Below are 85,386 nucleotides of genomic sequence, written 5' to 3'. Positions count from 1 at the left end.
TTACTTGTATAACTCTTTTACAGCTTGGACTTTTGCCACCAATTACTGCTAATTCTATATAAATTATACTGGATTTATTTCTGCTATTCTAGCATAGCTACTCTGGGAGAGCCAATATTTTTATCTTAGAATTAGAACCACGCTCACATACACAAAATAGTCAATTTTTTGGTTATTGTCATCTTTTAGAACAAACAGTTTCCCAAATAACCAATGCTAAAAATTCCCTAGAACTATTTCAAATTATTGTCAAAGAAGTCAGAAAAATTACCCAATTTGATCGGGTTATGCTCTATAGATTAGAAGCAGACTACAGTGGAGTTGTGATTGCCGAAGATAAGCTCAGTCATCTCGAAAGTTATTTAGACTTACATTATCCAGCTTCAGATATTCCCGCCCAAGCCAGACAACTTTACTACGAAAAATATTTACGCTTAATTCCCGACATCAATTATCAGCCAGTCAAGTTAATTCCCTCTCATCCACTCTTAGATTTAAGTACAGTAACATTAAGAAGCGTTTCACCCTGGCATATAGAATATTTGCAGAATATGGGTGTCACCGCAACTTTGTGTATTTCCCTGATCAATCAAAATCGGCTTTGGGGGATGATTGCTTGTCACCATCATACACCTAGAAATGTTGATTATGAAATTCGCAAAATTTGTGAATTTATTGGGCAGTTTGCCTCAGTTCAATTAATCAATCAACAAGAAAGAGAACTAAATTTTTACCGCCAAAAAGTTAAAATAATTCAAGAACAACTCAGACAAGCATTATCTAATAAGTTAGACTATATTGGCAATGTTTTTAAACGCAACAAATCTAATTTGTTAAACTTAGTGCAAGCTCAAGGTGTTGCCATATTATTAGAAGAACAATTAACTTTAATTGGGCAAACCCCCTCCGAAAGTGATATCCGAAAGCTAATAACCTGGCTTGCTGATCAACAACGACAAGAAGTTTTTTATACTGACTCATTACCACAACTCTATCCTCCGTCCAGAAAATTTAAAAATAAAGTTAGTGGTATTCTCGCCATTTCAATTTTCCTGAATCACAGGTCTTATCATATTATTTGGTTACGCCCTGAGCAAGTCCAGACTGTGAATTGGGCGGGGAATCCGCAAGCATCAATTTCTCTAGCTACAGATAATACTTTACGTCTGACTCCTCGTAAATCATTTGAACGGTGGAAACAAACAGTTAAAAATAAATCCTATCCCTGGCAAGCATTTGAAATTGAAGTTGCACAGGAAATGAAGAATAATTTGATGTTAGCAGCTTTAGAATTTTCCCATGTAGCACTTCAGCAAGCAGCCGAGCAAGCCGAAATTGCTAACCGTGCCAAAAGCCAGTTTTTAGCTAAAATGAGTCATGAATTGCGTACACCACTCAATGCTATCTTAGGTTTCACCCAAATTATGACTCGTAATAGCTCTTTGTCGCAAAATGACCGAGAACATTTAGACATTATTAGTCGTAGTGGTGAACATTTATTAGCTTTAATTAATGATGTTTTAGAAATGTCAAAAATTGAAGCGGGGCAACTCACTTTAAATGAAAGCTACTTTGATTTATATCGATTAATTTTTTCAATTCAAGAAATGTTTGCCCTCAAAGCTTCTGATAAAGGAATAAACATCATTACGGAGTTTAGTCCAGAGGTAAATCAATATGTTTGTGGTGATGAAGGTAAACTGCGACAAATATTAATTAACTTACTGGGCAATGCCATTAAATTTACAGTGGTTGGTTATGTGGCGCTGCGAGTTTCCTATGCTAAATATGCCAAAGAATCGGGTAAGGTAATTGTAGAATTTGTGGTAGAAGATACTGGCCCTGGCATTACCACCGAAGATTTAGAGTTAATTTTTGAAGCATTTGCACAAGCTAAAGGTGGCAGACAATTTATGCAAGGTACAGGCTTGGGACTAGCCATTAGCCGTCAGTTTGCCAGATTAATGGGGGGCGATGTTCACGCTCAAAGTATCTTCGGCCAAGGCGCAACTTTTACTTGTAGCGTGCAGATGACTATCGCCGAAAAACTGGATGTTTTACCTGCTACCCAAGTTACTAGGCGAGTTATTAGTTTAAAACCTGGTCAACCTCGATATCGAATTTTAATTGTTGAGGATGTTTTAGAAAATCGGCAGTTAATGGTAAAGCTGCTGAAATCTGTCGGTTTTGAGGTCTGTGCAGCCGAAAATGGTCTGATGGCTGTTGATATCTGTAAAGCTTGGCAACCCCATCTAATTTTGATGGATATACAAATGCCTGTGATGAATGGTTATGAGGCAACTAAACAAATTCGCGCTCATAATCAAAACCAAATTTTAGCAATTATCGCGTTGACTGCCAGTGCTTTTGTTGAAGATAGAGAAGTGATTTTACAAATAGGTTGTGATGATTTTGTGGCTAAACCTTTTGAAGAAACCGTTCTGTTGGAAAAAATGGCACAATATCTCGGCGTGCGCTATGTTTATGCGGAAAATCATCAGCCAAAATTCCCAGAATCCAAACATCAATCACAAAAATTAACAACCTCTGATTTGGCAGATATGCCAGCAAGTTGGCTGGCTCAAGTTTATGAAGCGGCATTAATTATTGATGATGAAAAGCTTTATCAACTTTTCCAAGAAATTCCTGCCAGTAAGTATCAACTTGCAGAGGCTTTAAAAGATTTAGTTGATAATTTTCATTTAGAGACAATTATTAATTTGCTAAAAGATATTTTAGATTAATTAAAATTAAACCAATAAATTATGTCTTTATCAAAATTGACAATTGATTCTGCTTTGATTTTACTCATTGATGATACACCAGATAATTTGCGTTTATTAGCAAAAATCCTGGAAGCTCACGGATTTAAGGTAAAAAAAACTGTCAGTGCTAAGATGGCAATTCAAGCTGCACAGCTAGAACCACCTGATTTGATTTTACTTGATATTAATATGCCAGAAATCAGTGGGTATGAAGTATGTCAACAATTAAAACGGCAAGAAAAAACTGCTAATATTCCTATAATTTTTATTAGTGCGTTAGACCAAATTACAGATAAAATTAAAGCTTTTGAACTAGGTGGAGTAGATTACATTACTAAACCTTTTCAAGAGTCAGAAGTATTAGCGAGAGTGCAGAATCAGTTGATTATTTATGAGCAGCGAAAAATGCTCTTGGCGCAAAACAAACACTTACAGCAAGAAATTCAAGAACGTCAACAAGCACAAGCAGCTTTGCAAGAACTGAACCGATGTTTTGAACAACAAATTATCCAACGGACTGCGGAGTTACAAAGATCACTAGAGTTTGAGGGAAGATTAAAACGTATTACAGATACAGTTCGTGATAGTTTAGATGAGAAACATATTTGGCAAGCAGCAGTGGCAGAGTTGGTAGTTGGTTTAGAGCTAGATTGCTGTTATGCAACTATTTGTACCAATGATTTAAAAACTTGTGCTGTTGCCTATGAATATAACAAAGATAGTGAGCCTGACTGGGGAGTGACTTGTATTAAGCAAATAAAGAGTTGGGTGGAATTCCCCACAACAATGCGGACAAAACACAGTACGCAATTTTGCTGGTACTTTCTCAACGGTGAGGATAAAGTTGAGCGAAAATATGCAATTTTATTATGTCAAATTTTTGATAATCAAAAAACTCTGGGGAGTTTGTGGTTGTTTAAATCAGCAGCCAAAGCCTTTGATGAACTGGAAGTTAGGTTAGTTAAACAGTTAGCAAATCAATGTGCGATCGCACTCCGTCAAGCTCGACTTTATCAAGCGGCTCAAGCACAAGTTGAAGAGTTACAAAAGCTCAATCAATTAAAAGATGATTTTCTCTGTTCTATCTCTCACGAATTACGCAATCCTATAGCGAATATTCAATCATTTATCCAATTACTAGAAACTGAATTAACAAATGTAAATCATCATAATCCCAAGATATTGCAATACTTAACAATTTTACATGAAGAGTGCCAAGGTGAACTCCAGTTAATTCAAGATTTACTAGATTTGCAGTATTTAAATGCTGAGTTTTATCCCTTACAATTGACGACGATTAACTTGGGTGATTGGATTCCCTACAGCATCGAAGTATTTATTATTCAATCTCAACAACAGCACCAGAATGTGCAAATTCAACTACCTCCTGATTTACCATTGCTAACTACTGATATATCTAGCCTGAGTCGCATTCTGCGTGAGTTGGTTAAAAATGCCTGTAAGTACACGCCTGCGGGAGAAACTATCACAATCACTGCTTCCCATCAAAATAATCACCTGCATCTTTGCGTGATTAATTCTGGTGTAGAAATTCCTGAAGCTGAACTATCTCGCATTTTTGATAAGTTCTACCGCATCCCCAATATAGGACATTTAACGTCTGGCGGCACTGGTTTGGGGTTGGCATTGGTGAAAAAACTCGTAGAACATTTGGGGGGTTCTATCTTTGTGGAATCGCACCCAAGAGAAATTTGTTTTACTTTGGTTTTACCGTTGCTGACGGAATCTCAATAATTATTGAGGTGAGGAGACAGGCTGTTGAGTCTGTATTTCATAAAGTTTTTCTATCTCCGCAATCAGAGGAAAATAATAACTCTCTACTGTTTTGAAGAAATACCAATAATGCAGGGGTATTACATGATCTGAAAAATCATCAATGTTTGACTCTCTCTGCGATTTTTTTGTCAACAGAATTAATTTTATGTGTTTTAAAACACATACAAAATTATTTCTTTTTATTTCTTAAGATAGATGTATATGTTGTTATTTGCCTATTTTAGTGCTTATTTTAGCTGATTCATCAATTTATTTATATCTAGAGGCAGATGATTATGCTGATTATTTTATAGTTAGATTCCCTAGGGAGTAAAATTTGAAAAATTAAATATTCTATGCACAAAACTAGGTAATAAATTTATGTTAGTTTACAACACCTTCGTTATTCTGGGATTTTATTTGAGTCTATTCATATTCAAAATTGTGAGATAAATGTATAGTTTTTAGATTTAATCTCTTACTAATTATTGACTTGGTGAGTAAGCTGAGATATCTAATACTCTTTGATAAAAAACAAGCTATTTATACTGCGGCTGGCTACTGAATTAGTAGTCTAAATGAAGTTGACTTTATATTATCTATATAAAAAAAATACTTTTTAGTAAGCAATATTTTTTTATATCAAGAAAGTAAAAGTGATATCCTTTTATTGGTAGAATATTTTTAAATAAATCAGCAATTTCAATTAATTTTTAATTTCCACTTCAGCTATTGCCATCTATTCAGGCTATTTATATAGCTTGATTGTCAACTAGTTAAAAGGAGTGCGGGATATGCAGACTGACGGTTACACGTTAGTTAGTTCCATCTTTAAATTAGTACATAAACCACAATCCGAGTTGACATTTGTCGGTCAAGCCTGGGAATTGAACTACATTTTTAGGTGTGAGAGTGATGAAATATTAGAACTAAATATGCACAATTTAATTGCGGAATTACAAGAAATTAATAAACATTTACAGCAAGAAGTGTTAACCCTGAAGCAGAAAACATCGAGTTTAGAAAAATCGGCGACTTTACTGCGGTATATTTTGGAGTCAACGGTTCATGGCGTGATTGCAGTTAGTTTAGAGGCAGATATTGTTAGTGTGAATCAACAATTCATTGAGATGTGGCAAGTTCCCAACTCTCTGACAATATCAAGGAATAGCGTGCAATGGCGAGCTTTTTTGGAAAATCAACTGAAACAGCCGCAGTTATTACGTGATTCGATGTGGGAGATGCGGTGTGATTTTACAGGCGATCGCTACGATATTTTAGAGTTAAAAGATGGTCGAATCTTCGCGCAATACTCCCAACCGCAGAAGCTAGAAGAAAAAATTATTGGGAGAGTCTGGAGTATTTGGGACATTTCCGAACTTAGCCAAGCTGTAGAAAAATCACAACAACTCGGCGAACTGCGATCGCAATTTTTATCTATGGTGTCTCACCAATTACGTACACCGCTAAATATAGTTTCATTTTCTAATAGCTTACTCAAAAAGCACATCCATGTATGGACAACTGAGAAAACCCTACCATTGTTAGGGCGGATTCAAACAGCCGTCGAGCAACTGAGCAAAATGTTAGACGACATTTTGTTATTTGCCAAAGCAGAAACGGCTAAATTACATATCGAGGCTCAACCACTGAATTTAGTACAGTTTTGCCATGAGATAGTCACGCAATTTCATACTTGCTATAGTCAAAACAAAATTAATTTTGATAGCCAAGGTTCCTGCTGCACTACTTTCATCGACAGAAAATTACTAGCGCCGATTCTGAAAAACTTGCTCGACAATGCAATTAAATATTCTCCATCAGGTGCGGTGGTAGATTTAAAACTTTTCTGCGAACCAGAGAAGGTGATTTTCCAAGTTGTAGATAGAGGTATTGGTATACCCATCGCAGAACAACAGCGACTATTTGAGCCGTTTTATCGAGGTAGCAATATTGCTCATCTACCGGGTACTGGACTAGGACTATCAATTGTGAAAACTCTAGTTGACTTACATGGTGGTCACATTGATGTGAAAAGTGAAGTTGGTGTAGGCACAACTTTTACAGTTATTTTCCCCTCCATGAAATGAAAGTTTTGAATGAGTTTTTTAACCTGCCACAAATCCTAATGATGAAACAATGATGCACACAATTCTAGTCATTGAAGATGATGCTGTTACTCGCAATCTCTTTTTAGAAAGTCTACAAGCTGAGGGTTATGAAACCATCGGCGCAGAAAATGGTCGTATTGGTATCCAGTTAGCACAAGAGAATTTACCTGATTTGGTCATCTGTGATATCTCGATGCCGGATAGGGATGGTTATGATGTTTTAAATGATTTACGTCAAGACCCACTCACAGCAATTATTCCGTTTATGTTTCTCACTGGTAGCGATACTAAAGATGCTTTGCGTAAAGGTATGGAGTTGGGCGCGGATGATTATCTTACCAAACCTTTAACGGTGGAGCAATTGTTGAGGGCGATTCAAACCCGGTTAGAAAAACAAGCTTTGCTTAGGTATTGGTACGCGACTCAATCACAACCTATACCTGCAAACGTGACTGTCTCGGAAACACCAAAGTCTATTTTCCCATCGGTTCCCCAACTCAAACAAGTTTTTGACTACATCGAAGCAAATTATCACCAAGGAATTACTTTAGCGAAAGTTGCTGAAGCGGTGGGTTACTCCCGTGCTTATTTAACTAACCGTGTCGCCAAACAAACAGGAGAAACTGTCAACGGCTGGATTTTGAAACGGCGGATGATGGCGGCGCGTTCTTTACTCAAGGATACCAGCCAAACTGTTGAGCAAATTGCTTTGGCTTTGGGTTATCAAAATGCTTGTCACTTTTCTCGCCAATTTCGCCAGCATCATGGCATACCTCCCAAATATTGGCGAAAAAAGCAGCAGCTTCTTAATACTTGCACTCAGTTGGAAAAGTGCTTGCATGTGAGTCAGAGATAGTATGGCGGAAGGGGAGACAAGGGAGACAAGGGAGATAAAAGTTTATTTAGTTGCTTTTTGGTTTGGCTGAGAACTGCTGTATTAATAGTTGCACAGCTAGAGCGATTAAACCGATCGCTACTATCCCAAATATGCCGCTACCTAAAGCAACTATCCCCACAACTAAGGTGCGTACCGCAGAGCTAATCTTGATGACGAGTTCATTTTGAGAATGGAGTGGTTTGCTGGCGAAGTTAGTAGCGATCGCAATCATCAGCGAATATAAAGTATATGCTAATCCACTAGAAATGATTGCGCCTGTAATGCAGCGCAGTGGTGATACTTGAGTTGGTGTTGTGGTTTCTTGGGGTGTGATATTTTGGTCACTCATACAATCAGAAAAATTCCATCGCGTCTCAGCTATGTCCACAATTGTATCTTGCTTGCTGCATTAATCTGAATATACCCATACAGACATATCTGAACTGCCCCAATATCAGCAATTAGATACATTGGGCTGGGATGTGTCTGAATGTTTTAATTGGATTAAACAACTCCCAGCGAAAATTATGGACAATACATTAGTCGATAAAACCTTCCGTGATCGCAATGGTAATATTGTCATTGCTCAAATGCCAAACTTACCTCTGATTGTGTGGTTTGTCACAAGTATATTGTCGCTAATTTTTTCGACTGGGAAAATCCATCTAGTGTTTGATACCCTGGCGACTGGCTCTTTGTTTACTTGGGCTTGGCTAGAATTGTTTGAAGGTGTAAATTATTTTCGCAGAGCTTTAGGACTTGTTGTCTTGCTTGGTATTGTTGCATTCAAAGTTCAGAATCAGTTTGGCTTAGTTTGAACAAACACTTTTTACTTTTTACCGTACTGAGTGCTGAGTAAGAAAAAGAGGAAGGAAGCACTTTCGCACTCGGTAAATTCCCCGTCCCTTGTGGGTGGAATCTTATAATCAGGAGAAGGTTGATACCACGATGAATTGTGGACGGTCTTTCAACTCAGCACTCAGCACTTTCACTTTTTAAGATGTTATCTGAATGCCGTGTGTAATGGTGTGAGTCACAAACAATTCTAAATCTTCGTCGGGAATTGTTTCTCTGATAAATTGTTTGACTGCTTGTGCTTGGGGTTCCGACTCGACAATTGCAAACACACTCGGCCCAGAACCAGACATCATAGTTCCGAGAACTCCTGGTTGAGTTGCAAACAGTTCTCGCAGTTGCATGACTTGAGAATAAGCAGGTAAAACTACACGCTCTAAATCATTGTGCAGTTTTTGAGCAATTTCTGTTGCATCTTTACGAACTATTGCTTGGACTATTTCACCGGAATGAACTGCGGCTGCACGCGCGGCTAAATCTTCGGTGTCTTTGAGATATGTATGACCAAATTCTTGACGATAGGTTTTGTATGCCCAAGGGGTAGATACTTCTAGGCTACGATATTTCGCCAATACTATATATATATGATCTAAATTTGGCAGTGGTGCGAGTTGTTCTCCTCTACCTGTAGCGATCGCTGTTCCACCTGCGACACAAAATGGTATATCTGAACCTAAAGTAGCACCCAACTCTTCAATTTCGGTTTGAGTCAGTCCCAAGTTCCACAATAAATCTATCCCGACTAATACCGCCGCCGCGTTTGTGGAACCTCCCGCCAACCCAGCCGCGACGGGAATATTTTTCTCTAATGTAATTTCCACTCCCCCATATTTCGCCGCCGCTTCGGGAAATTGTTTGGTCATTAATTCGGCGGCGCGATATACGAGATTAGTTTTATCGGTGGGGACTTGGGGATGGTTACAGTGGACGCGAATAATTTGTTCACTGATGGCGCGGACAGAAATTTTGTCGGCGAGGTCGATGCTTTGCAATATCATGACTAACTCATGATAACCATCAGCGCGATCGCCAATGATTTCCAGATACAAATTAATTTTGGCAGGAGCGATGAGGGTGTAACTACGCATCTTGAGTGCTGAGTGCTGAGTTAAAAGTGCTGAGTAGGTTACTCAGAGTGACCCATTGCTGAGTGCTGATTTCTTCAGCCCTAGCTTGGGGATTTATTTCTAATTGTTCCAGTAATTGGGTCAGGCGATCGCGGTCAATTACAGATTGCAAGTTGTTCCGCAACATTTTGCGCTTTGACCCAAAACCTAACTTTACCAGATTCTCTAATCTGCGTGGGTCGTTAGCTAAAGTTTCTAGTTGACGCGGACGCAACCTAACAACTGCTGAGTCTACTTTTGGCGCTGGGTAAAATGCACTAGCTGGAACTGGACAAATTAACTCACATTCTGCTAGATACTGCACCCTAACTGATAAAGCGCCAAAGGTTTTTGACCCAGCTTTAGCATACAATCTTTCTGCTACTTCTTTCTGAATTAATAGCACGATGGAATCGAATGGTTGGGGGTTAGGATTGGCGATTGTTCCTAATAGTTTTTCGATGATTGGCCCAGTAATATTGTAAGGAATATTCGCCACTACTTTATTCGCATTTTGAAATTTGGGAAACGCTGTTAAATTCGCTGCTAAATCTAACTCCAAAAAATCACCTTGTAATAATAAAAAATTCTCTTTACTTCCTAATTCTTTGACTAATAACTTACATAAATCTCTATCAATTTCGACTGCTACTAAAGCTTCTACCAAAGGTAATAAACGCCGAGTCAAAATGCCTGTACCCGGCCCAATTTCCAGGATGCGGTCATTTGTACTACAATCTGCCGCCTGCACTATTGCGTTGAGTACCTTGTCACTTTTGAGCCAATGTTGAGCAAAAACCTTGCGCGGTCGTACCATCTATTTTTCTTGTCCTGTAATGTTTTGAGCGTTTAACGAAAAATCCATTTCTTACTTTTTGCTTACTTTTAAATGTTGTTTTTTATAACGGATAGTAGTTTTTAGATTGACATTACAAAATTTTTGTGGTATTGGTTGATGTTCAAAAGCTATCTCCCGTAGGTTGGGTGGAGCGACAGCGTAACCCAACAAATGATACGCCGAAAAAGGCACAATTTCTCAACTACAAAAATGAACGCTGCAATTTAAATTTATCGTGTTGCTTTTGATATCTGTTGTGCGTCTCCAACGCCACCTACAAAGATTAATCTTTACTGCAATTTTTTTAGATGATATGAAAATACCTCTCGGTAATAAATTAGAAGCATTACAAGGTGACAGATAAGGTCAGCATAGTATTAGACTTAACAAGCAATATCGAATATGTTTTGTGTGGACAAATGAAGGAGCTTGTGAAGTAGAAATAGTAGATTATCATGATTGAGGTACACATTCATGAGAATACCTAAATATCGTCCTCCTAGTCATTCTGGAGAAATTTTACTCAAAGACTTTCCTGAACCACTAGAAATATCGCTAACTGAACTGGCTCAAGCAATGCACTTACCCAGAAAGAACAAGTTACTTGATGATTTATCTTACGAGAAATTATAGCGATCGCACTTCATCATCACCAGTTACTCTACAGGGTATCAGCGTTAGACTTCCATATTAGCTAAATCTGCATTCGATAAAACAGGTGTACTGAAAGATCCCCGACTTCTCAAAGAAGTCGGGGATCTGAAGCATCACTAATAATCTAATGTAAAATCTCTCCGTGTTTCTACGTGATACAAAATATTTATGCGAAAATGCTAAATAAAAACCGAGCATAGATATGTCAGACACACCACCAGACAGCATTTTGATTGTCACCGACGACGTAGCGCCAATTACCATTCCTGACGGGACAAAAGGCGGAATTAACAACCCACGAGGCTGGGGAGACGAAGCCAAAGAACCTAGCAGCACAAAAGGGGATGCGGTTCCCGTCTCCGCGCAAAAATTAGAACAGAACATGACTCAGTTCTTGCAACTAGTAGGACGCTTGTTTAGTCGTGCTGAACAGCAAGCAAGTTCTAAAATGCAGCTTGAGGAAATTGAACTATCAGTAGAAATTAGCGGCGAAGGGGAAGTTAAGTTAATTGGTAGCGGTGCAAAAGCCAGTGGGAAAGGTGCGATAAAGCTGACATTCAAGCGACAAGAACCAAAGTAGATGGCGAAAAATTGGGCGATGCCTTCGGCAACCCGAAGCGGGAACGCAGTTGGCATTAACCAGTATAATTATTTGCAACCGCGAAACTAAAGCATGGCAAAAAATTGGGCGATCGCAGTTGGCATTAACCAGTATGATTATCTGCAACCGCTAAATTATGCCAAGCGGGATGCAGAATTAATCCAGCAGTTTCTTCGCACCGAGGCGGGGTTTGAGAAGATATTTTTCTTCAGCGATGACTCGCCTGATATTGGCGGAAAATCAACTCGTCCCACCCGTGCAAATTTGCGGCGCGTCTTTTTAGAGTTATTTAATCAACCCTTCATGGGTGCAGGTGATAACTTTTGGTTCTTTTTTAGTGGACATGGGATGCGTCATGCTGAACGTGATTATCTCATGCCTTTGGATGGGAACCCCGCAGACATTGAAGAAACAGCCATACCCATTAACTTTGTCACCGAACGGTTGCGGCGCTGTGGTGCTGATAATGTTGTGTTGATTTTAGATGCTTGTCGCAGTTTGGGGACTCGTGTGGGTGAAGGTATAGGAAGACAGACGGCTGAGGAAGCACGTCAACAAGGAGTGATTAGTATATTTTCCTGTAGTCCGCAGGAATATTCTTATGAAATTGAAGCACTGCAACAAGGTGCATTTACTACGGCCTTATTAGAAGGGTTGGGAGTTCGGGGACAATGCGCGACTGTGGAGAGGTTAAATCAGTATCTCAATTTTCGTGTGCCGGAAATTGTGCGTCAGCATAGGAATGCACGGCAAACACCTTATATAATTGCGGAACCTGTAAATAAATCGCACCTCATACTTGTACCGCGATATGCAACCTTGGCGGATATTGCGACTTTGAAAAATGATGCTTATCAAGCAGAAGTCAACAGAAATTTAGATTTAGCAGAACAATTATGGATTCGCGTTTTAGCTGCTGCTTCGGGAAATGATAGAGATCCAATTGAAGCAATTAAAAGAATTGAGCGTTTACGCTGGGAACGTCCACAACAACCTTTACCACAACCTATTTCTACTGCTGAACAGTCTACTAAAGGCACATCTACTGTTGAAAGAAATTTCTTAAAAACCTTTCGATTTGAAACGGTGACGGTAGACGCAACAGGTAACATCACCAACCGCCGCAACTGCGAAGCAAAATATTTTGAAGAAGACTTGGGAAATGGTGTCACCTTAGAAATGGTGCAGATACCAGGGGGAACCTTTATGATGGGTTCACCGGAAGGTGAGGGAGACTCCGATGAAAAACCACAGCATAAGGTAAGAGTTCCTGAGTTCTTTATGGGGAAATATGCAATTACTCAGGCACAGTATCAAGCAATTATGAGCGAAAATCCTTCCTATTTCAAAGGTGAGAAACGACCTGTAGAAACTGTGAGTTGGGATGATGCGGTAGAGTTTTGTAAAAAGTTGAGTGAAAAAACAGGACGCACTTATCGGCTACCCAGCGAGGCGGAATGGGAATATGCTTGTCGTGCAAATACAAAAACGCCGTTTTATTTTGGGGAAACCATCACCCCAGAATTAGTTAACTACAACGGTGAATATCCCTACGGCGCTGCACCCAAAGGTAAAAATCGAGGGGAAACAACAAATGTCGGAATATTTCCAGCAAATCCCTTTGGTTTATATGATATGTGTGGTAATGTATATGAATGGTGTCAAGATGTATATAACGAAAATTACCAAGACGCACCGGAAGATGGAAGTGCGTGGTTAACTGGTAAAGATAATAACACAAAGCTGCTGCGTGGCGGTAGTTGGATCTCCTATGCCAGGTATTGCCGTTCTGCCGTCCGTGACTGGGATACGCGCGTGCTTCGTTACGCCTATGTGGGTTTTCGTGTGGTGGCGGTTGCTGTGGCGTGAGGATTCCTTGCCCTTTGCACTCTTCCCCTTTTGCTCTTTGCACTTCTTATTCTTTTCCCTTCTTCCCCGCCGTCAGGCGGTAAAAAATTTTTTCAAAATCTGGTGTCTCGATATCAAAACTATTATACACTACATTTAACTCAAATTTCTCACCTGTTGAGAATTTGGGCATGGGGCTGGTCGATTTTAGCTGCTGCGTGGCGGTAGTTGGAACAACAATGCCAGGAATTGCCGTTCTGCCAACCGTAACAGGAATACGCGCGAGAATCGTAACAACAATGTGGGTTTTCGTGTGGTGGCGGTTGCTGTGGCGTGAGTACTCCTCAAAGTCAGAGTCGGTAAGTGGGAATTTATCGAGCGTACACCAAGGAGTCCAGACCTGAACCAGCGAGGAAGGCGACAACCTCCAAATATAAAACCGAGTCGGATAGCTTGGTAGGCTGCAAGGTCGAACAGTTGTCCGATTCAATAAGATTCTGTCATGGCGAGGCGACGAAGCGATCGCAAGAATCATAATACCAACGAGGGGATGAGATTGCTTCCCGTTGGTCGCAATGACGCACACTGTCATGGCGAGGTAACGAAGCGATCGCAAGAATCATGAAACCAACGAGGAGATGAGATTGCTTCCCTTCGGTCGCAATGACAGTGAACTGATGATGTCATAATAGAGCGATCGCACATTCTGTCATGGCGAGGAGGAACGACGAAGCCATCGCCAGAATCATGAGACCAACGAGGGGAGGAGATTGCTTCCCTTCGGTCGCAATGACAGCGAACTGATGATGTCATAATAGAGCGATCGCACATTCTGTCATGGCGAGGAGGAACGACGAAGCCATCGCCAGAATCATGAAACCAACGAGGAGATGAGATTGCTTCCCTTCGGTCGCAATGACAATGAACTGATGATGTCATAATAGAGCGATCGCATATTCTGTCATGGCGAGGTAACGTAGGCGTAAGACTTCCCGCAGGGTAGCCATCGCAATAGTCATGAAACCAACGAGAGGAGGAGATTGCTTCCCGTTGGTCGCAATGACAAGTTACAATTCACTATATAAATCTTTCCATTCTTGATTAATACTATTAACTAAATCAATTTTATTTTGCCTAGAACCTGCTTTAATTTGTTTTTCCTTACTAATCGCTGTATAGGCATCTTCAAATATTTCATAATAAACTAACTTATTAATATTGTATTTTTTCGTAAATCCTTCCACTAACTTTTCTTTATGTTCATACACTCTTCTTTGTAGATTGTTGGTCATTCCTGTATAAAGCACAGTGTTGTATAAATTAGTCATAATGTATATGTAATACTGTTGGGTCATTTATCATTCTCGATTGGGAAAAAATGACTATAGTACTGTGAGTGTAACTTATCTTAGTGCGATCGCCTCTCCTGTAGGTTAGCTGAAACGTAGTGTAACCCAATAAATCAAGCTGAATTTTTGTGGAGAGAGTATGGCTGAATCAATACCTCCGCCGGAATTCCCAAACAGGAATGCAAACGCCGAATCATATCTAGTGTTAGTGGTTGCTGGCGATGCAAAACAAGAGCCACTTCCCCACGATTTCCAATAATAGACTCTAAATCCTGCCAAGATAACCCACGGGATTCAAGATAATATAAGATTGCCTCAATCGGGTCTGGTGGAATGATGGGATAATGTTGCTGTTCATAAACTTCCACCAAAGTTGTTAAAACTTCCAAGCGATCGCATTCTGGTGTATTCTGTTGGGCATCAAATAGCCGTGCAATTTCATCAAGCACTGCACGATAATCAGCTTCATTTCGGATAGGGCGGAGTTCCAGCATTTACTTCACCTTTTTCCAATTATATCTGCGCCTCTACCGTAGGTTGGGTGCAGCGACAGCGTAACCCAACAAATGATACGCCGAAAACCGCGAAATTTCTCAACTACAAAAATTAACCCTGCAATTAGTGTTGGGTTACGGCGCAATTTAGATTTATCGTGTGACTTCTGATACCTGTTGTGCGCCTCCACCCAAACTACCATCATAAATACCTACAGGTACTGGGGAATCAATCAATTCCAAAAGCTGCTTTCCCATCCTTCACCGTAATCATCAATGTCATAGGTGCAACAGGTGAAGCAACAAAACCACATCTCTCGTAAAACTGCTTGGCTTCCTCAGACATTGCGTGAACAAGGATAGCTCTAATTCCCGCAATATTAGCAGCTTGTAATGTCCGAATTACTGCATCACGCACTAAAGCTCGACCAATTCCTTTTCCTTGCCAGTTAGAGTCTACAGCAAGCCTGCCTATTACCATCACAGGAATTGTATTTGGCATATTACGTCTAACTTTCCCTGGTGCAGTGGTATTCAATACACTACCATTAGCGAGACAATAATAAGCAATAACTTTTTGCTCAATTGTCACAACATAAGTTCGGGATGCACCACTAGCTTCGTTGTTTAATGCTCGTTTCTGCAACCATTCATCTAATTCTGCATTACCTGAATTAAAATCTGTTAACTCATGTTCTGGTTTAATTGGTTGGGGAGGCTGCAATATTTGATGAGATTCATTCATCCCAAGGCGCTTTTTCTGTTAGTAATTGACGCAGGTTTTCATTGACTGATGGTGGTGCATCCAAAATTGCCATAAACTCTTGGAATTTTTCATCATCTAAAACAAATAATCTGCGGTCTAGTAAAATTGCTTGGGCTTCTCGACAAGCAGTTTCTAGCATAAAATCCGAGCGATTTTTACCTAAAGCCTCTGCGGCTAAATCAATCAAATCTCGTTGCGCTTGGTGAGCGCGGATGTTGATGGTTATATTACGGTTTTGATTTTCCATATTCTCAATATATGGGTTTGTGTATACAATGTCAACACAAACAATGTGTAAGGAGAATTCAGAAATCAGGAGTCAGAATGCAGTGCGATCGCTTCTCATGTAGTAACCCAACAAAATAATACGCCGAAAACCGCAAGATTTCTCAACTACAAAAATAAGTCTTGGGTGGAGACGCAATCTTTATCTTGTACGCCTCCACCCATAAAAGTAAAGCAGAATCAAAAATAACTAAAGCACAATGTCTTCGCCCTTCTCTGTAAAGCGCACGTCTTTAATTTTCCATTGAGAATTACTCATCAAAGTTTTGCGGACACTTCCAAATAAAGCGAACTGTTCACAGCTAGAAAGTGAAGCTATTTGGCGCTTCGACTGGGGAGATAAACGCAAATCAACAGTAGCTACCCCATTTCGCACATTCACCCGGTAACCAGACAAACTAAAGTCGGCGGTGTCTCGTTCTTGGACAATTTTACCAATGGCGCTGGATACAGGTTCGGTGGCTGACACTTCCACCTTTTGGGGAATAAATTCTTGACATTGAACATCGCTGGTGTAGAGGGTAACTTTGACAGTGTTACTTGTCTCGGTTTTAGGCGCTGCTTCCAATGGCTCAACTTTTGTATTGCGGGGAGTAGCTTTAACAGTGTTACTTGTCTCAGTTTTTGGTGTTGCTTCCAATGGCTCAATTTTGGGATTTTTGTCTCGTAGTTGAGCCATACTAGGGCTTTGGCTAGGAATTGGACTAGGTTGAGCGGCTGTTGTTGGGGCTTGGTCATCAATTTTGCTGGCTGTTGGTGTAGGATTAGAACTACAACTGCCCAGACTGGCTGCGATCGCCACAACAATTAATGGAATTAAATATCTTTGACTCATAGTTGTACTGCCATACTCTCTTGTTTAACTTCAGTGTCATTGGTATCAATTCCGTATAAATTTGCCAATAGTATTGCTTTAATTCTTATACTCTGATTACTTATCTTCAAATTAGATCATCATGCCCAGGAACGCCACCAGCACCTACGACCCCCGTAAAGCTGAATGGGAGAGTATTACAATTGACCAATGGGAACCATCTAAATGGAAGCAGTGGAAAGCCAAACACCCTGCATCAGATGAATTTGCCAAAATTGAACGAGAATATTTAAGAATTAAATATGCCATTCAGCAAGCTAACTCAGCATTAAACTTAGAAAAAGTTAAAGTCAAACTGAAATTAACCAGTCATAAAACCATCGGCTTACAAGGGACATTTCCTTGTAGACCAGGTGACATTGGTAAACAAGGTAGTCCTAACAAACAATATACCATTTCTTGTGGATTTGCTGCCAATGATACCGGGCTGAAAATGGCAGTTTTAAAGGCGCGAGAACTAGACTTATTATTAATCACCAAACAATTTCAATGGACTGCTGAACTACTGGGTAAACAAGCCCAAAAAATTGAACCCACAGCCCCAGAAAAATCTACCAAACTCATCAGTGAATTAATTCAAGAATACGAGCGCCAATTTTGGAAAACTCATGAAAAAAACCGCCAAGGCATCCGCACCTGGGAAACTCATTATCTGCGCCATCTCAAAAAATTACCCCCAGACATTCCCATGTCTGCCCAAGCATTAGAAGCAGCATTAGAAAAGACTAAACCTAACACCTCATCGCGCTTTTTCTTAGTTTGGCAATTGAAAAAGTTTTGTGAGTTTTGCGGAATTACCAACTTTGCCACAATTTATAGTTACGCCACCCCCAAACCCCATCCCACACTGCGAAAAGTCCCCACCGATGAAGAGATTATTCAGGGATTTATCAAAATTGGTAGCCCATTATCAGTATATGCCAGTAAAGAGAACCTCACAGAACCAGAGCAATGGCAATGGGCCTATGGGATGTTAGCGACCTATGGTTTAAGACCCCATGAATTATTTGCTGTTGATATAGATGCTTTTATGGATACAGCTAACACCTTTCATTTAGTAAAATTAAATCCTAGCTTGACTGACGGGACAAAAACTGGTGAACGCAGTTGTGGTATTCCCCCCCTAAATCCCCATTGGGTAGAATTGTTTGATTTAAAAAATATTAAATTGCCTTATCATACAGGTACTTTGAATAATAAAACTGCAAAACTGCAAGTTAGATTTAGAAATGCCGAGGTCGGATTTAAACCTTACGATTTGCGTCATGCCTATGCAATTCGCGGTCATCGTTTAAGAGTGCCAATCAAAACAATGGCTGATTACATGGGGCATACAGTCCAAGAACATACAAAAACTTATCAACGTTGGATGAATGAAGATGCGAATTTAGCGATTTATCAAGAAGTAGTAATTCATCGACAAGGTACAACTAAAGAAGCTTTACAAGAAAGAATTAAAGAACTAGAAGCAGAAAACACAGCCTTGAAAGCTGAAAATGCGACTCTCAAAGGTTTATTGATTAAGCATCAATTGGGTGAATTGTTAAATCAAGAAATATAAGACGAAATTTCATCTTAGAAAGACTCAGATCCCCGACTTCTTCAAGAAATCGGGGATCTTGTTCTTGTTTGACTGAGATTGGGAAACATATAAGTTAAGTGCAATTCAGTTCCCTAACAGGCAAGTAACAAAACTATGGCTGGTAATCTGATAACTGTAGATAAAAATACTTACGACTCCTTGCAAAAAGAACTCAAGGAGTTGCGTCAGCTAGTTGTCCAGTATCAGCAAACCAACTTACATCCAGAAATTGCCTTAGAAAATAGTGACAGGTGCTTCAAAAATATTGCAGATAACCTATCTGGGGCAATTTTTCAATTCACGAACTGTAATGGTGTTTGGAAAGTAGACTATGTGAGCGATTTTATTTGGCAGCTTGCAGGTATCACAACCGCCACAGTGATGGAGGATATTAATAGCTTTTTTGCCTGTGTCTATCCAGAAGATTTTGATAGTTTTATCGCTTCAGCAACAACAGCCGTAGACAATTCTATCCCTTGGCACTACGAAGGGCGTTTGGTGAAACCCAATGGGGAAATTCGCTGGTTTCAAGGCGAATCAACACCCATACACCATGACGAAAACGAGATTATTTTCTGTGGTGTCCTTTTGGATATTACAGAACGCAAACAAGCAGAAGCCGCCCTCAAACAACTCAATGAAGAATTAGAAGCACAAGTCGATGAACGTACCGCCGCTTTACGTCAAAGTGAAGCTAGATTCCAAAAGCTGGCTGATAGTATACCGGGGATGTTGTATGAATTTCGGCTTGATGCTGATGGTAGTATATCTTTCCCCTTTGTGTCTTCGGGATGTCGTGAAATTGTGGGGGTAGAACCAGAACAACTTGAAAAAGATGCAACCTTGGGATTTGCAGATGTCCATCCTGATGATTTGGCTGGGTTGCAAGCTGCAATTATGCAATCTGCCCAAACTCTGCAAAAATTTCACCATAAATGGCGGGCTGGTCATATTTTTGGTCAACAGAAATGGGTTCGTGCTTCATCTCGACCAGAATTGCAAGCAGACGGAGCGATTATTTGGTATGGTTACTTGGCTGATATTACCGAAGCTCAACAAACCGAACAACAATTCAAAGAACAAGCCCAGTTTCTGCAAAGCATCTGGGAAGGTGTAGATTATGGTATCTGCGTTTTAGATGTTTTAGATAACGGTACGGAGTTTCGCTACGTTAAATTGAATCCTGCCATTCTTAACCTTAGTTCGATATCTCTGGAACCTTTGCTCGGAAAAACAATGGCAGAAGGGCTAAGTCCTGAGATGGCAGATTATTATCGTCAGTACTACAGAAAATGTGTCCAATCTCGCAAGACAATATTCTTTGAAGAATCTTTTGTAATCAATGAACAAGAAATTTGGTGGTTGTTAAATGTTACACCGCTTTTTGATAGTGAATCGCAAATAATTCAACTAGTTGTCACTATTACTGATATTACAGAACGTAAGCAAGCTGAGAAAGAACGTCAATTGTTTGTTTCTTTGATTGAAAATAGCGATGACTTCATTGGTTTAGCTTCTCTAGACAGAAAACTACTTTTTTTGAACGAAGCCGGACGAAAGCTGGTGGGATTGGACAATCAAGAAATTAGTAAAGACTTTAACGCTAATGAATTCTTTTGTCTGGAAGATAGAGAAGATTTACGACAACGGATTATTCCTACGGTGATGGAAAGTGGTAGATGGCAAGGTGAATATCGTTTCCGACATTTTCAAAACCAAGAACCAATTTTGGTTGATTACAGCATATTTGTCATCAAAAACCATGATACTGGTGAACCTGTGTGCATGGCAACGATTACCCGTGATATCCGCGATCGCAAACAAGCAGAAGCTCAATTACAAGAACAAGAACAATTTTTACGCACCATTTATGATGGGTTTCCCCACTTCATCTTTGTTGTCGATGTTTTAGAAAATGGAGAATTTCGATTTGCTGGATGTAATACAGCCGCAGAAAAAATGGTTGGCATTAATCATGACAAGATAGTTGGTAAAACTCCCAAAGAGTTACATGGTGAAGTTGAAGGTGCAGTTATAACTCAGCGTTATCAAAGCTGTGTAAATATTGGTGATAGAATTGAATATGAAGAATGTTTAACTTTTGATAGTCTAGAAACTTGGTGGTTGACTACTTTAAATCCCTTAAAGAATAGTGAAGGGATAATTTATCGGATTGTTGGCTCAACTTTGAATATTACAGCCCGCAAAAAAGCAGAAGCAGAACTACAAGCTAGTCAACATTTTATTCAACGCATTGCTGATTCTTCACCTCATTTACTATTCATTTTCGATTTAGAAGAACAACGCAATGTCTATGCTAATAAAGAAATTGCTATTGTGCTTGGTTACTCTATCGAAACTATTCAAGAAATGGGAGATAGCCTAGTTCCTACTGTTGTTCATCCTGATGACTTAGCGATAGTCATCCAAAATCATCAACAAATAGTTAATGCTAAGGATGGGGATATTTTTGAGGTTGAGTTTCGGATAAAAAGACAAAATGGTGAATGGTCTTGGTTCTACACAAGAGAAACTCCATTTACTCGCAATGCTGATGGCAAAGTTAAACAAGTATTAGGTGTATCAACTGACATTACTGAAAGCAAACAAGTATTCCTTCAATTACAACAACAAGCCCAAAATTTAGAAACCACTTTATTAGAACTGCAACGCACGCAATCTCAACTTATCCAAAGCGAAAAAATGTCTTCTTTGGGTAATATGGTTGCAGGTGTAGCCCATGAAATTAATAACCCAGTCAACTTTATTCACGCTAATCTAATTCCAGCCAGCGAATATACCCAAGATTTATTACGCTTAGTAGAACTTTATCAACAACATTTTCCTGAGCCGCCAGCAGAAATTCAAGCAGAAATCTCCCATATTGATTTGGAATTTCTCAAAACAGATTTAGTGAAACTACTTCAGTCAATGCAAGTCGGTACTCAACGCATCCGCGAAATTGTCTTATCACTGCGTAATTTCTCCCGTTTGGATGAAGCTGAATTTAAGCAAGTAGATATTCACGAAGGTATAGAAAGTACTTTAATGATTCTCCATAATCGGCTCAAATGTAAACCAAATCACCCAGAAATCATCGTTACTAAAGAATATAGTAAATTACCTCTTGTTGAGTGTTATCCTGGTCAACTCAATCAGGTATTTATGAATATATTAAGTAATGCCATTGATGCTTTAGATGAGGCTTTTGTCGGTGAACAAGGACAAATTTGGATTCGGACTGAAGTAGTAAATATAAACAGAATAGCTATTCGTATATCAGATAATGGTTTAGGAATTACTCAACCTGTAATTGCTAAACTTTTTGACCCTTTCTTTACAACTAAAGATGTAGGTAAGGGTACAGGATTAGGTTTATCAATTAGTTACCAAATTGTGGTAGACAGACATGGTGGCAAATTATATTGCAACTCAACACCAAAACAAGGTGCAGAATTTGTGATTGAAATTCCCATCACCCAACCCCAAAATCGTAAATAATGAATTAATCCCAAACTATTCTTAAATCTAAGATAAATCCTGGTAATATATCTTCCCCGGATAATTGTGTAGGCGCATCCAAAATTTCTACTGATTTACCTTGACGATAAATTTCAACTTGCTTGGCTGGAGGATTAATTAACCAACCAAGTTTCACTTGATTATCCATATACTCTCGCATTTTGGCTTGGGTTTCTGCCAAGTCGTCGCTAGGAGACATCAACTCTAAAACGAAATCTGGTGCTATGGGGGGAAATTTTGCTTTTTCCTGGGGTGTTAGTGCATCCCATCTGTCTTGTTTTATCCAAGCAACATCAGGAGAACGATTTGCACCATTGGGAAGCTTAAAACAGGTGGAAGAATCAAAACATACACCTAATTTTGTCTGACGATTCCATATACCAAATTCCACAGCAATTTCAAAATTGCTTTTTCCTGTTTCTCCGCCTGTGGGTGGCATAACAGTTAACTCTCCTTTATTATTGCGCTCAAATTTGACATCGGGGTTTTCTCGACACAGTTGATAAAACTGTTCGTCAGTGAGTTTAACAATGGCGTTGAGGTTGAATGTAATGGCTGTCATTGTTATATCCTAGAGTTGGTACTGGTTAGGTTAATTTAAACAGCGAGGAAAGTGATGTTACTAGAACTCAACCAACTAATTGTACCTGCTGGTCATCAGTTGTTGATTAAAAATATATCTTGGTCAACTTATAAACATATTTTGGCAGAATTAGGCGAAAATCGCAGTTCTCGCATATCTTACAGTCAAGGGGTGTTGGAAATTATGGCTCCGTTACCAGAACATGAGGTAGCTAAAGTTATGATTGGGGATTTTGTCAAAGCTTTATTAGAAGAACTCGACATTGAATTTTGGAGTTTGGGTTCTACAACTTTTGACGAGGAAAAAATGGATGCTGGAGTAGAACCTGACGATTGCTTTTACATTCAAAATGAAGCGGCTGTTAGAGGTAAGGACAGAATTGACTTGACAATTGATCCACCGCCAGATTTAGCTATTGAAATTGATATTACATCGCGGACTCGGTTTAATAATTATGAAGTGTTAGGAGTCCCGGAATTGTGGCGATGGAGAGGTAAAAAATTAGAAATTAATGTCTTGATTAATGGTAAATATGTAACAACTAATCAAAGCTTGGCTTTTCCTAATTTACCCATCGCTCAAGTGATACCCGAATATTTACAACGGAGTAAAACTGAAGGCAGAAATGCAGCAATGAAAGCTTTTCGTGCTTGGATAAGAGAACAATTATAAAGGCGATCGCCTGATTATTTCCTACTATCTATAATCTCTAAAATCTGGATAATTCTTAACAAGAATTTTTGTATTTATAGTTGACAAGTATAAAATTATACCTTATTATGAAAATAATAAAGGCGATCGCACACATCTTTGGCCGGAGGGCGATCGCCTTTATGTAAACCCCGTAATGGAGTACAAATACAATGATGGCACAATTATCAAAGTTAGAGCAGTCACCCAACCACGAAGCCACCCAACAGCCAGTTCCCCAGCGAGAACCAATCAAGCATATTTTGAGGGGTTCTGCTAAGGCTGTGATCAGTACAATTCACCATTTGCAAGTAATTGGTTACGCCAGTGTTGGAGATTGGAGTCCACTGCTACCAACCGATAACTCAGGTGAAGTGATGAGTATTTTAATCCGCCAAATCATGATTTAATCACCATAAAGACGTTGCAATGCAACGTCTTTAAAAAAGCATTTTTAGACCCCTCTCCAAACCTCCTTTCAAGGGCAGGTTTTTAAACCTTCGATAAATAGTTGAGAATATTCTCAATTATGAAACGTAGTTTTAACTGTTCAGACAATAATTTTGGTTTTAAAAGCCCAAAAATTTGTCTAATAAAAAAAGCCTGCCCTTGAAAGCTCCAAACCTCTCCCCGAAGCGGCTACGGTGTACACATAAATTTCGTGTAGTGCATCTGTCCCGCCTCGGAATGAATTCCGAGTCTCATGGCGAAAGTCATCTGAAGATGACTCAACTAAAAATGTCTTTTAGTCCACTTGAGTGGACTTTGGCTATGAGCCTGGAACTTTAGTTTTAGGCGGGATGTGGTTGAACATGAAAATTTTTGACTTGTGTGTACACAGTAGCCCCGAAGCGGAGAGAGGCTTTGATGATTGCTCCCCTTCCCTGTCTGCGACACGCTGCGCGAACGCAGGGAAGGGGTTGGGGGTTAGGTTTAAGAGAAAGTTGCACACGACGTGATCTATTTCAGCAATTTTCTAAATCTGCAATCATTCAGGCGATCGCTCTGAGACGGAAATTGCCATAATAGATTCAAGCTGATGATAAGTAAAATGATATGGCGATCGCATTAGATAAAGCTGCATCTGCAAAGATGACAATTGAGGAGTTCTTTAACTATGACGATGGCACAGATGCAATATATGAGTTTGAAGATGGAAACTTGCTGCTGATGACAGCCGAGAGTGAAATTAATCGCCGAATTGCGATGTTTCTGCTTGTCTGCTTTGTACAACTCGGTATTCCGGCTTATCGGCTATCAATGAAAACGGAAATTGTCACCACGGGTTCGCGGGTGCGTGTTCCTGACTTAATGGTGTTTTCTGAAGAGTTAGCAACGGCAATGGAGGGCGCGAAACGCTCTACAATTATGCCAGAAATGCCACCACCATTATTAGTAGTTGAAGTAGTCAGCCCTAACCAAAGCAGTCGTGATTATCGCTACAAGCGTTCTGAATATGGGGCGCGGGGGATTAATGAATATTGGATTGTTGATCCTATCGCTCAAAAAGTCACAGTATTGGAATGGGTAGAGGGTTTTTATGAAGAGCAAGTATATGTAGGGGATAATGCGATCGCCTCACCAGTGTTTCCTGATTTAAAATTGACTGCGGCTCAAGTTTTGCAAGGTTAATCAAATTACCTGACCAATACCCTTGAGAATTTGCCAAATATTATACAGTTCCCTAGCAGATGTAAACAAAGCAAACACCCGTGATAAATCGTATTTTGGTGTACCTGCTTCTCGCTTGACTTTGATAAACAAAACATCATCCCCATTTGTCACCATCCCAAACACAGGCTTATCAATGTGAGGATTAGCCATGAGATAAGCTAAGGCTTGGGGTACAGCCGACCAAATCGAAAGTGTGGTTTTTTTGGATTCTACCACCATCACCCACAACTGATTTTGGAGTACCAAAACATCAATCCTGCCACGCAGTACTTCTTCCCCATCATTCAATATTAAATCTACAGATGATTCTGCTTTAATTCTGAAAGGAGGGTCATAAAACCCAGACAGCGCCAGCAATGGGGATACCACTAGCAACATCACTGTTCCTTCTAACAAATCACCTTCACCACGGTGATAAAGATATCTGCGACGCAGTACATCTAGGGAAGCTTTTTCTGTTTCAGGAATTTGGGGTAATTCACTACACCACTCTGGAAAAAATTCCTCCGACTCAACGCGAACTAAACCAAAGCGGGTTTCTGCTTCTGTCAAACTGGTAATTGCTTCCGTGATGGCTGTTACCTGTGTCATTCTTGCTTTACCGCCAGATAAAATTTTTGGTGTTGGGTTTCCTGATTGTGAGTGACTAAAACTAGATTATTAGCGATCGCACATTTAGTATATTATCGCGTCAAGGCTTAGATACCCGACTTTTATTCGTTGGGGCTAGGTAAAAGAGGTAAATAATGTGCGATCGCACCTCCTAAAATGGTAGTTTGGGTAGAATGTGGCTAGATATAGCGGTTCTTACTTGCTTGTGATAGAGTCGGAACCCCACCCCGCATTTGCTGACGCAAACGCTCCCCTCCCCGCTTGCGGGGAGGGGTTGGGGGTGGGGTTGAAATGTACCTTATCCAACCGAGAACCGCTATAACACCTGAATTAACTGTTAAAAACTATGAACATCCAACTCAAAGCAGAGTATGAGCAATTTATCCAAAACCGAATTGCTACAGGTAGATATGAAAACGCTGAAGATGTGATTATTAAAGCCTTGAAACTACTGGAAGAATGGGAAAAGGGTTATCAGAAATGGGAAGAAGAAACTCAGCAAAAACTAGCTGCTGGACTTGCTTCTATCGAACATGGAGATGTATTAGATAGTCAAGTGGTAATGGCGCGACTAGAAGAGAAATTACGCTTAAAAATGTAGGTTGGGGAGCCACTGCGTTGCGCGGGTTTCCCGCGTTGTAGCAAGTGGCGTTGGAGGCGCACAAAGATATTGATAGCAACACAGTGAATTGAAATTGCGCCGTAACCCAACACTCATTGCTGTGTAAATTTGAATTGTTGTAGTTGAAAAATGTGGCTTTTTTGATATCATTTGTTGGGTTACACTTCGTTTCACCCAACCTACAGGAGATTGCGATCGCACTAGCATTGATTGTTAAATATTACTCAATAATTTCATCATATTGATTGGTATCTTCTTCAGATAATTTTTTTATATCCTCCAAGACATCTGCCAAGGTTTTTTTATCTAGCCATTGATGACGTTCTTTAGTGTAGTCACCTTTACCGGGGCTAAAATATTGAATAAACCGAATAGTATCAGCAACTCCCAAAGAATTTATTAAAGCTTCGTAGCCTTGTTTGATAATTTCATTTTGAGTTTTCATCATAGATTTTATATTGTTTACTCATGGTGTTTATGAGTAATTTCTACATGATTACAAGGGCGGTTGATCGCACATTTAGTATATTATCGCGTCAAGGCTTAGATCCCCGACTTCTTGAAGAAGTCGGGGATCTGGTAATTCGTAAAATCAAAAAAAAATTTGATCGCGCTTCGCGCGGGAGAAGGGTAAAGAAAAAGTGTAAAGGGCAAAAGAGCAAGAGAGTAAAGTGCTAAGAAGCCCTGCCCCGCACAACCACAACCCGAAAACCCACGCAGTCGTTCCTGAAGACACGCACATCCCAGAGGCGATTCGCCGAACGGCAAAGCCCCGGATAGCCGTACCACGAACCACCGTGCAGCAGTCGGTTTTGATTATCATTCTCACTTAACCAAGCACTGCCATCAGTCGGCGCATTATTATAATTTTCGTGCCACTCATCCTGACACCATTCCCATACATTACCACACATATCGTATAAACCAAAGGGGTTAGCAGGAAATTTCCCGACATCGGTTGTTTGTTCTCGATATTCACCTTTGGGAGAAGAACCATAGGTAGAACGCCCGTCGTAATTTGCTAACTCAGTCGTCATGGTTCCGCCAAAGTAAAACGGCGTAGTCGTTCCCGCACGACAAGCATATTCCCATTCCGCTTCGCTGGGTAAGCGATAGGTTTTACCAGTCTTTTTCGATAGTCGAGTGCAAAACTCAACCGCATCATCCCAAGAAACACACTCTACAGGGCGGTTAGCACCCTTAAAATTGGATGGATCTGGTTTTAAATCAATATTTACCTTATCAAACCCGGCAACGGCTTTCCATTGAGCTTGTGTGACAGGGAATTTCCCCATAAAAAAGGGTTGAACAGTGACGTGATGCTGTGGACTTTCTGAGTCATATCGTCCTTCCTCACTTTCTGGCGAACCCATGAGGAATTTACCGCCAGGAATGGACACCATCTCTAGAATTACGCCATTACCCAAATCTTCGGTAAAAAACTCAGCGCGTCCTTGGCTGCGGTTAATGATTTGTCCTTTAGCATCTACCTTCACTATTTCAAACTCAAATTGATTGGTTTCATCAGGTAATTCTTCCGCAGACACAGGCGGTTTTGGTTGTCCAATAATGCGTTTTTCTATCGATGCAACATCTTCATCCCGCAAACCTAAATGTTGCTGATAATCTCTTAAATCGTTGAGTGTTCTTTCACTCAGAGTAGGTTCAATTTCAACTGTTTCAACCAGCGTGGCTTCATATTCTTCTAATTTGCGCTGATATTCCAGATGTGGTTTTTTAACTTCCGCTTCAATTGCATCAGCCACCTCAGCATCAAGCTGTAACTGGAGACGTAATGAGTTTAACAGCCGACGAGCAGGTATCGTAAACTTGCCCTGATTGATGCGGCGTTCCACTTCCTGACGATACTTCAGCTGAGGATCATCCTTGGGCGACTTCGCCAGAAAAATCCGAAAACCATCTTTAAAAGGATAAAATTCCGGTGTCATCGCGGGAGATGCTTCTTGGACTTTGGTTTTAGCGTAGTCATGCAACTCATCCACCGCAATTAAACCATCGCCATCTTTATCGGCTGCACCTTTTTCTATGCCTTCTACTAAATATTGAGTGTAAATCGACAAGTCTAAATCATCAGATGCAAAAGCATATTGTGTAGAAGTGGAAGCCGTGAGAATTGCTGTTCCTTCACCACCTAATTGCTGTTGCAGGTCAATCGTACCAATATCTTTAGCTGTCAAACCTTTGGCAAAAGCACCACTAAAGCAGCAATCTAAAATTACAACCCTGCGCTTAGATTTACTCTCATTCATCCATCGGTGTACACTTGTGGCAGCTACGGCTGTGAATGGCAGCAGTTTATTTTGATTTTTTTGAGTTTCGCAAGTCGAGAAGTAAAAATCACCATTTTCAACCGTCACCCCATGACCAGAAAAATACAAAAGTACTAAATCATCTTTTTGACGATTAGCATACAAGTTATAAATTTCCCTTTCCAATTCCTGACGCTTGGGATTTTTCAGCACCGTGACATCATCAAAATCACCCATTTCCGGGTTCTCTAACACACGCCGCATCGCCTCCACATCTTCCACAGCCTTGGGTAGCGGTGCTAATGTTGGTTCTTGATATTCACTAATCCCAATTAGCAGTGCTACCTTAGCCATTGTTGCTGTTTGACGAGTTGTTGAGAAATTCCTGGGCTTTTTGGTAAGCAAAGTCAAATTCTTCGCGGCTGCTGGCTTCGATGTTGATTTCTCTACCGTCAGGCGCTTTCACCAAAATTTTAATTGGTTTGTTGCCAAAGCGATCGCCCAGAAACCCAAACAAAGCTTTCAAGTTTTTGGGGTTAACCTCTGCATTCAAAAACCCCAACAAAAACCCACCCAAAGCCTTAGAACCTTCTGGTACATCCGTCACCGCAACTAAATCTGCATCCTCTACCCCATCCACCTCGCGCAACTGGGGAAGCAAATTTTGTACTTGGGCTTGCAATTCTTCATCATCCAAACCCAACTCTGTCAGGGAAACAGTTACCTGCACATTAGATGTAGTTACCATAGCGATCGCTTAAATATAATTTAGAGTCTATTTAAACGATTGTATCGGTTATTTGGGCGATTTGAGTAAATTTGCGGTCATTCCTCTCTGCGCCTCCGTGTCTCTGCGTGAGACACAAAAAATTCAACTTCCGCAACTCTAAACTTTTTCGTCAAATACTTGCTGTCAGCTTACCAACAAGGTAATTTACAGAAGCATAGCAAAACCACCTGATAAACCGATGGGAAAAGGGCGATTAGAAGCATTTAGCGATGGTGTAATCGCAATCATCATCACTATTATGGTGTTGGAGTTAAAAGTGCCTCATGGGGCTGAAATAGGCGCACTCCGTCCACTAATTCCAATATTTCTTAGCTACCTCTTAAGTTTCGTCAACGTCGGTATCTATTGGAACAACCACCATCACTTACTACAGGCCGTTAGACAAGTGAACGGTCGGACATTATGGGCTAACTTGCATTTGTTGTTCTGGTTATCTTTAATACCCTTTGCTACAGCTTGGATGGGAGAAAACTTTACAAACTTGCCAGTTGCCCTTTATGGTGTAGTTCTTTTCATGGCTGCGATCGCTTATTTTATTCTCACCCGCGCCTTAATTTCTCATCACGGTAAAGATTCAACACTCGCAACCGCCGTTGGAAGAGATTGGAAAGGCAAACTATCCTTGTTGATTTATGCGGTTGCAATTCTTCTATCCTTTGTCAACTCTTGGTTCGGCTGTGCATTATATGTTCTGGTTGCCATTATCTGGCTAATACCTGACCGCAGAATTGAAAAAGCTTTGAGATAGTGATTTAGTTGTTGGAGATTGATTAGTGAACCTAGAATCACAATTAGAAGCAGCTTGGTTGCGAGTAACTAAACACTTTTCGCATTACAAGCATCTTGGTTGATGTTTGTAGAGTCAGTACACTGTTTAAAATTCTCAGGATGTACATCAAAATTTGATAAACACAAATGTAGAAGCCGCAAGAGATGAAATCATAAAACCCCAACTAATAGCTGAGAAACGACGTATAGCATTAGATTTAAATACAGAAATTGCCGCAGTTACAAAACCGCCCAAAAAGCAAATTAAAAAAGTTTTAGACCAAACAATAATCGCCAGTAGTTGAATATCATAAGTTGGGCTGGGAGTAGGTTTATTGAGTGAGATATCCAAGAAGGTTAAATACAGAAGAATTGCAGGGATAAAAACTGCGCTAATAATAGCAATATTTCGGTATCCTGGCACATGACGACAACTAATAAATGAGATTAAAACCGAGGACAATCCTACAAAAACTACAACAGCCCAAACGATTAAAATCAATAATAAGATCATTCCCATAAAGAATCTCGCTCAATTAAGAATATATACTTACAAGTAACTCATCATCAAGCCAGATATTATACTCTATGTTCGGCGAAATGGCTGCGCTGTCAGCATTAGCCGAACAGTATGGGAAGTAAGGGTTGTGGATACATACACCCTTACACAAACCCTTGATTTTTCGCCACTTAACCAGATTGAGTTAACAGCCATTGTTCAATTAATTCCGTCACAATATCACTCATTTGCCGTTCTTGAGAGACTGCGGCGGCTTTGAGTTGGCGGTGTAATTGTTTAGGCAAATAAATAGTTGTACGGGTATAATCTGGGTCTGTACTTTTAGTAGGAGATGTTGGTTTATCGTCAACATTTGGCAATTTATCTCTGAGTTGACGACTACGGGCAGCATCAATTAAATCATCAAACCGACTAGTCTTTTTCTTGTTATTCATTTTAATTATTTCAATATTTCTTTTCCGGCTTCAGCGTAACACCGCCAAGCAATTTGAGCGTAAGGATCTTTCACAGCATTTACAGGAACTCCTTCTAAAGCTGCACGTTGAAATACAGCCAGTCGCCGGATTCCTGCTTGAAATATAGGTAAACCAGCACTTAATAAGGTTGTTCTCGCTTCTTCGCCTGCTTTATTCGGTAATGGTGGAATCAAGGTGAGCAAAATTCGGTAGTTGGTTTTGAGTTTTTGCAATGACTCTACCATTTGTAAGGTTGCGGCTAGTGCGATCGCATCGGGAGTTGTTGGTATAACTAATAAATCACAACCTTTCGCTAGGGTTTTTAATTCATCTGCATCCGGTTTGGCTGGGGTATCTATTACTATATGTTCATAAAGTTTAGCCAAACTCACTGCTTGCGCTTCATCTGCAACTTTAAACGGTAAACAACCCCGGTTAGACCAATCTAAAGCACTACGGTTTAAATCTCCATCTACCAATAGTGTGTCAGCTTTGTTTTGCAAGTATGTAGCTAAATGCAACGCTGTTGTTGATTTACCTACCCCTCCTTTAAATGCGGCTACGGTGATGATCATTTTATTTACCTGCCAAGATTTTACACAATTCAAACATTTAAACATCTGAATAGCAAAATGTCTAAACATTTAGATGCTTAGTAGATAAGATATTTGTATATAAAATATTAATATACTAACCAAAAGTACATAAACTATTAGACATCAAAATTATATAAGTAAAGTGAGAGATAAAAGTATTTATAATTACCAGTGGTTGTTATATGTTAAAATAGTACAAAAGTACTTTTGCAGTAATAAAATCTGCTCAGGTTAATAGATGGACAGGTGTACCGAAACGTTTTAGAATTTGTCTCATAAGAGTAAATCTACTTACTGCACCATCAACCCCAGCATAGTAAAGATTTTCTAGTGATTCTGCTTGTCTGTAGAATCATTCTATTAAGATAGGAAAGTCTTTTATAGAGGGTAGTAGACAATGGATGTCAAACTAATCCTGGCTGGATTAACAGTAGTGTTTAGTGTTGCGTGCCTATTTTTTGGTACGAAAAATGGATTTTATGATTCAGAGAACTATCATGGCAATGGCTCTGCACATTAACTAGCAGTCATAAACGAAAAAGAAACCGGAGACTGATGAGTAATCTTGTTACTCAGCACTCAGAACTTTTTCTATGTAAATCATGCCTAACTTTTGCAAACCAATCTAGGTTTGTCAAAGGCGTTCTCTCCAATCAAAAATCCTTAATTTCAGGGTATATGGGCGCAGTCCAAAACTTAGCCCTGTGTCACAAAAGCAAAATCTCCAAAACTCAAGCTTTTGCGATGGGTCAAAGGTGATTAGGTTGGAGGGGGGAAAGCATGAGGGATAATCTGTCGGCATCCTCTCGCTTTGATACTGAGGAAACAAATGTTGAATTAAACTGTTTTCCTTATAGTGTCCAGCATAATGATGAGGGTGTATGTTTACTGGTCAAAATGGGGCCGCATCGCATTCTGCTAGATTGTGGAATGGAGGATATTGCGTCACTGCAAAAGGGGTTAACCAAGTCACCACGGCGAGGAAGTTCACCCTTACCCGCAGATGTTGTATTGATCAGTCATGCTCACCCAGATCATGCTAGAGGTGTGTTGGCATTACATAAAGCTTTCCCGCTTTTACCCATATATGCCAGTGAAGTCACTACAAAATTATTGCCATTAAACTGGCCAGAACAAAACCTCAAAGATACTCCCCAATTGTGTCATGCGCTGCCGTTGCGATCGCCCGTAGAATTGCAAGAAGGTTTAGTCGTAGAGTTATTTCCCGCCGGACACTTACCGGGGGCTGTAGCAATTTTACTCACCTACACCACCGAACATCGCGCTTATAAAGTACTTTACACAGGTGACTTTTTCCTCTCCAATTCCCGCTTAGTTGAAGGTTTGCGCTTAGAAGAACTGCGGGGATTAGATGTGAATGTGTTAATCATTGAAGGTACTTACGGGACATCACGTCATCCCCACCGCCGCAACCAAGAAAACCAACTAGCGGAAAGAATTAATCGCGCCATAGCAGACTCTCACACTGTACTTCTCCCCACACCCGCATTAGGTTTAGGACAAGAACTATTAATGCTACTGCGGAGTCATCATCACTTCACTGGGCGAGATTTAGACATTTGGGTAGATGGTACTGTAGCTCAAGGTTGCGATGCTTATTTAGAACTCTTACCTTATCTTCCTCCCTCTGTGCAGAACTTTGCCCGCCATCAACCCTTATTTTGGGATGAACGGGTACGTCCGCGAGTCCGGCGCTTGCAACCAGAACAACGCGCTGTTGTGGGGAAGTCACCCTGTATTGTGCTTACAGACTCCAATACTGATTTAAGTGAATATTGTCAACCCAATACAGGCCCTTGGCTGATTCTGGTACCAGAAAAAATTGATATAAAAATTAACAAACAAAACTTAACTTCTACCACTGCGGAAAGTTACTTGCTGGCTCAACATAGTGATGGCCCTGGTACAACTCAGTTAATTCACAACTTGCGCCCCCAGCATGTCTTATTCGTTCATGGTTCAGCAGCTTACTTAGCTGATCTCACAAGCTTAGAGGAATTGCAAAACCGCTATCACGTCCACTCACCAGCAGCTAACACCTTAGTAGAACTACCAATTGGGGAAACATTTGTTCAACCAGCCGCACCTGAAACGAACTACGAAGGTGAACTGACAGAATTAGCCACAGTCATCACCATTACTTTACCCGAAGCGATTACCGAAGACCCGCGTTGGCGGGAGTTTGCCGATACAGGCTTAATTGAAGCGCGTTGGCAAGGAGAAGAAATTGTCTTACGTGGATTATCCCAAAGAGAATTACTAAATCAAAGTGGCGATCGCTATACTTTATCAGATATTGATTGCTGTGGTACCTGCCGACATCAAAGGGGACAGCGTTGTTGGAACCCTGTCTCACCCTTATATAACTTTAAAGTCACCCTGGAAGGTTACTGTCCCGCTTTTGAACGCCCATCAACAACCGAGTCCTGAGTCAAGAGAAATTAATCTCTTTCACCCAGGACTTAGGACTGTGCTTTTGGTTAATCAGGGTTGGAGTCGGTAAAACGATTACGGATGCGTTCAGCTTCAGGACAATCTTCAGTTAAGAGAGGTTCGACATTACCCCTTGGTACGGAAGCTAACTTTTGAGTGACAGCGCCAATACTTTCGAGGCGAACCATTTCTTCCCAAGAACAAACTTCGTCTTCCTCATCCGTTTCATAGCGTAGCGTCACCAAATCTCCCTCTATGTCGATGATGCGGGCTCGTTCGATCCAGCGTTGCTGGTCCCGCAAGAAAACACATACCTCCCGCCCATCGCAACACAGTTGATAAATCTTGCGGTGTAGCATGTACTGCTTCTGCCTTTTTAAACAACGTACGTTAAACCTGAAAAAATTTGGGTGTTACCCCAAGAGTTTACATCCCTAGAAAAAGTGAGTGTCACGGTTAAGAATGTAGTGCCTTTAATGACCATCTAGGTAAATTTTAGGTCATAAACCAGTAGCTACTGCACCCGTTAAACACAATCTCCTTCAGGGTTGTAAGAGAGAATGTCTACTTCAGAGAAGTCACACAATCCGGGATTTGTCCTAACCAGTTTAATAGCTGCTGGTGAGTCTTTCCTATCATTATGTAATAATAAATACTCCAAAACAAGCGGTGATTGCGGTTGTTTAAGTTGCCTACTTGTAGTCATGGGCATTACTAGGAAGTCTGGGGAATCTGCTGTACTTTTACCCCTGTGTATTTGATCTTAACTCATTATTTTGCTTGCCTTCATGGTTTTCAACAACAACATCTTAATGAGTTTTAAATTTTTAGGTTGTTACCGGGGAAATTCCATACTATGAAATGGGGTGTTAGGGTGTCTGGGTAGAGAGGTGTAAGGGTTTTGCTTACCTACATTATTCCTCAAACCCCTCGTTTTAATTGGATTTGTACTGGGTAAGAAATTCTATCAGTCGCGCTGAAGAACCTTCTCGCTTGATTTTACCTGCTTGAACCGCATCATATAGGTCTGCCAACACTAACAAGTCTTCAGACTGATAGCATTTAGTCGCTAGGACTTGATGGAGCAGACCCTCCGATTCAACACTAAGATATCCAGTTTGAAAAGCAGATTCCACGAGTGCGCGAATCATTGTAATTAGGGCATCATCAGCAACTTAATATATCTAGTGTGGAATATTTCGCGTTCAGATTGATTGATATCACACCGTAGATGCTTGTGATTTTAGTTACACAAAAACTGTGATTTAAGTCACATTTTGTTGTGATCACAGTAATTTCCGATAATAAAACTATCAGTACAAACCCCAACTGACAAAATCATTGACTTCGCGCTTTGAGAATAATTTAAATATTATTACGTAGTTGAAAAAATACCGATATTTACTTAAGAAGACTTACGTACAAGGATTGTCTATCACTCCCGATTCCCTATTCCCGAATTTCTCACGTATGGGTAGCGGGTGTGGAGAGAGAGGGGAGTGTGGGGAGAGAGGGGAAAGATTTCTTCACCATCCTCCCACACCTCCCACCCCTCCCACACTTCCCACCCCTCCCACACCCCTGGATTTCTCACAAGAGAGAAATCCAGGCTATTCCCCCCGCCCCCAACTGTGGCACAATAAAGAACTGTAATAAAAAAAGTTATTAAGGTAATTTAGTGACTCCAACTGCTCAATCCACGGCAAGTGCGCGTCGCGTGGTATTTCCATTTACGGCAATTGTGGGCCAGGAAGAAATGAAACTGGCGCTGCTGTTGAACGTGATTGATCCCAAAATCGGTGGTGTCATGATTATGGGCGATCGCGGTACCGGCAAGACAACTACTATCCGGGCATTAGCGGATTTGTTGCCAGAAATCCCTGTAGTTGCTAATGACCCCTTCAATAGTCACCCCAGCGACCCCGACTTGATGAGCGATGAAGTCCGCCAAACAGTAGCACAGGGTGGGGAAGTTCCTGTAGACCATAGAAAGGTACAAATGATTGACCTGCCTTTAGGCGCTACAGAAGACCGGGTATGCGGTACTATCGACATCGAGAAAGCTTTGTCTGAGGGTGTGAAAGCTTTTGAACCAGGACTATTGGCAAAAGCGAATCGCGGTATTCTCTACGTGGATGAGGTCAACTTGCTTGATGACCACCTCGTAGACGTGTTACTCGACTCGGCGGCTAGTGGCTGGAACACCGTAGAACGGGAAGGTATTTCCATCCGTCACCCAGCGCGGTTTGTGCTTGTCGGTTCGGGAAACCCGGAAGAAGGCGAATTACGTCCCCAGTTACTCGACCGTTTTGGAATGCACGCCGAAATTCACACGGTGAAAGAACCAGCCTTGCGGGTGCAAATTGTCGAACAACGCTCGGAATTTGACCAAAACCCGCCAGCATTTTTGGCACAGCACAAAACTGAGCAAGAAGCACTGCAACAAAAAGTAGTCAATGCTCAAACGCTGTTACCAGAAGTCAAAATTGACTATGATTTGCGGGTGAAAATTTCGGAAGTTTGTTCAGAGTTAGATGTGGATGGTTTGCGGGGTGATATTGTTACCAACCGTGCAGCCAAAGCATTAACCGCCTTTGAAGGACGTACAGAAGTAACCCTTGATGATATCCGCCGCGTGATTACTTTGTGTCTGCGTCACAGGTTGCGGAAAGATCCTCTAGAATCGATTGATTCTGGCTACAAAGTCGAAAAAGTTTTTGCTCGCGTTTTTGGCGTAGAGTTGCCAGAAGAAGATTCTGCAAAGAAAAACGGCACAGGACAAATTAAAACGGGTGTGCGCTAGTTTTCCCCGAAAATAAACAGTAGGGGCGTGTAGCACCGCGCCCTGAAATTTATTTGCTTGATTGAGTATGAGATTTTGGCGCTTTTGCTTCAACAGTGTATTTTTGTCTAGTCAATACGAACCAGCCCGATTTATCGAGTTTGTCATGCTAGTGCTGACGTTATTACTGCTCGGTATTTGGGGGTTTACCCAAGAATTACCTTATATGCTCCTATGCCTGAGTTATGCCATTGGAGCAGCTATATCTATGTTAGTCCGAGAAGCGATCGCACCCTCACCAGAAGCCCAAGTTTCTCGCTTCACCGCTTTATTATTACTGTTAATCAGCCTCTACTGTTTTTTAGATTTTCTCTAATTTTTGACCTAAGTTATAGCAGTAGCCAAGTTGTTTAGGACATTGTAAATAATCAAACTTAGATACCACAAAGCTTTTAACCCGCGATCGCGCCAGAATGGACAGAAAACAATGTATAAGGTGTGAGGTGGAAAAGTGTACTTTCTACACCCCACACCCTTATACCCTTACACCCAGTCTTAACGCCCTGGAAACTACAAGCTAGGTGGTAAAATCACAGTGTCGATGACATGAATTACACCGTTGCTGCCTTGAATATCTGGCTGAGTAACTTTGCCATCATTGACTACTACCCCATCGGCATCAACTTTCACTGCAATGGGATCTCCTTGCAGACTGGTAACTTGACCAGATTTTAAATCAGAAGACAATACCTTGCCCGCTACAACATGGTAAGTCAAGATTTTCACCAGCACTTCTTTATTTTCCGGCTTCAACAAGTCGTTTAAAGCCTCCTTGGGCAATTTGGCAAAGGCTTCATCAGTAGGAGCAAAAATGGTGAAAGGCCCTGCACCTTGCAGAGTATCTATCAATCCAGCCGCTTTTAAAGCTGCGGTCAGGGTTTTAAAAGAACTGCTCGATTCCGCTAATGCTACAACTGTTTTATTAGAATCGCTGGTTTCATTGGTGGAAGATGGCGCTGGTGTTTCTGTTGCAGGTGTTTCTGCTGGTGGTGTGACGGGGGCTGCTTCAGTCCGACTACCACGGTTATAAGGAGGCTCATCAAAAATGCTAGGACGGGGATTTAGCCCTCTGTTTGTAGGTGTTTGAGCAACTACAGTTTTGGGACGAGTGTTGTTTTTATCTGTAGCGATCGCAGGCTGAACTGGTGTATAACTAGCATTTGCCTGTATCCGTTGACTGCGATTGTAAGGAGCTTCGCTAAAAATGCTGGGGCTGGGGTTTAGCACTTCTTTAGCTTGTGATGGTAAAGTAACAAGGAAACTCATCCCTGCTAATCCTGCCATACTTGCTATATTCGTCAATAACTTGCTGTAATTCCCCTTCATAAATTTTGTTTGTTTTGATTTCACACAGTTTACATAAAGACTTATATCACTTTGCCACCCAAAAAATCTAACTTGAAAAGGAAGATTTTTAAGATAAATTTTATTTTTTGTACTATTAAACTGTGAGCAAATAAATATATTAATAGCAAAAGTGGCAAATTTGCAAATCATTTAGGAACAATTATAGATATTTCATTTCTATAAGCAGTCGGGGAACTGATACAGAATAACTTATCTAATTTAGCAAAATAGCTCGCTCCGAAAAATATTGACCAAGACAATTTAAAATTACCTCAAAATCTATTAGCCAAAATTACCACTTATAGCCATATTTCCGGGATAGATTTTATTTTAACTTGCCAAATTTTCGAGAAGTGAAGATAAAATTAGAGAGTTATTTTCTCACTCAGTAATCAGGGATATAATATGCTGGAATTATACCAATGGGAACTGTCACAATACTCAGAAAAAGTGCGGTTAATTCTCGATTACAAAGGTTTAGAATACCGGAAAATTGAAGTCACACCCGGTATTGGACAGATAGAATTATTTCGCCTCACTGGTCAAAGGCAAGTGCCAGTATTAAAGGATGGTAATCGATATATTGTTGATTCTACAGAAATAGCGAAGTATGTAGATGCAAAATATCCAGAACGCCCACTCATACCACAAAATCCCAAGCAAAAAGCTTTAACCTTATTAATTGAAGAATGGGCAGATGAATCAATCGGGATTAAAGGTAGAAAAGCTCTTTTTGCTGCGATTAGTCAGGATCAAAATTTTCGCAAATCCTTATTACCCACATCCACACCAGATATATTCCGTAGTTTAGTTGAAGGCGTACCCAGCGATATTTTGACTGTCTTGGGTTTGGGTGTAGGATATAGCCCAGATGTAGTGAAAGGGGCGATCGCTGATTTAAAACAAGACCTAGAAGCACTAACTTTATTATTGACAGATAGTCCTTATCTCACAGGAGATGAACCAACTTTAGCTGACTTAGCCGTGGCTGGGTTATCAATATTATTGAAGTTTCCCGAAGGCGCTTATCTAGATTTACCAGCTAGTTTAAGAGGTCAAGGCGTGCCAACCATAGCAAATAACCCCGATTATCAATTATTCTTTGAATGGCGCGATCGCCTGTATGCTCAATTTCGTAAGCCATTAATCGGTGCTTCTCCCGCAGGTTCAGCACCAACTTCGATTCAAATTGATTAATTAGGGAGTCGGGAGTCGGGAGTGGGGAGAAAATGACAAATGACCAATGACCAATGACCATTAACCAATGACAAATGACAAATTGGTAAAACCATTAGGTTCGGTAATCCAAGGCTCACTAACTGGTGGATTAGAAGTAAGACTACACCCGGATATTTCTGTAGAAGATATGCGGGTGGGTAAGTTTTTAGTTGTCCAAGGGATGCGATCGCGGTTTTTCTGTATGCTGACAGATGTATCCCTCGGCACAGCTAACGCCCGGATTATTGCTAATCCGCCCAGTTGGGAAGATACTTTTTTACGAGATGTCTTAGCCGGAAGCGGTACTTATGGAACCATCGCCTTAGCGCCGATGTTGATGTTTACCCCCGAATCTAATGAGTCTTTTTCTTCCACTAACGGCAAATCTGCAAATCCTTTTGTCCCATCAACTACGGGTTTGGCTTCATTTCAACCCCAAACTAGTACAACGATGGAATTACTTCCAGTCAAAACTATTCCCAGTCACTTTAGCCAAGTTTTCGACGCGAGTGAAGAAGATTTTCGCCGCGTCTTTGGTTGGGAAGATGACATCCAAAGAAAGAATTTTGCCATTGGTAAACCATTAGATATGGATGTACCTGTGTGCATTGATTTAAATCGGTTTGTTGAACGCAGTAACGGCGTTTTTGGTAAGTCCGGTACAGGTAAATCCTTTCTCACCCGCTTGCTGTTGGCTGGGGTGATTCGCAAAAACGCGGCGGTAAACTTGATTTTTGATATGCACTCAGAATACGGTTGGGAAGCCGTCGCCGAAGGTAAAAATGTCAATACTGTTAAAGGGTTAAAGCAATTATTTCCGGGGAAAGTGGAAGTTTACACCCTTGATCCTGAATCAACTAAGCGGCGGGGTGTGCGCGATTCTCAGGAACTATATCTTAGTTATGAACAAATCGAAGTTGAAGATATTAAATTATGTAGTCGTGATTTAGGACTGTCAGAAGCCGCGTTAGACAATGCCAATATTCTCTACAGCGAATTCAACAAAGCTTGGATTGTGCAACTGCTGAACATGACGAACGAAGAAATCGAAATGTTCTGCGAAGAAAAGCGGGGACACAAAGGCTCAATTATGGCCTTGCAACGCAAACTCTTGCGCCTAGACGGGTTGAAGTATATGCGGGCAGTTTGCCCCCACAACTACATTAATAAAATCTTACAATCTTTAGAGGCTGGCAAGAATGTCGTGGTAGAATTTGGTTCCCAGTCAAACATGCTCTCTTATATGTTGGTGACAAATATGATCACCAGACGGATACATGAGCATTATGTCCGCAAAGCTGATAAATTCTTGCAAAGCAAAAACCCCAACGATCGCCCCACACCTTTGATGATTACCATTGAAGAAGCGCATCGTTTTCTTGACCCGGCCATCGTCCAAAGTACCATCTTCGGCACGATCGCGCGGGAACTGCGAAAATATTTCGTAACGTTGCTAGTAGTTGATCAACGACCGTCAGGGATAGATAATGAAGTTATGTCCCAGATTGGTACTCGAATCACAGCCTTACTCAACGACGAAAAAGACATCGATGCCATTTTTACGGGTGTATCTGGCGCAGGTGGACTGCGATCGGTACTGGCGAAATTAGACTCAAAACAACAAGCCTTGATTTTAGGTCATGCCGTTCCCATGCCAGTAGTTGTGCGTACTCGTCCTTACGATGCTACTTTCTATGCCGAAATCGGCGATCCGGCTTGGGAAGAAAAGCCAGACGCAGAAGTATTCGCCGCAGCAGAACTAGCTAAAGCTGATTTGGGATTTTAAATTGTCCTTTGTCTTTCGTCCTTTGTTCAAGATGATTGTGAACCAATGACCAATGACTAATGACATTGACCAATTCGTAACATCCCTCCAAAAATATGCCCAGAGAGTTCGGTTTTCTCCCTAACGATAGGCAACATGAGAGGGGATTTTGCCGTCACTATAGGTATAGTAAGCACTCTAAGGAAGTTTAAATTTTTTTTGTAATTAACTACTTTTGGATTATAGTTTTCTCCTTCTGTAGACTACTTTACTATCCGCCTGATTTGTCCTAAGATAAAAGCAAGTAAAACTCATACCGACTTCGGATTTACCAGTAGCCGAGCGCAACTGAAGATAAAGAAGAATTCTTGAAAACAACCCAATGTGCTTTTAAAAAGACCTAACAATTTAGGGAGGGTAGGGGGAACCTATCTCAAACACTCATCTTCTGGAATCTCAAGTATGTGAACTGAATTATTCTTATATAGCCGTTCATCAGTTATGGAAGCCAGAACGAGGGAGCAGCAAGTAGAGGAGCAGAGGGAACAAATTTCTAAATCAGCCATCCCTAGAAACCACCTGATTTCGGTTTTTATAGATAGCCTTTCCTAATTAATTTTTCTAGTTATTAAAGATTCATTGTGTTTACGGAGTAGAGGACAACGCACCAATGCCTACTGTTAACACCCAAACTGAAAACCTGAACACCAAATTCACGGCTGATATGGTGCGAACCTATCTGCGGGAAATTGGTCGTGTACCACTGCTAACCCGTGAGCAAGAAATTGTCTTTGGGAAGCAGGTGCAACAAATGATGACACTAGTCGAAGCAAAAGAAGCTTTGGCGAAGAAATTGCACCGCGAACCGAGTTTACCAGAATGGGCGAACCATGTTAAACAATCAGAAACCGAAGTCAAACAAACGGTAGCTCAAGGTAAACGCGCCAAGCAAAAAATGATTGAGGCGAACTTGCGCTTAGTTGTCGCGATCGCCAAGAAATACCAAAAGCGTAACATGGAATTTCTCGATTTAATCCAAGAAGGAACACTTGGGTTAGAAAGAGGAGTAGAGAAATTTGACCCGATGCGGGGATATAAATTCTCAACCTACGCTTACTGGTGGATTCGCCAAGCAATTACCCGTGCGATCGCTCAACAAGGGCGCACCATTCGCTTACCGATTCACATTACCGAAAAACTGAACAAAATCAAAAAAGTGCAGCGCGAACTAGCCCAAACCTTGGGGCGTTCTCCTACACCCGCCGAAATCGCCAAAGAACTGGAATTAGAACCAGCCCAAATTCGGGAATATCTGAATATGGCACGTCAACCAGTTTCTTTAGATGTGCGTGTCGGTGATAACCAAGACACTGAACTGCAAGAAATGTTGGAAGATGATGGGCCATCCCCAGAATATTACACCACCCAAGAATTTTTGCGCCAAGACCTCAACACCTTGTTAGCTGAACTCACACCCCAACAACGGGAAGTTGTTGCCCTACGCTTTGGTTTAGAGGATGGAAATGAACTATCCTTGGCGAAAGTTGGTGAACGCTTAAATCTTAGCCGCGAACGTGTTCGTCAACTCGAACATCAAGCCTTAGCTCATCTGCGCCGCCGTCGCGCCAACGTCAAAGAATACGTTGCTAGTTAATAATTAAATAACGGTGATGCGCCTCCTGAATTCAGGGGGCGATTTTTTGTGTCAAAATAGAGTGCGATATTTGTATTATTATTTGGATAAAATCACTATATTTTAAGTTAATGGCTGCTAAAGACATTTTTCATGACGCGGTTAAGAAAGGGTTAGAAAAAGAAGAATGGATAATTACGAATGACCCTCTCAAAATTGAAGTCGGTGATGTTGAAATGTATATTGACTTGGGGGCAGAACAAGTTTTAGCTGCTGAAAGAGCAGGAGAAAAAATAGCAGTTGAAATTAAAAGTTTTATCGGCGCATCAAATATGTATGATTTTCATTTAGCGATTGGTCAATTCCTTAATTATCATCTTGCGTTAGAACAAAAAGAGCCAGATAGAATTTTATATTTGGCTGTACCATTAGGAGTTTATCAAGCTTTTTTTCAGTTACAGTTTATCAAAACGGTTATTCAACGTTATCAACTTAAATTAATAATTTATGATCCAATTCAGGAGGTAATTGTAGAATGGAAAAGCTAGAGCAATATCAGAAATATGTTCAACAAGCCATAACAGAATATGCCAATCTAGATTCAGCCAAAGATGAAATCGAACAGCAATTAATTTTTGATACCGTTCGCAACCACTATCAATTGATGTATGTTGGGTGGAAAAATAGACGACGGCAGCATGGCTGTGTGTTACATATTGATATCAAGAATGACAAAATTTGGATACAGCATGACGGTACTGAGATTGGCATTGCTAATGAATTAGTTAATTTAGGAGTGCCGAAAGAAGATATTGTATTAGCATTTCATGAACCATTGGTGAGGCAGTATACAGGTTTTGGCGTTGGTTAAATTGAGCATTAAGTTTACACGTAATACTCAAAATTTTAGTTTTGATGCTCACTAGATAATTTATCTACAAAACTCTGATGTTCAGGAGTCGATAAACCTTGCTGTAAAGTGGCTAATACTTGAGCTAAATCTCCTGATAATAATGCTGACTTTGCTAACCATAAACCAGGAAAGACGTGAGAACAAATTACATCATAAGAATTTGGTGCAAGTTGAATATACTCACCTTCATTTAATCTAAACCAATCAAGTTGGCGATCGTAAACTCGCCAAACTAAATATTCTTGTACTTGATTGCGGCGATAGACTTTCAGTTTTTCATGCAAATCATAAGAAGCACTAGAAGCAGCAATCTCCACAATTAATTCTGGCGCACCTTCCACATAATCATCTTCGGTAATGCGTGACTGTCCACCTTGTTCGATTCTCAGTAACGCATCTGGTTGAGGTTCATTATCCGCATCTAATAAAACAGTTGTGTTATCCAGCGTTTCCACTCCTGGAGTAGCAGCTTCGTAAGTGCCTAACCAAGTCATAATACGGCTATGGGGTTTGCCGTGTGTTTTTGCGCGTACAGGGGATGCCACGTAAACAACTCCTTCGATTAATTCTGCTTTTTTGAGATGCGGCATAGCATGGTAGCGACGCTCAAATTCAGCACGGGTGAGCCTATCGCCATTTTCTAAAGGTGGAGTTGTCAACAGTTCAGCAGTGTTGTCAGCAGATATCATAATAAACCGTTTCTCAGTTGTGTGCAGTACACATTTTAAGGTGAGAGAGGCTAGAGACTGGAGGCTAGAAAAATGTACCTCATTCAGATGAAATATGCTCTAAATAATTATCCTTAGCCTCTAACCTCTAGCCCCTACCCTAACCTCTACTTTTCACCCGACCCATCAAATTTTTATCGTTTGCGGAATGCAGAGCTTGGCTGTTGTAGCTAATTATAGTTAAATCAATCGGCGAGCAAAATATCAATATTTGTAAAGGAGAAGCTCTCAAAAATCATCGAAAGATTGCATTTCAGATTTACATCACCCGATTGGGTGATTCTGTTGGGTGAAGAGTCATTTATTTAAGTAATGATAATGTGAAATTATCGTCAAATATTCTAAAAAGCTTCTTTTTTTGACGAGTTTTTATTTTGAGACATTTAAATCAAACCATCGACGGAACCTTGAACGATAGACAATTGGTTATGGTTTAAGTGAGTCGTAGAGGAGACAGTTAATTTCGTAACAGGAGTGGTCGGGTGCTTAACAATATTTCTAAATTCTTATCCCCTCGGCAGTTAACAATTTCTATTGTTGGCTTAGTTTTAACCGTTGGTGTTGTTAGTGAGCAGACTAAACCTGTATTCAGCAAACAGTTACAAAATGTAACAAGTTCCGCCTCTTTGAATGGTGATTTTTCTAGATTAACAAATCATCACTATGTTAGTTCTGATAATTCTTTGTTGTCGCGGTTGAGAGAAATTCGGGAACAGCGTAGTCAACAGCAAACAGTAGCTTTTGAGCGTGAAACTATAGAGTCTGAATCTAGAGATATATCCCCAAGACACTATCAAAAAGCTGGCAAAGAAGCAGGAGTAATGACTAGAGGAAATATTCCCACAACAGATGGGGTATATCTTTATGGACAATCACCAACACCAAACCAAATCGGTCAAGGTTATATCGTTTTTCAGAAACGGCAAGGTAAAGTAGTTGGTGCTTTATATATGCCTAGTTCTGAGTTTAGTTGTTTTCAAGGCACAATTGATAAATCTGGTGAGTTAGCAATGACTGTAAATGGCTCTCCAGATGATGTCAGTACATCAGATGTGGCTACAACTAGTACAATTCCATCGGTTTCTGATGATGAATTCAATAATTATGCTTACTCTGTAGCATTACAAGATTATCATCCTATTCAATCTATTAGTTCTGGCGATCGCCGCATTCTACAGATGTGTCAAAATGCAATATAAAAGTATGAAGTCTGAAATCTCTGATGTCGTAAACATTTCAGACTTCAGGTTTCACATCTAATTAAAATTCGATTCCGGGTTGAGCTTTTACGCCTTGGTCACGGAAGGGATGTTTAACTAATGTCATTTCTGTTACTAAGTCTGCACGTTCAATTAATGCTGCGGGTGCGCCTCTCCCTGTGAGAATTACGTGTTTATGAGGCGGTTTCTCTGCTAAACCTGCTAAAACTTCTTCTATTTGTAAATAAGCCATTTTTAAAGCAATATTAATTTCATCCAACAGCACCAGATGAAAGTCTGGGTTGCGGATATATTCTAAAGATTTTTCCCAAGCTGCTTGCGCTTTTTCGAGGTCGCGATCGCGGTCTTGAGTTTCCCAGGTAAAACCTTCACCCATTGCGTGAAACTCAATTTGGTCTTCCCAATCACTGAACACCCGTTTTTCTGAGGGTTCCCACGCGCCTTTGATGAATTGGACGATCGCCACTTTATAGCCATGACCGAGCGATCGCATCACCATTCCTAACGCCGCAGTGGTTTTGCCTTTACCGTTACCAGTATGGACAATAATTAACCCCTTCTCTGGGACAGCTTGTGCTATCCGCCGATCTTGGATTTCTTTCCGGCGCTGCATTTTTTGGCGATACTGCTCATCAGTCAGCTTAAAATCATTATTTATGGATGAGGACATTACTTCATCAATTAAGCGTTCGATTTCTTTATCTGATTCTAATTCTTCTGGTGTATCTTTACTCATCAGCATTTTATCAAAGTAACTACTTGGCGGATAAGGGAGACAAGGGAGACAAGGGGACAAGGGAGAGAGATGTTGATAAATGATTTACGATTGCTATACAAGACTTTACTGATAGAATAAGGCGCAGAGATTTTATCTAAAATGACAGTAAGCTTATAATTTATTTGACAATAACGCTTTAAAATTTACTACAATTATTAGTCATAGAAGTCTAATTTTAGGGCTATTATCAATAATTCAATAGTTTTATTAAAGCATTTTTAATATAAAGTTTTGTAGTAACTTTGACGAGAGTTATAGAGCAGTCCTAAATCATTCGTGAACCAAAAGATCCCCGACTTCTTCAAGAAGTCGGGGATCTGAGCATCTCGATTTTCACAAGTCAAATACGATTGCTATATTCTCCACTTTCTTAAGAATTTGGGTGATTGTTATTAATACCAAATCGATATGAAGAAGCATATAACTAGCCTGCGTATGCAGGCTTTGTTTGTATAGCCCCAGGCTTCCAGTCTGAGGGGTTTAATAGTTTAGCTTTAGCAGCACAATACCAAGTTAAAACTATTGCGTTTCCGGCTATTAGTACAGGTGTTTATGGATTCCCGATGGAACCTGCTTGTAAAATTGCGATCGCAACAGTCAAAAAGTTTTTCTCACAGTCAAACTCCCTCGAACAAGTGATTTTCGTCTGTTTTGGGCAAAGTGCATTCGATTTGTACACTCAGACGATGCCAGAATTTGCTGAAAACAGGTGACAGGTGATAGGTGACAGGTTACAGAGTGAAAAGTCGTGTAATTTCCGCACTGACTTGGTTGTTGCTATAACATTAGATTCGGCGCGTTTACTGTTCGGGAGTGCAAAATGTCAAAACAGCGTGGTCAAAAAATCGCACCTACACCCATACCATCTAATATTGGGGTAGTTGATTTAATCAATAATTACTTCACAGCATATAACTCAGCACGTTTGCGGGAGGTTTGTCAACTGCTGAGTAAAGATGTATTTCAAGATGGGGTGACGGTGGGAGTCAGTCTTTCTGGTGCGATGACACCAGCCGGATTTGGGGTTTCTGCATTATCACCCCTAATTCGTAACGGTTTCATTGACTGGATGATTAGCACTGGGGCGAATTTATACCATGATATGCACTATGGCTTAGGTTTTGAGCTATTTGCAGGTAATCCATTTGTGGATGATGTCAAACTGCGGGAAGAAGGTACAATCCGCATTTATGACATTGTATTTGGCTACGATGTATTGTTAGAAACTGATGCTTTTATTCGCAAGATTTTGCAAGCCGAACCTTTCCAAAAGCGGATGGGAACAGCAGAGTTTCATTATCTTTTAGGTAAGTATGTCCGGGAAGTGGAAAAGCAATTGGGTGTACAGCATTCTTGTTTGCTGGCGACGGCTTACGAGTGTGGCGTACCAATTTACACTTCTTCCCCTGGAGATAGTTCCATTGGGATGAACGTAGCAGCTTTGGCGTTAGAAGGTTCGCAATTAATTTTAGATCCCGCCATTGATGTGAATGAGACAGCTGCGATCGCCTACAATGCGAGAGAAACAGATGGTAAAAGTGCGGCGGTGATTCTGGGTGGTGGTAGTCCCAAAAACTTCTTACTGCAAACTCAACCGCAAATTCATGAAGTACTAGGGTTAGAAGAACGCGGACATGATTTCTTTGTCCAGTTTACTGATGCGCGTCCTGATACTGGTGGTTTATCTGGGGCGACTCCATCGGAGGCGGTTAGCTGGGGTAAAATTGACCCAGAAGAGTTACCCAGCACAATTGTTTGTTATACCGATAGCACGATTGCTTTACCGTTAGTGACAGCATATACATTAAGTCAATGTTCACCTCGGCCGTTAAAACGGTTGTACGATCAACGGGAAACAATGTTAGCCACACTGCAAAAAGATTACCTCGCAGCTAAAAACCAACCATCTGACAAAGTACCTGCGGCTGTGGTTGGAGATGCAGCCCAAGGTGTTGCAACTTATCCTTGCGGTAGAGTGATTCAGTAGAAGCTAGAGGTTAGGGGTTAGAGGCTATCGTATTTGATTTGTGAAAATCGAAATGCTCAGATCCCCGACTTCTTGAAGAAGTCAGGGATCTTTTGGTTCACGAATGATTTAGGAATGCTATATTTTGCAATCAATAGCAAAATATTCCGAAAAAACTGTATATAGGACTTACGCAAAAAAACGAAAAAATAAGGTTTTAGAACAGGGTGCAGGGGTATGAGGGTGTAAGTATTCAAAACCCTTTAACCCCATACCCTTTCACCCTCACACCCAATCCCCACAGAAAATTTTGATGCGTAAGTCCTGGTATAAATTAAGCAATGGTAGAGAAGCGATCGCGCAACCAACGTAACCGAACTTCTAACCGTTGTAGACTCTCTGGATGTTGTTGTCCGATAATAAAATTCCACAACACACCTTGAAAAGTCCGCGCTTCGATAAACAAATCTAATATTTCTTGATCTATGGCTAGTCCATAACCATTTAAAGCTGCCGTTGCACGTTCTATCTCAGTGTCGAAAACATAGCTAGAAGCAATTAAACAAGCAATATCCCAAGCAATATGCCCAATAAAAGTATCTTCCCAATCTGTCCACAATACGCCGCCTGTTGTGTTCAGGACATTAGAAAAATTGGAGTCGCCATGAAGAGGTTGCATTGGTAACTGAAGCTGCTGAAATTGACTTTTGAGGTGATAATTAACCGCTTGCAACATTTCGCTATCTTTGAGGCTGAATGCGTTTTGAGATATGAGATTAGACAGCAGATTTTCACTCTCAGTTAACGGATCTAAAACTGTCAAATCACCTGCAAAGTTGACTAAAGCTTCATGGCATTCTCGCAAAGTTTTTCCCACAACAGTCGCATCTGGTAATTTATCTATTTCTTCGACAAATTCCCAAAAACTCAGAACTAACCCATTGTGCTGATGAGTCCCTGGGTGAATGAGGTTGCTGGGACTAACCACAGGTGCGCCTGCGGCGGCTAAATAGCTGGCTACGGCAATTTCTTTAGCAAACCACGTATCACCAAACCGCACTGTACCTGTTGTAGTGGCGATGCGTGCAACTACAGGCGCAGGGCGTAAATGAATGACTAAATTACTTCTGTCTTGCAGCACCACAGCTTCAGCAAATTTCAGCCCTTGTTGTTTGGCGACTGTACAAGCAGCATTAATGGCATTTTCCAGACGAGCTGTTTCTGGTGGACTAGTCATAATGGCGATCGCAAAAAACTTTAGCTAAGTAATTAAACTAAATTAATTACACACATTCTTTTCCTGTCACCTCTCTCCATGAATTTAATTTTGCGTAACAGCATATTTCATCTGGATAAAGTACATTTTTCCAGCCTCTAGCCTCTAGCCTTATTTCAGGATTTCGTCTAACAGGTTTCTTGCGGGTTGGGCCTTTGCTAGTGCAGTTTGATGATCACCATAAGCCCGGACTAAACGTACTAAACCACTTACCCCTGTTTTGAGTAATTCTAGTTCTTCACCAGCCAATAATTCACCATCTAGCATTCGTTGGACTAAAGGCTTGATGTCGCCAACTTCTTGACGTACCTTTTGCAGTTTTTCCACACTGCTAAGTAAAGCTTTCAGCGAGTTGAGAATTTCATCAATATCTTGGCTACTTTCGGCTGGTGCGGGTGCATCTTGTACCGTGTCTGTATCCTCGGTATTGGTAACTACATCTTGAGTTGTGGTTTCGCCTTTAGCCCCGTTTGACTTTGCCATGAAGGTTTTCTCCAGAATTTTCCCCAGTCTATCGTTAAAACCCCTCATCTAGTAGCCTGCCCAGAGAATTTTGCTTTCCCCAATTCCCCCTGCACCCCTGCTGGATCTACACGCAATATTCGGTTGATGAACTACTACAGGCGCGATCGCAGCACAAAATGGCTTGTGCGAATTGGCATTTTTTCTGAGTCTATTTGATTTATACTTTTAGATTCGTCTGAAATTATCAAATAAGCACAGTTTGAAAGTTGTATGTCCAGCCTAAGTCCTGACATGGTACGCATTTATTTACGAGAGATTGGCCAGTTTCCTCTACTCACCTCAGACCAAGAAATCACTTATGGCAGGCAAGTACAGCAAATGATTGCCATTGAGGAGCAGAAACAAAAGCTGAGTGAACAATTAGATAGGGAACCTACGTTAGCAGAATTAGCTAATTTTGTCAACAAAAGCGAATCTGAAATCACTCAAATCCGCCATATTGGTCAACGCGCAAAGCAAAAAATGGTGACAGCAAACCTCCGACTGGTGGTTTCCATCGCCAAAAAATATCAGCGTCGCAACCTAGAGTTATTGGATTTAATTCAAGAAGGTGCAATTGGTTTGCAACGAGGGATAGAAAAATTCGACCCCAATCGTGGTTATAAATTGTCAACCTACGCTTACTGGTGGATTAGCCAAGCTATCACCAGAGCGATCGCAGAAAAATCCCGTACTGTTAGGCTACCAATTCACGTTAACGAAAAACTCAATCAAATCAAAAAAGTCCAGCGAGAACTGTTTCAAACTCTCGGTCGTCGTCCTTCCGTGGCAGAAATTGGTCAAAAATTGGACATCGAACCCAGCCAAATTCGAGAATATCTCAGTGCTGCTAGTTCGACAATTTCTTTAGATTTAAAAGTTGGTGATAACCAAGACACAGAACTCAGTGAACTTTTAAGTGATAATGGTATCTCTCCCAACGACCAAATTACCCAAGAAATGCTGCGTCAAGACTTGGATAACTGGTTATCATCACTGAAACCTGTACAACGTGAAGTATTAATTTTGCGTTTTGGACTGCTAGATAACCAAGAACGGAGTTTGGCACAAATTGGCGAAAAGCTCAATGTCAGCCGCGAACGTGTTCGTCAAATTCAGCAGCAAGCCATGAATGTTCTGCGTCGTCAACAACCAGAAATGGGGCAATATCTATCTTCTTGAGCAAGTGCTGAGTTTTAAGTGCTGAGTGAGAAAAAAGGATACTCAGTTTTTGAGAATGTTACCCATTTTGGCTTTATAAGGTTCAGTTAAGACTCAAAACCAATTTTGGCGTAGTAACTATCTTGAAAATCAAGAAAAAAAATTGTAGGGGTGAACGGCTGTTCACCCCTACAGTTGTATTTATAAGAAGATGTTTTAAACGTCATAACTGATGTATCAAATATTTTTTACACCACCCTAACCCTGCTCTTGAAAAGGCTGTGGTGTATACACAAATCTGAGTTGAGTGCATCTATCCCGCCTCGGAATTAATTCCGAGTCTCACAGCACAAGTCCTCTGAAGAGGACTCAACTAAAAATTCATTAGTCCACTTGAGTGGACTTTGGCTATGAGCATGGAACTTTAGTTCCAGGCGGGATAAGGTTTCATACTACTGGCGTGCGAATTCCATTTGTCGGGGCTTGGTGCAAGAATAGAATCTACTTCGGTGGTAAGTTGACATCTTGTGCCAAACGCAGGTTTTTCAACAATTTAATTGTCCACCAAGTCATATCAATTTCCCACCAGCGCCAACCACACCTCGCTACATGAGGATAAGCATGGTGATTGTTGTGCCATCCTTCGCCATAGGTGAGAATCGCCGCCCACCAGAGATTACGCGAATTATCATTACACTCAAATGTGCGATATCCCCATAAATGCGTGACTGAGTTGATAAACCAAGTTGTATGCCACAAAATTACACATCTCAAAAACACACCATAGATGACAAATGACCAACCACCGAAGGCATATAACAGCAAGGCGACAGGAATTTGTAATATTAAAAAGTAGCGATTTAGCCAACGGTAAAAACCATCTCGCGCTAAATCCGGTGCATATCTTCGGTAACAGTCATAATCAAAAAACTCTTTGTTGGGGTAGAAAATCCATAAAATATGACTCCACCAAAAACCTCTGCGGGCTGAGTAGGGATCTTTGTATTCATCTTCTGTGTGAGCATGGTGTAAACGATGTCCGGCTACCCAAAATATTGGCCCGCCTTGCAAAGATAGCGCCCCCAAAATTGCGATCGCATATTCCAACCACTTAGGCACACGCAAGCTACGATGGCTCAACATTCTGTGATAGCCCAAGCAAACTCCAATACTGCCAAATAGCCAATGCAGCAACACCATTACACCCAACGCTGACCAAGAAAAAAACCACGGTGCTAACAATGCCAGAGCATGAATTATCGCAAAAAATGCGACAGTTAGCCAATCAAGACGTAATGATTGGGGATTATCTGACCAAGTTCTCATGGAATTAAATTTCACAAACACTCCTCATCCCAATTCAAAATTCAAAAAGTAAAAGTTTTACTTTTTACTTTTGCCTTTTGCCTTTCTTACACCCAATCTCTAGGCTGAAGAAAAACTTCTGTCAGTTCTGCTTCTGGGGTTCCGGCTTCTGCTTGATAGCAATATTCCCAGCGTGCTAAAGGTGGTAATGACATCAGGATAGATTCGGTTCTGCCCTTGGTTTGTAAGCCAAATACTGTGCCTCGGTCGTAAACTAAATTAAACTCGACGTAACGACCCCGACGGTACAGTTGAAAATGACGCTGGCGATCGCCATACTCTATTTCTTGTCGCCGTTCTACAATGGGCAAGTAAGCAGGTAAAAAAGCTTTACCGCAAGACTTAACAAACGCAAAGATATCTTCCCAATTGCGATCGACATTTCCCACTTTCTCGCTATAAATGGCGGCTGGAGTATCTGTTTGGGAACCGACGTAAAGCTTCCCGCTTGCATCTTGATAATCAAAGAAAATCCCGCCAATACCGCGCTGTTCTTGACGATGATGCAAATAAAAGTATTCATCGCACCACCGCTTAAAAGTTGGGTAATACTCTGGATGGTGAGAATCACAGGCATTTTTCAACGTCTGATGAAAGTGAACCGCATCTTCAGTAAAGGCATAATATGGCGTTAAATCTGCACCGCCACCAAACCACCAAATCGGCCCAGCTTCAAAGTAGCGATAGTTAAGATGTACTGTTGGCACAAAGGGATTGCGAGGATGCAACACCATTGACGTTCCTGTGACAAAAAACTCATGTCCTGCTGCTTCTGGACGTTGAGTCAAAATTGAAGCTGGTAAGCTTTTTCCCCAGACTGCGGAAAAATTCACACCCCCCTGTTCAAACACCCGCCCTTCTCTAATCACGCGGGTACGTCCTTCCCCACCTTCTTCTCGCTCCCAATAATCTTCTTGAAAACTTGCTTCTCCGTCAATTTGCTCTAACCCTGTGCAAATCTCATCCTGGATGTTTTGCATGAATTGTAACACTCGCTGCCGTGAATCCTTGGGTATGCTGTGATTCGGTGATGGGAGGAAGGTTGTGTGATGTGGATATTCTTGCAGAGACTTATCGAAATGACGGCGCATGGTAAAACCTCTATAATTTCAGGTCGGTGAAATTATCACCACTTAATAACTCTATAGTTATGAATTGAATTTGCAACCGATAAGTTTCAAAACTTAATAAACCATCCCAACCCCTGCCCTCAAAGACTTTTCTCTAGTCAACTACAGTATCTAGCGTCTGGTTATTTCCGACTTTACTGAAGGATTGTAAAGAGGTCTAGCCAAAGAATCCCACTTATCATAACTTGATAGTTATGAAATTATTTACTTGATTACCGCATTACTTATGGTTAATACTCTACCCAAGCCAGGAATTAAAACCCCCAGCCAAGAAACTGTACTCACTCCCCGCTTTTATACAACAGATTTTGAAAAAGCAGCCAACTTAGATTTGTCTACTCAAGATACAGAATTACAAGCGATGTTAGCCGAGATGCGAGCCGACTATAACCGCCACCACTTTGTTCGGGATGAAGCATTTGAACAGTCTTGGGAACACATAGAAGGTGAAGCGAGACAAGCGTTTATTGATTATTTAGAACGCTCTTGCATTTCTGAATTTTCTGGCTTTTTGCTGTTCAAGGAGTTGTCGCGCAAGCTGAAACATCGCAGTCCCTTACTAGCAGAGATGTTTCAACTCATGGCGCGAGATGAAGCCCGCCACGCCGGCTTTCTCAACAAAGCAATGGGGGATTTTAAACTCTCCCTAGATTTAGCAATGGTGACGAAAACCCGCACCTATACGTTTTTCCCGATAGAATGGGTACTCTACACCGTCTACCTCTCAGAAAAAATCGGCTATTGGCGTTACATCATTATTTACAGACATCTACAACAGCACCCGGAAAACCAGTTTTACCCCATCTTCCGCTACTTTGAAAGCTGGTGTCAGGACGAAAACCGCCACGGAGACATATTTAAGGCGCTGTTACGTTCTCAACCGCAACTCTGGAACAACTGGAAAGCTAAACTGTGGAGTCGCTTTTTCTTGCTGTCGGTATTTGCTACCCACACAATGACAGTTCATGAACGGACTGGTTTTTACAAAACTTTAGGACTAGATGCAACAGAATTTGACCGTCAAGTAGTTTACAACACCAATGAAACCGCCGGACGAGCTTTTCCTGTAATGTTAAATACCGAACATCCCCAATTTTTCCCGCGCTTACAACGCTGCGCGGCTCATAACTTACAAATTGCCGAAATTGAACGTAGTTCTCAGCCTAAATTTATCAAGCTGATACGTAAACTACCTTTAATCACGGCTATTGTTTGGAACTTACTCTTGCTTTATCTCATCCAGCCCATTGATGCTGAGGCTTTGCGAGAAACCGTGCGTTAGTCTTGCTTCAAGACATTCTATATTACCCAAGCAGTATTCCCATGACTATGAACTGAGTAAACTTTGGGCTCAACCTAGAGGTTTCGGCTTCATTCATAGTCTTTACTTGTGGTCGGGAATTACCTGAATCAGTCCCGTTTGAAATGCTGTATCGTAAGTGATGACGGGCAAACTTTCGAGTTCCGCTTGAGCCATGCTCATACGATCAAAGGGATCTCGATGGGCAATTGGTAGACTTCCGGCTCTGAGTGCATGGGCTGAGGTGATTCCAAATTCGATAAATCTTGCCCGATTTAATATCTGTGAATATTGCTCAACGAGTTGTTTTGCTTCAGGTAGTTTCCCAATGCGGTATTTAGTGGCAATTTCCCAAGCAGAAACACTACTCACGAAAATGCGATGATCGGGGTTGCGAATGATGTCTCGGCATTCAGTATCGAGTTTTGGGTCATCAAAGAGCCACCATAATAGGATATGTGTGTCAATTAGGTAGTTTCTTCCCATTGCTGAAGTTCTTCTTCCGGTAAGGGTTCAAAAAAAGCATCGCTGAGTTTTCCTGTTAGTAATCCTGGGGTACGCGGTTCAAGTTCGCTTACCGTCAGAGGTTGGGCAGTTTCCCGATTTAAACCTAAGCGAAAGTAGTGAATCAGATCATAAATTTCTGCGAGTTTATCTTCGGGGATGTTTTGCAGTTCTTGGACAATTTTCTGAATCAGCATAAGTCAAATCTTATGTATTTGATGGTTAATTGGGTTTCGGCTTCGCTCAACCTAGAGGTTTCGGCGGCACTGAACCTGATGGTTTGTACTGCGTTTATGACGGCTGGCGCATCAATGCCATGCAAAATTATATTCATGATGGCAATTACATACGCCAAACTTTTCTTTACCCGTAAATGTATGTTTTTGCAGAATCTCAAGCTCTTTTGTGGTCTTAACAACACTTCTTAACTATGGACTACTACCCGATCGCTCCTATTCAATCATGAATCCTACCATCAGGCATAATTGCTCCTTGAAAATCAGCATTGGTGAGAATAGCCCCCGTTAAATCTGCACCTTGGAGGTTGGCTTTTCGCAGAACTGCACTTTCTAAATTGGCATAACTCAAGTCTGCACCTTGTAAACTAGCCCCACTTAAATCGGCCGCTAAGTTACCCCACTGTATTGTTTTACTCAGATTAGCTCTACACAACTTGGCTTGATCTAAGTTAGCGTGATGTAAAGAAGCCGCTCTCAGGTCAGCGTAACTCAAATCTGCTCCAGTCAACAGTGCATATCCTAAATCTGTGCGCTGGTTAGAACTAGGACGCAAATCAACTTGAAATAGCAGCGAACGCGATAAGTTTGCTTTATGCAAATTAGCCCCACACAAACTTGACTTAATTAAGTTAGTTTCTTCTAACCGAGTATTAACTAATTTTGCACCCGTTAAATCAGCTTCTCGCAAAACAGCACGATATAAATCTGCGTCACTTAAATCTATACCCCAAAGAATAGATTCACTTAAATCTGCTTCTCGTAAACAAGCTTGGCTCAGATTAGTTTTACCCAGTCTGGTTTGGCGCAAATCAGCATAGCTAAAGTCTACACCTGTAAGGTTGGCATTAGTTAATTCTGCTTCTTGCAAATTCAGTTTTTGGAAGTTTCTTTTACCAGCAACATAGGATTTGAGAATGTCATTTATGTTCATAAATTAATGTTAAAAATTTCCAGTTTCAGCAATTACTTTAAAACTTAATTGTAATTAAATATGAGTTCGATGAATCATTTTTCGTCTTTTTGGTGATGTTTGTCGAACTCAAGTTAATTAAAGCGTAGCATTAGCCACAACGCAGATTTAGCAATAAGTTACCCATACTTTTGGTGTTAAGCCGTCAAATCTGCCATCAATTCTGCAACAGACATCATACGCCCTGGATGGCTAACATTAGCACCAGAAAAAATTAAACCATGTTCCACATCACCACGGGCAGCTTGCGCTAGGGCATTGAGTAAGCAGTAGGTTTTGCCTTTGTCTCGAAACAGACAAGTTTCTAAACAGTTGGCAATACAAGACCTTTTCTGTGATGAATCTACTATTATTTCCTCGGCGAAGGCATTGCGTAAAGCCCGACTCGGTTTGCCGACAGGACTGGGTACAGTAACAATATCTGCTAAATTCGCTTGTAAATGACGTTCTTTATAACGCTGATTGGCATCACATTCAATTGTGGTGATAAAGCGAGTACCCATCTGCACGCCATCAGCGCCAATTGCTAACATTTGATCAATATCGTGGCGATCGCTAATCCCACCTGTCACAATCAAAGGTATCCTCACACCCGTCGTCTCGGCTAAATAATCCCGAATTTGCGAAACCACCCAGCCAACAGAAAACCCCGGCACATTTATCTGTTCGCATTGGGTAAAATGTCCGCCGACCTTCTGGCAGTTTTCCACAATTAAGGCATCGGGTAGGCGATTATATCGATTTTTCCAAGTTTGACAAAGAAACTGGGCTGTATCAAAATTAGCGATCGTCGGTACTAAGGCAACATCAGGAAAATCAGCCGTGTATTCTGGTAAAGTTAAAGGCATTCCTGCCCCAGTCACAATTAAATTTGCACCCTCGGCTGCGGCGGTTGTGGCTAATTCGGCGTAATCTTTCGTACCGACAAGAATATTCACGCCTATCACCCCATCAGGGCTGATACATCTGGCTTTAGACAATTCATCAATAAGTGCGAGTCGATTGGCACTAAAAAAACTACTTGGTTTGCGTTGATTAAAGTAGGGAGAATCTAAGCCCAGCCCCAGGGAAGCAATCATCCCCACGCCCCCAGCATTCGCAACTGCGCCAGCCAATTGTGCGCCAGCAACCCTCACTGCCATTGCCGCTTGCATAATGGGATAACGGGCGATATGTTTACCAATTTGCAAGGGATGAAGCATCGAGGGCATTTGATTATTACTCATTCTTAACTAAATAGCTAAGGAGTAATTTTATCATCTCCGTGTGACTTTTCTTGGATAGTCATTTTTTGCTGGGATTTCTGGTGATGAAAAATTAGAGACGCGGAAATTCGCGCCTCTAGAACAACTACAACCTAGCTAAAACAGGTTGGCTATCTACTGCACCGACAGTATCTGATTCTGTATCTGTGCAGTAGATTTCGCAGGAGTTATTGGGGCTTTCGATGAGTTTGACTTTGTAAAGCTTGGCTCCTAGTTCTTGGATGGGCGATCGCAGTAAACTACTAATATATAGAGCGATATTTTCCGCAGTCGGCACAACCTCAGCAAAATAAGGTACATCTTTGTTCAAAAAGGTGTGATCAAATGGTTCTACCACATAATCTGCGATCGCTTTCTGCAATGCACCCAAATCAACAATCATTCCAGTGCGCTGATCAATTTCGCCTTTCACCGTCACTTCTAAATGATAGTTGTGTCCGTGGCCATTTGTCCGAGCGCATTTACCATAAATCTCAGTATTATCTTCTAAGCTGAGATCAGGATGTGCCAAACGGTGTGCGGCACTGAAGTGAGTACTGATACTGAGGTAAGCTTCCATTGAGTTTCCCATATAATCTGCCCAAAGTTCAGGATGTTCAAATAACTGTACGCGGACTACAGGCAAGTGGGGTGCTAACCGCCGCCAGATAACCCGTGCAATATTTTCAGTGGTGGGGAGAGTTTCTTGAAATTCTGCCCAGACATCATTGAGATAAGAAAAATCCAGTTGGCTGGTAACTTCGCGTTTAATGACTTGTTTGACATCAGACAAATTCAGCACCATGCCATACTTATCTAATTCCCCAGCCAGGGAAATAAATAAGACATAGTTGTGTCCATGTCCAGGAAATTTTGAGCCAGCACCAAATTTCTCAAAATTCTCAGCATCACTCAGTTCGGGTAGCCAATAGCGATGACTAGCCGAAAATTGAGCGCGGCGATTTACGATACATTGCATGAGTACACTGGGAGAAAAATTTAAATTTTCTTAATCTTTCACTTTTTCCAGCATAAACTAATTTCTTTGTCTGTGGTGAGAGGAATAATATCTTGCTAGTGCGGGTATCTCTCCATACCACTGACATCATAACTGGTCATAATCCATTAAAGTTGCTTTTCCCTCAGCAATTTCTTGTTTAGCTTGTTTAGCCGCAGCAATCAATTTTGATTGAGTTCCTTTAAAAGCAATATTCCATCTAATTTCATCTTGCAATTCATCAATGTACTCTCGCAGATGTTCTGCAATGCGGTCTTGTATCTCAATCGGTAAAGATTCCATCATTTTGAATACAGTAGTAATTACTGTTTTTGATAGGTGTCCCATTGAATGCCGTGCAGTATAGTTATATTTTGGGGTGGTAATGTTTCAGCTAAAGTTGTATTAGTAGCGATCGCATTATTCATCCTGTTCTCCTTTAGCTATCAATTTAAGTTTATTTATGCACTGAATCTTGGGCTTCGTAGTATAATCTGGTCGCTATGCGAAACATTTCTTGACCTGTGTGCAGATAGCGATCGTCATAGCTAAGTGGAAAGTATGCAAATTCTTCTATACCATCGGCTACTTGATTAATGCTGTAGTAGAGATGTGCCGCCGTTCTCGCTAAACTAGGGGGATTAGGCAGTGAACGAAAAATAAATTGAGCTTGTTTAATCTCGTCTCGACAAATATCTAAATATTCTTGAAATGATTCTAATAATTGATCATCAAAAGGATCGGCGGCTAATTGCTCAATTTGCTCTTCTAGGGAATCCAGTATTTCACCAAGAACGCTGTTAACTGGTTGATAAATTAAACGTAGCCATTCTTCAATTTGTTCATCAACATTTTTACCTGATTTTCGATTGGCTTGGTAATGTTTTTGCGCTGATGCTGCCCGTTGTTGGCGATTTTGAGATTCATCTTGCAATTTTTGGTCATAGTCAAGGCGACTTTGGCTATCACCTAAGACTTCATAAGCAGCGTTGATGCGGATAATTTCATCTTTATCGGCTGTTTTTTGATTGCTATCAGGATGAAATAATTTTACCAAGCGGCGATAAGCTTGTTTTATCTCCGCTTGGCTGGCATTAGGATTAATTTTGAGAGTTTCGTAGTGGTTCTCAGTTTGTTTGGAATTCACCATTAGTCTAAGTAATTTTTAGCTGACGCTGGTAGTTATTTTTGCTTCCAGGTCTTGGAACAACGGTGTACTTAAATACCTTTCGCCAAAACTGGGTTGAATCATCACAATTAAGCGTCCGGCTTTTTCTGGGCGTTGGGCAACTTTAATTGCAGCACATAAAGCCGCACCGCTAGAAATTCCCGATAATAAACCTTCTTCTCTAGCTAACCTTCGACTGTATGCGATCGCTTCTTCATCAGTCACAGTAATTACTTCATCAATAAACTTCATCTTTAAAACTTGCGGTACAAACCCCGCACCAATCCCTTGGATTTTGTGCGCCCCTGGTTGTCCGCCTGATAAGACTGGGCTATTGGCTGGTTCAACTGCGATCGCCTGAAAACTTGGTTTTCGTGCTTTTAGAACTTCTGCTACACCAGTAATCGTACCACCTGTACCCACTCCAGCAACAATCATATCTACCTGACCCTCGGTATCTTCCCAAATTTCTTCGGCGGTTGTTTCTCGATGAATTTTGGCATTCGCCGGGTTGCGAAATTGCTGCAACATATATGCGTGTGGCGTAGTATTAGCTATCTCCTGGGCGCGGCGAATTGCACCACCCATACCTTCCAGCCCCGGAGTCAATTCTAATTCTGCCCCATAAGCGCGTAACATCGCCCGTCGTTCGCCACTCATGGTATCTGGCATTGTCAAAATTAAGCGATAACCCTTAGCGGCTGCTACCATTGCTAGGGCGATGCCGGTATTCCCGGAAGTTGGTTCGACTAATACAGTCTTTCCAGGAGAAATCAATCCCTCGGCTTCGGCTGCATTAATCATGCTAATCCCAATGCGGTCTTTTACCGATGCTGACGGGTTCAAACTTTCTAGCTTGACTAATATTTGTGCTACACATCCCTCGGCTTGGGGAACACGATTTAACTGGACTAAGGGCGTACGACCAATAATTTCTGTAATGTTACGGGCAACTCGCATAATATTCCTTTGTAATTAGTCAAGAGTCAATAGTCCACAGTCAAGAGTAAAAACTATTGACCATTGACTATTGACCATTGAGCATTGACTAATAACTAAATGTAATACATGATGTCTAGCTGTTTACGGGCATCTCTTTTTTCACAAAGATCCTGGAGTGTATAGTTTTGTAAAACAGCATTTGCAGCTAGACAGGCTTCTTGCCAGACTTCATCGATAACGGCACTATCTAAACTTTTGATAGTCGATGTTTCTTCGCTCACACGTACATCTAAACCTTCTAAGCATTCTAAAACTTCATATATCGTAATTTTCCAAGGTTCTTTCGACAATAGATAGCCACCTTTAGAGCCGCGTTGACTCTTGATAATACCTCCACGTCTTAAGGTTGCCAGAAGTTGTTCTAAATAGCGATCGGGTATGCTTTGTTGAGCAGCGATTTGCCGAATTTGCATCGGTTCACCGTTTTCGTAATGAGTTGCCATTTCGATGAGGGCAAGAATTGCGTATTCTGATTTACACGATAGTTCCACAGGCAGTAATTAAAGTTGAAGTATGAATTATGAAGTATGAAAGATAGATAAATATTTCATACTTTTCTAGTATACTCCGGTTAATTGCTGGGGTTTTTGGATTAATGCGATTAACTTTGAAGAAAGCAAAAGGGAAGTTAAACAAATCAAATACCCAACGCAACATCAGCAACGCCGGATAAGTCACAATGATTAGCTACAAGTCTCTGGGGATGTGAGGAATGTTAAATCTTGTCAAACGCCAATCTCGTCAACGCAAAAAACGCCGCCCTTTTGGTTTATTTTTGCTCATTGTAGCTTGGAGTCTGGTGATGGGTTGGCTATTTGCGTCAGCAAACAGTGTTTACAGTGCGACTCCTACTTCAGAAATCGGCACAGTTGATGTAGTTCCGGCTGCATACGGGCTAGGACAAGAACTATACATCGAAAATTGTGGTAAATGTCATATAGCCATCCCTCCAGAAGTGTTACCTACCCAAACTTGGAAAAATCTTTTAGAAGACTCCCAACATTATGGTGTACAACTCCAGCCATTAGTTGATCCGCCCCGAATTTTGGTGTGGCGATATCTGGCTAATTTCTCTCGCAGTCAACGAAATGACGAAGAAACACCCTATCGCTTGAATAAATCGCGTTTGTTTAAGGCTTTGCATCCTAAAGTTGATTTACCCCGTCCCTTACAACTCAGTAGCTGTGTTAGCTGTCATCCCAGCGCCGAGGTATTTAATTTTCGTCGCCTGTCTGCTGAATGGGAAAATTCTAATTGAAAGAAGGGGATTCAAACCTAACTCTAATCACCCTCCTCCCTTCTTCAAAGCACGTTTATCCTACCATCATCTTGAATGTACACCGAGCGATCGCCAGGAACGCGCCAAGTCGGACGCAATTCTACACGCAAGGTAGCTACACTCGGTCGAGAAAGATTAGCTTCTATTGACCTACCCGTTTCATCCCAAAATATTAAAGATGTGTTTGGTTCTGTGCCTTCTAGCTGATCTAAATATAAAATCTGTCCGGGATTGAGGGAAATTGGGTCAGTAATGGAAGGTTTTTGCAGTTTCAGCACACGCGGAGTTCTGTTAACTACTTGCACGCGGACACGTTGTCCTGGTGTAAATTGAAGTGGAGCCTTACCACAGTTAGAAGCACAAGTTCCAGCCAATGAAATTTTTGAGTCATGGCTGGCGGTTAATAGGAAAGTTGCGGTAATTAATAAAGCTGATACTAATTTAGACATGGCATCAGAATTTACACAGTTGGTATTTAAGGACTTCAGCCTAACACCGTACTGAGTAAATTGTGTATTAGTGTAAATCCTGATGCGAGAAAAGTGCTGAGTGCTGAGAGAGGGAAGAGGGGGGAGACAAGGTAGAGGGGGAAGAGGGGGGAGACAAGGTAGAAATACTGCTCTCTTATCTCCCTTGTCCCCCTTATCCCCCTTGTCTTATTTACTTTCTTGCATACTTCTGACGATTTTGGTCACAAGTTTTCTGGGTGTAAATCTCACACTTTCAGAAAGTAGTTTATTTTTCAAACCAGGAACAACTACGGTTTTATTCTCAAACAAGGCATCATAGCCAATTTTAGCCACAGTTTCCGCATCCATAATTTTTTGACCACTGACAAGTTTTGAGTCTTCCATTGCGGCGCGTTTTTGGAAATTTGATTCTGTCGGCCCTGGACAAAGTGCTGTTACAGAGACACCTGTACCTTCTAATTCATTAGCGATCGCTTCTGAAAATGATAGTACATAAGCCTTACTGGCATAATAAACTGCCATTAACGGGCCTGGTTGAAAAGCCGCAGTTGAAGCCAAGTTCAAAATTCTGCCATAACCTTGCTTCACCATATCTTTCAGGAACAGCTTGGTTAAATGAGTCAGACACATTACATTAACTTGCAGCATTTGTAATTCCGCAGTTAAATCTGTTTCGTTAAACAAACCATAGCTCGCAAATCCCGCATTGTTAATCAGAATATCAACCTTAATTGATGCTTGTTGTAACTCAGCAAAAATTTCTTCTGGCGCAGCAGGATTCGCCAAATCTTTAGCAATAACTTTGACCTCAATCCTAAAGTTAGTTCTTAATTCAGCAGCAATTTGATGGAGTTTCTGCTCACTTCTGGCAACTAATACCAAATTGTATTTATCTTGAGCAAATAACTTCACAAATTCATAACCAATCCCACCAGATGCACCAGTAATTAGGGCAGTTTTTCTGCGATCGCTTTGCATAACTTTACCTTAGTTAAAATCTAGTAAACAGTAATGTTGTAAGTGTTATCAAATCTTACACCCCTAAAACCTTACACCCATTCTTAACAGACAGTCTTGGTGCTTCAGGAATAAAATTATTGCCATTGCGAAATTTCCAATTTAATAGCTGATTCTGCACCAACTACATCTCGACCGCGTTGCGGTAAGAGAATATCAGCACCTAAAATTAAATCAATATTTGGTTCTAAACTTTCAGAGTTCCAACAATATTTTGCTTTGTATATATTATCTTCGGCTGTAACATCCACAATTAAATAATCAGACCATAAAGGTAACTGGTCAATGTGACTATCAAACAACCAGTCTCTTTCTTTTTTTGTAAAGGAATGCAACGCTAACCGAATTGCATATCTACAGGTATTATCGGCGTTTACTGCATAGCGCGGAATTAAGAAAGCCGTAAACAAAGGTACAGGCTTATCCCGCATTAATTCCACCGTGATGGGACAATAACGGTCAATGGCTTGTTCGTGTATGGGAGTAGGAAGACCACGCAAAGCCACCCGGACTTCCATTTGATAAAAAGTATTTTTGCTGTCAATTAATTCTACATTACTCAAGGATAGCTTTACCTTGATATCACCAAACAAAAATCTTTGGAGATTTTGATAAGCTTCCTCGGAATTAACCATCCCATAACGGCCGCCATGAGTCCGATGAATATATGCGCGATGCGCCCCTCTGACATAAGCTTTATCTATTTGTACTAAACCGTCACTCTGCGGCCCCACAGCCTTTTGTGACAAACCAGCACCATTTTCATAATCACGCGCATTTGTACCAATAATACAAAAAACCCTATCTGGTGAAAAAGCATTATCTAGACTTTGAGTATCAAAATTTTGGGGTAAATCTGGCGCTAATTTCACTTTTGGTGTGAAATATTCATACATTCTTTGCGGGCCAAAATCATCAGAATTATTCCATCTCAAAGTATCTCTGATGCCTTCAATTAAACCACCCCCGACTTGAAAATAAATTCCCCCATGCGGTGTGCCATAGGTAAACAATTTATCAATATGGTCTTCCGCTTTTTCATTATGATCTGGATAAATTTTTTGAATTAAACTCCGACAGACCAAACCACCCATTGAATGAGCGATTAAATAAACTTTGTTTGCACCACTTTCTTTTTTCACAACATTAATTAAATCTCGTAAACCCTCAGCAATTTCCTCCATTTCTAGCCTGACGGTTTTTTCTTCACCAAAACTCGGTGAAGTCATATCATAAAATCGATAAATCCAAATAGTTTTGATATTACTGCTCAACTGCTTATTATCAAACACCGGACGATAACCGTGGTCAGTTATCAAACGCAACAAAGGACTTTCAAAAAAGAACTTTTCCGGCGTACCTTTTTCTCCCACCCGAATATGAGTTGAACCACTATTAAATCCGTAAAATGGATCATTCACCGTTTGGTCAACATCTTGATCTGTTCCTGCATAGCCACGCACATAAATAATTGGTAAATACTGCATTTATATTCTCCATTTTTATTATTTTTCATACGCAGTGAGACGCAATATCAAGGGTTTAGACCAGGGTGTAGGGGTGTATTATTCAAAACCCTTATACCCCATACCCTTTCACCCCTAAACCCAATCTCCACATACCATCTTGGTGCGTAAGTCCTGATTCTAAATATTTATCGTTCCTAAGTTGTACTTAGGAACGAATAGTTAAATGATCAGCATTCTGACGAGTTGTTTAGAAGGTTTTCACAAACTCGATGAGTGCTTTTTTGTCTTCATCAGACAAATCAGAACCAAAAGTATGACCTCTATCTTCAATGAAGTCAGGAGATTTATTCGCTCTCAATAATACGCGGGCGAGTTTACCTTTGATGCCACCTCCTGGTCTTAAATCTTGGAATAAGTTACCCAGATTCAGAGAAGTAATCGCCTCTCTCATATTGACGTTTGCCAACAAGTTGACAGGTGTACCTTTAGGTACAGGTAAACGCAATCTCGGATTGGGATCTCCTGGAGGCAAATCTAATTTAGTTTTGCTGTTAGTTCTGCTGATAATGTTTTCCCGTTTTTCTGGCCATAGCAGTTTTTCCATCGCATCGTTATAGGCTGTTATCCGACCTTGCACAGAAGGATCTTCGTTATACAAACCTAAAGTGTTGTTATGGAGAAATGGTGCAGTTGCCCAAATACTAATTAGTGAAGGTGTGCGGTAATATCCTAAGCCACCTGCTGGTATTTGGAAATTAATTGGTTTGGCTTGATCGAAGGGATTATGCAGCGTTACTTGACCAGGAGAAGGTAGTTCTTTATAAGTTTTAGAAGAGAACTGATCCCAAATATGGCCTTTAGTCGCGTTGGTTCCTAAAGCACGAGAAATGTTAGTACCAAGTAGTGTGACTGGGTAGCGTTGGTCATCCGATAAAAAGTTGTGGTCGAGGAAATTGCTACTCAGTACTGATTCTTCGTACCATTTCTTCGCTTGTTCGGGGTCTGCTGCAATTTCAGCAGGTGGCTTTTTACTAGAGTGACAAGATGCACAGGTATCAGCAAAAACTATCTTGCCACGTTCGAGAACCTTGTCATCTTTGGTTAAGAAAGCGTCACCACCGGGTGCATCTTTGAGGTGCATCGGTTTGATAGTTTTGAGGAATGCTTCTGCATCAGCCATCCGTGCTTCTGTTTGTCTCCAGCCTTCGCAATTCTTTCTGGCGGTTTCAATATCAAAAGGACGTTGGGGGGTTCGACCTAACATTGGTTCGTGCAGTTTTAGCCAATAGTCACCACACATCCCAATGTTGACGTACACACGCAAAGAAGCTGTAGCTACACCTGTGGAGTCTGCACCATCTTTGAGAATGTGATTAACATTTTTGGTGGAACCATCGTTCATCACTTCGGGATATGTGGGGCGATCGCCTAAATTAAAAATGGCGTTAATCGCATTAGGATTATTAATATGGTCTGTCGCAATTCTTGAGGTGTCAGATGTGCCGGGACGTTGTGCCAGCAAGACTTGTTTGATGAAACTATCATCTCTGAGTTTGAGCGAAAATAATGCAGCTTCCTTAATGTACTGATTACCCAAAGCTGGCACAAGGTTTTCCCATTGGGGGTGTTCTTTGTCTTTGGGCGGGTTGAGTGGGTCTAAAGCAACGTGACAAATAGCACAAGACTGTCCAATCAGATATGGAGGCTCAATAGATACATCCTTGACGTATTTCTCAGCATTCCATTTTGCTGGATCAAATTTGGGGTTTGGGAACTTACGTAACCCAATCACACCAGTAGAAAGAGGGTCTTTACACTTATCCAACAACAACCCATATTTATCTGGTTCTGTGGCTTTTTCACATCCGGGGTCGTTGATTGCACCAAAGCGTTTCAAACGCTCATCATGGTACTTCGAGTCAATTAGCTGGAGTAAGTCAACATTGCCGTGGGTGAGCTTGGCGATATCCCGATAGTATTCGCCATTACCACCAGTCCATAAGTACCAAGTACAACGGCCTCTTTTTTCAGCGTCAGTGAGATTTTCTTTAGTATATGGCGGGAGATATCCGATACCATCGCAGTTATCAGCATAACCCGCATCATTATACTTTTGAGAGATGGGAGCAGGTGTTTCACCATACTCATCAGCTAGAGCTGTTGGGGTGCTGTACCAACCGCAAATGATAATTGCGATCGCCGCTACAACCACCAAACAGCCCTTCCACAGTAGGCGTATTTTGTTCATACAACTCTCTATGAGTAACACCTAAACCTAATCAGGTGCATCTTAATAACAAAGCTTCACCATTAATTTGCCGCTTTCCTGATTTATCTTTCAGAGATTTTTGGCTAATGGCAAATAAAGAATATTGCACCTTAATTTTAGGCACGGTCATATATGAAATTACTACACAAGTTAACCAAACGTCACTAAGAAAACCGTTATTTTGTCAACTGATTTACTTAAAAAATTGTAAATTTACCCTGGCATCATCAATATCATTTGTTATCTTGTAAGCGAGATTTTAAACTAGGTTAATTTTGTAACAAATTATGTTTGGGAGCGAGTATTAATGTTGCGTTAACCTTAGCATCAAAAACAGGATTTCTTAAGATTTGTTTTGTTGAGAATGCTAGTTTAACTCATTCATAAAAAAATCTGATTTAATGGCTCAACCATTAACGGGTAAGCCTTTAGTTGAATATTTGGTCAGCAGACTAAGTAACAAAAACTTAATCTTTGACCTGAAATCCGAAAAACTCAATTTTGAACTTGTAAGTATTTCAAACGAAGCCCCAGAACATCTATCAATGGTAGTTATCTGGGTATTTTTCAGTTACACAGTAATAATTTTAATACTTGATTCTATTGCAAACAGGGGGGAGAGTATGGAGAACGATATTATCTTTAAGCCATTGCAATTTCGGAATCTCACGGTCAAAAACCGGATTTTTCGCTCCAGTATATCCGGTAGGTGGGATAACTATGATGGTTCAGGTACTCAAGCCAGAATTAACTGGGAAGAAAAATTTGCCCGTGGTGGAGTTGGCGCGATTATTACTTCATTTGTACCTGTAACAATTCGCGGTCGGATTATGCCCAACTATGCCACAATTCACTGCGATGATAGGATTCCTTTTTGGCGCAAAGTCGGTGAAAAAGTCCATGAATACGACTGTAAATTCATTTTGCAACTCAGCCATTCAGGAAGACAGCAAGACATTGGTGGTGTAGAAAACGATGATTTAAAAGGATTAAGTTCTACCAGTCGTACTGAATCATTTCACGGCTTGCGCTGCCAAGCAATGACCTTAAAAGAAATTAAAGAAACCATCCAAATGTTTGCTGATGGAGCAAGACGGGCGCGTTTAGCGGGATTGGATGGAGTAGAATTACACAGTGCTAACGGTTATTTATTTAACCAATTTCTTAGTTCAGGAATTAACGATCGCAACGACGAATATGGTGGCTCACTCGAAAATCGGGCGCGGTTTTTACTAGATGTAATTCGGGCGATTCGGCAAGAAGTTGGTAATGATTTTCATCTGCAATTTAAAATTAGTGCCATTGATTACAACGATGCTGTGATTCCTTGTGAAAAACCCGGCAATACTTTAGAAGAATCTGTACAGATTTGTAAATGGGCTGAAGAAGCTGGTGCTGATGCTGTTCATGTCTCTGTAGGAAGCTTATTCCCTCACCCCCTTAACCCCATTGGTGATTTTAATTTTGATGTCATCACCAAAACTTATGACACAATGCTTTCTAGTGGAGAAAATACAACTCGCAACTACATCTTATTCCGTTACAAACTGCTACACCCAATTTTCAAATTCTTATGGAATCGGGTGAAGAAACAACTCCCACCGCCAGCCTTGACTGGTGATGATGTCGCCGATGATGTCATGAGAAAATTATTGGCAGAAAACCAAGGTAGAAACTTACTTTCATCCCAAGCAATTAAACAAGCCGTGAATATTCCGGTTTTGTGTACTGGTGGTTTTCAACAAGGTTCATTTATTCGCAAAGCTATTGAAGATGGCTATTGTGATGGTGTGACAATTGCTCGACAATTGATTGCCAATAACGATTTAGCAAAACAATTGCAACAAGGTAAAGACTTACCCGATAGACCATGTACTTACTGTAATAAATGTCTGCTGAATGTCATTGAAAATCCCCTGGGTTGTTATGAACTCAGTCGCTTTGATAATGACCATGACGCAATGATCAAAGAAGTCATGTCAGTCTTTCATAGTGATGATTCGGCAAAACATAACGCAGAAGTTCCAGCATTACACATTTAATTTGTCATTTGTCATTCAGATTTAATAAGGTGTGCAATTTATTTTTAAAGCTCTCCCCTACGGTGGACACACAAGTCGAAAATTTGCTGTATGAAACCGCATCCCGCCTTGAACTAAAGTTCCAGGCTCATAGCCAAAGTCCACTTAAGTGGACTGGAATACATTTTTAGTTGAGTCATCTTCAGATGACTTGCGCTATGAGACTCGGAATGAATTCCGAGGCGGGACAGATGTACTACACGAATAGCTGTGTGTACACCATAGTTCCCTTGTAGGAGAAGGGGTTGGGGATTAGGTTTAAGAAAAAGTTGCATAAAACATCAATTTACTAATGACAAATGACCATTGACTCTTGACTATTAACCAGAGAGTAATTTTGTTATGACTCAAACAAGTCCGACGCTAGTTCCCACCGTCGTAAAGGGAACGAAGGCGGTTTTTAAGTGGATTGTGGCTGCAATTGTGGGAGTTGTAGCAGTAGTTATATTTTTAATTTGGCCTGTTATATCTAACTCCCCAGTTGATTATGCTGATATCCAAGAACATTTTAAATATGGTTCCATTGGTAGTGAGGCGGTCAATGGGGTTCCTTACTGGATATGGAAAGTTCTGCCAGAATTATTTCCTGATAAATTACCCGCTAAAGGTTATACTTCCTTGGGATTTATTCAAGAAAAAGGAAAAGATTTACCCATTGGGTTTTCGCAACGGCGGGTGTTTATTAACCGTGTTGGCTTGAATTGTGCGGTGTGCCATACCGGGACAATACGTGATACACCAAATAGCGATCGCAAAATTATCACAGCTATGCCTGCTAATGTCGTCAACTTGCAGGGATATATTAAATTTTTATCAGATGTGGCGATCGATTCGCGCTTTACTACCAACCGAATGCTGCCAGAAATTGAAAAAATTAGTGGCGGTTTAAATCCCATAGAAAAGCTAGTTTATCAGTTTATTGCTATTCCCCAAACCCGCGACGCGCTAATTAATCAAAGAAACCGCCTGAAATTTATTGATGATCAACCAGAGTGGGGGCCGGGTAGAGTCGATACATTCAATCCTTATAAATCAATTCAATTTCATTTCCCAATGGATAAATTGCGTGAGGATGAATTAATCGGTACATCCGATTTCCCTTCCATTTGGAATCAAAAACCACGTAAAGGCATGGAATTACACTGGGATGGGAATAACAAATCTGTTGATGAACGTAACAAAAGTGCCGCTTTAGGTGCAGGAGTTACACCCACGACAATTGATTTAGATAGAATTCAACGAGTGGCTGATTGGCTATTGACATTACCAGAACCTAAATATCCCTATGAAGTTAATCAAACTTTAGCTGCTACCGGAAAACAACTGTTTGCCAATAATTGCGCTAGTTGCCATGCCTTTGACGGAAAATATGTAGGTAAAGTTGTACCCATTCAAGAAATTGGTACAGATCCCCATCGCTTAAATTCCTTTACCTACGAAACTTTATCTAACCAAAATACTTTGTATGCAGGTTATCCTTGGCGGTTTAAGAATTTCCGTAAAACAAATGGCTATGCTAACTCACCTCTAGATGGTATTTGGTTACGCGGCCCTTATTTACATAATGGTTCAGTTCCCACTTTGCGAGATTTGCTAGAAAAACCAGAGAATCGACCCAAAGAATTTTATCGGGGATACGACGTAATTGATCGGGAAAAAGTTGGGTTTGTATCAACTATTGGTGAAGAGAACGGCAAGCAATATTTTAAATTTGATACGACTAAACCTGGAAACAGCAACAGCGGCCATGTATATGGAAATGAACTCTCACCAGCAGACAAAGATGCGTTGGTTGAGTACATGAAGCAACTGTAATCTTAGCAAGAATTCAGAAGTCAGAACAGTTAAAGCTTATGCAGAAAATCATGCTGGTGGGAGGAGATTTTTTATACTGTAAATTAGGAGCAAAGAATGAATACTTATGCAAAGTGGTTTAGCCGTGTAACTTGGCTGGGAATTATTGTAAATATGTTGTTTGTAATTCCCTCCTGCTTCTTTCCAGAGTTAATGTTGTGGTTTTTAAAGATGCACCAACCAGACCCAATTATCTGGGTAAGGGCGGCGGGAATGCTGTTATTTATCATTAGTGCGTTTTACATTCCGGGCGCACTTGATCCTAATCGCTATCGGGCAACTGCTTGGATATCAATATTCCCATCTAGAGCCTTTGGTTCAACATTTTTTATTTGTGCCGTGTTCTTTTTTGGGCAAGATAAAGGCTTTTTATCGATTGCCTTTGTAGATTTATTTTTTGGTGTAGTAGAAGCAATTTTCTTAACTCTAGCGACGCGGAGTGAAAATGCTGAAGCGATCGCCAAAGAACCAGCCAAACAATTCTCCTAATTTCTACCAAGGAGCAATGTCATTTTATGAAAATATTTAAAGAGAAATTAGGCAGAATTCTCGCCAGCATTGCTTTAGTTTTTGTGTTGTTAGTCGGGGGTGTAGGTTACATAGCTTGGTATCATTTATTTCGAGATGTGCCGCTTACCTACAAATCACCAGCAGAACATTTTAAATATGGTTCCATTGGTACAGAACCAGCCCAAGGCATACCTTATTGGATTTGGTTAGTTTTACCCCGCATCTTTCCTGATAAATTACCAGGGCCAGGCGGTTACACTTCTTTAGGAATTACTTGGGAAGAAGGCAAAGAAACCCCAGTTGGTTTTACGAAAAAAACCATTGGATTCCCCCGTGTGGGAATTACTTGTGCGGTTTGTCATACTGCTACATATAGAACCAGTCCCCTAGAAAAACCTCATATTTTCCCGGCTGGGCCTTCTAACAAATTCAATTCCCAAGCTTATGTGCGCTTTTTGGGTGCAGCCGCCAGCGACCCCAGATTTAACGCCGATTATATTTTGGATGAAATCAAATATAATCATGAGTTTTCTTGGATCGAAAACTTACTTTATCGGTTTTTGATTATTCCCCAAACTAAAAAAGCCCTGCTACAACAAAGCGCCGATTTTGCTTGGATGGATTCTCGTCCTAACTGGGGGCCTGGTCGAATTGATCCGTTTAACCCAGTGAAATTCAACACCTTAAAACTGCCCAAAGATGACACTATCGGTAACTCCGATATGATGCCGATTTGGAATCAGGCACTACACAAAGGATTTGCTTTGCATTGGGATGGTTTAGAAACTTCTCTCAAAGAAACTGTGCAAACAGGCGCAATTGGGGATGGTGCAACGAAAGATTCTTTACCTGTTGCTGATTTGCAACGAGTAGAAGACTATATCACTACACTTGCGCCACCTAAATATCCTTTCCCAGTGGATGAGAAATTAGCTAATAAAGGAAGTCAAATTTTTGCTAACAACTGTGCATCTTGTCACGCCTTTGGTGGTGAAAGAACAGGTACAGTCATTCCTGTAGAAGAAGTAGGAACAGACCGCCATCGTTTAGATATGTGGACGCAGCAAGCCGCCGACACCTACAATCACTTTGGTGATGGCTATCCTTGGGATTTCAGCCAACTGCGGAAAACTGATGGCTATGTGGCTGTATCTCTCGATGGATTGTGGATTAGAGCGCCATATTTACATAATGGTTCTGTTCCATCTCTGCAAGATTTGTTCGCAAAACCAGAGGATCGTCCCAAAACCTTTTATCGGGGCTACGATGTTTACGATTCGCAAAGAGTTGGCTTTATTTCCGAAGGAACAGAAGCTGAACGTGTAGGTTTTGAATATGATACGACCGTTGCTGCTAATTCCAATCAGGGACATCTTTATGGTACTGATTTGCCCAGTGATGATAAAAAAGCACTGATTGAGTACTTAAAAACCTTATAGACCTAAGCAGCATCGTCGTTTCGATAAAACTTGCAGAAAAGGGGTGTTGAAATGGCTACAGACTATGTGTTGTTTATTCATGGTGTAAGTATCCGCAACGATAAATACGCCGATGAACTGTTTGAACGTCTGAGAAAAAGTGCAAGCGATCGCCAACGAAATCTCAGAAAAATCTCTCTTTACTGGGGTGATGTCAACGAAGAACTAGAAAATAAACTGCTAGGACAACTTCGAGTCTCACCTTATTGGAAAGATGTTTGGTTTAAAGAATTTCGAGAAAAGCAAATTATTCCCTTTGCTGGCGATGCTGCACTTTATATTAGCCGTCATGTTGGTGCAAAAGTTGTCAACCGCATGAAAACTCAAGCGATCGCCAACGGGTTACATCAAGCCCAACCTGATGATCGTCTGCACATAGTCAGCCACAGTTGGGGAACAGTGATTTTGTTTGATCTTTTGTTTGCCAGCCGTTGGGATGAAGATAAAGCACCCGGTAAAGATGATGTGATGGCTATCCGCGATAGCATTTTTGGTGTAGCCGGGAAAAATAGCGATCGTCGTCAAGGGATTCCCATTGCAAGTATTCACACCCTCGGTTCACCTGTAGCCATCTTTAGCTTGACCAATATCAACCCCGGTAAAGATAGTAAAGATTCACCCAGTAGCCACGACATTACACCCAACCTGCAAAAATTTTTAGAGTGTCTGCAAGAATTACGTCAAGGTAAAAAACTACCTTGGCGCAATTATCTTCATCCTGGTGATCCCATTGCTTACCCACTGCAAAAACTGATGATCGATTTAGTGGATGGAGATACCAAATACTTAGATATTCAAGATATCCTCACCCACAACGCCGGATGGTTAGAAATACCATTTGCACAAACACTTTTACCCTTGCTTTCTGGTGGCGACGCACATGGTAGCTACTGGCGCAATGACAAAGTAACTCAAGAAATCATTAATGTTGTCCAACAAGAAACTCCCAGATTTGGTTGAGTTTCTCGACCTCTCCAAGTCTAAATAATAATTCGTAATTATTCATTAGCTGGGCTTTGCCCAGCAAAAAATAACATCTCTCTCCCTTGTCTCCATTATTTCCTTAAAAACTATCATGAAACCATACTTACCCCAGGTAGATCCTAACCCCAATATCCGTAAAGATGAGCTAGTCAAAAATCGAGAAGATTATAAATTTAATCATAATTATCTAGCTCCTATTCCCGTTATTGATAAAGTCCCCCATCAAGAACTATTCTCGGCAGAATATACAGCTAAACGCCTCGCTAGTATGGCAAATCTAGCACCAAATATGTTAGCTGCCAAAGCTAGAAATTTTCTTGACCCTTTAGATGAATTAGAAGAATACGAAGAACTGTTGACACTGCTACCTAAACCAGCAGTGATGAATAATTATAAAACCGATTCATGTTTCGCCGAGCAAAGATTATCAGGTGCTAACCCTTTAGCACTTCGGAGAATTGATAGTTTACCAGCAAATCTCGGTATCACAAACGCACAATTTCAAAAATCTGTCGGGACAGAAAGTAACTTAGAAGCGGCTCTCAAAGAAGGTAGACTTTACCTATTAGATTATCCCACACTCTTTGATATTAAAGGTGGAACTTCTCAAAATGTGAGAAAGTATTTACCTAAGCCTCAAGCTTTATTTTACTGGCAGAGCAATGGTTTACCAAATGGTGGTTCTTTGCGTCCAGTGGCGATTAAATTAAATAATGATGCTGGGACAGATGGATTGATTTATACTCCCGATGACCCTTATCTAGATTGGTTTTTAGCAAAAACTTCTGTGCAGATTGCTGACGGCAACCATCAAGAATTAGGTAGTCACTTTGCCTATACTCATGCTGTTATGGCTCCTTTTTGTATTGCCACAGCACGCCAATTAGCAGCAAATCATCCCATTGCTTTACTACTCAAACCACACTTCCGGTTCATGTTATTTGATAACGATTTGGGACGCACCCACTTTTTACAACCAGGTGGCCCAGTCGATGAATTTATGGCTGGTTCTTTAGAAGAATCTTTAACTTTTGTCGTCAAAACTTACCAAGAATGGAGTATTGATAAATTTGTCTTCCCGACATTAATGAAAAGTCAAAATATGGATGACCCGGATATATTACCGCATTTTCCGTTCCGGGATGATGGGATGTTGGTTTGGGATGCTATTCAGAAATTTGTCACAGATTATTTGCAACTTTATTACCAAACGCCTCAAGACTTAAGTGAAGATTATGAATTGCAAAATTGGGCAAGAGAATTAGTTGCTCAAGATGGTGGACGTGTTAAAGGAATGCCAGAAAAAATAGAAACTATCGACCAATTAATTCAAATTATTACGGTTGTAGTTTTTACCTGCGCTCCTTTCCATTCGGCTTTAAATTTCTCTCAGTACGAATACATGGCTTTCGTACCGAATATGCCTTATGCAGCTTATCATCCAACTCCCGAAAGTAAGGGCGTGGATATGCAAACAATTATGAAGATATTGCCACCATTCAAGCAAGCTGCTGACCAAGTAATGTGGACGCATATTTTAACATCTTACCATTATGATAAATTGGGTTATTATGATGAGGAATTTGCTGACCCATTGGCACAGGAATTAGTGGTACAGTTCCAACAAAATTTGCATGATATAGAACGACAAATTGATATTAGAAATCAAACTCGTCCTATACCTTATAATTTCCTCAAACCTTCCCAGATTATTAACAGTATCAATACTTAGAAAAGGGAGTGGGGAGTAGGGAGTAGTGAAAATTTTATTATCTCAACTCCCTATTTTTATCTTAGGACTTACGCATAAAAACGAAAAATCAAGGGTTTTGGCGATGGTGTAGGAGTGTATGTATCTAAAACCCTTACACCCAATCTTCATAGACAATCTTGGTGCGTAAGTCCTGTATCTATTTAAACAGGAGAATCTATCATGTCAAGTCAACAAGTTACAGTTACGGCTCGGTTAAAAGTAAAACAGGGTTTAGAAGATAAATTTAGAGCAGAATTTGAACCGGTGATTGCGCTCACTCGTGCGGAAGATGGATGTATTAATTATGATTTACATCAATCTATCGAAGACCCTTCTGTGTTTTTGCTGCATGAAAATTGGGCTAGTCAAGCAATTTTGGATCAACATTTACAACAGCCTTATATTCGGGCGATGCTTACTAAAGCAGATGAGTTTTTGGTAGAACCACCAGAAGTTAAACTGTGGCAGCAGATTATTAATTAGGACTTACGCACACTCTACGATTTCTTGGCGTTCTTGGCGACTTGGCGGTACCCTGCGGGAAGCCGCTTCGCGTCTACGATAAATTAAGGTTTTTGGGAATTTTTACGTAAGTCCTGTTAATAATTAAGTCAAGTTAAGTTTAGATCCCCCCTAACCCCCCTTAAAAAGGGGGGGATTTGAATGTGTATAAGTTATGGGTTAGGGGGATTTGTGAATATTTAATTTGGGAAAAATCATGACGGCAAAGGTGTTATTGTATGGTGCGCCTGGCTATGCAGGGAAATTAATAGCAGAAACGGCAAAAAGTCAGGGTGTAGAGTTAATTTTGGCTGGAAGAAATCAAGGTGCGTTGGTATCAGTTGCGGAGAAATTAAACTTTGATTTTCGGGTGTTTAGTTTGGATGACGCGCAGGCGATCGCACAATCTCTGCAAGATGTTACAGTTGTTCTCAATTGTGCCGGGCCGTTTGCGAAAACTGCCAAATCACTCGTTGATGTCTGTTTGCAAACTCACACCCATTATTTAGATATCGCTGGCGAAGTTCCCGAATTTCAGGCTTTAGCAGCACGGGATGAGGAGGCGAAACATGCAGGAATTATGCTGCTTCCTGGCGTTGGGTTTGGTGTCGTCCCGACAGATTGTCTTGCAATTTACCTCAAATCTCAGTTACCAACCGCCAACAGTCTCACCTTAATCTATGAAACTGAAGGTGGTGTTTCTCAAGGAACTGCCAATACTGTCCTGCCCAGCTTACATGAAATGGGTGTCGTCCGCAAAGCAGGTAAACTAATTCCTTCTCGACCAGCAGAACAAAAACGTCAAGTTAATTTTGGTGCTGGTTTAGTCACCGCCGTAACTAACCCTTGGCGTGCTGATCTTGTTACCGCATTCCACAGTACAAATATTCCCAATATCGAAACTTACACAGTCTTTCCCAACCCGGTAAGTTTTCTGATGGAAAGCAGTCAGTATTTAGGCTGGTTATTTAACTCATCTCTTTTCCAAAGCGCCTTAGCGAGTTTAATTAAACAACTCCCACAAGGGCCAAGTGCAGCAGAACGCGCTCAAGGTAAAGTTGGAGTGGTTGGTATTGCAGAAGATGAATCTGGTCGTCAAGTTACAGCGAAACTCATCGGCCCCGAAGCTTACGATTTTACGGCTTTAGCTGCTGTAGTAGTGATTAAACACATCATCCAAGGTGAAGTTAAGCCAGGATTTCAAACCCCAGGGAATGTTTACGGTGCGGATTTGGTATTAGAAATACCTGGAGTAAAAAGATGGAGTGATTAAACTATCACCTTTGGCAAATTGGGGAATTGATCCAGAAGATTTTGCAGTACAAACTTAGATTCTCAATTGTCTTATGGTGTTATGTCTTTGGGGTGAACAGCACTAACTTCTGAATAACGGGCAAAATCACTAACATTAAATGTCAGGATATGGGTTAATCCATGCACCAACATTGCTGCAACCAGCCGTGTATCATGTACCTTAACCCCAGACACCCTATAATCCACAACTAAACGCCGCCATTGTGTATGAACGGCGGCGCTATCAGACAAAAAATTGAAGTAACGTTCTATCACTTGAGTTTTCTGGTCTGTCTCCTCAATTGATAAGCCAAAACCGCTTCGTGCCGTTGTAGGTCGCGTACATACATTCCAAAATTCTCCCAGAATTTGTGATGTGTAACAGATTTCTTCTCCCCTTTGCAATAAAGAATATATGGCATCACGAACCAAAATATGATTTGGATCTGAAGGAGAAACGAACCGTAATAGAATGTTTGTATCTGCCATGAACAGCATCAGTCATGATTCCCATAAATGCTTTCACGGATAAATGCTTCTGGCGGTAAAACTGGTATTTTTTCCGCACCTTGAGCTAATAATTTCATGTCAGCTGACCATTGTTGTGGGTCAAAAGTACGCTTTGTACCCAGATCGATACTTTGTTGTTTGTGTCGGTGTGATGTGCCGAATATATCCTTTTCAATCAAATTACGGATATATGCTGCTCTGTCGCCTCCAAAGTGCCTCACTCGCTCATCAATCAACTGGAGGAGAGGTTCACTGATTCCAGTCACCTCAATTTTGTTATTGTCCATGTTGTTTTTCAACTCCATACTTAAATTATGGATCTATGGCAATAGTAGTTAATTCTAATTATGACAGGACTTACGTAACTGGCATATTAGTAGGGTGCGTGAGATATCAAGAATCTGTTTTTTGACAACATTTGAGCCGTCTAACGCGCCCTACACAACTGTTACCTCTGATCTGTATTCTGCTATATGTAGTTACAAACATCGCAATCATACAAGCCGTGTCATCGGAACTCACCTTAGAAAAAGTCAACCAAGCCGTTAACGCTATCCTGGAAGTTTTAGGAACTCCCGAAACCGAATTACATCGCCAAGCTTTAACCGCTTTTCAAAGTGGTGATCACCAAATGGTGAAACGTTTAGCTTCTACCAACTTGTCTGATTATTACGTCAAGGCTCTTGGGTATCTCGGTGGAGCATTAAAGTTAACTCCCAACACTGATACAATTCTTGCAGAGTCAGCACGTTCCGCCGCCGATTTTGCCAAAGAAAAAGCCCTCAAACAACTGGGAGAAGCGTTAGCGAAAGCCTTGTCCTAGAGTTTGAATATAAAATCCAAAATTTTTTCACCCTCTGTTTGATCAATCAGGGGGTATTTTTGTTGGCTATTGACTTTCTAATTAAGTTCTTACTGTCCGTCGCTGCTTTCTATTGCTTACCACTTGACTCACAGAAGCTCCCGCTCCCACTCCAAACATTCCCGCGCTGATACTGTACATTGTATCTTTGCCGAGTGTTTGGACTCCGAAATAGCCAAAAGCGATCGCAGCTAATGTTCCAGTAGTAGTTGCAATTATGACCTGATAACGCTTCATAGTCTCTCCTAATTGATACCCACCAACTAACCCAAATCCAAAGCCTAGACTCAACATACTCACTACCCGACTAAACTCGCGCCAAAATTCTTTTACCAGATAATTGTTAGCGAAGCCACTGTTAAGGGAAAACTGAAAATAAGAATCGGTCAACCTGATGTCTAGAATTACAAACCTACAAAGTAATATTTTTAGCAGGAAAATACCTGGATAAACATATCAATTATACATCTACCGCAATCCTCAATGATTTACAAATATCTCCCCCTTGCCTTCCTTGTCCGCCTGACATCCTTTTTCTGTGTTGTGCATATATCAAATAAGACTGCTATATTTCATGCTCATTAAAATGAACATGATTTTCTCATTCTATTTGTAATCATCATATTTCATAACAGAATATTTTCCTGATACAACAATGATAAAAATTGAATTTAATCAAAATAAACCGATATCAAAGCTACAAGTAATTACTATAGGTTTGTCTATTATTACTGCGATTAGTATTCTTGCTGTTGTGATTATTAATAGGCAATCAAGGAATACTAATCAGAATAAATTACCAGCAACATCAAGTAGTCAACAGTCTATAGTTCGTGTAGCAGCTTTAGGAATATTAGAACCACAAGGAGATATTATTCATCTGTCTGCGACAGGCGCAAATCAACGTTTGGCGAAACTGTTGGTAAAAGAAGGGGAACAAGTAAGTGCAGACCAAATTATTGCAGTCATGGATAATGTGAACCAATATCAAGCAAGTGTAGAAAATGCCAGAGCGAAAGTGATTGTGGCGCGATCGCGTTTAGCGCAGGTGCAAGCTGGTGAAGAGTCTGGACAAATTGAAGCCCAACGCATGAAAGTTGCAGAAACACAAGCGGAATTAACTGAAAATATCAAAGTGCAACAATCTGTAATTGCTAGTCAAGAAATTGAATTACGCAAAACCCAAGATGACTATGAACGCTACAAGGAGTTATTGGATAAAGGAGCGGTTTCTGTAGCTGAAACGGAAAAGAGACGTTTACAAGTGGAGATTGAGGAACAAAAATTGCAAGAAGCCAAAGCCAATCTCCGCAAACAAGTGAGCATCGGTAAGGAACGTGTAAAAGCTGCGGAAGCAACATTAGATAGTTTAGCTCATGTCAAACCCACAGATATTTTAGTTGCTAAAGCAGAATTGAATGAGTCTTTATCTCAATTAGAAAAAGCAAAAGTTGATTTGGAATCTCTTTATGTGAAAGCACCCGTAGCTGGGCAAATTTTAAGTATTAACACCAGAGTTGGTGAAGTTGTGGGTAGTAAAGGAATTGTTGATATTGGACAAACACAACAAATGTATGTGATTGCTGAAGTTTACGAAAGTGATATTCATTATGTAAAAATTGGTCAGGAAGCAACAATTGTCAGTGAATATGGTGGATTTACTGGAGAAATCAAAGGAGAAGTAGATCAAATTGGATTGCAAATTGAACAGCCAGGAATCATTAATGATGATCCCAGCGCCAAAGCTGATGTTAGAATCGTGAAAGTGAAAATTCGCCTACGTCCCGATGACAGCGAACGGGTGAGGACATTGAATAAGTTACAAGTTAGAGCCTCAATTCAGATTAATTGAAATCAAAAGTTGAGAAATTGATGGTGGAGTGCAGCAGCTACGATATCGGAATTTGTATTGGATTTTAAAATCAAATTACAAAAACTGTCTCGATTAATTGCCATCAATTCAACGTCAGTACAAGCTATGGCTCGAAGGTAAACAGCATAATTTTGAGCATCGGAAAATTGTACATTACCAAAATGTTCACCCGATTTGAGTTGAATTGTTCTGGATTCCCCTTGATCAATCACGGATACTTCCACTTCTCCCTCTAATATTAAGTAGACGCGATCGCCAAATTCCCCTTGTTGAACAATAATAGAATTGGCTTTGTATTGACTCCCCTTAGATTGAGAAGCGATCGCCACAATTTCTGATGGATCGACGTTGGGTAAGGCTTTGGATAAATGACTTGTCATTACCCGTTGATGCAAACGACGAACGACATCATTACTAGTCAACTCTGAGTTATTCACGAACAACTGAAATAATTCTTCCTCAATCACCATCACTTTCACTTCTGAATTTTTGGTGACACGCACTGTTGCTGTACGTTTTCCACCCCGCAGTAAACCAACTTCCCCAAAATAATCTCCACGACTCAGCCGATTTAACAAGCGAGTCGGCTGATCGGGGAAATCTTGGAAAACTTCTACATCTCCTTCCAGGAGAATATAAAATTTCGTCGCTGGTTCTCCCTGACGAACAATGATTTCCTCGGATGCGTAAGTCAACACGGTTGGTTTAGTGTTGGCTTTTTCTAGTAAGGCTTCATCAAAACCCGGTAACATCAAAGATAGTTCTTGGTTTAAAGCTAAACCGAGTTTGCCATCTTCCACATGCACAATCCGATCAGCCAAATCCAAGATGCGATGATCATGAGTCACCATGAGAACAGCACTATTGTGTTCTTTGGCTAAACGGTGCATTAAAGCGACGACATTACGTCCTGATGATTTATCCAGGGCGGCTGTTGGTTCATCAGCGAGTACCAACTTGGGTTGAGTTACCAACGCACAAGCGATCGCTACCCGTTGTTTTTGTCCCCCAGACAGATTTTTAGGATAAACATCGATTTTTTCCCTTAATCCTACAGATTCTAAAATAGCAATTGTTTTCGCCCGCGCCGCCTGTACAGAAAAATCCGGCTGTAATTCCAAAGACATTTGAATATTCTGCTGGACTGTTAAAAAATCGAGTAAATTACTGGATTGGGTAATATAACCAAAATTCCGCCGCATTTGGACTAATTGTTCTTGGGTTGCACCGTTGAGTTCCTGTCCTAAAATATTTAAACTGCCTTGTTGTACAGAGCGTAGACAACCAATTAAACTCAGCAATGTGCTTTTTCCTGAACCAGAAGGGCCAGTTAAAATGACAAATTCTTTGGCTTTAATGGTGAGATTAATATCAAATAGAATCTGCTTTTTGAGTGCGGCTTCCCCAAAAAAGTGATTGAGATTTTGAATAGAAATAACTGTTTGATTAACCACAATAATTCAGATTAATTACTAATTTAAAATAGGTCAGCCGGATTAGACTCTCTGAGCTTATTCATACTCACAAAACCAGACGTAAAGCACATTATTATTGTTAATAACAGCACCAGAGAAGCTCGCGGCCATGTCATATTCATCGGTAAAGATGTGGCACCATTGACAATGGCATATAATCCCAAAGACATGATTAGACCAGGAATATAACCCAAGACTGCCAAAATCAATGCTTCTTGAAACAAAATATTTAAAAAGAAACGATGTTTATAACCTCTAGCTTTGAGAACGGCGTAGTCTGGTAAATGGTCGGTAATTTCACCATAAAGAATTTGATAGACAATAATTACTCCTACTAAGAAACCGACAAAAACCCCTGTAGTAAAGACAAATCCAATGGGCGCACTCGTAGCCCAATAATGCTTTTCATATTCGATAAATTCTTGGCGTGTCATCAACCGCACTTTGCGGGGAAGTTGAGCGCGGATTTGTTGAGCGATCGCCTGTAAATTTACTCCTGGTTTAAGAGTCACTAAACCCAGGGTAATATTATTAGAAGAACGATGAGGAAATAGATAGTTAAAAGTCATACTACTGGTAATCAAATTACCATCATCAGCAAAAGAAGCACCAGCAAAATTTACTAAGCCACTAATCCAAACCTGATGTCCAGCTATTTCAGCCGCGATTGGTTTTCCTACTTGCAAATCTTGAAAAACACTGCCATATTCTTTTGCGTCGGAGTTACGATCAAATAAAACCACGCCTCTAGCTTTTAAAAGATGTGCAACTGTCTGAAAGTCTTTAATCTCAAAAGGAACATTATCTGGATTAATCCCTAAAATAATAATTCCTTTGCCGCCGCGAACACTACCATAGCGGAAATCATCTCGTGCGTGGTAGACATAATTTACAGATTCAACTTCCCTAAAATTGAGGGCGCGATATAAATATTGGCGGGAAAAATCCCCAGTGTTCGCCAAAGTTTTCATATCAGTATTGATTAAAACCAAATCAGCCTTGAGGAGTTTATGCAGTGCTGTTTGGCTTTCATAGAGAGAATCTAAAAATGCTAATTGCATAAAAATCAGAATAGCTGCAAAAGCAATACCTAAAATCGCTACAACTAGGCGTAGTTTATAGCGAGTCAATTGCAACCAAGCTAAGGGGACTCTGCCCAAAAAATTCATGTAAACTTTTGTGTGTCAATTGGAATAGATTAATCTTAAATTTCCCAATTTTATGCCTTTGCTATCACTGTATAGACATATCTTGCACCTAGCCCCGACGAATGGAATTCGCGGCTAAAAAAACAGGCGTTGCTGATTAAGAGGATGAATTTTGTTTCGCGCCTTTGCGCCTTTGCGCGAAACATCTATCGTTAACCTTGTGAAAAAAGCTTAATTAATCACGCATTTATGCAACGCCAAATTGTCTATTCTAAATTTGCACTTATTTTGTTTGTAATTGCTGCATTAACCAATTAGCGGCTGCGGTGTTAGTTTCTTGGGGTAATCTTTCTAGTGTTTGTTCAATCAGAGCGATGGGTAAACCTGTCAACACCTGAGAAACTTCGATCGCTTGATAGATACCTGTTGCAGTTAAACCAAATGCAAATAGTCGCATTCCTTTAACATCAATTACCCAGTATTCTGCAATTCCTAAACTAGCGTAAAGTTGCTTTTGCTCATCCAAATCAATACCTAAAGTGGTATCAGCAATTTCTCCCACTAAATCCGGTAGACGATGACGATCAAGAATAATCCGACGTGGTTCACCTGGTTGCCATCTCGGAATATTTTCACCTTTGTACAAAACTAAATCTGGCGCACAGGCGTGGGTTTCGGGATTTTCAATTAAACAGCGTCCGTAGGATTGCAATACTATCTCTGGGTGTAGGAACGCCCAGAAACCAAAAATTATGGTTATCAAATCGCTAAAAGAAGAATGTCCTAGTCCTTCTGTTCCCATATCAACCCACAACCATCCCTGATGAAATGCAATTTTACGCCAATCGATATCGGGGTTATCTCGCACCTTCTCATAGTCTTGCCAAGTTGCATCATACTGCTGAAACACCAGAGAAGATTGGCTAAATTGTTCTAAGGAGATGGTCATTGCC

88 protein-coding genes and 1 pseudogene (1 of these 89 running past the window's edge) are annotated in these 85,386 nt (G+C 40.7%); 41 read left to right on the top strand and 48 right to left on the bottom strand.

The window, feature by feature from the left end; translation table 11 throughout:
- Positions 1–116: 116 nt before the first annotated feature.
- From H6G79_RS17715 to H6G79_RS17700, 4 genes are all read left to right on the top strand, one after another.
- A complete protein-coding gene (locus H6G79_RS17715) occupies positions 117–2,744 on the top strand; it encodes a response regulator (RefSeq protein WP_313933926.1) in 2,628 nt (875 codons plus the stop codon).
- A 21-nt stretch (positions 2,745–2,765) separates the two neighbouring features.
- Complete coding sequence (locus H6G79_RS17710) at positions 2,766–4,520, top strand: response regulator (protein ID WP_190590232.1); 1,755 nt, start codon at positions 2,766–2,768, stop codon at positions 4,518–4,520.
- Positions 4,521–5,335: 815 nt separating this feature from the next.
- Positions 5,336–6,631: a HAMP domain-containing sensor histidine kinase gene (locus H6G79_RS17705; RefSeq protein ID WP_242048427.1), complete on the top strand. Its 1,296-nt coding sequence runs from the start codon at positions 5,336–5,338 to the stop codon at positions 6,629–6,631.
- Between the two features lie 49 nt (positions 6,632–6,680).
- The gene (locus H6G79_RS17700) at positions 6,681–7,508 is read left to right on the top strand and encodes a response regulator (RefSeq protein WP_190590233.1); all 828 of its coding nucleotides are present in this window, start codon (positions 6,681–6,683) and stop codon (positions 7,506–7,508) included.
- Between the two features lie 46 nt (positions 7,509–7,554).
- Here the strand turns inward: H6G79_RS17700 and H6G79_RS17695 are convergent, their stop codons facing one another.
- Positions 7,555–7,878 carry a DUF3082 domain-containing protein gene (locus H6G79_RS17695; protein ID WP_190590234.1) on the bottom strand — a complete coding sequence of 108 codons (324 nt, stop codon included), beginning with the start codon at positions 7,876–7,878 and terminating at the stop codon, positions 7,555–7,557.
- A 178-nt stretch (positions 7,879–8,056) separates the two neighbouring features.
- Here H6G79_RS17695 and H6G79_RS17690 point away from each other — a divergent pair, with 178 nt between their 5' ends.
- On the top strand, positions 8,057–8,347 hold the full coding sequence (locus H6G79_RS17690) for a hypothetical protein (protein ID WP_190590235.1): 291 nt from the start codon (positions 8,057–8,059) through the stop codon (positions 8,345–8,347).
- A 177-nt stretch (positions 8,348–8,524) separates the two neighbouring features.
- On the opposite strand, the gene ispE is transcribed toward H6G79_RS17690, so the two are convergent.
- Positions 8,525–9,472 carry a 4-(cytidine 5'-diphospho)-2-C-methyl-D-erythritol kinase gene (gene ispE, locus H6G79_RS17685; protein ID WP_190590236.1) on the bottom strand — a complete coding sequence of 316 codons (948 nt, stop codon included), beginning with the start codon at positions 9,470–9,472 and terminating at the stop codon, positions 8,525–8,527.
- A complete protein-coding gene (rsmA, locus tag H6G79_RS17680; RefSeq protein ID WP_190590237.1) occupies positions 9,465–10,307 on the bottom strand; it encodes a 16S rRNA (adenine(1518)-N(6)/adenine(1519)-N(6))-dimethyltransferase RsmA in 843 nt (280 codons plus the stop codon). Before rsmA ends, ispE begins: the two co-directional genes overlap by 8 nt.
- A 495-nt stretch (positions 10,308–10,802) precedes the next feature.
- On the opposite strand from rsmA, the gene H6G79_RS17675 reads away from it, so the two are divergent.
- The 4 genes from H6G79_RS17675 to H6G79_RS17660 all read left to right on the top strand — a co-directional run bounded on the left by H6G79_RS17675 (position 10,803) and on the right by H6G79_RS17660 (position 13,768).
- Positions 10,803–10,961, top strand: a complete 159-nt coding sequence (locus H6G79_RS17675; protein ID WP_190590238.1) for a hypothetical protein — start codon at positions 10,803–10,805, stop codon at positions 10,959–10,961.
- 223 nt (positions 10,962–11,184) lie between these two features.
- Positions 11,185–11,562: a hypothetical protein gene (locus H6G79_RS17670; RefSeq protein ID WP_190590239.1), complete on the top strand. Its 378-nt coding sequence runs from the start codon at positions 11,185–11,187 to the stop codon at positions 11,560–11,562.
- A 93-nt stretch (positions 11,563–11,655) separates the two neighbouring features.
- Complete coding sequence (locus tag H6G79_RS17665; RefSeq protein ID WP_190590240.1) at positions 11,656–13,452, top strand: SUMF1/EgtB/PvdO family nonheme iron enzyme; 1,797 nt, start codon at positions 11,656–11,658, stop codon at positions 13,450–13,452.
- Positions 13,453–13,642: 190 nt separating this feature from the next.
- Positions 13,643–13,768 (top strand): SUMF1/EgtB/PvdO family nonheme iron enzyme, encoded by a 126-nt coding sequence (locus H6G79_RS17660; protein WP_190590407.1) that lies wholly within the window; start codon positions 13,643–13,645, stop codon positions 13,766–13,768.
- 251 nt (positions 13,769–14,019) lie between these two features.
- Here H6G79_RS17660 and H6G79_RS17655 read toward each other — a convergent pair whose 3' ends face one another.
- From H6G79_RS17655 to H6G79_RS17630, 6 genes are all read right to left on the bottom strand, one after another.
- The gene (locus tag H6G79_RS17655; protein ID WP_190590241.1) at positions 14,020–14,370 is read right to left on the bottom strand and encodes a hypothetical protein; all 351 of its coding nucleotides are present in this window, start codon (positions 14,368–14,370) and stop codon (positions 14,020–14,022) included.
- A gap of 128 nt (positions 14,371–14,498) precedes the next feature.
- On the bottom strand, positions 14,499–14,786 hold the full coding sequence (locus tag H6G79_RS17650; RefSeq protein WP_190590242.1) for a GIY-YIG nuclease family protein: 288 nt from the start codon (positions 14,784–14,786) through the stop codon (positions 14,499–14,501).
- 107 nt (positions 14,787–14,893) lie between these two features.
- Positions 14,894–15,274, bottom strand: coding sequence for a type II toxin-antitoxin system HigA family antitoxin (locus tag H6G79_RS17645; RefSeq protein ID WP_190590243.1), 381 nt, complete (start codon positions 15,272–15,274; stop codon positions 14,894–14,896).
- A gap of 229 nt (positions 15,275–15,503) precedes the next feature.
- On the bottom strand, positions 15,504–16,019 hold the full coding sequence (locus tag H6G79_RS17640) for a GNAT family N-acetyltransferase (protein WP_190590244.1): 516 nt from the start codon (positions 16,017–16,019) through the stop codon (positions 15,504–15,506).
- Positions 16,012–16,287 (bottom strand): DUF1778 domain-containing protein, encoded by a 276-nt coding sequence (locus H6G79_RS17635; RefSeq protein WP_190590245.1) that lies wholly within the window; start codon positions 16,285–16,287, stop codon positions 16,012–16,014. The genes H6G79_RS17640 and H6G79_RS17635 overlap by 8 nt, the downstream gene beginning before the upstream one ends.
- Positions 16,288–16,515: 228 nt before the next feature.
- A complete protein-coding gene (locus H6G79_RS17630; protein WP_190590246.1) occupies positions 16,516–17,160 on the bottom strand; it encodes a sporulation/spore germination protein in 645 nt (214 codons plus the stop codon).
- A gap of 121 nt (positions 17,161–17,281) precedes the next feature.
- Here H6G79_RS17630 and H6G79_RS17625 point away from each other — a divergent pair, with 121 nt between their 5' ends.
- Both H6G79_RS17625 and H6G79_RS17620 read left to right on the top strand, forming a co-directional pair.
- Complete coding sequence (locus H6G79_RS17625; RefSeq protein WP_190590247.1) at positions 17,282–18,760, top strand: integrase; 1,479 nt, start codon at positions 17,282–17,284, stop codon at positions 18,758–18,760.
- 135 nt (positions 18,761–18,895) lie between these two features.
- Entirely contained in the window at positions 18,896–22,282 is a 3,387-nt protein-coding gene (locus tag H6G79_RS17620; RefSeq protein WP_242048424.1) for a PAS domain S-box protein, read from the top strand.
- 4 nt (positions 22,283–22,286) lie between these two features.
- Here H6G79_RS17620 and H6G79_RS17615 read toward each other — a convergent pair whose 3' ends face one another.
- The gene (locus H6G79_RS17615) at positions 22,287–22,865 is read right to left on the bottom strand and encodes a Uma2 family endonuclease (protein WP_190590248.1); all 579 of its coding nucleotides are present in this window, start codon (positions 22,863–22,865) and stop codon (positions 22,287–22,289) included.
- Between the two features lie 54 nt (positions 22,866–22,919).
- Here H6G79_RS17615 and H6G79_RS17610 point away from each other — a divergent pair, with 54 nt between their 5' ends.
- The 3 genes from H6G79_RS17610 (at position 22,920) to H6G79_RS17600 (ending at position 25,208) form a co-directional block, all read left to right on the top strand.
- Positions 22,920–23,558, top strand: a complete 639-nt coding sequence (locus tag H6G79_RS17610) for a Uma2 family endonuclease (protein WP_190590249.1) — start codon at positions 22,920–22,922, stop codon at positions 23,556–23,558.
- 194 nt (positions 23,559–23,752) lie between these two features.
- Positions 23,753–23,986, top strand: coding sequence for a hypothetical protein (locus tag H6G79_RS17605; RefSeq protein ID WP_242048433.1), 234 nt, complete (start codon positions 23,753–23,755; stop codon positions 23,984–23,986).
- Between the two features lie 646 nt (positions 23,987–24,632).
- Positions 24,633–25,208 (top strand): Uma2 family endonuclease, encoded by a 576-nt coding sequence (locus tag H6G79_RS17600; RefSeq protein ID WP_190590252.1) that lies wholly within the window; start codon positions 24,633–24,635, stop codon positions 25,206–25,208.
- Here H6G79_RS17600 and H6G79_RS17595 read toward each other — a convergent pair whose 3' ends face one another.
- Positions 25,209–25,841 (bottom strand): type I restriction endonuclease, encoded by a 633-nt coding sequence (locus H6G79_RS17595; RefSeq protein ID WP_190590253.1) that lies wholly within the window; start codon positions 25,839–25,841, stop codon positions 25,209–25,211.
- 367 nt (positions 25,842–26,208) lie between these two features.
- Here H6G79_RS17595 and H6G79_RS17590 point away from each other — a divergent pair, with 367 nt between their 5' ends.
- Positions 26,209–26,463, top strand: coding sequence for a type II toxin-antitoxin system ParD family antitoxin (locus H6G79_RS17590; RefSeq protein WP_190590254.1), 255 nt, complete (start codon positions 26,209–26,211; stop codon positions 26,461–26,463).
- 241 nt (positions 26,464–26,704) lie between these two features.
- Here the strand turns inward: H6G79_RS17590 and H6G79_RS17585 are convergent, their stop codons facing one another.
- From H6G79_RS17585 to H6G79_RS17575, 3 genes are all read right to left on the bottom strand, one after another.
- On the bottom strand, positions 26,705–26,929 hold the full coding sequence (locus H6G79_RS17585; RefSeq protein WP_199331425.1) for a hypothetical protein: 225 nt from the start codon (positions 26,927–26,929) through the stop codon (positions 26,705–26,707).
- A 229-nt stretch (positions 26,930–27,158) separates the two neighbouring features.
- Complete coding sequence (locus tag H6G79_RS17580) at positions 27,159–29,108, bottom strand: caspase, EACC1-associated type (protein WP_190590256.1); 1,950 nt, start codon at positions 29,106–29,108, stop codon at positions 27,159–27,161.
- A complete protein-coding gene (locus H6G79_RS17575; RefSeq protein WP_190590257.1) occupies positions 29,101–29,502 on the bottom strand; it encodes a sugar ABC transporter permease in 402 nt (133 codons plus the stop codon). Before H6G79_RS17575 ends, H6G79_RS17580 begins: the two co-directional genes overlap by 8 nt.
- Positions 29,503–29,722: 220 nt before the next feature.
- Here H6G79_RS17575 and H6G79_RS17570 point away from each other — a divergent pair, with 220 nt between their 5' ends.
- Positions 29,723–30,292: a TMEM175 family protein gene (locus tag H6G79_RS17570; protein ID WP_190590258.1), complete on the top strand. Its 570-nt coding sequence runs from the start codon at positions 29,723–29,725 to the stop codon at positions 30,290–30,292.
- A 147-nt stretch (positions 30,293–30,439) separates the two neighbouring features.
- Here the strand turns inward: H6G79_RS17570 and H6G79_RS17565 are convergent, their stop codons facing one another.
- The 3 genes from H6G79_RS17565 to H6G79_RS17555 all read right to left on the bottom strand — a co-directional run bounded on the left by H6G79_RS17565 (position 30,440) and on the right by H6G79_RS17555 (position 31,862).
- Positions 30,440–30,832 (bottom strand): hypothetical protein, encoded by a 393-nt coding sequence (locus tag H6G79_RS17565; RefSeq protein WP_190590259.1) that lies wholly within the window; start codon positions 30,830–30,832, stop codon positions 30,440–30,442.
- A 170-nt stretch (positions 30,833–31,002) separates the two neighbouring features.
- A complete protein-coding gene (locus tag H6G79_RS17560) occupies positions 31,003–31,266 on the bottom strand; it encodes a CopG family transcriptional regulator (protein ID WP_190590260.1) in 264 nt (87 codons plus the stop codon).
- 5 nt (positions 31,267–31,271) lie between these two features.
- A complete protein-coding gene (locus H6G79_RS17555; protein WP_190590261.1) occupies positions 31,272–31,862 on the bottom strand; it encodes a ParA family protein in 591 nt (196 codons plus the stop codon).
- Between the two features lie 801 nt (positions 31,863–32,663).
- On the opposite strand from H6G79_RS17555, the gene H6G79_RS17550 reads away from it, so the two are divergent.
- Positions 32,664–34,334: an MBL fold metallo-hydrolase gene (locus tag H6G79_RS17550; protein WP_190590262.1), complete on the top strand. Its 1,671-nt coding sequence runs from the start codon at positions 32,664–32,666 to the stop codon at positions 34,332–34,334.
- A 50-nt stretch (positions 34,335–34,384) separates the two neighbouring features.
- On the opposite strand, the gene H6G79_RS17545 is transcribed toward H6G79_RS17550, so the two are convergent.
- The 3 genes from H6G79_RS17545 to H6G79_RS17535 form a co-directional block, all read right to left on the bottom strand.
- Positions 34,385–34,696 (bottom strand): DUF6679 family protein, encoded by a 312-nt coding sequence (locus tag H6G79_RS17545; protein WP_190590263.1) that lies wholly within the window; start codon positions 34,694–34,696, stop codon positions 34,385–34,387.
- Positions 34,697–34,863: 167 nt separating this feature from the next.
- Entirely contained in the window at positions 34,864–35,049 is a 186-nt protein-coding gene (locus tag H6G79_RS17540) for a hypothetical protein (protein ID WP_190590264.1), read from the bottom strand.
- 223 nt (positions 35,050–35,272) lie between these two features.
- Positions 35,273–35,488 (bottom strand): hypothetical protein, encoded by a 216-nt coding sequence (locus tag H6G79_RS17535; protein ID WP_190590265.1) that lies wholly within the window; start codon positions 35,486–35,488, stop codon positions 35,273–35,275.
- Positions 35,489–36,015: 527 nt separating this feature from the next.
- On the opposite strand from H6G79_RS17535, the gene bchI reads away from it, so the two are divergent.
- Entirely contained in the window at positions 36,016–37,140 is a 1,125-nt protein-coding gene (bchI, locus tag H6G79_RS17530) for a magnesium chelatase ATPase subunit I (RefSeq protein ID WP_190590266.1), read from the top strand.
- Between the two features lie 103 nt (positions 37,141–37,243).
- Positions 37,244–37,495 carry a hypothetical protein gene (locus H6G79_RS17525; protein ID WP_313933925.1) on the top strand — a complete coding sequence of 84 codons (252 nt, stop codon included), beginning with the start codon at positions 37,244–37,246 and terminating at the stop codon, positions 37,493–37,495.
- Between the two features lie 194 nt (positions 37,496–37,689).
- Here the strand turns inward: H6G79_RS17525 and H6G79_RS17520 are convergent, their stop codons facing one another.
- Positions 37,690–38,505: a fasciclin domain-containing protein gene (locus tag H6G79_RS17520; protein WP_190590268.1), complete on the bottom strand. Its 816-nt coding sequence runs from the start codon at positions 38,503–38,505 to the stop codon at positions 37,690–37,692.
- 426 nt (positions 38,506–38,931) lie between these two features.
- On the opposite strand from H6G79_RS17520, the gene H6G79_RS17515 reads away from it, so the two are divergent.
- The 5 genes from H6G79_RS17515 to H6G79_RS17495 all read left to right on the top strand — a co-directional run bounded on the left by H6G79_RS17515 (position 38,932) and on the right by H6G79_RS17495 (position 44,013).
- On the top strand, positions 38,932–39,723 hold the full coding sequence (locus H6G79_RS17515; protein WP_190590269.1) for a glutathione S-transferase family protein: 792 nt from the start codon (positions 38,932–38,934) through the stop codon (positions 39,721–39,723).
- A 67-nt stretch (positions 39,724–39,790) separates the two neighbouring features.
- Complete coding sequence (locus H6G79_RS17510) at positions 39,791–41,530, top strand: ATP-binding protein (protein ID WP_190590270.1); 1,740 nt, start codon at positions 39,791–39,793, stop codon at positions 41,528–41,530.
- A 649-nt stretch (positions 41,531–42,179) separates the two neighbouring features.
- Positions 42,180–43,163, top strand: a complete 984-nt coding sequence (locus H6G79_RS17505; RefSeq protein WP_190590271.1) for an RNA polymerase sigma factor, RpoD/SigA family — start codon at positions 42,180–42,182, stop codon at positions 43,161–43,163.
- A 110-nt stretch (positions 43,164–43,273) separates the two neighbouring features.
- Positions 43,274–43,690 carry a XisH family protein gene (locus H6G79_RS17500; RefSeq protein WP_190590272.1) on the top strand — a complete coding sequence of 139 codons (417 nt, stop codon included), beginning with the start codon at positions 43,274–43,276 and terminating at the stop codon, positions 43,688–43,690.
- Positions 43,678–44,013 (top strand): XisI protein, encoded by a 336-nt coding sequence (locus tag H6G79_RS17495; RefSeq protein WP_190590273.1) that lies wholly within the window; start codon positions 43,678–43,680, stop codon positions 44,011–44,013. Before H6G79_RS17500 ends, H6G79_RS17495 begins: the two co-directional genes overlap by 13 nt.
- A 35-nt stretch (positions 44,014–44,048) precedes the next feature.
- Here the strand turns inward: H6G79_RS17495 and H6G79_RS17490 are convergent, their stop codons facing one another.
- Positions 44,049–44,744 carry a Uma2 family endonuclease gene (locus H6G79_RS17490; protein ID WP_190590274.1) on the bottom strand — a complete coding sequence of 232 codons (696 nt, stop codon included), beginning with the start codon at positions 44,742–44,744 and terminating at the stop codon, positions 44,049–44,051.
- A gap of 521 nt (positions 44,745–45,265) precedes the next feature.
- Here H6G79_RS17490 and H6G79_RS17485 point away from each other — a divergent pair.
- A complete protein-coding gene (locus H6G79_RS17485) occupies positions 45,266–45,982 on the top strand; it encodes a hypothetical protein (protein ID WP_190590275.1) in 717 nt (238 codons plus the stop codon).
- Between the two features lie 61 nt (positions 45,983–46,043).
- Here the strand turns inward: H6G79_RS17485 and cobO are convergent, their stop codons facing one another.
- Positions 46,044–46,739 (bottom strand): cob(I)yrinic acid a,c-diamide adenosyltransferase, encoded by a 696-nt coding sequence (gene cobO, locus H6G79_RS17480; RefSeq protein ID WP_190590276.1) that lies wholly within the window; start codon positions 46,737–46,739, stop codon positions 46,044–46,046.
- A gap of 494 nt (positions 46,740–47,233) precedes the next feature.
- Here cobO and H6G79_RS37360 point away from each other — a divergent pair, with 494 nt between their 5' ends.
- Both H6G79_RS37360 and speY read left to right on the top strand, forming a co-directional pair.
- Positions 47,234–47,494: a macro domain-containing protein gene (locus H6G79_RS37360; protein ID WP_190590409.1), complete on the top strand. Its 261-nt coding sequence runs from the start codon at positions 47,234–47,236 to the stop codon at positions 47,492–47,494.
- Positions 47,495–47,601: 107 nt separating this feature from the next.
- Positions 47,602–48,768 (top strand): homospermidine biosynthesis protein, encoded by a 1,167-nt coding sequence (speY, locus tag H6G79_RS17470; protein WP_190590277.1) that lies wholly within the window; start codon positions 47,602–47,604, stop codon positions 48,766–48,768.
- Positions 48,769–49,081: 313 nt separating this feature from the next.
- On the opposite strand, the gene H6G79_RS17465 is transcribed toward speY, so the two are convergent.
- The gene (locus H6G79_RS17465) at positions 49,082–49,984 is read right to left on the bottom strand and encodes an aminoglycoside phosphotransferase family protein (protein ID WP_190590278.1); all 903 of its coding nucleotides are present in this window, start codon (positions 49,982–49,984) and stop codon (positions 49,082–49,084) included.
- A gap of 150 nt (positions 49,985–50,134) precedes the next feature.
- Entirely contained in the window at positions 50,135–50,506 is a 372-nt protein-coding gene (locus H6G79_RS17460) for a hypothetical protein (protein ID WP_190590279.1), read from the bottom strand.
- Between the two features lie 252 nt (positions 50,507–50,758).
- Here H6G79_RS17460 and H6G79_RS17455 point away from each other — a divergent pair, with 252 nt between their 5' ends.
- On the top strand, positions 50,759–51,709 hold the full coding sequence (locus tag H6G79_RS17455) for an RpoD/SigA family RNA polymerase sigma factor (protein WP_190590280.1): 951 nt from the start codon (positions 50,759–50,761) through the stop codon (positions 51,707–51,709).
- A gap of 480 nt (positions 51,710–52,189) precedes the next feature.
- Here the strand turns inward: H6G79_RS17455 and H6G79_RS17450 are convergent, their stop codons facing one another.
- A complete protein-coding gene (locus H6G79_RS17450; protein WP_190590410.1) occupies positions 52,190–53,014 on the bottom strand; it encodes a fatty acid desaturase in 825 nt (274 codons plus the stop codon).
- A gap of 86 nt (positions 53,015–53,100) precedes the next feature.
- Positions 53,101–54,144, bottom strand: coding sequence for an oxygen-dependent coproporphyrinogen oxidase (hemF, locus tag H6G79_RS17445; RefSeq protein ID WP_190590281.1), 1,044 nt, complete (start codon positions 54,142–54,144; stop codon positions 53,101–53,103).
- Between the two features lie 265 nt (positions 54,145–54,409).
- On the opposite strand from hemF, the gene acsF reads away from it, so the two are divergent.
- Positions 54,410–55,465 carry a magnesium-protoporphyrin IX monomethyl ester (oxidative) cyclase gene (gene acsF, locus H6G79_RS17440; RefSeq protein WP_190590282.1) on the top strand — a complete coding sequence of 352 codons (1,056 nt, stop codon included), beginning with the start codon at positions 54,410–54,412 and terminating at the stop codon, positions 55,463–55,465.
- A gap of 102 nt (positions 55,466–55,567) precedes the next feature.
- Here the strand turns inward: acsF and H6G79_RS17435 are convergent, their stop codons facing one another.
- The 10 genes from H6G79_RS17435 to H6G79_RS17390 all read right to left on the bottom strand — a co-directional run bounded on the left by H6G79_RS17435 (position 55,568) and on the right by H6G79_RS17390 (position 62,098).
- On the bottom strand, positions 55,568–55,969 hold the full coding sequence (locus H6G79_RS17435) for a type II toxin-antitoxin system VapC family toxin (protein ID WP_190590283.1): 402 nt from the start codon (positions 55,967–55,969) through the stop codon (positions 55,568–55,570).
- Positions 55,951–56,184 (bottom strand): hypothetical protein, encoded by a 234-nt coding sequence (locus tag H6G79_RS17430; protein WP_190590284.1) that lies wholly within the window; start codon positions 56,182–56,184, stop codon positions 55,951–55,953. The genes H6G79_RS17435 and H6G79_RS17430 overlap by 19 nt, the downstream gene beginning before the upstream one ends.
- Complete coding sequence (locus H6G79_RS17425) at positions 56,178–56,321, bottom strand: hypothetical protein (RefSeq protein WP_190590285.1); 144 nt, start codon at positions 56,319–56,321, stop codon at positions 56,178–56,180. Before H6G79_RS17425 ends, H6G79_RS17430 begins: the two co-directional genes overlap by 7 nt.
- 122 nt (positions 56,322–56,443) lie before the next feature.
- The gene (hetL, locus tag H6G79_RS17420) at positions 56,444–57,157 is read right to left on the bottom strand and encodes a heterocyst differentiation pentapeptide repeat protein HetL (RefSeq protein ID WP_190590286.1); all 714 of its coding nucleotides are present in this window, start codon (positions 57,155–57,157) and stop codon (positions 56,444–56,446) included.
- A 176-nt stretch (positions 57,158–57,333) separates the two neighbouring features.
- Complete coding sequence (locus H6G79_RS17415; RefSeq protein WP_242048422.1) at positions 57,334–58,422, bottom strand: nitronate monooxygenase family protein; 1,089 nt, start codon at positions 58,420–58,422, stop codon at positions 57,334–57,336.
- A gap of 124 nt (positions 58,423–58,546) precedes the next feature.
- Positions 58,547–59,419 carry a 6-carboxytetrahydropterin synthase gene (locus tag H6G79_RS17410; RefSeq protein WP_190590287.1) on the bottom strand — a complete coding sequence of 291 codons (873 nt, stop codon included), beginning with the start codon at positions 59,417–59,419 and terminating at the stop codon, positions 58,547–58,549.
- Between the two features lie 126 nt (positions 59,420–59,545).
- Positions 59,546–59,743, bottom strand: coding sequence for a hypothetical protein (locus H6G79_RS17405; RefSeq protein ID WP_242048421.1), 198 nt, complete (start codon positions 59,741–59,743; stop codon positions 59,546–59,548).
- Between the two features lie 151 nt (positions 59,744–59,894).
- Entirely contained in the window at positions 59,895–60,587 is a 693-nt protein-coding gene (locus tag H6G79_RS17400) for a J domain-containing protein (RefSeq protein WP_190590289.1), read from the bottom strand.
- Positions 60,588–60,602: 15 nt separating this feature from the next.
- The gene (gene cysK / locus H6G79_RS17395; RefSeq protein WP_190590290.1) at positions 60,603–61,565 is read right to left on the bottom strand and encodes a cysteine synthase A; all 963 of its coding nucleotides are present in this window, start codon (positions 61,563–61,565) and stop codon (positions 60,603–60,605) included.
- Between the two features lie 95 nt (positions 61,566–61,660).
- On the bottom strand, positions 61,661–62,098 hold the full coding sequence (locus tag H6G79_RS17390; protein ID WP_190590291.1) for an Rrf2 family transcriptional regulator: 438 nt from the start codon (positions 62,096–62,098) through the stop codon (positions 61,661–61,663).
- Between the two features lie 221 nt (positions 62,099–62,319).
- Here H6G79_RS17390 and H6G79_RS17385 point away from each other — a divergent pair, with 221 nt between their 5' ends.
- Positions 62,320–62,865, top strand: a complete 546-nt coding sequence (locus tag H6G79_RS17385; RefSeq protein ID WP_190590292.1) for a cytochrome C — start codon at positions 62,320–62,322, stop codon at positions 62,863–62,865.
- Between the two features lie 44 nt (positions 62,866–62,909).
- Here the strand turns inward: H6G79_RS17385 and H6G79_RS17380 are convergent, their stop codons facing one another.
- The 4 genes from H6G79_RS17380 to H6G79_RS17365 form a co-directional block, all read right to left on the bottom strand.
- Positions 62,910–63,335 carry a hypothetical protein gene (locus H6G79_RS17380; RefSeq protein WP_190590293.1) on the bottom strand — a complete coding sequence of 142 codons (426 nt, stop codon included), beginning with the start codon at positions 63,333–63,335 and terminating at the stop codon, positions 62,910–62,912.
- A 207-nt stretch (positions 63,336–63,542) separates the two neighbouring features.
- Complete coding sequence (locus H6G79_RS17375; RefSeq protein WP_190590294.1) at positions 63,543–64,334, bottom strand: SDR family oxidoreductase; 792 nt, start codon at positions 64,332–64,334, stop codon at positions 63,543–63,545.
- A gap of 116 nt (positions 64,335–64,450) precedes the next feature.
- Positions 64,451–65,860 (bottom strand): triacylglycerol lipase, encoded by a 1,410-nt coding sequence (locus H6G79_RS17370; protein ID WP_190590295.1) that lies wholly within the window; start codon positions 65,858–65,860, stop codon positions 64,451–64,453.
- Between the two features lie 229 nt (positions 65,861–66,089).
- Entirely contained in the window at positions 66,090–68,090 is a 2,001-nt protein-coding gene (locus H6G79_RS17365) for a hypothetical protein (protein ID WP_190590296.1), read from the bottom strand.
- A 644-nt stretch (positions 68,091–68,734) separates the two neighbouring features.
- On the opposite strand from H6G79_RS17365, the gene H6G79_RS17360 reads away from it, so the two are divergent.
- The 8 genes from H6G79_RS17360 (at position 68,735) to H6G79_RS17325 (ending at position 78,545) form a co-directional block, all read left to right on the top strand.
- Positions 68,735–70,153, top strand: a complete 1,419-nt coding sequence (locus tag H6G79_RS17360) for an NADH:flavin oxidoreductase (RefSeq protein WP_190590297.1) — start codon at positions 68,735–68,737, stop codon at positions 70,151–70,153.
- Positions 70,154–70,534: 381 nt separating this feature from the next.
- On the top strand, positions 70,535–72,007 hold the full coding sequence (locus tag H6G79_RS17355) for a cytochrome c (protein ID WP_190590298.1): 1,473 nt from the start codon (positions 70,535–70,537) through the stop codon (positions 72,005–72,007).
- 96 nt (positions 72,008–72,103) lie between these two features.
- Positions 72,104–72,535: a hypothetical protein gene (locus tag H6G79_RS17350; RefSeq protein WP_190590299.1), complete on the top strand. Its 432-nt coding sequence runs from the start codon at positions 72,104–72,106 to the stop codon at positions 72,533–72,535.
- 26 nt (positions 72,536–72,561) lie between these two features.
- The gene (locus tag H6G79_RS17345; RefSeq protein ID WP_190590300.1) at positions 72,562–73,995 is read left to right on the top strand and encodes a c-type cytochrome; all 1,434 of its coding nucleotides are present in this window, start codon (positions 72,562–72,564) and stop codon (positions 73,993–73,995) included.
- Between the two features lie 51 nt (positions 73,996–74,046).
- Positions 74,047–74,994, top strand: coding sequence for a hypothetical protein (locus H6G79_RS17340; protein ID WP_190590301.1), 948 nt, complete (start codon positions 74,047–74,049; stop codon positions 74,992–74,994).
- Positions 74,995–75,109: 115 nt separating this feature from the next.
- Positions 75,110–76,750: a lipoxygenase family protein gene (locus tag H6G79_RS17335; RefSeq protein WP_190590302.1), complete on the top strand. Its 1,641-nt coding sequence runs from the start codon at positions 75,110–75,112 to the stop codon at positions 76,748–76,750.
- Positions 76,751–76,951: 201 nt separating this feature from the next.
- Positions 76,952–77,254: a putative quinol monooxygenase gene (locus tag H6G79_RS17330; RefSeq protein ID WP_190590303.1), complete on the top strand. Its 303-nt coding sequence runs from the start codon at positions 76,952–76,954 to the stop codon at positions 77,252–77,254.
- Positions 77,255–77,489: 235 nt separating this feature from the next.
- Positions 77,490–78,545 carry a trans-acting enoyl reductase family protein gene (locus H6G79_RS17325; RefSeq protein WP_190590304.1) on the top strand — a complete coding sequence of 352 codons (1,056 nt, stop codon included), beginning with the start codon at positions 77,490–77,492 and terminating at the stop codon, positions 78,543–78,545.
- 71 nt (positions 78,546–78,616) lie between these two features.
- On the opposite strand, the gene H6G79_RS17320 is transcribed toward H6G79_RS17325, so the two are convergent.
- Together H6G79_RS17320 and H6G79_RS17315 are read right to left on the bottom strand one after the other, a co-directional pair.
- Positions 78,617–79,054 (bottom strand): PIN domain-containing protein, encoded by a 438-nt coding sequence (locus H6G79_RS17320; protein ID WP_242048418.1) that lies wholly within the window; start codon positions 79,052–79,054, stop codon positions 78,617–78,619.
- 8 nt (positions 79,055–79,062) lie between these two features.
- Positions 79,063–79,362, bottom strand: a complete 300-nt coding sequence (locus H6G79_RS17315; RefSeq protein ID WP_190590306.1) for a hypothetical protein — start codon at positions 79,360–79,362, stop codon at positions 79,063–79,065.
- A gap of 218 nt (positions 79,363–79,580) precedes the next feature.
- On the opposite strand from H6G79_RS17315, the gene H6G79_RS17310 reads away from it, so the two are divergent.
- Positions 79,581–79,898 (top strand): hypothetical protein, encoded by a 318-nt coding sequence (locus tag H6G79_RS17310; protein ID WP_313933924.1) that lies wholly within the window; start codon positions 79,581–79,583, stop codon positions 79,896–79,898.
- Positions 79,899–79,979: 81 nt separating this feature from the next.
- Here H6G79_RS17310 and H6G79_RS36820 read toward each other — a convergent pair whose 3' ends face one another.
- The gene (locus H6G79_RS36820; protein WP_242048416.1) at positions 79,980–80,327 is read right to left on the bottom strand and encodes a hypothetical protein; all 348 of its coding nucleotides are present in this window, start codon (positions 80,325–80,327) and stop codon (positions 79,980–79,982) included.
- A 265-nt stretch (positions 80,328–80,592) separates the two neighbouring features.
- Here H6G79_RS36820 and H6G79_RS17300 point away from each other — a divergent pair, with 265 nt between their 5' ends.
- Positions 80,593–81,789: an HlyD family efflux transporter periplasmic adaptor subunit gene (locus tag H6G79_RS17300; RefSeq protein WP_190590307.1), complete on the top strand. Its 1,197-nt coding sequence runs from the start codon at positions 80,593–80,595 to the stop codon at positions 81,787–81,789.
- A gap of 2 nt (positions 81,790–81,791) precedes the next feature.
- Here the strand turns inward: H6G79_RS17300 and H6G79_RS36815 are convergent, their stop codons facing one another.
- From H6G79_RS36815 to H6G79_RS17285, 4 genes and pseudogenes are all read right to left on the bottom strand, one after another.
- The gene (locus H6G79_RS36815; protein ID WP_242048431.1) at positions 81,792–82,562 is read right to left on the bottom strand and encodes a cyclic nucleotide-binding domain-containing protein; all 771 of its coding nucleotides are present in this window, start codon (positions 82,560–82,562) and stop codon (positions 81,792–81,794) included.
- Between the two features lie 30 nt (positions 82,563–82,592).
- Positions 82,593–83,267, bottom strand: a pseudogene (locus H6G79_RS36810) (DevA family ABC transporter ATP-binding protein); the annotation flags it as partial.
- 20 nt (positions 83,268–83,287) lie between these two features.
- Positions 83,288–84,454 (bottom strand): ABC transporter permease DevC, encoded by a 1,167-nt coding sequence (devC, locus tag H6G79_RS17290; RefSeq protein WP_190590309.1) that lies wholly within the window; start codon positions 84,452–84,454, stop codon positions 83,288–83,290.
- 262 nt (positions 84,455–84,716) lie between these two features.
- Positions 84,717–85,382 carry a Uma2 family endonuclease gene (locus H6G79_RS17285; protein ID WP_190590310.1) on the bottom strand — a complete coding sequence of 222 codons (666 nt, stop codon included), beginning with the start codon at positions 85,380–85,382 and terminating at the stop codon, positions 84,717–84,719.
- On the opposite strand from H6G79_RS17285, the gene H6G79_RS17280 reads away from it, so the two are divergent.
- On the top strand, positions 85,382–85,386 hold the start of the coding sequence (locus tag H6G79_RS17280) for a hypothetical protein (protein ID WP_190590311.1). Its footprint extends 145 nt past the window's final position; only the first 5 of its 150 coding nucleotides appear in the window; it begins with the start codon at positions 85,382–85,384; its stop codon lies off the right edge, out of view. The genes H6G79_RS17285 and H6G79_RS17280 overlap by 1 nt on opposite strands.

The organism is Anabaena sp. FACHB-83 (genome assembly GCF_014697485.1).
Lineage (GTDB): Bacteria > Cyanobacteriota > Cyanobacteriia > Cyanobacteriales > Nostocaceae > Nostoc_B.
Note: the sequence above shows the minus strand (reverse complement) of the source record. Positions and strands in the feature narration are given on the sequence as shown.

Coding starts and splice junctions, on each gene's coding strand:
- H6G79_RS17710 (WP_190590232.1), top strand. CDS start 2,766: ATGTCTTTATCAAAATTGACAATTGATTCTGCTTTGATTTTACTCATT.
- H6G79_RS17705 (WP_242048427.1), top strand. CDS start 5,336: ATGCAGACTGACGGTTACACGTTAGTTAGTTCCATCTTTAAATTAGTA.
- H6G79_RS17700 (WP_190590233.1), top strand. CDS start 6,681: ATGATGCACACAATTCTAGTCATTGAAGATGATGCTGTTACTCGCAAT.
- H6G79_RS17695 (WP_190590234.1), bottom strand. CDS start 7,878: ATGAGTGACCAAAATATCACACCCCAAGAAACCACAACACCAACTCAA.
- H6G79_RS17690 (WP_190590235.1), top strand. CDS start 8,057: ATGGACAATACATTAGTCGATAAAACCTTCCGTGATCGCAATGGTAAT.
- ispE (WP_190590236.1), bottom strand. CDS start 9,472: ATGCGTAGTTACACCCTCATCGCTCCTGCCAAAATTAATTTGTATCTG.
- rsmA (WP_190590237.1), bottom strand. CDS start 10,307: ATGGTACGACCGCGCAAGGTTTTTGCTCAACATTGGCTCAAAAGTGAC.
- H6G79_RS17675 (WP_190590238.1), top strand. CDS start 10,803: ATGAGAATACCTAAATATCGTCCTCCTAGTCATTCTGGAGAAATTTTA.
- H6G79_RS17670 (WP_190590239.1), top strand. CDS start 11,185: ATGTCAGACACACCACCAGACAGCATTTTGATTGTCACCGACGACGTA.
- H6G79_RS17665 (WP_190590240.1), top strand. CDS start 11,656: ATGGCAAAAAATTGGGCGATCGCAGTTGGCATTAACCAGTATGATTAT.
- H6G79_RS17655 (WP_190590241.1), bottom strand. CDS start 14,370: ATGACATCATCAGTTCATTGTCATTGCGACCGAAGGGAAGCAATCTCA.
- H6G79_RS17650 (WP_190590242.1), bottom strand. CDS start 14,786: ATGACCCAACAGTATTACATATACATTATGACTAATTTATACAACACT.
- H6G79_RS17645 (WP_190590243.1), bottom strand. CDS start 15,274: ATGCTGGAACTCCGCCCTATCCGAAATGAAGCTGATTATCGTGCAGTG.
- H6G79_RS17640 (WP_190590244.1), bottom strand. CDS start 16,019: ATGAATGAATCTCATCAAATATTGCAGCCTCCCCAACCAATTAAACCA.
- H6G79_RS17635 (WP_190590245.1), bottom strand. CDS start 16,287: ATGGAAAATCAAAACCGTAATATAACCATCAACATCCGCGCTCACCAA.
- H6G79_RS17630 (WP_190590246.1), bottom strand. CDS start 17,160: ATGAGTCAAAGATATTTAATTCCATTAATTGTTGTGGCGATCGCAGCC.
- H6G79_RS17625 (WP_190590247.1), top strand. CDS start 17,282: ATGCCCAGGAACGCCACCAGCACCTACGACCCCCGTAAAGCTGAATGG.
- H6G79_RS17620 (WP_242048424.1), top strand. CDS start 18,896: ATGGCTGGTAATCTGATAACTGTAGATAAAAATACTTACGACTCCTTG.
- H6G79_RS17615 (WP_190590248.1), bottom strand. CDS start 22,865: ATGACAGCCATTACATTCAACCTCAACGCCATTGTTAAACTCACTGAC.
- H6G79_RS17610 (WP_190590249.1), top strand. CDS start 22,920: ATGTTACTAGAACTCAACCAACTAATTGTACCTGCTGGTCATCAGTTG.
- H6G79_RS17605 (WP_242048433.1), top strand. CDS start 23,753: ATGGCACAATTATCAAAGTTAGAGCAGTCACCCAACCACGAAGCCACC.
- H6G79_RS17600 (WP_190590252.1), top strand. CDS start 24,633: ATGGCGATCGCATTAGATAAAGCTGCATCTGCAAAGATGACAATTGAG.
- H6G79_RS17595 (WP_190590253.1), bottom strand. CDS start 25,841: ATGACACAGGTAACAGCCATCACGGAAGCAATTACCAGTTTGACAGAA.
- H6G79_RS17590 (WP_190590254.1), top strand. CDS start 26,209: ATGAACATCCAACTCAAAGCAGAGTATGAGCAATTTATCCAAAACCGA.
- H6G79_RS17585 (WP_199331425.1), bottom strand. CDS start 26,929: ATGAAAACTCAAAATGAAATTATCAAACAAGGCTACGAAGCTTTAATA.
- H6G79_RS17580 (WP_190590256.1), bottom strand. CDS start 29,108: ATGGCTAAGGTAGCACTGCTAATTGGGATTAGTGAATATCAAGAACCA.
- H6G79_RS17575 (WP_190590257.1), bottom strand. CDS start 29,502: ATGGTAACTACATCTAATGTGCAGGTAACTGTTTCCCTGACAGAGTTG.
- H6G79_RS17570 (WP_190590258.1), top strand. CDS start 29,723: ATGGGAAAAGGGCGATTAGAAGCATTTAGCGATGGTGTAATCGCAATC.
- H6G79_RS17565 (WP_190590259.1), bottom strand. CDS start 30,832: ATGGGAATGATCTTATTATTGATTTTAATCGTTTGGGCTGTTGTAGTT.
- H6G79_RS17560 (WP_190590260.1), bottom strand. CDS start 31,266: ATGAATAACAAGAAAAAGACTAGTCGGTTTGATGATTTAATTGATGCT.
- H6G79_RS17555 (WP_190590261.1), bottom strand. CDS start 31,862: ATGATCATCACCGTAGCCGCATTTAAAGGAGGGGTAGGTAAATCAACA.
- H6G79_RS17550 (WP_190590262.1), top strand. CDS start 32,664: ATGAGGGATAATCTGTCGGCATCCTCTCGCTTTGATACTGAGGAAACA.
- H6G79_RS17545 (WP_190590263.1), bottom strand. CDS start 34,696: ATGCTACACCGCAAGATTTATCAACTGTGTTGCGATGGGCGGGAGGTA.
- H6G79_RS17540 (WP_190590264.1), bottom strand. CDS start 35,049: ATGCCCATGACTACAAGTAGGCAACTTAAACAACCGCAATCACCGCTT.
- H6G79_RS17535 (WP_190590265.1), bottom strand. CDS start 35,488: ATGATTCGCGCACTCGTGGAATCTGCTTTTCAAACTGGATATCTTAGT.
- H6G79_RS17520 (WP_190590268.1), bottom strand. CDS start 38,505: ATGAAGGGGAATTACAGCAAGTTATTGACGAATATAGCAAGTATGGCA.
- H6G79_RS17515 (WP_190590269.1), top strand. CDS start 38,932: ATGCTGGAATTATACCAATGGGAACTGTCACAATACTCAGAAAAAGTG.
- H6G79_RS17510 (WP_190590270.1), top strand. CDS start 39,791: ATGACAAATGACAAATTGGTAAAACCATTAGGTTCGGTAATCCAAGGC.
- H6G79_RS17505 (WP_190590271.1), top strand. CDS start 42,180: ATGCCTACTGTTAACACCCAAACTGAAAACCTGAACACCAAATTCACG.
- H6G79_RS17500 (WP_190590272.1), top strand. CDS start 43,274: ATGGCTGCTAAAGACATTTTTCATGACGCGGTTAAGAAAGGGTTAGAA.
- H6G79_RS17495 (WP_190590273.1), top strand. CDS start 43,678: ATGGAAAAGCTAGAGCAATATCAGAAATATGTTCAACAAGCCATAACA.
- H6G79_RS17490 (WP_190590274.1), bottom strand. CDS start 44,744: ATGATATCTGCTGACAACACTGCTGAACTGTTGACAACTCCACCTTTA.
- cobO (WP_190590276.1), bottom strand. CDS start 46,739: ATGAGTAAAGATACACCAGAAGAATTAGAATCAGATAAAGAAATCGAA.
- speY (WP_190590277.1), top strand. CDS start 47,602: ATGTCAAAACAGCGTGGTCAAAAAATCGCACCTACACCCATACCATCT.
- H6G79_RS17465 (WP_190590278.1), bottom strand. CDS start 49,984: ATGACTAGTCCACCAGAAACAGCTCGTCTGGAAAATGCCATTAATGCT.
- H6G79_RS17460 (WP_190590279.1), bottom strand. CDS start 50,506: ATGGCAAAGTCAAACGGGGCTAAAGGCGAAACCACAACTCAAGATGTA.
- H6G79_RS17455 (WP_190590280.1), top strand. CDS start 50,759: ATGTCCAGCCTAAGTCCTGACATGGTACGCATTTATTTACGAGAGATT.
- H6G79_RS17450 (WP_190590410.1), bottom strand. CDS start 53,014: ATGAGAACTTGGTCAGATAATCCCCAATCATTACGTCTTGATTGGCTA.
- hemF (WP_190590281.1), bottom strand. CDS start 54,144: ATGCGCCGTCATTTCGATAAGTCTCTGCAAGAATATCCACATCACACA.
- acsF (WP_190590282.1), top strand. CDS start 54,410: ATGGTTAATACTCTACCCAAGCCAGGAATTAAAACCCCCAGCCAAGAA.
- H6G79_RS17435 (WP_190590283.1), bottom strand. CDS start 55,969: ATGGGAAGAAACTACCTAATTGACACACATATCCTATTATGGTGGCTC.
- H6G79_RS17430 (WP_190590284.1), bottom strand. CDS start 56,184: ATGCTGATTCAGAAAATTGTCCAAGAACTGCAAAACATCCCCGAAGAT.
- H6G79_RS17425 (WP_190590285.1), bottom strand. CDS start 56,321: ATGAATATAATTTTGCATGGCATTGATGCGCCAGCCGTCATAAACGCA.
- hetL (WP_190590286.1), bottom strand. CDS start 57,157: ATGAACATAAATGACATTCTCAAATCCTATGTTGCTGGTAAAAGAAAC.
- H6G79_RS17415 (WP_242048422.1), bottom strand. CDS start 58,422: ATGAGTAATAATCAAATGCCCTCGATGCTTCATCCCTTGCAAATTGGT.
- H6G79_RS17410 (WP_190590287.1), bottom strand. CDS start 59,419: ATGCAATGTATCGTAAATCGCCGCGCTCAATTTTCGGCTAGTCATCGC.
- H6G79_RS17405 (WP_242048421.1), bottom strand. CDS start 59,743: ATGATGGAATCTTTACCGATTGAGATACAAGACCGCATTGCAGAACAT.
- H6G79_RS17400 (WP_190590289.1), bottom strand. CDS start 60,587: ATGGTGAATTCCAAACAAACTGAGAACCACTACGAAACTCTCAAAATT.
- cysK (WP_190590290.1), bottom strand. CDS start 61,565: ATGCGAGTTGCCCGTAACATTACAGAAATTATTGGTCGTACGCCCTTA.
- H6G79_RS17385 (WP_190590292.1), top strand. CDS start 62,320: ATGTTAAATCTTGTCAAACGCCAATCTCGTCAACGCAAAAAACGCCGC.
- H6G79_RS17380 (WP_190590293.1), bottom strand. CDS start 63,335: ATGTCTAAATTAGTATCAGCTTTATTAATTACCGCAACTTTCCTATTA.
- H6G79_RS17375 (WP_190590294.1), bottom strand. CDS start 64,334: ATGCAAAGCGATCGCAGAAAAACTGCCCTAATTACTGGTGCATCTGGT.
- H6G79_RS17370 (WP_190590295.1), bottom strand. CDS start 65,860: ATGCAGTATTTACCAATTATTTATGTGCGTGGCTATGCAGGAACAGAT.
- H6G79_RS17365 (WP_190590296.1), bottom strand. CDS start 68,090: ATGAACAAAATACGCCTACTGTGGAAGGGCTGTTTGGTGGTTGTAGCG.
- H6G79_RS17360 (WP_190590297.1), top strand. CDS start 68,735: ATGGAGAACGATATTATCTTTAAGCCATTGCAATTTCGGAATCTCACG.
- H6G79_RS17355 (WP_190590298.1), top strand. CDS start 70,535: ATGACTCAAACAAGTCCGACGCTAGTTCCCACCGTCGTAAAGGGAACG.
- H6G79_RS17350 (WP_190590299.1), top strand. CDS start 72,104: ATGAATACTTATGCAAAGTGGTTTAGCCGTGTAACTTGGCTGGGAATT.
- H6G79_RS17345 (WP_190590300.1), top strand. CDS start 72,562: ATGAAAATATTTAAAGAGAAATTAGGCAGAATTCTCGCCAGCATTGCT.
- H6G79_RS17340 (WP_190590301.1), top strand. CDS start 74,047: ATGGCTACAGACTATGTGTTGTTTATTCATGGTGTAAGTATCCGCAAC.
- H6G79_RS17335 (WP_190590302.1), top strand. CDS start 75,110: ATGAAACCATACTTACCCCAGGTAGATCCTAACCCCAATATCCGTAAA.
- H6G79_RS17330 (WP_190590303.1), top strand. CDS start 76,952: ATGTCAAGTCAACAAGTTACAGTTACGGCTCGGTTAAAAGTAAAACAG.
- H6G79_RS17325 (WP_190590304.1), top strand. CDS start 77,490: ATGACGGCAAAGGTGTTATTGTATGGTGCGCCTGGCTATGCAGGGAAA.
- H6G79_RS17320 (WP_242048418.1), bottom strand. CDS start 79,054: ATGGCAGATACAAACATTCTATTACGGTTCGTTTCTCCTTCAGATCCA.
- H6G79_RS17315 (WP_190590306.1), bottom strand. CDS start 79,362: ATGGACAATAACAAAATTGAGGTGACTGGAATCAGTGAACCTCTCCTC.
- H6G79_RS17300 (WP_190590307.1), top strand. CDS start 80,593: ATGATAAAAATTGAATTTAATCAAAATAAACCGATATCAAAGCTACAA.
- H6G79_RS36815 (WP_242048431.1), bottom strand. CDS start 82,562: ATGTTACCGGGTTTTGATGAAGCCTTACTAGAAAAAGCCAACACTAAA.
- devC (WP_190590309.1), bottom strand. CDS start 84,454: ATGAATTTTTTGGGCAGAGTCCCCTTAGCTTGGTTGCAATTGACTCGC.
- H6G79_RS17285 (WP_190590310.1), bottom strand. CDS start 85,382: ATGACCATCTCCTTAGAACAATTTAGCCAATCTTCTCTGGTGTTTCAG.